Below are 115343 nucleotides of genomic sequence, written 5' to 3'. Positions count from 1 at the left end.
CGGCTTTTTAAATACTTCAAACGTTCGAAAAAGATACAGAATTTTTCTTATCAGGACATCGCTCCCAAAATAAACATAGAGCCTGCGCCTTGTGAAGACTAATCAAGAGGGGGAAAATAAATGAAAGCAGTTTTGTTCGTAGGACACGGAAGCCGCTTGGCTTCGGGAAACGAAGAAGTCCTTCATTTTATTGAAAATATGATTCCGGCATTGGATGGGCGCTTCCTTGTAGAAACGTGCTTCTTGGAATTTGCGGCACCGAATATATCCAAAGGCATTGATAATTGTGTAAAACGAGGGGCTTCTGAAGTTATCGTCATACCGATCATTTTGTTGCATGCAGGACATTCGAAATTACATATCCCAGCTGAAATAGAGGATGGGAAAACAAAGTATCCAGAAGTGAAATTCACATATGGCCAAACGATCGGGGTCCACCATGATATATTGACAATCCTGACAGACCGTCTTGAGGAAGCGGGATTCGATCCAGCTTCTGAACAGGCTGAGACAGCAATATTGCTGATTGGCCGAGGTGGCAGTGATCCTGATGCAAATAGTGATATATATAAAATTTCACGATTATTATGGGAAAAATTGAACGTAAAATGGGTCGAAGCATCTTTCATGGGTGTAACGGACCCGCACGTTGACGAAGGTATTGAACGATGCATCCGCTTAGGGGCAAAAAAAGTAGTGATGCTGCCATATTTCCTCTTCACAGGGGTGTTGATGGAAAGAATGGAGGATATGCTGAAAGGCTATCAAGTGCAATATCAAGATCAAGAATTCATTTTGGCGAAGTATTTTGGATATCATCCAACATTACAGAACATTCTGCAAGAACGTGTAATTGAAGCTAGTGAGGGCAGATCAAGCGGGGCACGTGATTTGGAAAACTATCGTAAACATGTCGAGGAACATGGACATGCCCACCATCATCACCATCATGACCACGATCACCATCATGATCACGATCATAATCATGATCACGATGGGCAAGTGGCGGGGACGTCAAAATGATTTTGTTTTTGGCGGGTACAAGTGATGCAAGGGAATTAGCGATTGAGATGCAGCAGGTGGGATTCAAGGTTTTGGCAACTGTTGTAACCGAATCGGCGGCTAAAAGTTTGCAAGATGCAGGCATATCCACCCAGATTGGCGGCTTAACTGCAGAGGATATGACATCTTTAATTTCTGAAAAAGGCTTTCAGGCTGTAGTTGATGCAAGTCACCCATTTGCCGAAGAAGCATCCAAGAACGCCCTTAACGGAGCAAAGGCAGCAAATGTCCCTTATATTCGTTATGAGCGTGAAAGTCAACGGTTTCAGAATGATAAATTGATAGTTGTCCGTGATTATGAGGAAGCTGCCAAGCTTGCCGCTGTGAAACGGGGAGTCATCATGCTCACGACAGGGAGTAAAACCCTGGCCGTGTTCGCAAAAGAATTGGTAGGGCTAGAGAATACAAGAGTCATAGCGAGAATGCTGCCGCGCATGGACAATATGGAAAAATGTGCGCAGCTGGGCATTGAACAAAAAAATATCGTTGCGATTCAAGGGCCATTTTCCAAAGAATTAAATAAAGCTCTATATGAACAGTATGGCGTCACATTGATGATTACGAAAGAAAGTGGCAAGGTCGGTGCGGTTGATGAGAAATTGGAAGCAGCGTTGGAATGTGGAATAGAGACGATCATGATATCGCGACCGGATGTTGACTATCAAAATGTTCATTCCAGTTTTGATCATGTCATCGCCGAGTTGAATAAACAACTAAATGAAAAATAGGAGGAATGCAAGATGGATTTTAAAACGGATTTTAAACCACTAACGGTAGACCCAGACAAAATATATGATTATAGCTTCTCGATCATAGCTGAAGAAATGGGCAATCATGATTTTTCTGAAGATGAATGGAAGATCGTCCGCCGGGTCATTCATGCTTCAGCGGATTTTGAATTGGGAAGAAGTGTCATCATCCATCCAAATGCCATTCAAGCTGGTGTGGAAGCCATTCGCAAAGGTAGACATGTCATTGCGGATGTGCAAATGATCGAGAGCGGTACAGGCAAAAAAAGATTTCAAAAACACGGCGGGGACGTTCATTGCTATATTTCAGATCCGGATGTGATGGTCGAAGCAAAACGTTTGAATACGACAAGGGCGATCATTTCGATGCAAAAAGCCGTTAAAGAAAATGAAGGGGGCATTTATGCCATTGGCAATGCACCTACAGCTTTACTTGAGCTCATTCGTCTTATTAAAGAAGGGATTGCAAAACCAGACTTAATCATTGGAATGCCTGTTGGGTTTGTTTCTGCAGCAGAATCGAAAGAGGAACTCGCTAAGATCACGGAAGTTCCATTCATTACGAATATTGGTCGAAAAGGCGGAAGTACTGTCACTGTTGCTGCATTGAACGCGATTTCCCTTTTAGCTGATAGTTAAAAAACATGGAAAAGAAAGTAAAAAAGGACCCCTCACAAATGCGTCATGGGTATACGACAGGGGCATGTTCGACTGCCGTGACTAAAGCTGCATTGACTGCATTGATCACGGGGGATGCACTTGATGAAGCGACGATTTCCTTGCCCATCGGGCGAGATGCCACTTTCACTATTGAGAAATATGATATATCGGAAAATGCGGTTAGTGCTGAAACGATCAAAGATGCCGGAGATGATCCCGATGCCACCCATCTGGCACATATTATCTCTACTGTCAGCTGGTCGGAGGCACCTGGGATTATCCTGGATGGAGGGATAGGTGTGGGTCGTGTGACCAAACCCGGGCTTCCTGTCCCCGTAGGAGAAGCGGCCATTAATCCTGTACCGCGCAAAATGATTTTAACCACTGTGGAACAAACATTGGAAGAATTTAAGATCGATAGAGGAGTGAAAGTCGTCATCTCCGTGCCAGCAGGTGAAGAAATAGCGAAAAAAACATTAAATGGCCGCTTGGGGATTGTGGGAGGCATTTCCATTTTAGGAACAAGGGGCACTGTCGTCCCTTTTTCCAGCTCAGCCTATATGGCAAGCATCGTCCAGGCTATCAGTGTCGCCAAAGCGAGTGGTTGTGAGCATCTTGTCTTAACTACTGGCGGGCGCAGTGAAAAGTATGCGATGGGCCTTCTCCAGGATTTGCCTGAGGAAGCCTTTATAGAAATGGGTGACTTTGTGGGCTTCTCACTTAAGCAATGTAAGAGACAGGGAATTAAAAAGGTATCATTGGTCGGCATGATGGGGAAATTCTCCAAAGTGGCCCAAGGTGTGATGATGGTGCATTCAAAAAGTGCCCCGGTCGACTTCGGTTTTCTATCGGAAATAGCCCAAAGCGTCGGAGCTGAAGATGATCTTGTTCTTGAAATCAAGAATGCAAACACGGCGTCCCAAGTCGGGGACATGATGTCAGCGATAAATAATTTTGATTTTTTTAATAAACTATGTGAATCCTGCTGTCATTCTGCCATAAAGCAAGTGAAGGGCGGAATTGAAATGGAAACGGCGATTTATTCGTTGAAAGGACAATTACTGGGAAGGGCTGTTGGAATTGAGTCAATCGATTAAATTAATCGGGATAGGGGATAACGGTCAGGAAAGCTTGCTGCCCCAATATGCCCAATGGATAGAAGAAAGTGAAGTTCTGGTCGGAGGTGAACGGGTCTTATCGTTTTTTCCGAACTATTCTGGCAAGAAGATTGTCATAAAGGGTGGTTTGAAAAAGGTGGTGGAACAACTGCAGGATGAAACTCGTCCAACAGTTGTCTTAGCTTCTGGTGACCCATTGTTTTATGGAATGGGAGGCTATCTTTCCAGCAAAATCAACATAGAGGTTTACCCATATTTCAGCTCAATTCAGCTTGCTTTTGCAAAAATGGGTGAAAGCTGGCAAGATGCCTTCCTAGTCAGTGTTCATGGCCGCAGTATGAAAGGTCTGGCCCAAAGGATAGATGGGAAGGCGAAAGTAGCTTTGCTTACTGACATCGAAAATAGTCCAAATCAACTTGCTAAATATCTCATTTCATTCGGAATGACTGAATACCGGGCATTTGTGGCTGAAAATCTTCAAGGAGAAACCGAAGACTCTGGCTGGTATGAACTTGAAGAAATGGTGGAGCGGGAATTCTCGCCGTTGAATGTCGTCATTTTGAAAAGAAAATCAGTAGGTCCAAGCTGGTCCTTGGGGATAGAAGATGAAGAATTTTCGCAGCGGAAACCCGACAAAGGTCTCATAACCAAAAAGGAAATTCGGGTATTAAGCCTGCATGCGTTGAATCTTAGGAAAAACAGCACCGTTTGGGATATTGGGACGTGTACGGGCTCAATGGCAATTGAAGCGGCCAAGCTTGCATCCGAAGGCCAAATTTTCGCAATTGAAAAAAATGAGCCTGATTTAGAAAACTGTTATCAAAACCAGCGTAAATTCCGTACTGATATAACGGCCATTCATGGAAAAGCTCCGCAAGGACTGGAAACCTTTCCGGATCCTGATGCGATTTTCATTGGCGGGTCTGGCGGCGAAATGGCAGATCTCATCCATACATGCTGCAAACGACTGAAAGATGGCGGCAGAATCGTTCTGAATGCCGCGACGATTGAGAATCTTTACAGGGCTAATGAGGCATTTGCTGAAGCTGGTTTTCACACTTCCATCATGCATGCCCAAATCTCCAGAAGTAAGCCAATTTTGGGAATGAACAGATTTGTTCCGCTTAATCCTGTATATATCATTACTGCACAAAGAAAGGAAGACATGAATGAGTAATCTTGGTACATTATATGGCCTTGGCGTGGGCCCGGGCGATCCAGAGCTTATTACAGTAAAGGCATTTCGCGTGATTCAGGAATCTCCGGTCATTGCGTATCCCAAAAAAAGAAAAGGGAGTAAAAGCTACGCCCATCGCATTGTTGAAGTTTACATTCGTCCTGAAGAGAAGGATATGCTGGGCCTGGTTTTTCCGATGACGAAAGATCAAGCGATTTTGGATCGGGAATGGAACGGAACGGTCGAAAAAGTTTGGCAAAAATTAAATGAAGGTAAAGATGTTGCTTTCGTTACGGAAGGCGATCCGCTTTTATATAGTACGTTCATACATATGATGAAATTGATGCAGGAGCTGCATCCCGAAGTCGAAATCAAGACAGTCCCGGGCATTTCTTCTTTTAATGGGTCAGCGTCAAGGCTGGGCATCGCTTTGGCTGATGGTGATGATCATGTTGCGATAGTTCCTGCAAGGGATGACTATGAAGCGATGAAGAAGGCGATCGAAGATCATGATGCCGTGGTGTTCATCAAAGTGGCAAAGGTCATCGATTTAATGATTACCGTTTTAAAAGATTTGGACTTGCTTGAAAAGGCCTCGGTCGTAACCAAAGTCACTTCCGATGAAGAAGTGATTTGGAAAGTGAGTGAATTGGAAGGACTTGAACTAGAATACTTAACATTGATGGTGGTGAGAAAATGAAGATATATATTGTAGGTGCTGGCCCGGGTGACCCGGATTTGATAACTGTAAAAGGATTGAACATTCTCCAAACGGCTGATGTGATTTTATATACGGATTCATTGGTGAATGAAGAATTGATTGCTAAGGCAAAGCCCGATGCCGAGGTGCTAAAAACGGCAGGTATGCATTTGGAGGAAATTGTTGGCATCATGGTTGAGCGTGTTAGAGAAGGAAAGATGGTTGCTAGAATCCATACAGGGGATCCTGCCATGTACGGTGCAATCATGGAACAAATTGTCCTTTTGAAGAAAGAGGGTATTGGTTATGAGGTGATCCCGGGAGTAAGTTCGGTATTCGCCTCGGCAGCTGCAATAGGAGCAGAGCTGACTATCCCTGATTTAACTCAGACACTCATATTGACGAGGGCTGAAGGACGTACGCCTGTTCCGGAATTTGAGAAGTTACGTGATTTGGCAAGTCACCACTGTACGATTGCCCTTTTCTTGAGTGCGACCTTGACTAAAAAAATCGTTAAAGAACTCCAAGAAGCCGGTTGGAAGGATGATACTCCGATAGCAGTCATTCAACGGGCAACATGGCCGGACCAAAAAATCGTCCGTACCACGTTAGTGAACTTAGATGATGATATGCGTCGAAATGGTATCCGCAAGCATGCGATGATTTTGGCTGGATGGGCGTTGGACCCTACCATTCATGATAAAGATGAATACCGATCCAAATTATATGATGCGAGTTTTACCCACGGTTTCAGAAAAGGTGTTAAGCCATGATCATTGAACTGAAAGAAGCGGAACTTGCTCCCATTAAACGGTCTCATACTTATGCGATAGTGGCGATTACAAAGCATGGTGTCGAGCTGGCACGAAAATTACATACTGTTTTTTCGAATTCCGATCTATATTACATGAGCAAGTTTGAAAAAGGGGACGAAGAGCATAAACAGATCCAGCTTTTTTCGGGCAGTGTTCGTATGCTATTACCCGCTTTATTCAAGGAATATAAAGGAATCATATTAATTATTTCACTCGGTGCGGTAGTCAGGATGATTGCACCAATTTTGAAGGATAAGAAAACGGATCCGGGTGTCGTTGTCATTGATGATAAAGGGGAAAATGTCATCAGTGTACTGTCAGGGCATCTGGGAGGAGCGAATGAACTGACTAAGGAAGTTGCTGCAGCCCTGGATGCAAGAGCTATAATCACCACGGCTTCGGATGTTCAAAAAACGATTCCTGTCGATTTATTCGGACAGCGCTTCGGCTGGATTTGGGATTCTGCAGAAAAATTGACTCCAGTGAGTGCATCCGTTGTAAATGAAGAGCATGTTGCCGTTGTACAGGAATCAGGTGAACGGAATTGGTGGACTTATGAAACGGCATTACCCGAACGCATAATCGTATACCCATCCATTGAAGAAGCGCTTCAAGCAAAGCCGCAAGCAGCGCTGGTTGTAACTCACCGTATTCTTAGCCATTCGGAAAATGGGATCCTTGAAAATGGGATCGTATATCGGCCAAAAGTCATTGCTCTCGGTATCGGGTGCAATAGGGGAACAGCGGCAGCTGAAATTGAGCAGGTGATTGCAGAAACACTAGCGGAATTATCGTTTTCATTAAAAAGCGTTAAAGCGATCTGTACAATTTCCTTGAAGAAAGACGAAATCGGCTTGATTGAAGTAGTTGAAAAATACGGCTGGGAATTCGTGCATTATGAACCGGAAGAGCTTAATCAAGCCAAAATCGAAGCGCCATCGGAAACAGTATTTAAATACACGGGTGCATATGGTGTGAGTGAACCGGCTGTGAGGATTTATGCTAAAGCTGAACAATTGGAGCTGGTTAAGAAAAAATCGGGTAACGTAACCATTTCAGTTGGCATCATACCTTTTTAAGGAGGGAGAAGCAAATATGAACGATAGAAGATTGGTAATTGCGGGTACCGGAAGCGGTGTCGGTAAAACGACATTGACCATCGGAATCATGGCAGCCCTCCAAAAGAAAGGCTATACTGTCCAAGGGTTCAAATGTGGCCCTGACTATATTGACCCTACTTATCATACAGCGGTTACAGGACGGATTTCACGCAATCTTGACAGTTGGATGTTCGAACATGACACTGTCCGGGAAATTCTTACCAAAGCAGGTAACGGATCTGATATATCGATCATCGAAGGAGTCATGGGCTTCTTCGATGGCAAAAGTCCTTTATCCAATACAGGATCGACGGCTGAAATCAGCATCATCACGCAAAGCCCTGTCCTGTTGGTAGTCAACTGTGCCAGCATGGCACGGAGTGCAGCTGCCATCGTAAAAGGATTTCAGGCCTTTTCGACCGGTCCGGACATCATTGGTGTAATTGCCAATCAAGTGGGAAGTGCGGGGCATTACAAAATTGTCAAATCAGCCATTGAGCAAGAATGCGATGTACCGGTGCTGGGTTATATGAAGCGGGAAATGGATATTGATATTCCTAGCCGTCATTTGGGTTTAATTCCTGCTATTGAACGCGGGGAACTAAATCCGTTTTTCGATAGGCTTGCACAATTAGTCATGGAAACGATCGATATCGATCAGTTGTACCATTTATCCAAGACATGCCCCGTTTCCAGTGGAAACTCAAATATATTTCAACCCCAAAATGAAAAGGAAGTGTGCATTGCCGTCGCAAAAGATGCAGCCTTCAATTTTTATTATCAGGAAAACCTTGAGTTGCTTGAAGCATTTGGGGCGACCATCAAGTATTTTTCTCCATTGAAAGGGGATGAAGTTCCATTGGATGCTGATGGTTTATACCTTGGAGGCGGTTTTCCTGAGGAGTTTGCAGCTGAACTTTCCGGTAATGTGGATGCTATCAAATCCATCAGAATCTCCATTGAAAAAGGGATGCCGACTCTAGCGGAATGTGGCGGTTTCATGTTTTTGAGCAAATCGATTGAAACGACTTCCGGAGAAAAGCATCAGATGGCAGGTATTATTCCGGGCAGGATTAAAATGCAGAAAAAACTTGCAGCACTAGGGTATCGAGAAATTACAGGAACTCCAGGCAATTTTTTGATTAATGAAATGGAGCAGGCAAAAGGACATGAATTCCACTACTCGACATTTGAAGCGGATGATGAACTTACACATGCTTATGAAGCTAAAGGTAGATTCGGTTCAAAACAAGAGGGGTGTGTATTGGGTAACCTTGTTGCTGGGTATACGCACTTTCATTTTGCTTCCAATCCAACACTTGCAAAGAACTGGATCGATGCTTGCTTTAAACAAAAAAAAAGATCTGCCCATGAAACTATCGACAAGTAAAAGATATTTTTTGAAGATTAAGAGGAGGCGCGAGCATGAAACCGGGAAAAGTTCATCTGGTCGGTGCGGGTCCCGGAGATCCGAAACTGATTACGGTATATGGACTGGAATGTATCCAAAAGGCGGATGTCATTGCATATGACAGGCTTGTCAATCCAGAATTATTAACGTATGCAAAAGAAGATGCAGAACTGGTGTATTGCGGGAAATCACCAGGGAAACATCATCTCATTCAAAATGAAATACATGAACTTTTAGTGGAAAAAGCCTTACAGGGGAAAAACGTCACCCGTCTGAAGGGTGGAGATCCGTTTGTCTTTGGGCGGGGCGGTGAGGAAGCGGAGATACTGGCTGCTAACGGGATTGAATATGATATCGTTCCAGGAATCACGGCGGGAATCGCAGCACCGGCTTATGCGGGCATCCCGGTGACCCACCGTGATCATGCCTCAAGTTATGCGATTGTGACAGGCCATGGCCGTGATTACAAGGGGCAGGATAACTTGAATTGGCAGGCATTGGCTCAGGGCATCGATACCATCGCCTTTTATATGGGAATAGGTAATATGCCGTTTATCTGTGAAAAATTGATGGAGCATGGAAGGGACGGCAATACGCCAGTGGCTGTCATTGAATGGGGTACGACAGAAAATCAAAGGACAATTACCGGTACTTTGAGTTCGATTTCTATGAAGGCTATAAAAGAAGAAATTCAAAATCCATCAATCTTTCTAGTAGGGGATGTCGTCCAATTAAGAGAAAAAATCCAATGGTTTGAAAAAGTGATTGAATCAGAGTCCATTATTGAAGGGAATGAGTCGGAATGTCCATCATTCAAGAACTGAAGGAACGCCGGGCAATAAGGAATTACGAAGAAAAAGAAGTGGAAGACCAAAAAATCAGGCAGCTATTGGAAGCGGCTACCTATGCCCCTAACGATCGATTGCGTGAACCTTGGAGTTTTTATGTAATCAAGGGAGAGGCGAAGCAGCGTTATGAAAGATTGGCTGAAAGGTATTTACATGAACGCTTCCCGACCAAACCGAAATTGATTGAAAGTTCACTGGAAGTTGTAAAGACGACACCGCTTATCATCGTCGTGACTTCCGATATTTTGCCTGATGATCCGGATTCATCCGAAGACAATGTATTCGCTTCTTGTTGTGCCGTCCATTCGATGTGGCTTGCCGCAAAAGGACTTGGTCTCGGATTCGTTTGGCGCACTAGAGGAGTGGGCCTTGTCAGGGATGAACGCCTGCAGGAATTTATCGGTTCACCTGAAAACAAAAAAGTGATCGGCACCATTTTTGTCGGATACCCTAAAGGCGATCAACCGGTTCCTGCAACTAAAAGGACTTCATACATAGAAAAAACAGTTTGGCTATGAAGGTAGGTGAGTGAGTGGCACGCAGAGGATTAATGCTTATTTATACAGGTAACGGGAAAGGGAAGACGACTGCCTCATTAGGGGTGACTTTAAGGGCAATCGGCAGAGGAATGAATGTCAAATACCTTCAGTTCATAAAATCTCCAGAGCGTACATATGGGGAAGCATTGGCTTTGAAAAAATTAGGAGTTGAAATGGAACAGCTAGGTATTGGTTTTACATGGACCAAAACTCCAGAAGAGCATCGCAACGCATTGTCGTTAGCTTGGGAAAAGGCGAGACTGGCCCTTAGTGATCCCGGCATTGATTTACTTGTTTTGGATGAGTTGAACAATGCATTGGCGATTTCCAAATTCCCGATCGAAGATGTCTTGCCATTGACTGAAGTCATCGATGCGATTCGAAGTCGTCCCGCTCATATGCACATAGTCATTACCGGCAGGGATGCCAAGCCAGAGCTTATGGAAATGGCAGATTTGGTTTCATCGATTGAGGCGACCAAGCATTATTATGACGAGGGCATCGGCGCTGTCAAAGGATTAGAGTTTTAAGGGGGTGAATGTAATGAAGGCACGATCCATCATGATACAAGGGACGTCGTCTGATGTAGGGAAAAGTTTGATTTGTACGGCATTTTGCCGGGTATTTTCCAATAAAGGATTACGTGTCGTACCATTCAAATCACAAAACATGGCTTTGAATTCTTATGTAACCTTGGATGGCGGTGAAATCGGACGTGCTCAGGGGGTACAGGCGGAAGCAGCAAGGATCACGGCAACGACCGATATGAATCCGATATTACTGAAACCAAAGCAGGATATGGTTTCGGAAGTCATCGTGCACGGTAAGCATTTTCTTGATATGGATGCAAAAAGCTATCGGTCCCAATTTGTCCAGGAAGCCATGCCGATCATCCGTAAATCGGTCGAAAAACTTCAAGAAGACTATGACATCATCGTACTCGAAGGGGCAGGAAGTCCGGCTGAAATTAACCTTAAGGACCGGGATATCGCAAATATGCGAATGGCTAAACTCACGGATGCGGCAGTCATTTTGGTGGCCGATATTGATCGTGGTGGAGTATTTGCCTCCATCATCGGCACACTTGCTTTATTGGATCAAGATGAACGAGATAGTGTAAAGGGGATCATCATCAATAAATTTCGTGGCATGCGTGAATTGTTGGACGATGGCATTGAATGGGTGGAAAAGGAAACCGGGATTCCGGTTCTCGGGGTACTGCCCTATCTAGACGTGAATATTGAAGCGGAAGATTCACTTGCCCTTTCTTCCTTACGTTTTAAAAAACCTAAAAAGGCTGAGTTTCCGATCGATGTAGCCGTCTTGAGATTTCCGCGGATCTCCAATTTTACAGATGTGGATCCTTTTTTTGATGAACCCGGAGTAGGTGTCCGCCTAGTAAGCAGTATCCATGAGTTAGGTAATCCCGATCTGGTAATTTTGCCTGGTACAAAAAACACGATGGAAGATTTAAAATGGTTGAATCGTATGGGGTTGGATCGGGCCATCAAAGAACTGCGGAAACAAGGAACGATGATCTTTGGCATATGCGGCGGTTTTCAAATGCTAGGGACTAAACTATTCGATACTGATGCGGTCGAAGGTGACGGTGAGAACGCGTACGGGCTCTCGCTTCTTCCGGTGGAAACCGTTTTTCAGGCAGAAAAGAAAACAGTACAAATGGAAGGTATCCTTTCTGCCGGGATAATGGAAGGTCAAATGAATCTTAACGGTTTCGAAATACATTTAGGCAGAACGACATTGAAGTCGCAAGTAAGGCCCTTTCTTTTATTGAGGGATGGAAGAGAGGATGGAGCCATTTCCAATGACAACAAGGTAATGGGAACATATCTTCATGGGATATTCCATAATCGCCTGTTCACTAGATTGCTAGTTAACCAAATTCGACGGAACAAGGGGTTGGAAGAAGTGAAGGAGAACGTCCAAAGCGACTCGGAGCGTAGGGAGGAAGCTTACAATCTCTTGGCTTCCCATTTGGAGGAAAACATTGATATGGATACCATCTATCAATGGCTGCAGCTGGAAACTGCAGAAAGTTAATGTTAATCCAAGCCCTTTTATCTTCAAAAAAGCTCAATTTAGAGCTGCAATTCCTTTTATTTTAGCCATAATAAGTGACAGGGGCATACAAGATATGTTATGTTGTCTTCTCTACATACTTTATACAAAATAAAAGGATGAGGTGTTCATATGAATAAAACAGAATTAGTGAGCAGTGTTGCAGCACAAGCTGAACTGACAAAAGACGAAGCAAAAAAAGTAGTGGATGCATTGTTTGAAACAATCACTGCTACACTTGCTAAAGAAGAAAAGATCCAATTAGTTGGTTTTGGAACATTTGAAGTGCGTGATCGTGCTGCCCGTACAGGAAGAAACCCGCAAACTGGCGAGGAAATACAAATTGCAGCTAGTAAAGTACCGGCATTTAAAGCAGGTAAGGAATTAAAAGACGCTGTAAAATAAATGATGAACGAAGAAAAAAACCTGGCGATGCAATGCTCGCCAGGTTTTTTATGTTTATAGTCATTTCAACTTACCCGGTTAGTAATAGAAAGTAACACATATGAAAAAATTATAGTATTTATTAATAAGGTTTATACTGTGATTATGTTAGGCTAAATGAATAACAAGCTTTAAAACCATAATAAAAGAGGTGAAAGATATGCTGAAGAAAATAATGAAAAAAATCAAACAGCTTTCCCAAGGAAGCAGTGAGCGAAGACATGGTCATTATCGCCGAGGCAGCAGCAGCCGAGGGTTTAAAAGGTATCCCATGAGTGGTAGTGACCGCTACAAGAGAAAGGGGCGTGGCAGCAGCAGTTAATTCAATTTCTGTGACTTCAATGCAGCCTGCAGGTCCATTGAGATTTCCTTGATATCTGAATAAGGTTCTTGGATGCTTAATAACCTTTTCAGAATATGCACGGTTTCTTTTTCTAACGAAAGCTCTTCTGTCCAAGGAAGAGCCTTTTTACTTTTGGAAGCGTACGTCGTATAAAGTACATATAGAAGTATTTCCCCCAAGTCGTAAAAATCCTGCCTTTTCAGCTCTAAAATGGATTCTTGTGCGAGATCTGTCGAATTGATCATTATAGACAAACCAAAGTCTATCAAAATGGGCTGATGGTTCTTAAGTAAAATATTTGGTATTCGTAAATCTTGATGGCAAATGTCATGGCCATGTAGATAAGTTACTAAACCGACCAGCTCATCCAGAAAAAATAGAGACTCTTTCTCATTGAACGTTAATTGATTCGAGAAAATATGGGCTTCTAAATTATCCCCTGCAATGAAATCCATCACAAAATAAACATTTCCGCCATATGAAAAATTCTCGTGAAATTTGGGGATGTTTGTGTGGTTTAACATTTGTAAAATGGTCATTTCATTTTCAAACTGTTTCAGCTCTTTTTTGCTGCGGCGTTTACTATTCCGGAGCTGCTTGATCACTATATTCTCATTCTTTTTCAAATCATTGCAAAGGTAAACAATACCATAGCTTCCTGTACCGATTACAGTTTTCACCTCGTAACGGTCATTCAAAACCACTCCTTTTTTTAAAGGTATATCCACAAAAAATTGGTAGATCTTTCTTAAGGAACGCAAAATTGAAACTTCCCTCACCACTTTCATATATTCGAGTCGAAATGACCAAAGCTGGAAATACGAATGATCATGGATAGTTTAACACTGATTTTTGTTAATGCGGTAATGAAAGTCTTTTTACGATAATTCACAAATAAAACGAGCTATTAAAAAAAATCCCTTAAATTTCATAATATGAAATTATATGATTTTTAAAATTATTAAGTTTACTATAATGAATTCATAATGAAAGAGTAGGAGGTGATTAGATGGATGAGCGCGAGTTGAGAAATTGCTCTGGTAAATTCCCAACCGGAGTCTTGATGGGAAAGTTCAAATGTGAATTCATTTACCTAGGTTTCCTTGGATTCCCCGCTCGCTTTAGTATCAATTCATAATGAAGCAAAAGCCTGCACTAGCATGAAAGATAAATCTTTTACCAATAATATTTTGTCGGATGAGCAAGAATCTATTGCATGGAAATTTGCGGGCGGTAAACGACTGGAATAACAAGGGGATTATGCCAAAAATAAATGGGAGTGTTGCCTGGATGGAATGCAAACCATGAAGAGAGTTTGAGGCTGGTGATCATGTATTGTTCATCGGTAAGATCCAGGAGTTACATTTCGAAGATTTGAAAGCGCTTACTTTCATCGAGGGAAAATGGGGTCTGCTAAACAACTAGTAAAATGAGGGGGTTTCTTATGGGCATTAAAACCGGTGAAGAATATATTAATAGAATTAAATCGAGAAAGCCAGAAGTCTGGCTTGGTGGAAGAGTGGTCGAGGATATTTATAATGAGCCAATTTTTAAGCAGCCGATACAAGAAATTGCGAGGTTGTATGACATTCAACATGACCCGGAATATCAAGATGAAATCACCCACATTTGCAAAGAGACCGGGGAACGTGTTAATAATGCTTTCTTATTCCCGAAGACATCGGAGGATTTGCAAAAAAGAAGTAAATTATTTGAAGTGTATGCAAGGATGACATATGGACTAATGGGGAGAACGCCGGACTTTTTAAATGTCGTGGTCACTTCCATGGCACATAATTCCTGGTTTCTTGATAAATACAACAAAGACTGGTCAAAGAACATCAAGGATTATTATGCCTATATTCGTGACAATGATTTATTCTTGACGCATGCAATCATTAACCCTCAAAATGATCGAAGCAAGCAATCTCATGAACAAAAAGAAACATATACCCACTTAGGGACAGTTGAGGAAAGAGAAGAAGGAATACTTGTTCGCGGTGCAAAAATGTTAGCAACGCTGGCACCGATTACAGATGAAGTGATTATCTATTCTTTCCCAGGATTCACACCAGGGGATGAACGTCATGCGGTAGCATTTGCACTGCCGATCGATACGCCTGGACTGCGCATTATCTGCCGGGAACCAATGCAGGACGGAACACGCTCGATGTTTGACCATCCACTGGCCTCCCGTTATGAGGAAATGGATGCCCTGCTTGTATTTAATGATGTTCTGGTTCCTTGGAATCGTGTCTTCTTATACAACAATGTGGAGGCGGCAAACCGCTTGTATCCAATGACGGGAATCGCTGAACAGCCTGCTCACCAATCAGGCGTGCGTGGATATATTAAACTGGCATTTGCCGTTGAAGTCGCTTGTAAAGTGGCAGACTCTATCGGAGTCGATGGATTCCTGCATGTTCAGCGTGATTTGGGTGAACTTGTTCAATCTGTGGAAGTCATCCGTTCGCTGCTTCGGGTAGCGGAATATGAGTACACGATTAATGACTACGGTGAGGCCCGGCCAAATCCGGATGCATTGGAAACGATTCGCGGTTTCCTTCCAGAGATGTATCCACGTGCCATAGAGGTTATCCAGACCATTGGAGCTGGAGGGCTGTTGATGTCTCCGACAGGGGCCGACTTTGATAATCCCGAATTGCGCATTGATATCGATAAATATTATGGAGGACGTAGCGGGGTTTCAGCGGAAGAGCGAGTTCGCGTGTTTAAACTTGCTTGGGATTTATGCGGGGAAGCGTTTGGACAGCGCCTTCTTCAATACGAACGCTATTACACGGGTGATCCAGTTCGGAAAAGAGCGATTTTTTATAATAAATATAAGAAAAACAACAACTTTAACATGGTTGATGAAGTGCTTAACAAACCGATGCAAGTAGCCATCGATGCGGTTAACCAGTAATTTTAATAGTTGAATGGGGAGGGGGGCCGTCATGATTTCGTCCGTTGAGAAGCTTATAAAGATACTTGATTTATTCACTAATGAAGAACCCGCACTTGGAAATAAGGAAATAGCTGAAAAATTGAATATGAGTCCAAGCTCATCTCATCATCTAGTGAAAACGATGTGCAAGGAAGGGATGCTGATCCAAGGCAAAGATCGAAAGTACCGGCTTGGATGGAAGTTACTTGAGTGGAGCAGTAAAGTCATGTATCAGCAGGATATTCATTATGAGGCAGGTCCAATTATCAGTAATCTTGTCCTGCAATTTAAAGGTAATTCTCACATCGGTATGTTTCACGAAGGCGAAGTCAGGTTTGTGATGAAAATGACGTCCCCTCATGCCGAGCATATGACAACATATATAGGAGCAAGAAAACCAGCTCATTGTACGAGCAGCGGGAAAGTATTACTAGCCTTTAACCCATCCTTTATTCAGCCTACGCTTGCAAAAGGGCTATTGAAGCACTCAACTAACACGATTACTTGCATCAACCAATTGAATGAAGAATTAAAGGACATCCGAAAACAAGGATTTGCGATTAGTGATGATGAAAATGATCATGGTTTATATGGAGTTGCAGCACCCATTAAATCCTATAATGGCCAAGTTATTGCAGCACTTAACCTTGTCGGGGATCGAAATTATATGATTGGGAAAGAAAAAACGAGAATTATTCAGTCTGTAATACGATCGGCACAAATGATTTCAAAACAAGTAGGTTACATGTCTTTAATGTGAATTTTCGGATTATTAAGAAAATGGAGGTAGTTTATTTATGAAAGGATATGCTCAATCTTCAAAATTACAGGCTAGATCATTAAATCTAATAAAAATTATTGAGGACAATAAACATTTATTGAAACCGCCGGTTAATAACAAAGTGCTTTGGGAAGATTCCGAATTCATCGTCATGCTTCTTGGTGGTCCGAATTATCGGCGTGATTTTCATGTAGACCCTTCTGACGAGTTGTTTTATCAGATAAAAGGCTCCTGCTATGTAGAATGCATCAACCAAAGCGGGGACCGTGAAGTAGTGGAGGTGAATGAGGGGGAAATGTTTATGCTGCCAGCTGATGTACCTCATTCTCCTCATCGTGTACCTGATACTTACGGCATTGTCATAGAGCGCAAGCGTGCTAAAGATGAGCTTGAAGATTTTGTTTGGTTTTGCGGGAATTGTAACCATGAGATGCACAAAGTTACGATCCAATTGACGAATATTGAGGTCCAGGTGAAAGAGGCGATCGAGGCTTTCAACGGAAGTAAGGAACTTCGCACCTGTAGTGAATGCGGTCATGTTATGTCAGAAAACGTTGAGGCTTGGAAATGCGAATAGATTTTCATACACATATTCTTCCGCTGGACCTGCCAGACTTAACCGGTAAATTTGGTCAGGGGCGCTGGCCAGTGCTAGAGCAGAAATGCTCTTGCGGGGCGGATATCATGGTAAGCGGAAAACTGTTCAGGAAAGTGACTGACCAGGTATGGGACCCTGAAAAACGCATTCAGGATATGGATGCGGAGGGAGTCGATATGCAGGTGCTCTCACCGGTGCCAGTGACATTTTCATACTGGGCGCCAATTGATCAGGCGCTATACATGTCCCAGTTCCAGAATGATTTCATTTCTGGGACTGTGAACAGGTATCCTGACAGGTTCATCGGTCTCGGTACTGTACCTCTTCAGGATTTGAAAGTGGCAATCAGGGAAATGGAACGCTGTAAATTTGAGCTTGGTATGGCGGGAATCGAAATCGGTACTAACGTAAATGGAGAAAATCTGGATTCTCCTGTTTTATTGGAATTCTTCCAAATGGCTGAAAAGTGGAATGTCCCACTGTTTATACACCCATGGGAAACAATGGCAAAAGACCGAACGGAACGGCATAATCTCATGTATACAGTGGCGATGCCGAGTGAAACGGCATTGGCGGCAGCAAGCATTTTATGGAGTGGCATCATGGAAAAGTTCCCGGATCTGAAAATCTGTTTTGCACATGGCGGGGGCTCATTTCCATATATTTTACCGCGGATCGATCAGGGATGGGAAGTATGGCCTGATTTAAGAAAAACATCAATGCCGCCAAGCCACTATGCACAAAAGTTTTATTTCGATTCACTGAACTATGATACCCGGAATATTCAGTATCTGATTGACCGTTTTGGATATAAGAAAGTGCTGATGGGTTCCGACTATCCATTTTTATTGAGAGAAAAGCCCCCAGGTCAAGTAATTGATGACACTCTAAATCTATCAGATGAAGTGAAAGCGAATCTTTTAGGGAGAAATGCACTGAGGTTTTTAAATTTGGAATCACGAGGGGAGAAGCATGGAAAAACAGATAAAAGCACCAGAACAAGTCCTTGAAGAACTTGGAATCATGCTTGAGCCGCCAAGGGAAGCGGTCGGCAACTACGTTAGCCACGTCCGGGTGGGAAATTTGATTTTCACATCCGGACAAGGTGTTGATGAATATCACGGTAAGCTTGGCAAAGAGCTGACGGAAGAGGAAGGGTATCAGGCAGCGAGGCAGTCAATGATTAATCTTCTAAGGGTACTGAAGGATGAGCTTGGAGAACTATCCAGAGTGAAGAAGGTAATCAAAATTCTCGGAATGATTAATTCAGCTGAAAATTTCACAGGACAGCCCAAAGTATTGAATGGCGCATCAGACCTGCTTGTGGCCGTATTTGGAGAGAGGGGTAGACATGCTCGTTCAGCAGTGGGAATGGCACAGCTACCAAATAACACTGCAATTGAAATTGAAATGATTGTGGAATTACAAGATTGAGGAACTTGAACTGAGCGGGTGTCTCAATAAAGGGAGAGGGATGTTTCATGCAAGCAGCAAAAGATAGCATAAATACAACTAAATCAATAGATTGCCGACACTTTATTAACGGGGAATTCCTGAATCCAGATCAGTCCAAGACTTTTGACAATATCAATCCCGCAACGGAAGAAATACTTGGATGGGTTGCAGAAGGAGGAAAAGAGGAGGTGAATCAGGCTGTTTCTGCAGCACGACATGCGCTTAAAGGTCCTTGGAAATCCTTTACCGATAATGAACGCTCTGCGGTTCTAAGGCGAATCGGCGATCTCATTTTGGAAAAGAAAGAAGAACTGACAATGTTGGAAACCCTTGACACAGGGAAACCATATAGCCTTGCACTGGAAATGGATATCAAGCGTTCGGCTCACAATTTCCACTTTTTTGCTGACTATATCACTACACTTGGTAATGAATCCTTCAATCAGAACAACATCGCACTTCATTATTCCATTAGGAGGCCCGTAGGAGTGGTAGGAATGATCAATCCTTGGAACTTACCTTTGCTATTGTTGACATGGAAATTGGCACCATGCCTGGCAGCTGGCAATACAGCTGTTATGAAACCGGCTGAACTGACGCCGATGACAGCGACAAAGTTAATGGAGATTTGTAAGGAAGCGGGAGTTCCCGATGGAGTTGTCAACCTTGTGCATGGATATGGTGTAAATTCAGCTGGGGCTGCTCTAAGTGAGCATCCGGACGTCGATGCGATAACATTCACTGGAGAAACAAAAACGGGAACGGCGATTATGAAAGCTGCCGCGCCCACGTTGAAAAAAATCTCTTTTGAACTGGGCGGGAAAAATCCGAATATTGTGTTTGCAGACTCGAATCTTGATGAAGTAATCGAAACGACATTGAAATCAAGCTTCATGAACCAAGGTGAAGTTTGTTTATGTGGATCAAGAATCTATGTTCAGCAAGGATTGTATGACGAATTCCTTGAAAAGATGGTCACGCGAACAAAAAAACTAAAAGTCGGGGATCCGTTTGATTCCGAAACGGAAGTAGGAGCTGTAATAGGAAAAGAACATTATAAAAAAGTGATGAGTTACATTGACCTGGCGAAAGAAGAAGGAGCGGAAATATTAACTGGAGGAAGAAGAGCCGGACAGTTTGAAAATGGCTTTTTCATCGAACCGACAATTATTGCCGGAGTTACGCGTGAATCCCGTTGTGTACGGGAAGAAATTTTTGGTCCTGTGGTAACGGTCATGCCTTTCGAAACGGAAGAAGAAGTACTGGAGCACGCAAATGATACTCATTACGGACTGGGTGCAACGATCTGGACCAATGATTTAAGGAGAGCGCATCGTGTCGCTTCTAAAATAGAGGCGGGCATTATCTGGGTGAATACCTGGTATTTGCGTGATTTGCGCACACCTTTTGGCGGTATGAAGCACAGTGGCATCGGCCGTGAAGGCGGGTCTCATAGTTTCGAATTTTACAGTGAACTGTCTAACGTCACGATTAAATTATAAAGGAGGGGGAAGCATCATGAACGTTAGTTTAACAGAATGGTCTGCCAGGTTTTTGAAAGCGGAAAAAACAGGAATAGGGATTTCGGCCCCCACCAGTGAAATTCCCGATTTGGATGTGGAGGATGCCTACCAAATTCAACTTGAAACCATTCGAAGGAAGACCCAGCTCGGTCTGGAAGTATCAGGTAAGAAAATAGGCTTGACTTCTAAGGCTATGCAGGAGGTTCTGGGAGTGAATGAACCAGATTACGGACATTTACTTGATGCAATGAAGATGGAAAATAATGGATGTATTTCGGGTCTGCGGTTGATCCAACCGAAAGTGGAGGCAGAGGTAGCTTTTATTTTAAAGAAAGATCTACATGGTCCCAATATTACGGTTAATGATGTAATCGATGCCACTGATTATGTGGTTGCTTCGATTGAAGTGGTTGATAGCCGGGTGATGGACTGGAAGATGAAACTTCCGGACACTGTGGCGGATAATGCATCATCGGGCCTATATATTCTGGGAGATCGCAAAATTCACTTGAGTGAAATCGACCTTCCTTCCATTCAAATGAGCCTTTATAAAAATGGGAAATTCATGAACCAGGGAACAGGTGAAGCGGTACTTGGAAATCCAGCAACGTGCGTAGCGTGGCTGGCAAATAAACTGCATGGGTTTAAAGGTTCATTGAAAGCGGGCGAAGTAATTTTGTCCGGTGCGTTATCCGCAGCAATCGAAGCGAAACCAGGTGACTGTTTTTCTGCTGACTTTGGGGAAAAACTTGGAAAGGTCTCGATTAATTTTGAGTGAAAGGAGCCCAGCGGCCTTGAAAAAACTAAAAGTAGGCATTATTGGATCAGGGAATATCGGCACGGACTTAATGATGAAAATTCATCGGTCGGATGTTCTCGAAATGTCGGTTATGATTGGTATCGACACGGAATCAGAGGGTTTGAAGAAGGCTAGGATGCACGGACATCATGTCATTGAAAAGGGCCTGGATGGTTTTTTGGAAAGGCCGGAGCTTGCAGACATTTTATTCGATGCCACATCTGCGAAGGCGCATGTTTTTCACTGCGAAGCCTTGAAAAAGGTGAACAAGAAGCTGATAGACTTGACGCCAGCCGCAATCGGACCGTTTATCGTTCCTTCCGTGAACTTAAAAGAAAATTTGAATGAGGCGGTTGTTAACATGATTACATGCGGCGGTCAGGCGACAATCCCCATCGTTCATGCGATCAGTCAAGTGGCACAGGTCGAATATGCCGAAATAATAGCGACAATTTCCAGCAGGAGTGCCGGTCCCGGAACCCGTGCCAATATTGATGAATTCACCCAAACAACGGCAAGGGCCCTGGAACAGGTGGGTGGAGCGAAAAAAGGAAAAGCTATCATTCTGCTAAATCCGGCCGAACCGCCACTCATCATGAGGGATACCATTCATTGTCTGCTTCAATCGGATTCTTATGATGTGAAGGAAATAACAACGTCCATAAATAAGATGGCGGAAAAAGTATCTGAATATGTTCCAGGGTACCGCTTGAAGACCGAGGCGATATGTGATGGGAAACAAATAACGGTCTTTCTTGAAGTGAAAGGATTAGGGGACTTTCTTCCCGTATATGCCGGTAATTTAGATATAATGACCGCTTCAGCAGTAAAAGTAGGGGAAGAGATCGCTAAAAGCCAATTCGAACAATTTGTTTGAAAAAGGTAATCGGAACTGTAAAGGTGGGATTCATTTGCGTAAAGATGTATTGGTGACTGAAGTTGCATTGCGGGATGGGAGCCATGTAGTGGCACATCAATTCACCATCGATCAAGTAAAGAACATGACTGGGAAACTCAGTGCTGCAGGTGTCCCTTATATTGAAGTGTCGCATGGAGATGGCCTGGGAGGATCATCTTTGCAATATGGTTTTTCAAAAGTGAATGATATTGAATTGGTGGAAGCCGCTGTTGAAGCTGCAGGCCAATCCGTTATTTCAGTACTTTTAATCCCTGGTATAGGGACGATCGACCAATTAAGGGAAGCTGCTCAAGTTGGGGCGAAAATGGCGCGGATTGCAACTCACGTAACGGAAGCGGATGTCTCAAAGCAACATTTGGAAGCTGCGAAACATCTCGGTATGGAAGCAATCGGGTTTTTAATGATGTCTCACATGGCATCACCGGAAAAACTTCTTGAACAAGCCCTTCTAATGGAATCCTATGGAGCGGATGCTGTGTATGTTGTTGATTCCGCAGGATCTTTTTTGCCCCAAGATGTGAAGACGCGAATCCGGTTATTAAGATCAAAGGTGAATATCGATATTGGTTTTCATGCTCACAATAACTTATCGCTGGCTGTGGCAAATTCGCTTATTGCAATTGAAGAAGGGGCGAATAGAATCGATGGCAGCATTCGCTGTCTCGGTGCAGGGGCTGGTAATACCCAGACAGAAGTGCTAGTTGCCGTTCTGGATAAGATGGGTATCCGTACCGAAATTGACTTATATAAAATGCTCGATCTTTCGGAGGAAGTTGGAAATACAATCATGCCCAAGCCCCAGGAAATAACAGACTCTAGTTTAATCATGGGTTATAGTGGCGTGTACTCCAGCTTTTTATTGCATGCAAATAAAGCGGCGAAAAAGTATGGAGTTGATGCCCGGGATATTTTGCTGGAGCTTGGTCGGCAAAAAGTGGTTGGCGGTCAGGAAGATACCATAATTGAAGTAGCTGAGCAAATGGCGTTTCAGAAAGAAGGGACTTTAAGATGAAACTAGTTCAACTAGCAAAACGGGTAGCCGAATCGCAAAAAAACGGACGTGAAATGGATAAGCTTACAATATCCAATCCTGATCTAACAGTAAATCAAGCATATGAAATTCAGAAGTTGAGCATAAATGAGACGATCACTGGTGATAACAGATTCATCGGGTGGAAGATGGGCTTGACGAGCAAAGCCAAACAACAGCAAGTAGGGGTAGAGGAAGCAATCTATGGCAGGTTGACATCTGCAATGGAACTAACTAAACCAGTATTAAAAGCTGGGGAACTCATTCATCCGAGAGTGGAACCTGAATTTGCTTTTTTGTTCAAGGATGAATTGAAAGGTGCAAATATAACGGCGAAAGATGTCTGGCCAGCTGTAGAATGTGTATTTCTTGCGCTAGAAGTTATTGACAGCCGTTATAAAAATTTTTCTTTTACACTGACCGATGTAGTAGCGGATAACGCATCCTCAGCCAAAATCCTGCTTAGCAATCAAGCATATTCTCCGTACCACACGGACTGGGCTCAAGCAGAAGTTACGCTTTATCAAAATGGTGAAATGCAAAAGAGGGGTCTTGGAGAAGCTGTACTCGATCATCCGATTCACTCGATTGTGGAACTTGTAAAAATGATTAGCCGTGAAGGACTTTCCATTCAAGCTGGAATGATTGTATTGGTAGGCGGAATTACAGATGCCGTTTCCATACAGGCAAACGATGAAATTATAGCAGATTACGGTGAACTAGGGAAACTGACATTACATGTTATATCGTGAAATATGGCAAAGGGGAGGGAATTAATTGCGTGAAGTTAATGCTTCGGAAGTGGTAGGTAATAGTAGATTTGGCCGTTTTCACTTAATGGTCTTTATGTGGTGTTTGTTCGCAATTACCTTCGATGGATTTGATATAGCCATGTACGGAGTAGGTTTACCTTTTATGATGGAGGAATGGAACTTGACGCCCGTCGAAGCTGGCGGAATAGCAAGTTATTCTTTGTTCGGAATGATGGTGGGAGCCCTCATTTTTGCACCCCTGGCGGATAAACTAGGGAGGAAGAAAGTGCTTGCCATTTGCATATGTTTATTCAGTGTTTTTACATTACTTTCAAGTTTTGCCACGAATCCTGCCTTTTTCTCGGTTATGCGATTCATAGCAGCCTTGGGAATGGGAGGATTAATGCCAAATGTCATCTCCTTAATGGCGGAATACTCACCCAAAAAGAATAAGGTGCTCATTGTAACCACTATGTACTGTGGTTATTCTATCGGAAGCATACTTGCTTCTTTAATTGGAATGTATGTGATGGAACAAATGAGTTGGAGGGTTTTATATTGGATAGGGGCTCTTCCCTTACTGGCACTGCCATTCTTCATGAAGCAATTTCCTGAATCGCTTTCCTATTATGTTATTCGAAAACAAGGAGCAAAGCTTGCTGGAATTCTGAATCGCATTGACCCTGAAGGCGACTATAAAGAGTCGGACGATTATGAGTTTGCCAAAGTCCAAGAAAGGGCAAAGGGCTTTCCAGTCAAGAAGCTCTTTGAAAATAAGCGTACTCTTAGCACTTTTGCTTTTTGGGTAGCTGCCTTTAATTGTTTACTTATGGTATACGGACTCAATACATGGTTACCCAAAATCATGCAGCAGTCCGGATACGGCCTTTCATCCAGTTTATCTTTCAATCTTATATCGGGAATAGGACAAATTGGCGGATCGATAATTGGAGGGTACTTGGTTGGGAAAATAGGTCATAGAAGAGTACTTGTATCACTCTGTGCCATAGGTACCGTCTGTTTTGTCATATTAGGATTGACCTCAAATGTAGTAGCATTATATATTCTGATCGCCTTTGGAGGCGCCTGTACAGTTGGCACGATGAATTTGGCCAATACGTATATATCCGAATATTATCCGCGTGAGATAAGGACCACCGGGATAGGTTGGGCCTTGGCTTTTGGTAGAATTGGAGCGATTGTTGCCCCTACATTAATAGGATTATTGCTTGCTGCAAACTATTCGCCACAAAATGCATTTATGGCCTTCACAGTCCCGAGCATAATGGCTGCCCTGGCGTTACTCGTTGTGAAAGAGAGGTTTGGCAGCTATGATAAACCGCAGATTGAGGAAAATATAAAACTAAAAGCAACATCGAATGTATAATATTATTTTTTAGTAGATGACCTAAATGTCAGCGGACAGTCATGCAACTGTTCCCTGACATTTAGGTCATTTTTTAGAAAATAAAAGAACTCACGAGTAAACCGGCTGAATTCACGAGTAAAACCGCCCAACTTACGAGTAAACCGGCTGAATTCATGAGTAAAACCGTCCAACTCACTTGTAAAGCACCCAAATTCATGAATAAACCGGCTGAAATTACGGGTAAACCATCCAAATACACGAGTAAAACTACAAACGAACTCCCTTTTATAGTATTTGATTGGAAAGTTATGTATAGTTAGTATTATATTAAAATTGAATATTCTGAAAAGATAAGGAGCGATGTTATGAGTTTAACAATCACTGATTTGTCCATCGGCCAGGTTGCTAGTATACAACGTACATTTAATGAATCTGACGTAAAATTATGTAATGAATTAACAAAAGATTACAGTCCGATTTATCAAGTGAATAAAGAAGCATGGAAAAGTAATTTCAGCAAGCCGGTTGTACCTGGTTTGTTAACGGAAGGCCTTATCACTCAAGTGATCAGTGAAAAACTCCCGGGTAGTGCCTGTATACTTTTACAAAAGGAATTGGTCTTTTATCATCCAGTACATATAGGCGATATGATTTCAGCGGAACTGGAGGTCATTGATATTAATTTGAATAGAGAGTGGGTTACGCTAAAGGTGACTTGCTTTAATCAGGCAGGAATTGAAGTCATTAAGGGTCAAGTTGTAATTTTTGTTTTAAGTAATCAAGGTATTAGGTGATGTGAATGGAAAATGTTAAAAACGCAATAAGGAATTGGGGATCAATTGAAGTAGATGAAAATGGAAGAATTATAGGCGCCACTGCTGATTTTTATGAATATTTCATGATGATGCCGACTGATTTGATAGGAAAGTCCATTACGAGAGTCATTCACACTTCTTCCAACTTTTCTTTGAAAGTTCTGGCCCACAAACATGTGTTTTCTGGTGTGATCAGCGGACACTCTTGTTTTATAAGGGTATTTCGACGAGAAGCTGATACCATTTATACCATAATAATCCGCCAGGACGAACTGGAATACAGTGATCTAATGTATTTTGCCAACACTTTGGAGAAGAATAAAGCCAAGAAAAATTCCGTTGTTCAAAGTCGATATAGCTTCGAAGAGATTGTTGGAAAGAGTAAGGAGATAGAGAGGGTAAAAGAGCTGGCCGCCAGAATAGCTACTAGCAGTTCAACAGTACTGCTTACAGGGGAAACGGGAACGGGAAAGGAACTTTTTGCCCAAGCGATCCATAGTTTGAGTACAAGAAAGGCACAGCCTTTTGTGCCGGTAAATTGTGCCGCGATTCCAGATGAATTATTTGAATCGGAGATTTTTGGTTATGAAGCTGGCGCTTTTAGCGGGGCAAAAAAAGAAGGTAAGCCTGGAAAAATAGAATTAGCCCAAAATGGTACGTTGTTTTTAGATGAGATCTCTGAATTGCCCTATCAGGCTCAAGGAAAGCTATTACGAGTTTTACAGGAAAGGGAAGTGGAAAGACTAGGCGGGACAGGGACTAAAAATGTTGATATACGTATTATCGCGGCGACGAACAGGGATTTAAGAACCCTTATTCAAGAAGGGAAATTCCGCCAAGATTTATATTATCGACTTTATGTTTTTGAATTGAAAATTCCTTCTTTAAGGGAGCGGCACGAAGATATTCTTCCTCTGGCATATCATTTCATCGAGCATTTCAATAACAAGTTAGGGTCCAATGTGAAAGAAATAGATCCTAAACTCCAAGATTGGCTTATCCAATATGAATGGCCTGGTAACATCCGTGAAATCAAAGCGATAATCGAAAGAGGAATGAATATCGTAGATGGAGGGACTCTAACTCTGGATTCTTTATATTTTACACCTAATTTCATATTGGAGGTTCCCTCATGTATGGATAATTCTATGTCCGGTACGTTGGATGAAGTTGTAGGCAATGCTGAAAAATCCGCCATTCAGCGGGCATTGAAAGATTCGGAAGGGGATCGTTCTTTAGCAGCTCAAAAGCTGAAAATTCATGTTGCTAGTTTATATAGGAAAATTGCCAAATACAAATTGAAATAGCTGTATCATCCAATGAAATGTAATCAGGGTAACCATTAGGGCACACTTATAAAGTGTGTATTTTTTTTGAGGTTTCGCAAATTTGATTTGCAGAAATGAGAAAAATGCAAACATGCGAAAGGTTTTGGAAACTATAGCCAAAATTGTAGCGGATTCAAGTTGGCACACAACTTGCAATAATAGTTTGTCATGTAAGAGGTTTCATGTTTCGTAGAATGTTCTAAATATGGGTTCAGATAAATTAGTAATTAATCAAGGGGGTAATGATGTGCTGAATTTTTCTTTTACGGAAGAGCAAGATTATTTTCGTAAAATATTGAAAGAATTTGCGAAGGAAGAGTTGCTTCCACATTATACAAAATGGGATCGCGAAGAGATTACTCCAAAACACTTGTGGAAAAAGCTGGGTGATCTTGGCGTGAATGGCCTTCGGATTCCAGTGGAATATGGCGGAAGCGGTGCGGATTGTGTGACAACGGGGATAGCTGCTGAGGAGATAGGTCGTGGTGATTTCAACCTTACTTACGCGGTGATGTTGAATGCATTAATCGGTGAAATTATCAATAATCACGCTAGCGAGGAACTGAAAAAGGAGTGGCTTCCCCAAATTTCAAGCGGTGAAAAAATTGTTGGCATTGCCATTACGGAGCCTTCCGCCGGTACGGATGCGGGCGGAATTAAAACAACAGCTGTACATAAAGGAAATAAGTATGTGCTTAATGGAGAAAAGTCTGGAATAAGTGTTGCTATGTGTGGAGATGCATTTGTTTTATTTGCAAAGACGGAACCTGAATGGGGAAATCGTGGGATAAGTGCTTTCATGGTACCTGCCGATATTCCGGGTGTTGAATGTAGAGGGTACACGGACATGGGGAATATCCCCATTGGAAGAGGTTCGATATATTTAACAGATGTCGAGATTCCGGAAGAGTATATGATCGGTCTTCAAAATAAAGGGTTTTCCCAAGTGATGAATGGGTTTGATTTAAGTCGGCTGTTAATAGGTCTGCAATGTGTGGGCACCGCTTCACAAAGTATTGATGAAACCATCGAATATGTGAAAATCAGGCATTCATTTGGTAAACCGTTGGCGACATATCAAGGGGTCTCCTTCCCCATTGTGACCCACCATACCCAATTAGAACTGGTGAAGTGGCAAGCCTACCGAGGCCTTTGGCTTCGTGACCAAGGGCTGAATCATAGTAAAGAATCGGCTTCCGTTAAGTGGTTAGGTCCTAAATATAGTGTAGAAGCTATCCATGAATGTTTACTGCTGAATGGCCATTATGCTTATACGAAGGAAATGCCTCTTGAGCAACGCTTGCGTGATGTGATTGGGTTGGAAATTGGTGATGGCACTGCTCAAGCCAATATGATGGTCATTGCAAAGGACATTATAGGAAAGGAGTTCCGTTCTCATTAGTCCAATGGATTGGTATTTTTGCATTCTGTTGAAACGGAAACTATTACGAAGAAACTGAAATTATTCACAGTCGTACCGATTAAGTTCGTAATTAACAGTGAAATGATGGGATACAAGGCAAATCACTAAGATAATGAAGGGAATGAAAACGATGGAATTAACAGATATAATCTATGAAAAAAATGGTGGGATTGCAAAGATAACAATGAACAGACCTAAAGTTTATAACGCTTTTCGTGCCAGAACCATTCAGGAATTAATTTGGGCTTTCCGGGACGCTTGGGATGATAATCGTGTTGGTATCGTGATTCTTACGGGAGCAGGTGAGAAGGCATTTTGTGTAGGTGGAGATCAAAAAGAAAAGGGAGAAGAAGGAGGATATAATCATTCGGGTGGTTTAGGGGGCGGAATGGGACTGGAAATCGAAACGCTGCACCAAACGATCCGCAACATTCCTAAGCCGGTCATTGCAGCGGTTAATGGGTTTGCCATCGGAGGCGGGCATGTTCTGCATGTCATTTGTGACCTAACCATTGCATCTGACACGGCAAAATTTGGCCAGAGTGGGCCAAAGGTCGGTAGTTATGATGCAGGTTTTGGTTCAGCTTATCTAGCACGAATTGTCGGAGAAAAGAAAGCAAGGGAAATCTGGTATTTATGTGAACAATACTCTGCACAAGAAGCAAAAGAAATGGGACTTGTGAACAAAATCGTTGCCTCGGAACAATTGCAAGAGGCAGCAGAGGAATGGGCAAGAAAGATCCTTGATAAGAGTCCTACTGCGCTAAAAATGCTCAAATATTCCTTTAATGCAGATAGTGCCAACATTCAAGGGATTTCTCAACTATCGATGGGCAGTTTAGCAATGTTTTACAATACAAAAGAATCGGAAGAAGGAAAAAACGCCTTCCTAGAAAAGAGGCCTGTAGATTTTAAAAAATTCAGAGGTTGATGAGGGGGATGAAAACTGGTGAAATTGGAGACGATTTTGACTCAGGAATATGTGGGGGAATTTAAAGGCGTTTGGCCAAATCGTACCATCTTGGATTATTTGAATGATGCTATAGTAAAGCATCCAGATAAGATGGCGATTATCGATAAAAAAAGTAGTTTTACTTACAAGCAGCTTGGTAAGTTGGTCGATCGGATCGCTTTGGGTCTCTTGCATATAGGATTGGGTAAGGGGGATGTTGTCTCTTTTCAACTGCCTAACTGGAATGAATTTATAATCTTGCATTATGCTGTTACAAGAATCGGTGCCATTAGCAATCCATTGATACCAATTTATCGAGATAGGGAAATTGGCTATATGGTTGGGATGGCAGAATCTAAAATGATTGTTGTACCAGAGTATTTCCGTGGGTTTTATTACCCTGACATGATTGAAAGACTAAGTCATCAATGGCCATCAATGAAACATATATACGTGATGGGTGACAGTGCGCCGAATGGGATGAAACTGTTCTCCTCTTTATTTGAGGAACCTTGGGAAGACCGGATGGATTCAGCTATTTTGGATGAAATCACACTTGACCCCAATGATGTGACTGAAATTATCTTTACCTCCGGAACCACAGGAAGTCCAAAAGGAGTTATGCATACCCATAATACTCTTTGTATATCAACGAATTATTGGATTGACCGCTTACATTTAACATCCGATGATGTTCTTTTCATGGCGTCAACGTTCGCCCATCAAACAGGTTTTGGTTATGGAGTTAGGCTCCCTACACATATTGGAGGTACGGGAGTCTATCAAGACATTTGGAATCCGAGAGAGTTTATTGAATGGGTAGAGAGGGAAAAGATAACGTTTACGGCCGGAGCTACTCCTTATCTGCAAGATACGGTCCAAATGGAGGGGATAGAAAGGTATGACCTTAATTCGCTACGAGTCTTCGTAGCTTTAGGTGCCCCGATTCCCAGGCATTTAGTAAAGGAAGCCATGGAAAAAGTCCCGTTCAAGATATTGTCAGGGTGGGGTCAAACGGAAGATGGCTTGGTAACCTTGACGAGACTTGAAGATCCAGAAGAAAAACTGACGAATACCGACGGAATTCCGTTTCCGGGAATGGAACTAAAGGTCGTAGATTTTGAAGGGAAGGTCTGTGCCCCGAATATAGAAGGCTCTTTATTAGTAAGGGGTCCGGCTCTTTTTGTCGGCTATTTTAAACGGATCGATGATACTTTAGCTGAATATAGTGACGGATGGTTCATTACCGGTGATCGAGCTTTCATTGATGAAGAAGGATATATTCGAATTTCTGGAAGAAACAAAGACATAATCATACGTGGCGGTGAAAATATTCCAGTCGCTTATGTAGAAAATGTATTGTATGAACACCCGGATATTTCTAGCGCTCAGGTTATTGCAGTTCCAGATTCCCGTCTTCAGGAAAAAGCATGTGCATGTATCAGCATGAAAACGGGGAAGAGCCCGATCACGATGGAATCCATGCAGGAATTTCTCTCGCAAAAGGGTTTGGCCAAACAATATTGGCCAGAATTTCTTGAAATTATGGATGACTTTCCTCGTACGGCAAGCGGGAAAATCCAGAAATTCCGGCTCCGGGAAATGATAAATGAAAAGTTAGTCGACAAGAAATAAGCAGTTTAAATAAATCCGTATTGACTAAATGGTGAAAGTGGAGGGAAATATATGAATAAAAGAATCGCATTTATTACCGGTGCCGGAAGCGGAATTGGCAGAGAGATTGCAAAAAAATTGGCTTCTCGCAATTTTAACATCATCGTGGCTGATATAAATCATAAAAATGCTGAGGAAACGGTTTCTTTAATCGAAAATTCGGGTTTTGGAGCCAGAGCCGTCCATTGTGATGTAACGAAATTAGAAAGTGTTAAAAAAGCCGTTGAAGAAACAGTGAATCATTATCATAAAATAGATATATTGGTTAATAATGCAGGCTGGGATAAGGTGGAACCTTTTTTAAAAAGTGATCCTATCACTTGGAAAAGGATTATCGATATTAATTTACTTGGCCAGATCCATACTTGCAAGGAAATTTTACCTCTCATGATTGAAAATGGTTACGGAAAGGTAGTAAATATTGCATCTGATGCAGCTAGAGTAGGATCAAGTGGAGAGGCAGTTTATTCGGCTGCTAAGGGAGGGGTGATTGCCTTCACAAAAACGATAGCAAGAGAAATGGCACGTCACAAACTCAACATCAATTGTATTGCGCCAGGTCCTGCAGATACGCCCCTATTTCAAGAAATAGGCTCATATAATGAAGGTATAGCAGGTGCCTTGGAAAAAGCGATTCCATTTCGCCGGCTAGCTCAACCAGAGGACATTGCCAGTGCTGTTGCCTATTTCGTTTCGGAAGATGCAGGGTATATTACGGGGCAAACTCTTTCCGTAAATGGTGGATTAACAATGGTTTAAAAATCAATATAGTTGGGTGGTTATGCAAGATTGAAAGGCTAGTAAACTTAAAGCATTAGGTTGAAAACTTTTTCTAATATGTTTGACAATTGGGTTTATCGTGTTAATATAAAGGCAAATGGAAATTAAATATACAATTTGTACCACTAGGGGTGCTTTAATGGTAAAAGTTTATTTTACCGCAGAAGCTGAGATTAAAGTATGACTTTAAGACCCTTAGAACCTGATCTGGTTTATACCAGCGTAGGGAAGTGGGGTCTGGAACGATACGATTCTGTATTTTTTCAAGCACAACCACTTTCTTTACGTTTAAGAAAGTGGTTTTTTGTTTGCAAAAAAAGGGGTGATAAAAGGTTTTTTCTGTAAGATTCATTGAAAAATACAAATTGGAGGTAAGGGACATGAAGTTTTCAGAGGAAATTCGTCGGGAAGTTGATCATATTTGGGAAGCTAGTTTTAATCACCCGTTTGTTGCAGGAATAGGAGATGGCACATTGCCATTGGAATGTTTTCGTTTTTATGTCATGCAAGATGCCTATTATTTATCTCATTTTGCCAGGGTTCAAGCTTTAGGGGCAGTCAAAGCTACAGATTTACATACAACAAGCAGGCTTGCCGGCCATGCACAAGGAACATATGAAGCGGAGTTGAAGCTTCATGAGAATTTTTCTGAGAGATTAGGCATCACAAAAGAAGAAAGGGACAATTTCAAACCCGCCCCGACTGCTTATGCTTATACTTCCCATATGTATCGTGCAGCTTATTCGGGACATTTAGGTGATGTTATTGCAGCCATCTTGCCGTGTTACTGGCTGTATTATGAAATAGGTGAAAAGCTGCAAGGTTGCATACCCGAAGAGCCGATTTATCAAGAATGGATAGCGGCGTACGGAGGAGAGTGGTTCCGCACTTTGGTGGAAGAACAAATTGCGAGGCTGGATGAGATTGCTGAAAAAGTAACGGACGAAGATAAGGAGAGAATGAAAGAGCATTTTATCCTGAGCAGCCAATATGAATATTCATTTTGGGAAATGGCTTATCGTTTAGAGAGATGGCCTGTGCACCAGGAAACACTGGAAGTATAAAGGAGAATGAAATAATGAAAAAAGGATTGAAATTAACGGATATATTAGTCACGATCGTGATTTCGGTAGCATTTGGAATCGTTTATATCCTTTGGGGTTCGATTTACTATTCCGTTAAACCATTAGGATTACATCTGGATCAACTTATTTATGGAATGTGGTTTATAGCTGGTCCCGTCGCCTTTTTAATTTTACGGAAACCGGGTGTGGCACTTTTGGCGGAGATTGCTGCAGCTTCCGGGGAATTCTTTCTAGGCTCTCCTTGGGGGCTGACCGTACTGTTATATGGGGTAGTCCAAGGTTTGTTCGCGGAACTGGTGTTCATGGCGTTCAAATATAAAAAATTCAATATGTCGGTGGCCGTTTTAGCTGCGGTAGCTTCATGCCTTGCATCCGTACTAATGGATTTTGTATATGGGGAAATTGGTGCGCTTTCCACTTGGAATCTATCTTTATTCATGATAGCGAGGTTTGTGGGTTCCATTTTCTTTGCAGGTGTGACTGCCTATTATCTAGTTAAAGTCCTGGAAGCGACAGGAGTAACTAATCTTGTTCGTCCGGTTTCAAATAAAGATTATGCAGAACTGGATCAAAATTAGGTTGAGAGCCATGGAACCAATCATTTCTGTAGAGAAGTTAAGAATGAAATATCCCGGTGATGAATCTTTGATTTTCAAGGACCTATCTTTATCGTTTGATAAAGGAGAAAAGGTACTATTGTTGGGACCATCAGGATGTGGTAAGTCCACTCTTTTGCAAGTGTTAAGCGGATTGATTCCGAATTCCATCGAAGTCCCGATGAAAGTTGAAGAAATGAAATGCCCTTCTTCATGGGGGTATGTTTTTCAAGACCCTGATAGTCAGTTTTGCATGCCATTTGCCGATGAGGAAATCGCCTTCGTCCTTGAGAATCTTTCCGTCCCTAAAGATGAAATGAAAGGGAAAATCCAAAATCATCTCCGTAAAGTAGGATTGAACCTAGGCCATACAAGTATAGAAACATTGTCAGGCGGGATGAAACAGCGTCTGGCAATCGCTTCAGTATTGGCCCTTGAACCAGAAGTGATATTTTTGGATGAACCAACCGCCATGCTTGATCCGGAAGGAACAAAGGAAATCTGGGACTTGTTGAAGGAAGTTGGTCGAGACAAAACGGTTATAATCGTCGAGCATAAAATTGACCATGTTTTAGAATTCATCGATCGAATCGTGCTTTTTAATGATGACGGTCAAATCATGGCCGATGGTCCAAGAGACACCATTCTTTCACGATATAAATATGAAATGAAAGAATATGGAATATGGTTTCCAGGTGTTTGGGATGAATATGTAAATGAGCATGCACCCATTCGTGAACACCAATTTACAGATGGTTCACTCCTTATGCATGTGCAAGGATTTAGCGGTTTTCGGAATAAAGAGGAAAAAATCAAGATTAAAGAGCTGAAGGTTCATTCAGGGGAATGGATTGTAATCAGGGGAGAAAATGGCGCGGGAAAGAGCACTCTTTTGCATGCACTGATGCAGTTCATAAAAACGGATGGTAAGTATGAATTAATGGGGACCCCCATTAAAAGGGTGAAAAACCCAACGGAGAATATGACGTTTGTCTTTCAAAATCCTGAGTTTCAGTTCGTTGCAAATACTGTATATGAAGAGATTGCCTATTCATTGCGGATTGACAAACGGCCTCAACAAGAAATAGATGAGAGGGTCCGCACATTGCTTAAAGTGTTCGGCCTTATGGCACATCGGGATAAACATCCGTTTCAATTATCAATGGGTCAAAAGCGCCGCCTAAGCGTAGCTGCCTCAATCGTAATAGATAAAAAAATCATTCTCCTTGATGAGCCGACCTTTGGCCAAGACTCGAAAAATACCTTTGCATTACTTGAATGGTTTGAGGAATATCGAAGGCGCGGAATAACAGTGGTCATGGTAACTCATGACGATCATATTTCAAAAAACTTTGCAACCAGGATCTGGACGGTTAAGGACGGAAACGTAATAAGTGATGAAAACATTGCGCAGGCCGGATTTTTGGAGACTGAAGTTTTATCACTTTAAAAGGAGTGTCATGTAGATGAATGTTTCAAATACAGAAACATGGCTCCATAGAATTAATCCAAGCCTTAAACTTGGTGTACTGATCGTGTTATGCATCGTGGCGTTATTCATTCATGACCTGAATTATATGATGAATATCACCATTGGCGTATTACTTTTATTTTTGTTTTTTACCGGGCATTCGATAAAACGAATCTTACTTTTATCGATTCCCTTTTGTTTCATTTTTATATCCACCTCTTCCGCAATGATATTATTCGGGCAAGGTAAGACGCTCTGGTTTGAGTGGGGCCTAATATCGATAACGGAAGAAAGTTTCATGAGGGGAATACTTGTGGGCTTTCGAGCTTTGTTCTTTGCGGCCCTTGGTTTAACGTTTTCCTTAACGACAAGGCCAGTGAACTTGTTTTATTCGTTAATGCAGCAAGTGAAGCTTAAACCGAAGTATGCCTATAGTTTCATGGCGGCATTAAGGCTGATTCCCATCATGATGGAGGAGTTCCAAACGATACGAAACGCGATGAAGGTACGCGGTTTCGAAAGGGGAAAAGGGCTAAGATCGGTATATTTTAAGATGAAAGCCTATTCCATCCCGTTGTTATCCGGAAGCATAAGACGTGCTCACCGAATCGCGGTTGCGATGGAGGCAAAGCGATTTACAGACACTCGGAATCGAACATACTATTATGAATTTGGGTTTTCAAAAAAGGATCATGGTTTCATTTTGTATTTTATCATCCTGCTGTTGGCCGGCTTTTATCTATCGATTCAATTCCCGTTAGTATCTATTTGATTTTATGAGATTGTAATTTTACTAGTTAGGGGTTCTTAGTATGAATGCACATGAATTGCATATTATTTCTACTGGGAAACAGCCAATTGAAAAGTTTGTCGAGATCGCTTCAAACATTCAGGAACATGTTGATTTCTTTTATCTAAGGGAAAAGCAAATGAGTGCATCGGAACTCTATCGAGCAGTGACCCTATTACATGATAATAAGATTCCGCTTTCTAAGATCGTCATTAATGACCGGATGGATGTAGCCTGGGTACACAAAGTATTTGGTGTGCAATTGGCTTTTCATAGTTTAGATGCGGGAGTCGTAAAAGGAGCTTTTCCAGGGATGAATATTGGCTGTTCGATCCATTCCATGGATGAAGCGAAAGCCGCATTCAGCAAAGGAGCCAATTACGCGATTTATGGACATGTTTTTGAAACGGATTCAAAAATCGGACTTCCTCCTAAGGGAGTTAAGGAGCTTCATGCAATCACAAGAAATGTCAATATTCCGATAATTGCGATAGGCGGAATAACACCTTTCAATTGCCAAGTCGTGCTGGATGCGGGGGCGCGCGGAATTGCCGTCATGTCAGGTGTGCTTGAAGCCGAAAACCCGGTTAGAGCCGTTAAAGAATATTCGAAGTCTTTGGGAAAGGAGACATTAGATGAATTCCATATATGATGCAATCATTGTCGGGGGAGGAGTAATAGGTGGATCCATTGCTTTTCAATTAGCCAAACGAGGCAAAAAGGTCCTTTTATTGGAAAAAGATAGACTCGCCAGTAAAGCATCCAGTGCTGCAGCCGGGATGTTAGGGGCACAATCCGAGTTGGATGCTGATAACCCGCTTTTTACATTGGCAAGCCGAAGCAGAGGGATGTTTCCTGCACTGGCGGAAGAATTAAAAGACATAAGTGGAATAGACATCGAATTAGTGAACAAGGGCATGTTTAAGGTGGCGCTAACGAACGATCAGGTAGCAGAGTTGAAGAACATGATCAGAGTCCAGCAAGATGCGGGACTTGAGGCTGAATGGCTATCGACTGCCGAAATGAGGAAAACGGAACCGCTTCTATCGGATGAGATTAAGGGGGCCATGTTCATTCCGAAGGATGGACAAGTTTCTGCCACTAGGCTGTCGCTCGCATTTACTGAATCTGCAGCTGCCCTTGGTGTAGACATAAAGGAATTCGTTCATGTCTCCGATTTAGTTACGGAAAACGGATGTGTGACGGGAGTGGTCACGAACATAGGTGGATTTTCAAGTGAAAATGTCATCGTGGCAGGTGGGGCTTGGAGTGCTTTCCTCCTTGAAAAATCAGGGATGGGACTCAACAGTTATCCAGTAAAGGGTGAGTGCTTTTCCGTCCGGACCGATCGTCCATTGCTTGAAAAGACAATCTTCTCACATGGCTGTTATCTTGTACCCAAAGTTGGCGGAAGAATCATTGTCGGGGCAACGGTTAAAGCGAACACTTTCGATCAAAAGGTAAGTCTTGACGGGATTTCTACGTTAATAGAAAAGGCAGCGCAATTGCTTCCGGCGATTAAAGGAACCGAATTGGAAAAGACATGGGCAGGTATACGGCCCCAAACTGGGGACGGCTTGCCGTACTTTGGTGAACATCCTGCATGCAAAGGACTTTTCATTGCAACGGGGCACTACAGGAATGGCATCCTGCTTTCGCCAATTACAGGTGTACTTATAGCTGATCTTTTAGAAAGGAAGACACATGCCGAATGGTCCGTTTTTCGATTGGATCGTTCGGTACAGACTCTTTTTTCTTAATGGAGGTGGATGAATTGGAATTGATTATTAACGGGGAAAAAATAAAGATTCCTGCTGATGAATCAACAGTTACAGGGCTTTTGCAACACTTTGATTTACATCAAAAAGTGGTGATCGTTGAATTGAATGATGAAATATTAGCAAAAGAAAGTCTAAGTGAAACACTTTTGTCAAATGGAGACAAGGTAGAGATTGTACATTTTGTAGGAGGCGGATGATATGTTAAAGATAGGTTCTTATGAATTTTCTTCAAGATTGTTATTAGGTACAGGAAAGTATCCAAACTTTGATGTTCAAAAGCAATCAGTGGAGGTTTCGGAGACGGAAATATTAACATTTGCGGTCCGGAGAATGAATATCTTTGAAGCAAGTCAGCCCAATTTTTTAGAAAAGCTTGATTTGAAAAAATACACACTCCTTCCCAATACAGCAGGAGCTAAAACTGCCAAAGAGGCAGTGCGCATAGCACATCTTGCAAAGGCATCTGGCTTATGTGACATGATTAAGGTAGAAGTCATAGGCTGTCAAAAAACATTGCTGCCTGATCCGATTGAAACCTTAAAAGCTGCTGAAGAATTAGTGAAACTGGGATTCACCGTATTACCCTATACTTCTGATGACGTGTTGCTCGCTAAGCGCCTGGAAGAAGTTGGGTGCCATGCAATTATGCCTGGCGCTTCACCAATTGGCTCTGGTCAAGGCATTATAAACCCACTGAACTTACGATTCATCATGGAACAATCTGAGGTTCCTGTAATTGTCGATGCAGGGATTGGAACGCCCTCCGATGCAGCAATCGCCATGGAATTAGGGGCGGATGGCGTATTGCTTAACACTGCTGTTTCCGGCGCAAAAGACCCTGTCAAAATGGCGAAAGCAATGAAACTTGCCATTGAGGCAGGTCGATTAGGGTATGAAGCAGGAAGAATCGAAAAAAATTATTACGCGATAGCAAGCAGCCCAATTGAAGGATTGAGCATTGGATGAATGAACGTTATTCACGACAAGAACTTTTTGGCCCCATAGGGGAAGAAGGGCAATTGAAAATTCGCAAAAAACATGTTTTGGTGATAGGAGCGGGTGCTCTCGGTACGGGAAGTGCAGAAGGTCTTGTACGAGCAGGGATTGGGAAACTCACCATTGTGGACAGAGATTATGTAGAGTGGAGCAACCTTCAAAGACAACAGCTTTATTGTGAAGATGATGCTAAAAAAAGGATACCGAAAGCAGTGGCAGCAAAGAATCGTTTGAAGGCGCTAAATTCGGACGTTATCGTAAAATCGCATGTGGCGGATGTCTCGGTAGATGAATTGGCGAAGCTTGTTGAAGGCGTGGATCTAATATTGGATGCCACAGATAATTTCGATACCAGGATGCTTATAAACGATACTGCGCAAAAATATAATATACCTTGGATTTACGGTGCCTGTGTAGGGAGTTATGGGATAAGTTACACGATAATCCCAGAGGCGACACCATGTTTGAATTGTTTGCTGGAAACGGTTCCAATTGGAGGACTGACATGTGATACGGCGGGGATCATCAGCCCTGCTGTTCAAACGGTCGTTGCCCATCAACTGGCGGAAGCATTGAAAATCCTTGTGGAAGATTTTGGATCACTAAGAAACAAAATCGTTTCATTTGATCTTTGGAAAAATGAATATTCATCCATAAATGTAGCGCAATTAAAAAAAGATTCTTGTTTGTCATGCGGGTCAAATCGAACGTACCCCCATCTCTCCTATTCAAATCGAACGAAAACAGCCGTTTTATGCGGAAGGGATTCTGTCCAGATTCGGCCGGCGATGAATCTTGAAAGAGACTTAGCGGAAATCGAAAAAAATCTTCTCGCACAAGGTGGTAAGATCGTCAGGAATCCTTATTTACTTTCATTTACGATCGGAACCCATCGGTTGGTCATTTTTAAAGATGGGCGGGCGTTGATTCATGGAACAAAAGATATTTCCGAAGCAAAAACGTTATATCATCGTTATATTGGCTGAACTGTATTCATGGAATGACAAAGACTTAAAACGCTAAAATCAGTGGCCCTTATAATAGGAAGAAATCGAAAATTCCTTTTGTGATTTATGTGCTTCACAAACGTAAAACAAAAGCGGTGTCTGCCTTTTCCGGGCGGCACCGCTTTTTTTTTGGAACGATTATTTAAGCAGCCTACATATCATGACTGCTATTATGCTTCTGACGGGAGTGCTGTCTGTTTTTCACCTTATGAGAACCGCTTAACGGTGCAGGTTGACCTGGGTTATTTCCTTTAGGTGCATTTTTTCGAATATCTTTACCATCGTTTTTGTTCATGTGCGATCCCTCCTATCTCTTAAGATAATCAGTCCGTGAAATTTTATTCACATACATATATTTGCAAACCTCGTACATGCTATGGATGGACACTAATTAAGGAGCTGAACCAAATGCAGGATAAACAGGATAAGCGAAGGACTTTCCAGGAAGCCCAGCAAAGTTATCAACAAGTATTTGATGTATACTCATCCATTGAGAAGAGCGCACCGAATTACGGAACGGAATTGAAACATGTGAAACAGGAAGTGAACGAGGCCTATCAGCAAATACGATCCGCTTTAGTCACCGCTTCCGAACACCAGAAAGAACAATTAAAAAAATTCGAACAGGATATTCAGGCAATCGTCAATGAGGTCAATTCAGAGGACTATTGAGTGGCAGGTTCCATCATTGTGAGTATTTCGCGTTTCACTTATGCATTTCCTGATTTTAGAATGGAATAGGCTTTTTGAAAAAAGCAGTACTCTGCCATTGCAAAAAGCCTATCCTATTTAAAGCCTAGAAATGAGGGAAATCATTGGTTTTTCTTTCTTTTTTTATTATTTTGCCTTTGCATTTCCGATAATGGCGGTTCATTTCCCAGTTCATCATTGTATCCTGCTCCAATACCTTGCGCTTTTGCTGCATTCATACCTGGAATAACATGATTTGCCTTTTGTTTTGTCATTTCGACACCTCCACCCATAGAATGCGATAATGTTGAATGATTATGTATGAAGTGCTAATATGTTTTGCTGGAATAATTTATCAGGCTACAAATTGGGGTATTTTCAATAAAATGCATATGGGTAAGGCTTCCAAAATGCACTTTAATATGTGGGGAATTTTTTTCTATAAGAGAAACTTATCAAAAACAATAACTTTCTTGTTATTTACTTATACTCATTTCTATATTAGTATTAAGTTGAAGGAAGAGTTAGGGTGGGAGAAGAGAGAGAAAATTCGACAAACTAACTTTTTTACTTATATTTATAGTAAACATGGTTTCAGTGAACCAGGTTTTACTTTTATGTGCAGAATAAGTTCTGACAGTTTAATAGGGGGTAATATTCATGACGAAAAATGACGTATACCAAGCGCGTAAGTCCTTTGAGATTGATGGGCAACGCTACAACTACTACAGCTTAGACGCTATTGAAAAAGCAGGGGACGGCAAAGTATCACGCCTTCCATATTCCATTAAAGTATTACTTGAAGCGGTACTTCGCCAAGTGGACGGAAGAGTAATCACAAAAGAACACGTTGCGAACCTTGCTAAATGGGGAACAAGCGAGCAACAAGATATAGATGTTCCGTTCAAGCCATCACGTGTAATCCTACAAGATTTCACTGGTGTTCCAGTTGTTGTTGACTTAGCTTCTTTACGTAATGCTTTCGCAGCACTTGGTGGGGACCCTGACAAAATCAACCCGGAAATCCCGGTTGACCTTGTAATTGACCACTCTGTACAAGTTGATAAAGCAGGTACAATGGATTCCCTTGATGCCAATATGGATCTTGAATTCGAACGTAATGCAGAGCGTTACCAGTTCCTAAGCTGGGCTCAAAAATCATTCAACAACTATCGTGCAGTTCCACCTGCAACTGGTATCGTTCACCAAGTTAACCTAGAGTACCTTGCAAACGTAGTTCATGCTGTTGAAACTCCAAACGGCGACTTCGAAGTATTCCCTGATTCTGTTTTCGGTACAGATTCACATACTACAATGATCAACGGTATTGGTGTTCTTGGTTGGGGTGTCGGCGGTATCGAAGCAGAAGCAGGCATGCTTGGACAGCCTTCTTACTTCCCAGTTCCAAAAGTGGTTGGTGTTAAACTGACTGGCGAACTTCCTAAAGGTACAACGGCTACTGACCTTGCATTGAAAGTAACACAAGTTCTTCGTGCACACGGCGTAGTTGGTAAATTCGTTGAGTTCTACGGCCCAGGAGTAGGATACCTTCCACTTGCTGACCGTGCAACAATCGCTAACATGGCTCCAGAATACGGTGCTACAGTTGGTTTCTTCCCTGTTGATGCAGAAGCGATCGATTACATGCGCTTAACAGGCCGTGATGAAAAACAAATTAAAGTGGTTGAATCATATTGCAAAGAAAATGGATTGTTCTACTCTCCTGAAAACGAAGATCCAGCATACAATGATGTTGTGGAAATCGACCTTTCAGCAATTGAACCAAACCTTTCAGGCCCTAAACGCCCGCAAGATTTGATTCCACTTTCTCAAATGAAAAAATCTTTCCATGACGCTATCAATGCACCTATGGGCAACCAAGGTTTCGGCATGGACAATTCTGAATTGGATAAAGAAGTAACTGTTAAATTTGCCGATGGTAAAGAAACGGTGATGAAAACAGGTGCGATTGCAATTGCTGCAATCACAAGCTGTACGAACACTTCTAACCCATATGTAATGCTTGGAGCGGGTCTTATTGCTAAAAAAGCAGTTGAAAAAGGCCTAACTGTTCCAGATTATGTAAAAACATCATTGGCACCAGGTTCTAAAGTTGTTACTGGTTACCTTCGTGATGCTGGTCTTCAACCATACCTTGACCAATTAGGATTCAACGTAGTTGGTTACGGTTGTACTACATGTATCGGTAACTCAGGTCCATTGGCTGACGAAATCGAAGCAGCTGTTGCTGAAGCAGATCTTCTGGTAACATCAGTACTTTCAGGTAACCGTAACTTTGAAGGACGTATTCACCCACTTGTGAAAGCAAACTATCTTGCTTCTCCTACTTTGGTTGTTGCTTACGCTCTTGCTGGAACTGTGGACTTTGATCTAAACAACGATTCACTTGGTAAAGACAAAGATGGTAACGATGTATACCTTGCTGACATCTGGCCATCACAAGAAGAAGTTAACGCTGCTGTTAAAGCAACAGTTACACCTGAGTTATTCCGTAAAGAATACGAAACTGTATTCAACGATAACAAACGTTGGAACGAAATCCAAACTAGCAATGAAGCGATTTATGCTTTCGATTCTAAATCAACATACATTCAAAATCCTCCATTCTTTGAAGGATTATCACCAGAACCTGGTTCAGTTAACCCACTTTCCGGTTTGCGTGTAGTTGGTAAATTCGGTGACTCAGTTACAACTGACCACATTTCTCCTGCAGGTGCAATCGGTAAAGATACACCAGCTGGTATCTACCTTCGTGAAAACGGTGTGAAACCGCGTGACTTTAACTCTTACGGTTCTCGTCGTGGTAACCATGAAGCGATGATGCGCGGAACGTTCGCTAACATCCGTATCCGTAACCAAGTTGCTCCAGGTACAGAAGGTGGATTCACAACTTACTGGCCAACAGGCGATGTAATGGCTATCTATGATGCTTGTATGAAATATAAAGCTGATGGAACAGGTCTTGCAGTCATCGCTGGTAAAGACTATGGTATGGGAAGCTCTCGTGACTGGGCTGCGAAAGGTACTAACCTTCTTGGCATCAAAACAGTCATCGCTGAAAGCTTTGAACGTATTCACCGTTCTAACCTTGCATTGATGGGTGTTCTTCCTCTTCAATTCAAAGAAGGCGAAAACGCTGAAACGCTTGGATTGACTGGTAAAGAAGCGATCGCAGTTAAAATCGACGAAACAGTTAAACCTCGTGATATCGTAACAGTTACAGCTACTGATGAAGCTGGAAACGTAAAAGAATTTGATGTGCTTGTTCGTTTCGATTCCGAAATCGAAATCGACTACTACCGTCACGGTGGTATCCTTCAAATGGTATTACGTAATAAATTAAAAGGCTAATTTCAGCTTTTAGGAAGCGGTAAACCTACTTGTCAGGTTTACCGCTTTTTTTGTGTCAAGTTTTTGAAACAAAGCGATATCATGATATGATTTGAAGGAATTACACTTTTCCGGATGTCCTTTTATTGTTAAGATGGAATAGGGAAGTTGTTCTATTTCTGGAAATGGAATAATATTTTTATTGTAATGGGACTAGGAGGACGAGTATGCTTAAAAAAATTATTGCTTCGGTGGCCTTACTGTCACTTATTACGGTAGCGATCGTGCAGGCAATGGATAATGAACCGAAGGGAAATGACGAAAAAGATGCTTTGGGCGGATTGAAAATTGAAGCTAAAGCACCGAATTTCTCCCTGAAAACTTTGGATGGGAAACAAGTTGAATTATCTGATTATAAGGGTAAAAAGGTAATGTTGAATTTTTGGGCAACGTGGTGTCCGCCTTGCAAGAAGGAAATGCCGGATATGGAGAAATATGCACAGCAAGCTGGTGATGATGTGGTCGTTCTAGCCGTCAATATTGACCCCGAAAACGATGTACAAGCATTTGTAGAGGATAATGGAATTACTTTTACAATTCCGCTGGACAGTCAAAGTGCCAAGAATCCAGTGAATGAGCGTTACAGGATTCTCAGCATTCCAACAACTTACTTCATCGATAAAAAAGGCATTATCAGGAATAAGGTAATTTCAGCCATGCAACTTAAAGATATGGAACGAAATATAAATAGCATGCAGTAGGAGAAACTTTATGAAGTACCATCAGAATGGAAGAAATTATCGTCACTTGGTACAGACGGCGGTAAGGGAGCAGATATCTGAAAAACAACGGGAATGTATTTTCAGAACAAAATGGTTCAATTGGCTTTTTACCGAAATTAGTCTACAGTTGGACGGAACCTTTATGAGGTTCCGTTTTATTGTGTGTTAACAAAGTTGTCAAAATTTAATGATAAAATCTAAAAATTTTAAAAATTATGGTTAATGTTTATGAAAAAAGGGTTAAAGTATAAAGAGTGGAGAAATGGAACTTATTCGGATTTAAAAATCTGATAATTATGACAATTTTAAGGACGGAAACCATATAGTCATAATTTTACGTTAATTTGGCAATACTGAATAGTATATTAAAATAAGTAGGTGAAAAGCATGAAAAAAAGAAAAAGGACATTTGAAGAATTAATAAAAGAAAACAAAAAGGAATTATTGATGGACGTTAAACAAATGGAGAGAATTGAGGAACGTCTTGAAAAGAAACATATGCAAAAGGCTGAATAAGTTTTGCAATATATATTAAAAAGAGCCAGTGCCATGAAGGTCCCTTCAAAGTGCTGGCTCTTTTTTCATGGCTTTTTCAAAAACTGGCATTCATGAATTTCCTCTTTTTTATCCATGATAAGAGAAGGAGGCGATAGAATGGGTAATCCAAAAAAAGATTCCAAACACTTTAGACCGAGCCATCTAGGGACACAACCAATAGCAGCGGGTGGGAATAACGGTAAGAAAATGCAGGACAAATCCGGGAAACATCCTCAGGTCATTCAAACTAAAGGCGAATAATCAAGTTATAGTAAAGTGATCGTAATAATATTATGTAAATAAAAAATCATGAGGTGAAAATATAATGGGCTCATATAAACACAATCAGGATAACCGTTTGGATAATGTTGAAAAAATTCAGGATGCAATTCAAAATACAGAAGAAAACATAACCGCTGCAAATGAAACGTTATCATTCTCTTCAGGTGTGGAGAAACAGGCAATTGAGGCCAAAAATGAACGAAGAAGAAAGAGCATTGAAGGAATGAAGGAAGAAATGCAAGATGAGCAAGAAGCACGGGAAAGCGGTTATAGTAACGATAATATGTAAACAACTAAGTAAAGGGGAGAAAGAGGGCAAAATCTTTCTCCTCTTTATTTTTAGTTTTTCATGGCAGGGAAGCAGTCAATCAAGACAGCTTAAATGAAAATTGCACATTTGTTATGGTAGAATGTTTATTGCAATAGAAATGAAAGTGGGGAAACGTAATGTTCATAGCTGAAAACGAAATTGAAGTGCGGTACGCAGAGACAGATCAAATGGGTGTTGTTTACCATGCGAATTATTTGATATGGATGGAACTGGGCAGGACAAAATTGATAAATGATTTAGGGTTTTATTATGCTGATATGGAAGCGGATGGCATCCTCTCACCTGTTATGGATATTCAGGCTTCGTATAAAACCCCTGTTAGATATGGTGATAAGGTAAAAGTTAAAACCTGGATTGAAAAGTATGACGGCTTACGGGTCATTTATGGGTATGAGATCGTTAATGGGAAAAATGAAGTGGCGGCTACAGGTCATTCTTCCCACGTATGCGTTAAAAAGGAGAGCTTCCGCCCGATATCCATTAAACGAATGTATCCTGATTGGCATGAGGCCTATGAGAAAAATAAAAAGCAGGATGAATTGGATTAATTATATTTATTGAGGTGATCAAGAAATGGCTTTTGGGATTAAACGGGGGGACGTAGTAGCCTGGAAGCAGAAAATAGATCAAGGTCAAATAGCTTTTTTAACTCATTATTGGCTAGATGACCGATTTCCTGGCTGCAAGACGGTTACTAAAGTGGGATGCAAAGATTTACTGCGTTTATCGGAGTGGGGTAAGAAATACGGGCTAAAAAAAGAATGGATTCACCACAGGAAGGATGGCTATTCTCATTTCGATCTTTTAGGGGATAAGCAAGTGGAAATTTTAAGGGCGGAACATATAAAAGAGCGCCTGCTCGATTGAACAAGAAAAAACAGCAGTTAACACCGCTGCTTTATTGTCAGGCACTTTTTTTATAGTGGAATTCTGGTTCTGTCAGTTTTTCATTAAAAGTAATGAGTAAATCGTGATCATCAAAGTACCATAAATCTTTTTCTTCTACATAAAAATTAATCTCATTCATAGTTGTTACTGCTGCTGCTGTTTCAGGTTCTTCTTGCATGATACCTAATGAAAAGCCGCTTTGGACGGTACTATGCCCGCCATATCTTACATAAAAGCGCAAATGAGAGCCTTCTTGAAGCCCCAGCTCATCAATATACCACTTGGCTGCTTGATCGGAAATGGTCAGTTTCATACTAATTCTCCTTCCTAGAGGTTCGTTATTAAAGTATAAAGTAATTATGAAGTAGAAGCGAATAATGTGCGTTTCAGAAAGGAAACAACCATGGATATTATGTATAATATTTGTTTCATAACTCGAAAAAGATCCAACGAAGTTGAAGTGTTGATGCTATTTCGCCAAAAGAATCCGAATAGGCATAAATGGAATGGTATAGGTGGGAAAATAGAACAAGGTGAAACCATTGATGAATCGATGGAACGGGAAATTCTTGAAGAAACTGGATTGAAGGTAAAGGGGATGGCCTTTCGAGGGATCGTGACATGGAATCAGACGGGCGGAATGTATGTTTACCGAGCTGAAGATGCTGGGGGCGGACTATCTGCCTGTGATGAAGGGGAACTTGCCTGGAAGCCATTTAAATGGGTTTTGGAGTCAAATGAAGTTGTGTCCAACATAAAGTATTATCTAAAAGATATATTACAGGATGAACCATCACTAGAATTTGCCTGTACCTATGAAAATGAACACTTAATATCGGTCATAAAGAAGCCATTGCCTGATTTTGCAAAAGAATTGATCTTCACCAATTGAAAACCGCCCAAGTGCGGTTTTTTGCCTATTATGATTCCTGGAATATTCGGGGAATTGGTATAGGGTAAGCAAGATACGGAAAATTTTAATCCTAAAAGCAATATACCATCTGGGGATGCTGATTTGTGGAAAAGGAGATGGGGCTCCTTTCATTTTTGGCTCATAAGGACATGTATGGATATGAGATGTTTCGAACAGCTCAAACTGATGGTTAATTACATTATAAAAGAAAGCTGCAGTTTCCTTAGAAGGACTGAAAAGGAAATATTTATGCGGCCGGAGAAGTTGGGTATTGCTCATTTTCAAGATCAATGGGCAGGATGGAACGCCTTTTAAGATATACTCCGTAAGGCCGTTTCGCACACAAATGAGTGCGCACAAAAATAGCTGCAGATTCCTCTGCAGCTATTTTGTATTTTCTTTTGCTTCTGCCTCGGCAAGCTTTCTCAGCAAGACGGGTGTAGGCATATGCATGATTTGTTCTAAAGGCAAATTTAGTGACTTTGATAACTTTAATGCGGTTTCCGGTGATATTTGCAATGGCTTCATGGCACTTTCTCCTAACGATATTTAATAGTTAGTTCCAGTGTAGCCTCTGTTCTGCAATTATTCAATCCTTACTTGACCATTCCTCCATTAAACAAGATCCATACTATCCTTTTGATGGGAAGTTAATGCAGAAATGATCCGGGTCCATTTACCTTGACAAAAGAATTGCAATGAAGCCAGAATAAAAATATATATAGTCTTAATGAATCATTTACTTTAAAGATAATCGATTTATTTTTAATTAATTGATAGTAAGACTCGTATCGGCTTGGTGGAATATCTTGGATTCACTTCGAATTAAGGGGGAGAGGGATGTGGAGATTTTCAAAAAAGGCAAGCTGGAACAAGCACTCTGGTTTCAAAAAACAAAAGAAACAGATGGCATATTGGATGTAAGCAATGAACAAGTGAAACGGCATATGAATATCATCGATTTAACTGAATACGATTTAAAGCTGATACGCTTTTAAGGAAATAAAAGAGGAAGTGAGAAGGAAAATCTCGTTAGTTAGTCAAGAAGTCCTGTATTTAAGTGAAGAAACGGATGCTTCCGTTAAGCAATGGATAGAAAGCGGTCAATATGTCAAAATGCAGATCGCAACGCGCGCTGAACAATCACTTTGTTCCAAAACATTGGCTGAAGAGGGGCAGAATCGTATGCAGATCTTAACGGAAAAGATACAAACCTTGTTATCTTCATGAAAAATGTTGATGAAAATCTCGTTTTATTAAACCAATTTTTCCTAAGCATTACCGAGTTTGTTATGCTTGTACAGGGAATAAGGCGAACATGGTGATGGATTTGCAGTTGTTTCAAATGAGGTCAGGAAACTTGCAGAACAGACTAAAAAATCGATAGCTGAAATCGTGCAAACATCTAATGAATATATGAAAGATTTTCTTGATTCCATCCAAAGGGTCAAGGAAGCGGTTCAAGCAGGAGAGAAAGAATTGGAGTTAACAGAAATTCTTTAATGAAATAATCGGGCTTATCAAAGGGAATAAAACCGTTTCTGCAGAAAAGGAAACGGAAATTCAGGGATTGGTGTCAACCATCAAGGAAATCGGGACCGATACTGAAAAGGGTTCAGGGCATGCCGGTATCCTGAATAACACGGCTAATGAATTGTAGAATGGAAAACAGGCCCATACATAAGGGCCTGTTTTCACTTTGATCTTACAACCACTTTACCTTCGGTTCAGTTTTATCGATAATCCGCTTGATGTTTGCGCGATGCCGGTAAAAAATGAAGATCGTTATTAAACTGATTACAATAATGAGCGCCGTGTCATGAATATGAAAAACTAAACTGTAGATGAGAGCAAGTAGACAAGCAATCATGGATGAAAGCGAGACATATTTGGATATGTATAAGGATATAAAGAAAATGATGACGGCAAAGACAAAAAACCATGGTTCATAAGCAAGAATGACACCAGCAGAAGTTGCCACCGCTTTTCCGCCCCGAAAGTTTGCAAAAATGGGAAACATATGACCGATGACCGCAATAACTCCGGCTAGCAATAAATGCATGTCCACGCCTAGCATATACGGCAGACAAGTTGCTAGGGTACCCTTAAGTATATCCATGATGGTAACGGTTAGCCCTGCCTTGACACCAAGTGTCCTGAAGGTATTTGTCCCGCCCAGATTTTTACTGCCATGCTCCCGGATGTCGATTTTGTAAAATTTTTTACCAATTATTAAACCGGAAGGAATCGAGCCGATCAGGTAGGCAGCCAGTATAGTGATAAATGTAAGCATTCTATTACCCTTTCTTTTAAGAAAAATCTTCTTTTTTTATCACGTTTAAGGGTCGATTAATCCCTTTTTCAAAAATAAACGTGTAGAAATAGCTAAAAACAGCCTTAAAATACCTGTTAAGCTTCTCTTATTGTAACATTTTCGTGACAAAATGGGACGGTTGTCCAAAAAAAATCCACTAAAAAAATGAATTTTCCTTGATGAACTTACATCTTTTGATATACGTTAAGTTCATGAAGGGTGAAAGGTTTAGCCTTCCTTATTTTCGTCAATATAAATGAAGGATGCCTCTTTGTATAAATTGTTACAATACGTGGTAGTCTGTATGAACATAAGAAAGTTAAGTGAGTCATGTCTTTTCGAAACTTTTTCTTTCTTGTATAATGGTTTTTCTTAATAATGGTAATAAACAGCTTTTATCTGTAGATACCTTTGTTAGGAATACTCTTTAGTCAAATATTACATTTTATTATAAAGGGGATTGAAAAGAATGATAGAAAATCCAAGCAGGGAAGAAATGGGAAAGATTTTGAAAAAATCGAAGCGCATCGCTGTCGTTGGTTTATCTAATAACCCTGAGCGTACTTCTTATATGGTATCGAAGGCCATGCAGGAAAGCGGATATGAAATCATCCCGGTAAACCCTGCAATATCTGAAGTGCTGGGTGTCAAGGCAGTTAAAGCTCTGAAAGATATTGAAGGGCACGTCGATATCGTCAATGTTTTCCGCCGTTCAGAGTTCCTTCCGGAGATAGCCAAGGAATTTGCAGAAATCGATGCAGATATCTTTTGGGCGCAGCTTGGGGTGGAAAATGAAGAAGCCTATAATTTTTTGAAAGAAAAAGGATACACTGTCATCATGAATCGATGCATAAAAGTCGAGCACGCCCTTACCAAGTAATATGAAGAGCGGAACTTCCGCTCTTTTTTTAGGCATCGCTGTATCTCAATCGGAGAAAAAACTAAAAGGCAGCCATAGCGGGCATTGAGCGATCGGGAAATTAGGGCCATTAAAGCTTAATTTGATTAAAATATAAAAGTATATTTGCCAAATGAAAATTTACCGCTACAATTAGAATGGTAGCTATGATACGTTTTGTTCCACACAAATGTGCAAACGCTAATAAAAAGGACAAAAAAATAGAACACTTGTTCTTTGTTCGGGAAAGTATTATACTTTTTATATGATATTAAGGTATTAAAGAATTTGTTAAGCTAGTGAGTCATTTCATTGCAGTATGATTTGGCCCGGAAATTGTGTTTAGTAAGGAAAGGGGAATTTCTGTGGCAAAGAAAGTAAAAACAATCGAGTACAATGATGATGCAATTCAGGTACTGGAAGGACTCGAAGCGGTCAGAAAACGTCCCGGTATGTATATCGGCAGTACTGATGCACGCGGACTTCATCATTTAGTGTACGAGATTGTAGATAACTCCGTAGATGAGGCTTTAGCTGGATATGGAGACCAAATTAGTGTGAAAATACATAAAGATAACAGTGTAAGTGTGTCGGATAAAGGGCGCGGAATGCCTATTGGCATGCATAAATTAGGTAAACCGACGCCTGAAGTCATTTTGACGATTCTTCATGCTGGAGGTAAATTTGGACAAGGCGGATATAAAACGAGTGGAGGCCTTCATGGAGTAGGTGCTTCGGTCGTTAACGCGTTGTCTGAATGGCTTGTCGTGACGATCAAAAGGGACGGGTTCATTTACGAACAACGTTTTTTCAATGGCGGAAAGCCAGAAACCACACTGGAGAAAATCGGTAAAACGAATCAAGCTGGGACCAAAATCCACTTCAAGCCCGATCCAAAAATATTTTCAGTGACGACTTTTAATTATGATATCCTATGTGAACGTCTTCGCGAATCGGCTTTTCTTTTAAAAGGCATGAAGATAGAATTGACGGATGAGCGTAACGACCATAATGAAATTTTTCACTATGAAAATGGAATTGAAGCGTTTGTTGATTATTTAAATGAAGAAAAAGAGACCCTTCATAGTGTAGTCAGCTTGGAAGGGGAACAAAATGGGATAGAGGTCGAACTCGCCTTTCAATTCAATGATGGTTATTCAGAAAATATTTTAAGCTTTGTAAATAACGTTCGTACAAAAGACGGAGGCACCCATGAGATTGGTGCAAAAACGGCCATGACAAGGGCATTTAATGATTATGCCAGAAAAATGGGGCTATTAAAGGAAAAAGATAAAAACCTCGAAGGTACCGATATACGTGAAGGCTTGTCTTCAATCATTTCAGTACGTATCCCTGAAGAACTTCTTCAATTCGAAGGACAAACCAAGAGCAAGCTTGGAACCAGTGAAGCCCGTTCTGCAGTCGATTCCATCGTATCAGAGCACTTAGCCTACTTTTTTGAAGAAGATCCGACAACGAGTACCCTATTGGTTAAAAAAGCGATTAAAGCGTTCCAAGCAAGGGAAGCCGCACGCAAAGCTCGTGAGGACGCAAGAAGCGGGAAGAAACGGAAGAAATCCGATGCCATCCTTTCTGGGAAATTAACACCAGCTCAATCGAAAAATCCCGAACGGAATGAATTGTATCTTGTGGAAGGTGACTCTGCTGGGGGATCCGCTAAACAAGGCCGGGATCGCCGTTTCCAAGCAGTACTGCCATTACGGGGTAAAGTTATCAATACGGAAAAAGCGAAACTAGCCGATATTTTTAAAAACGAGGAAATAAATACGATCATCCATGCCATCGGCGGAGGTGTCGGGGCGGAGTTCAACACGCCGGACACCAACTATGATAAAGTGATCATCATGACTGATGCCGATACGGATGGTGCCCATATTCAAGTGCTGCTGCTGACTTTCTTTTATCGCTATATGAAGCCGTTAATAGAATCAGGGAAGGTTTACATTGCCTTGCCCCCTTTATATAAAGTGAGCAAAGGGACCGGGAAGAAGGAAGTCATTGAATATGCATGGAGTGACGAAGAACTTCAGGGAGCGATAGACAAGGTGGGGAAAGGCTATATGATTCAGCGCTATAAAGGGCTGGGTGAGATGAATGCCGACCAATTATGGGATACCACCATGAACCCGGAAACAAGGACATTGATACGTGTGAAGATCGATGATGGTGCCCGTGCAGAAAGACGTGTGACAACGTTGATGGGAGATAAGGTTGAACCGCGTCGTAAGTGGATTGAAGCCAATGTCGCTTTTGGTCTCGAAGAGGAATCGAATATTTTAGATAATGAAAATATGTCGATTGAAGAGGAGGTCATTAACGATGGTATTTGAAGAAACGTTTCGAGATTTGCCGCTTGAAGAGGTAATTGGTGACCGCTTCGGGCGTTATAGTAAATATATTATCCAAGACCGGGCACTTCCGGATGCTAGGGACGGTTTAAAACCGGTGCAGCGCAGGATATTGTATGCGATGCATGTCGAAGGAAATACCCAGGAAAAAGGGTTTAGGAAATCTGCAAAAACGGTCGGTAATGTAATTGGTAACTATCACCCTCACGGAGATTCGTCCGTTTATGAGGCAATGGTTCGGATGAGCCAAGACTGGAAGCTGCGGAAGGTCATGGTCCAAATGCACGGAAACAATGGCAGTATCGATGGTGATCCTCCTGCTGCGATGCGGTATACGGAAGCAAGGCTTTCATCGATTGCCTCCGAGATGCTGCGGGATATAGAAAAAAGGACGGTCGATTTCGTACCGAACTTTGATGATACTTCGGAAGAGCCCATTGTATTACCAGCAATGTTCCCTAACCTGCTTGTAAACGGCTCTACAGGAATTTCAGCCGGCTATGCCACTGAAATCCCGCCACATCAACTTGGTGAAGTCATTGATGCTGCCATTTTGCGAATCGATAAACCGGAAGCGACAGTCGCTGATTTAATGACGGTCATTAAAGGGCCGGATTTTCCTACTGGAGGTATCATTCAAGGAATTGAAGGCATTCGTAAGGCCTATGAAACAGGTAAAGGGAAAATAATCATTCGTGGGTTGGCGGAAGTGGAAACGATTCGGGGCGGTAAGCAGCAAATCGTCATCACTGAAATCCCATATGAAGTCAATAAAGCAAACCTTGTCAAGAAGATGGATGAGTTCCGTCTAGACCGGAAAGTGGAAGGCATTGCCGAAGTAAGGGATGAAACCGACCGTACAGGACTGCGCATTGTCATTGAACTGAAAAAAGAAGCAGATGCAAATGGAGTCCTGCATTATTTATACAAAAATTCCGATCTCCAAATCGCTTACAATTTCAATATGGTTGCGATTTATAAAAAACGGCCAACATTGATGAGCCTGCCTAAAATGCTCGATGCATATATCGAACACCGTAAAGAGGTAATCGTGAACCGTTCACGTTATGAGTTGCAAAAGGCACATGACAGGGCACATATCGTCGATGGTTTAGTGAAGGCTTTATCCATATTAGATGAGGTCATCGCTGTCATCCGGGCATCTAAAGACAAACGGAATGCTAAAGATAACCTCATTGCTAAATTCGCTTTTACAGAAGCGCAAGCTGAAGCCATTGTCTCTTTGCAGTTATACAGGCTGACAAATACGGATATTACAGCACTTGAAGCAGAGGCAGCGGAATTGAAGAACAAAATAGAGGAATTGACAAAGATTCTTGGCAGTGAAAAAGTTCTTCTTCAAGTGATTAAAAAAGAACTTCGATTCATTAAAAAGGGCTTTGATGACGGACGGCGTTCCAAAATCGAAAAAGAAATTGAAGAAATCAAAATCAATCTTGAAGTCTTGATTGCTAGTGAAGATGTGATGGTTACCGTGACGAAAGAAGGCTATGTCAAACGGACATCGTTACGATCATATGCAGCATCAGGAGGTCTTGATTTTGGCATGAAGGATTCCGACCGCCTGCTCCAGAGGCTGGAGATGAATACAACAGATGTCCTGTTGCTGTTCACATCCAAAGGGAATTACCTATACTGTCCAGTTCATCAGCTTCCTGATATTCGCTGGAAGGAAACCGGTCAGCATATCGCGAACATCATTCCAATCGACAGGGAAGAACAAATCATAAAAGCGATTCCAATCAAAGATTTTACCATGCCGGAATTCTTAGTGTTCATCACGAAAAATGGTATGGTGAAAAAGACAGAATTAGCTTCTTATAAAGCCCAGCGTCATTCAAAACCGCTGGTTGGTGTCAATTTAAAAGGTGAAGATGAACTGGTCGATGTCCACCATACCGATGGCCAGGCTGACCTTTTCCTAGTTACTCATAACGGATACGGTTTATGGTTTGATGAAGAAGAAGTAAGTGTTGTCGGTGTCCGGGCAGCGGGAGTCAAAGGGATTAATTTGAAAGAAGATGACTATGTCATTGGCGGAAAGGTTTTGGCCAAGGATAGTAAAGAATCGATCTTTATCGTTACACAGCGCGGGGCTATAAAGAAAATGAAATTAACCGAGTTTGAAAAAACGAGCCGGGCAAAACGCGGTGTCGTGGTCTTAAGGGAATTGAAATCGAATCCTCATAGGGTCATTGGTTTCGATATCATTAACAAAACCGACAGTCTATTCATTCTTTCTGAAAAGGGAACGATTGAAACGATTCATGCCGCTTCATTAAAAAATCATGATCGGTATACGAATGGGTCATTTGTTTTTGATGAAACGGTTAGTGGGAAAGCTAAAGAATTATGGAAAATATCATTGGAAGATGACTCTGCCATAGAGCAGTGAATCTTTTTTCTAACGGGATGCTGATCTTATCAGCATCCCGTTTTTTTTCCTTTAAATGACCAGTCATATCCTTCCAGAAAATAATCTGCACCTGCCACGCACACAAGCTGAGTCCTTTTACCAAATTAATCAATCAATTCAAAAATGACTTATTGAGTCAAATTTAAATTCTAGTATTATGAACCGAATATTATTAAGAGGACAGCAAATAATTCAATTTTGAATTTTACCTTTAATTGAATCTATGAAACATAACGATTTATTTTTGGCACACTCCTTGCATATTGTTTAGTATGACTTCTTTATTTTTTGAATGAAGAAAGGGGAGGACCAATGGATAGACCTTGGAAAAAGCATATCCCGCAAGGAAATCCAATTGAGATTGATATTCCTGAAATGTCTTTGACAGAACTATTTTATCAATCAGTTGAACAATATTCGAATAAAACAGCGGTTACGTACATGGAGCAGAGGTATACATATTCAGAGTTGGGGAAGTTAGTGAAAAGATGTGCACGCGTGCTTGCTGATGAGGGTGTTGGAAAGGGAGATCGTGTGGCTCTTATGCTTCCCAATTGTCCCCAATATCCAATTGGTTTTTTTGGAACCCTTTTGACTGGAGCCATTGTTGTCCAAGTCAATCCAATGTATAAGGCGAACGAATTAATTCATGTCCTGAAAGATTCAGGTGCAAGGCACATCATTGTGCTCGACGATTTATTGCCAATAGTTGAAGCCATTATAACTGAAACCGATGTTGAAAAGGTGTTGAGCGTGTCGCTGGAAATGGAAAAATGTGAAATGACAAAAAAGCTACTATCTGTAACAGAGGCGGATTTCACTGTGGAGATTGAACCTGCCAAAGATGTCGCCGTTCTCCAATATACAGGAGGAACGACAGGGCGTTCTAAAGGGGCGATGCTAACCCATCGTAATATTGTTGCCAATACGCTGCAAAGTGCAGCCACTTCAAGAATCAATACTCAAAAGGGGAAGGAAAGGGTACTTGGCGTTTCCCCATTATTTCATGTTTACGGCATGACTTCAGGAATGAACCTGACGTTTTATAATGGCGGGGAATTAATTCTTGTATCACGGTTTCAGGTGACGGAGATCGTCGATATCATCAATAATCTTAAACCGACTATTTTTCCAGGGGTACCGACGATGTATATTGCTTTATTACAATATTACCAGTCCCATCCATTTGATTTGGATACATTGAGATCTTGCGTTTCGGGTTCGTCACCATTGCCATTGAATGTACTGTCAAGATTCAACGAATTGAGTGGAACAAAGATTGCAGAGGGCTATGGCCTGTCCGAGGCTTCACCAGTCACGCACCGGAATCCAGTTAGCGGCCTGCAAAAATCCGGAAGTATCGGGATTCCTATACAAAATACCGATGCCGCCATCATTGACAGTATTACAGGGGAGCCAGCCCTTTTGGTTGATACACCAGGTGAATTGGTCATAAAGGGCCCACAGGTAATGAAAGGCTATTGGGGCATGCCGGAAGAGACGCGGCAGACGATTCAAAACGGATGGCTGCATACCGGTGATATTGCCAAGATGGATGAAGATGGCTTCTTTTACATTGTGGGACGGAAGAAAGAGATGATCATCGCTGGCGGTTTCAATATTTATCCAATTGAAATTGAAGATATACTATACAGCCATCCTAAGGTTCTGGAAGCTGCCGTCTTTGGCGTTCCCGATCAATATCGCGGTGAAACGGTACAAGCTGCGGTAGTTCTAAAACCAAATGAAAGAATAACTGAAAACGAATTGAAGGATTATTGCCGAAAGCAGCTCGCTGCCTTTAAAGTCCCAAAAGCAATCACATTTGAAAGTGAACTTCCAAAGACGGCGGTCGGTAAAATCTTAAAACGCAAACTTCAAGAAAAATATGTCGCTTATTCGGATAAATTATGAAAGCGTTAACACTAATTCGTAGATAAAGGGGAATGCAAATGGACTTTCGCTTAGATGAAGACATCTTGCTATTAAAAGAAAATATACGCCAGTTTATTGAAGAGCAAATCGATCCATTTTCCATGCAGATAGAGGATGAAGATCATATCCCGGAATCTATAATAAATTTATCGAAGGAAATCGGTCTATTCGGACTTAGTATCCCGGAAAGGTATGGCGGGCTCGGAATCGGGATGGTGGGAAAATGTGCTTTATATGAGGAAATCGGCAAAACCCATAATGGATATACCACTCTGATAGGGGCCCACACCGGTATAGGGACGGTGGGGATAGTTGAAATGGGCAATGCAATGCAAAAGGAAAAGTATCTACCAGATATGGCAAGCGGTAATAGAATTGGCGCATTTGCTTTAACTGAGCCTGCAGCTGGGTCCCATGCAACGAATCTCAAAATGACGGCTGTCAAAAATGGTGATAAATATATTCTAAATGGGACCAAGCATTATATAACGAATGCAGATGTAGCAGATATTTTTACAGTTATGGCTGTAACGGACAAAGATAAAGGGGCGAAAGGAGTCACCTCATTCATAGTAGAAAAGGATTTTCCGGGTTTTAGAGTTGGCAGCCTGGAAAGGAAGATGGGTCTTCGAGGCTCACATTCGGCCGAATTGGTTTTTGAAGATTGCGAGGTTCCTGCCGAAAATGTACTTGGGGACGTTGGCCAAGGGTATGTAAATGCATTGAAGATCCTTGCAAATGGCCGCGCAGGCCTTGCTGCCCGTAATTTGGGGTCCTGCCAATACCTGCTCGACCTATCTACTAAATATGCCACAGAACGTGAACAATTCAATGTCCCGATCATTGATCATCAGGCCGTATCCCATATGATTGCCGAGATGGCAATGGAAATAGAGGCACTTCGCTCCTTCACATACCGGGTTGCATGGATGGTCGATCAGCAAGAAAAAATCATTAAAGAAGCGGCAATGCTTAAGTTGTATGGTTCGGAAGTATATAATCGTGTCGCTGATAAGGCCGTTCAGATTCATGGCGGGATGGGATACATGAAGGATTATCCGGTTGAACGTTTCTATCGGGATGCCCGAATCACTAGAATATATGAAGGCACATCCGAAATCCAAAAAAATATCATTACCGGACAATTGAAGAGAAAATATCAAGACTAGTCTAATTGGAAAGCGGAGGGGTTAAGATGGATTTACGACTATCGGATGAACAAAAAATGGTACAAAAAACAATACGCAAGTTCGTGGAAAATGAATTGATTCCCTTGGAAAATGAAGTGCTTCGCAATGAAATGGCAGGAAAACCTAGTTTACCAGAGGGGACATTGAAAGATTTACAGGAAAAAGCAAAAAATGCAGGGTTTTGGGGCATCAATACCCCGGAGGAATATGGCGGGGCAGACCTAGGGCAGCTTATGATGGCAATTGTCTTGATGGAAGTATCAAAAACATTTGTACCATTCAGCTTTGGAGGTTCGGCTGATAATATACTTTATTATGCAAATGAAGAACAGAAACAGAAATATCTGATCCCTACGATTAACGGTGAGAAAAAGTCCTGTTTTGCCATGACGGAGCCGGGGGCTGGGTCCGATACGCGAAATATTAAAATGACGGCAGTAAAAGAAGGGAACGAATGGGTGCTTAACGGTGAAAAAACTTTCATTACCGGAGGAAATGATGCAGATTTTGTCATGGTCATTGCTATAACCGACAAAGAACGTCATCAAGCAACCGGAACGGAAGGGGTAACCTGTTTCATTGTAGACCGTGATATGGGCTGGAGATCAGAGTATATCAATACGATGGGAGAATGGGGACCGGCCGGTTTAGTTTTTGATAATGTCAGGGTACCCGAAGAAAACATCTTAGGGGAAGTGCATGGCGGTTATCAACTAGGCTTGGAATGGATTGGGTTTGCAAGATGGATCGTGGGCGCACGCGCTGTCGGTTCTGCAGAAAGATTGCTTCAAATGGCTATAGAATACGCTAAAGAACGAGTCACATTCGGTAAACCGATCGCGGAGCGCCAGGCCATTCAATGGCAGATAGCTGATTCGGCCGTAGAGATCGAAGCTGCAAGATGGCTTGTATTGAATGCGGCTTTTACACTTGATAATGGGGAAGACAATCGCCATTTAGCTTCAATGGCTAAACTTTATGGAGCCAATATGGGGAATCGGGTCGTTGATCGCGTATTGCAGATACACGGAGGCATGGGCTATACGAAGGAGCTTCCCATCGAGCGTTGGTACCGTGAGGCCAGGCTTTGGAGGATTTATGATGGTACGGATGAAATACAGCGTATGATCATTTCCCGAAATTTGATTAAGGGGCATGTTAAATTAGGACAATTCTTATAATAGATTGGGAGGAAACGATTATGACAGGGAGATTTTCAGGTAAAACGGCTTTAGTTACAGGTGGAAGCAGGGGGATTGGCCGGGCGATCGTCGAACTATTTGCCAGTGAAGGCGCAAACGTGGCGATTATCGATATCAACGAAGAGGTTTTGACATCAACGGGAAATGAATTAAGGGATAAGGGTTATACCATTTTTACCAAAGTGGCCAATGTGGTCAATTCCGAAGAGATGGATGCATCCATAAAAGAAATAGCCGATACATTCGGAACGCTTGATATTCTCGTGAATAATGCCGGGGTCATCCGGGATAATCTACTTTTCAAAATGACCGATTCAGATTGGCAGACGGTAATGGATGTGCATTTAAAAGGTACTTTCAATGCAGTACGTGCCGCCCAGAAGCATATGGTTGCAAATAAATACGGTAGAATCATCAATATATCATCCACTTCGGCCCTAGGTAACCGCGGTCAGGCTAATTATTCAGCTGCTAAAGCCGGGCTTCAGGGGTTAACAAAAACACTGGCGATTGAACTTGGCAAATATGGGATAACGGCTAATTCGGTCGCACCGGGTTTTATCGAAACCGAAATGACGAAAGAAACAGCTAGGCGGGTGGGAGTGAGTTTTGAGCAATTCATCCAGGATAGGGCAAACAGCATTCCGGTTGCAAGAAGCGGTTTGCCGAGTGATATTGCTCATGCCGTTGCATTCTTTGCCGATGAAGCATCCTCATTCATTAGTGGGCAGGTTTTATATGTTGCGGGCGGTCCAAAAAATTAAGGGAAAAGGCGGGATGTTATGTTCAACGAAAGTATTGGAAAACGATCCAACCCCGTTAAAAATATAGTTGAACGGGGAGCCGTTAAAAAATTCGCATTATCGATTGGTGATCCCCACCCGATTTTCATTGATGAAGAAATAGGCAGGCAATCAAGGTACGGAACGAATATAGCTCCACCAACTTTCCCAAGGGTCTTTGATTTTGGGACGATAGAAAGTTTAAATCTCCCGAATAAAGGATTGATTCATGGTGAGCAGATATATCGCTATAACAGGCCGCTGAAGGTAGGGGAAGAAATCACCTGTTATACGGAAGTGAAAAACTATTATGAGAAAAAAGGGAAACAAGGGGAAATGGGATTTCTAGCCTTTAAAAATTATGGGTCGGATGCGAATGGGGAAATTGTCTTCACTGCTGAACAGCTTGTCATTTTAAATGAAACGATCAGAAGGATGGTGATGTTTAAGTGACGACATTAACGGAACTTCATATTGGTGACTCGTTACATTCCATTGAGCTTCCGCCTGTAACGCGATTGGACCTCATTAAATATGCAGGCGCATCAGGTGATTTCAATCCCATTCATACCATTGATGAGGAAGCAAAGAATGCTGGTCTTCCCGGTATCATCGCACATGGAATGTGGACGATGGGAAACCTCGCAAAGCTTTTCAGTAATCTTTATGAAACTGGATTTATCGAAGAATACAAGATTCGCTTCAAAGGAATGGTTTTCTTGAATGATGTCATAACTCTTCATGCGGATCTAAAAGAAAAAGATGGGGATAGATATTTTTTCAATGTAGCGGCCACTAACCAGTCAGGTAAGGAAGCGATCAGTGGAGAGGTTATTTTTAAGACTTACTGAGGGAAGGTAATATTATTACATCACTTCCAGTCTGTCTACAAAAGGGAGTTTGGAATGGTCTCATCCCGAACCATGAATGTAAAACAAGGTTTTTTACTGTTTATGAAACTTTCACTAGATTGAAGAAATTTGCGAAACTCCTGCCGAATAACTGGCTAGCCAAGACCCAACAGACGCTTGCTTTGATGAGGCTTGGCAGACAGTCGGCGGAAAGGGAGCGGATTTCTGAAATCAACTAGAATTTTTTTATGGAGAAAACTGTAGGCAAACTGATCTTCTGTTAATTTGTCTAAAGTCTGTAGTGATGAAAATTATTTCATCACTACTTTTTTTAGGAGCGAAATTCGACAATTTTAAAGGAGTTTCGAATTTTATCCAGAATTGTACTTAAAAAGAATTCTTTTTGCGGCGGTGAATAGTAATGAATCAAGTGAAACAGGATTCTCAGATTAATTTGCTCAAAGAGTGGACCTTTCCTGCACTGGTCGTGGATTCTGGAAATCGGATAAAGGATTGGGGCACCTATTTTAATCAGTCATTAAGACAGAATGGTAATAATACACTAACCGAACAATTTGATGAGTGGCAATTTCTAGATAATAAAAGGCTTGCAGCTGCAAGGCTGCATGATAAACGGTATTTATTTTTATTAATGAAACAAATGGATACAGACAATATTCTATATATAGGCAGTGAAACAGAATTTTTGGACGATTTATTGATTGATGCTCATAAAACGGATAAATTGAATCGCGCTCTGGATGCCATTATCGAAAATTCCTATGATGGGATATACATCACCGATCAAGATGGAGTCACGCTTTACACCAATTCGGCAATTGAACGGATCACTGGCATACCAAAAGAGTATTATATCGGCAAATCGGTGGACCAATTGATTAAACGCGGCATCTTGAATGCTTCGGTGACGCATAAGGTAGTGAAGCTGAGACGAACGGTATCGGTCGTACAGGATAATTTTGCCGGAAAGGAAACATTGATTACTGGAAGTCCCGTTTTTAATGCCGAAGGGGAGATAGAGCAAGTCGTTACGAATATAAGGGATTTATCTGATTTAAATGAACTGATGCATGAGTTGACGAAAGTTAATGAGCTGAATAATCAATATAAGCAGGAAATTGAGAAACTGCGGAAGATAACAAGCAAGGATGGAGTCGTATTTGTCAGTGATAAAATGAAAATGATCTATGAGATTGCTGAAAGAATATCGGATATTGACGCGACCGTACTCATTCTGGGGGAAACGGGTGTTGGAAAGGATGTCCTTGCCCGCAATATTTATAATCGGAGCATCCGATCTAAAAAAGGGGATTTCATCAAAATAAATTGTGGGGCAATTCCCGCCGATTTATTGGAATCCGAGCTTTTTGGATATGAAGGAGGGGCATTTACCGGAGCAAATCAAAAAGGCAAACCAGGGATGTTTGAACTGGCAGAGAGTGGGATCTTATTCTTGGATGAAGTCGGTGAGCTTCCCTTGCAACTTCAAGTGAAGCTGCTTCGGGCGCTTCAGGAAAGGGAGATTCAAAGAATCGGAGGTACAAAGCCAAAGAAAATCGATGTTCGGATAATAGCAGCCACGAACCGAAATTTATCGGAGATGGTCAAATCGGGTGATTTTCGCGAAGACCTCTTCTACAGGCTGAATGTCATTCCGATCACGATTCCTCCTCTAAGGGAAAGAAGAGAGGATATCTTGGCATTGATTGACTTATTTTTAACAAAGGCAAACGAACAATATAAATTCTCAAAAGAAATAGATTCGCGGTTGAAGGAATATTTTTATCAACATGATTGGCCAGGAAATGTCCGTGAATTGATTAATATAGTGGAGAGGCTCGTCGTGCTGACGGATAATCAAATATTATCGATTAACGACCTTCCGGAAGAATATCAGCCGGAAAACCGGAATCAGCCTGACCTCAATGCTACCCTAACTTTAAAAGAAGCGGTGGAAAGGGCCGAAAAGGAAATCTTGACGAAAGCGGCTCAAACCTACCAAACTACATATGAAATCGCGGAAGCCCTTGATTCCAGCCAGGCAACAATTGTGAGGAAACTTAAAAAATATCGATTAAAGGTCAGTGGAAAAGAATAGGTAAGTATGAACAGCACCTCATTGTTGGACATTATTCAACAATGCAGGTGCTGTTTTTGACTGAAATTCCTAATTATTTACGCGTTTTTGGGGGAAGGGCTTTATTGCCTTATGGGTTTTTAGAGATTTATTGGTTGTAAAGTTGTTTTTCACCTGCTATTGCGTGAAATGATTGTAGTTATAAAGGAGATTCTTTAATCCTTTTCATTTTATGTCTACAATTAATTCTTTTATTGATTCAGAAATGACTTTTTCAGTCAATAGTGAATGACGGACATCCCATATGGAATCGATACTTTTGATTTTTACAATTCAATAATGAATTCACCGACTGGTGAATTGCCTTATTGACGGTGATTTAATGTTGGCACGGCACTTGCATTTATTAACAGGATAACAGGAATAACAGGAATAACAGGTAACAGGAAATTAATCTACGAAATGATCCTCCTATAGAAGGTGCGAGGTGAAAGGGGTGAACGAACCAGAAATACCATGGGTAAACCGTTATTAAAGAGAGGATGGAATCATTGGCTATCCCTAAAAACAGCATATGCTTGTCAGCATACCACTTAATCCTTAAGTAGAGTCAATGAAACTATGATAATTTCTGATGGTAAACAATTGAATTAAGTGGTCATCAAAAAAATGAAAGCGCTAACAACTGATCGATGGGCTTTTTGCGCTACACCCTAAGCTATATCTGTTGTTGAGAATATAGGGAAATAAAACTTGCTGTTCCTCTCCGGGAGGTTGAGCCTGTGGGGAAATAAATGAAGGTGTTTTTCGTCTTAGTTGTATACTTTCAAAATATGGACAGGATTGCGGTCCAGGTAAGGTACAGCAAAGTGAAACTCAATAATTTTCAAGGAGGAAGTAAATGGAAATTTTGATCCAGCAGCTTTTCAATGGTTTGACGATTGGCAGCGTATATAGTCTTGTTGCCCTGGGATTGACGCTAGTATATGGAATTTTGCATATCCCGAACTTTGCCCACGGTGCCCTATATATGTTGGGTGGATATATCACATTGTCAATGATGACATTATATGGGGTCAATTACTGGATTGCCATGTTCGTATCCATTATCGTTGTTGGTTTGTTGGGAGTCCTTTTGGAACGTTTCGTGTTCCGCCTGTTAAGGGAGGCACCTCCATTGCACGATAAGATTGCAGCAATCGGAATTCTCCTTTTTCTTGAAGCTTTTGCCCAATTTGTCTGGGGTGCCGACTTTCATACAATGACTTCCCCATACGGCCAAGTGGTCAATATCATGGGCCTGACATTCACGCTTCAGCGATTATTGATCATCGTGTCAGCTATCGCAGTGATGGTTTTACTTTACCTTTTCCTTAAGAAAACTTATGCCGGTTCAACGATAATAGCGATGTCCCAAAGCCGTGAAGGGGCGTCATTAGTGGGAATCAACATTAATAAAGTCGCGATGCTTACCTTCATGATATCGGGTGGATTGGCAGCGATCGCTTCATCCCTTGCATCACCGATTAACCTTGTCTTTCCAGGAATGGGGCATTTAGTCATACTAAAAGCATTCGTCATTATCATCTTGGGAGGGATGGGTAGCATACCGGGGGCGATTGTAGGTGGATATATCCTAGGTTTCAGTGAGAGCTTGGGCGCAACTTATATTTCAAATGACTATAAAGACATCATTGCATTCATTCTTTTAGTCGTAATATTAACCATGAAACCAACAGGTCTTTTTGCCAAGGGGGAGAGGTAGCGTGAAGATATTAACAAAAAGAAATGGGATTATCGCACTTATCATCTTTGCTTTTTCATTCCCCTTTATCGCGCAAAACGACTATTATCTCCATATGCTGACACTTTCCTTCATCTGGGCGATAGCTGTTTATGGAATCAATTTATTGTCAGGCTATACTGGATATCTCTCGCTTGCACATGCTGGTTTTTTTGCGATTGGAGCATATTCACTAGGCCTTCTGACGGTAAAAGCAGGAATGAACTTTTGGCTGGCACTTGTAGCGGCATGTTTAATCACATGTACAATTGGGTTTTTGATCGGCTTGATCGCGCTGAGGACAAAGGAACACTTTTTTGCGATTTATACCCTATGTGTGGGTTACATCATATACCTGGTCATCGATAAATGGGAGGGACTTACAGAGGGGGTTAGGGGATTGATCGGTATACCTGCTCCTGGAAATATAGGGCCGATCACATTCGATACTGCAGCATCCCAATATTACCTAGTCCTCATTTTCCTGCTTGCAGTGATCTTAATTGTGTATCGAATTATACGCTCGTTGACAGGCAGGACGTATATGGCCATCAGGAACAGTGAGGACCTTGCTCAAACGATTGGTATATCCACAATGAAGAATAAGTTAACAGCATTTGTCCTATCCACATTCTTTGCAGGATTGGCAGGTGCCTTGTATGCTTCATTCATTCGTTTCATTGGACCTGATATCGGATCAACTGCCATAATGTTCGATCTATTGATGTATTTATTGGTTGGTGGAATCGGGACACTCTCAGGCCCGTTGGTAGGAACATTATTGTTAGTAATCCTTTCGCAGAATTTGCAATTCCTTCAAGAATATCGAATGTTGATATTCGGGCCTTTGCTTACGGTGATCATTATCTTTTATCCGCGCGGAATCGCAGGGGCCTTTTTTGATTGGCAAAGAAAGCGAAAAGATAATGAGCTGTCCGGGGTGAGGAGCGAAATGCACATAAAAGCTGAGGAGGGATGAAATTGCTAATCGAAACGAGGAATTTGACAAAGCGATTTGGAGGATTGGCGGCCGTAAATAATGTGGATTTTACGATTGAAAAAGGTAGAATCAATGCAATAATCGGACCAAATGGTGCAGGGAAATCAACTTTTTTTAACTTGATCAGCGGCTTTCATCGACCAACGTCTGGGACGGTCCTTTTTAAAGGGATTGATATCACCAAACTTCCTGCAAATGAAATAGCGGGGCTCGGAATCTCAAGAACCTTTCAAACGACAAGCCTTTTTGATCAATCGACCGTATTGGATAATGTCATTGTCGGGCATAGACTGCGAACCAAATCCAATCTGGTGGATGCCATTCTAAGAACGAAACGATTAAAACGGGAGGAAGCGGCATGCAGGGATAAGGCAATGGAGGTACTTGATATTGTTGGATTGACGGAATCGGCTGACAGAATGGTCTCCAGCATCTCCCAGGAGGAAAAGAAACGGACAGCCATTGCTCTTGCCCTTGCGACGGAACCGGAAATTATCTTTCTTGATGAACCTGCTGCGGGAATCAATCCGGATGAAACGGAAGGCTTGACGGAACTGATTAAAAAATTGAATCGATCGGGACTGACCGTTTGTTTAATCGAGCACAAAATGCATATGATCATGAACTTGGCAGATCACATCATGGTCCTTAATTACGGAGAAAAAATCGCCGAGGGCACACCTAAGGAAATCCGCGGAAATGAAGCGGTGATTAAAGCCTATTTGGGAGGTAGTGCCAGTGCTTAAGTTAACTGATGTCGTCGTGAATTATGGGAGTTTCACTGCGATAAATCATGTGAATATCGAAGTTGCCAAGGGAGAGATCGTTGTTTTGTTAGGAGCGAATGGGGCAGGAAAAAGCACGACTTTTCGTTCCATAAGCGGAATCAGTAAGCTGTCCAAGGGGGAAATTCATTTTCTGGGCATGCCGATAGGGGGCCGTGCCCCGGATAAGAATGTTCGGGAAGGAATCGTCCAGTGTGCCGAAGGACGTAAACTGTTTCCACAGATGACTGTCTCGGAAAATTTGAGGATGGGTGCTTATGTGCACCGAAAGAAGAAAGCGGAGATCAAGGATTCCTTGGAATACGTCTATCACTTATTCCCGATTTTAAAAGAAAAACATCATGATGAAGCGGGAAGCCTGAGCGGAGGCCAACAGCAAATGCTCGCAATTGGAAGAGCCTTGATGTCAAAACCGAAATTGTTGATGCTTGATGAGCCTTCGGTGGGACTCGCTCCACTTATTGTCGAGCAAATGTTTCAGGTCATTGAAGAAATAAACCGCGAAGGAATCACGGTCCTGCTAGCTGAACAAAACGCGAATGCCGCTCTCGGCATTGCAGATAAAGGATATGTATTTGAAAATGGGGAAATTGTCGTTCAAGGGACAGCAAGTGAGTTATTAGCCAATGATGAAGTAAGGAAAGCGTATATTGGGGCCTGAAAAAATTGAATGGGGGAATCATTATGAAAAAACTGAAAGTATTACTTGTCTTTCTCCTGCTAATCATCACTGTTTTGACCGGCTGCAATAAAGGGGATAGCCCTGTGTCAAGCAGTGGCAGTAAAGGCAAAGGTGAAAATGTCGTTAACATCGGTTTTAGCGGTCCTTTAAGCGGGGCAGCAGCCTTATATGGGAAACGGACATTGAATGGTGTCGAAATGGCCGTGAATGAAATTAACGATGCTGGCGGGTTTGAAGTAGATGGTAAGAAATACACGCTGAATTTAGTATCGTTGGATGATAAATACTTACCTAATGAAACAGGGTCGAATGCTAAACGATTAATTCAGGAATATGATACGCCGATCATTTTCACGCCTCATAGCGGAGGTGTGCTGGCACTTCAGGTTTTTAATGAACAAGAGGAATTCATCATTGGGGCATATACGAGTGAGCCGGCAGTGACCGAGAGCGGAAATTCATTAACCGTTCGGATTCCACCGAATTACGAGGGGTATATCGAACCTTTTACAACATATGCAATGGAACATTTCGGCAAGAAAATTGCCGCTTTGCCAACATCTTCGCAATACGGTAAAGACTGGACCGAAGCTGTGCTTCCACATTGGGAAAAGCAAGGCGGAAAAGTCGTTTATAATTCCTCGATTGATTTCGCTAAAGAAACCGATTTCTTTACGATTGTCACCAATGCCTTGAAAAAAGATCCTGATGTGCTTTTTATCGGTGGTGCTTCGGAACCTACGGCAAAAGTAGCGAAGCAAGCTCGGGAGCTAGGATTTAAGGGCGGTTTCATCATCATGGATCAAGCAAAGCTGGATCAAATGAAGCCGATTGCAGGGTCATATGAAACATTGGAAGGCTCGATTGGCGTTCTGCCGCTGATGGACTCGGAAGAAGAAGCAGTGCCTGCTTTCGTTGAGAAATATCAAAAGAATTATAAGGAAGATCCAAGCTCCGAAGTAGGATTGAATTATATCGCCATGTATGCGTTTGTGGAAGCGATGAAATCTGCAGGCAGCGTTGATGATGCAAAGGCCATCCGTAAACATATGCAAGATGGACTTTCCAATATAGGGCCAGATCAAAAAATATACGATATTCCCTCGATTGATGAAAATGGAGGATTTGCATCAACGATTGTCGTCGGTGCAGTAGAAAAAGGGAAAGTAGTTCCTGTCCGTTAACTGGGTAAAGGGATGCATGTTCCGAATAGTATACAAGTTTAACATTTTGCTAAATATTTGTTCGTGTATCGTTCCAGATCATAGGGACGGTACACGTTTTTTTATCGTTGAAAAAATCTACACCTAAAAATAGTAGGCTCCTAAAGCGGCCATAGATTCATATTTTATTTAATAAGAAAGTTCGCCGGCATTGGGGTTTGAGGAAAGAAACATGATAATTAACAAATTTTACAAAAATATCTTGTATCAGAGTAATGAAAACGCTATCATTGAATATAATATGAAATATAATTTCATTATTTTCTATTAAAAAATGAAATTATATTTACGTAATTGTTTATAGGAGGATTTAATTGTCTATGGAGGAACATTTGCGTTCATTAACGACTGAATTACGGAACGAAAAGACGATGAATATCGATAGTGTAAATACGATGGAAGTCATTTCTGCAATCAATAAGGAAGATTTTAAAGTGGCAGCAGCGGTCCAGGAGGTATTGCCAGAGATTGAAACGGTAGTTGAATGGGCTTGTGAATCATTAAAGAACGGAGGGAGACTCATATACATCGGAGCAGGAACGAGCGGAAGACTCGGTGTTCTGGATGCCGTGGAATGTCCACCGACTTTCAGCACACCACCTGATAGGGTGCTGGGAATAATCGCAGGAGGGGAAAAGGCGTTTGTTCGGGCTGTTGAAGGAGCAGAGGATAAAGAGGAGTTTGGGGAATGTGATCTGATTGACGTGGAACTTACAGCAAATGATACGGTTATTGGCATCGCGGCTAGCGGCCGTACCCCTTATGTGAAGGGTGCTTTACGTTATGCGAGAAAAGTTGGGGCTAAAGCGGCGGCATTATCATGCAATAAAAACGCGAGCATCACGGAGGCAGCTGATATAGGGATCGAAGTGGTAGTCGGACCGGAAGTGTTAACAGGATCCACGAGAATGAAAGCGGCAACTGCACATAAAATGGTACTCAATATGATTTCAACTGCAACCATGATCCGGTTGGGAAAAGTCTATGAAAATCTGATGGTCGATGTTAATGTCAGTAATCAAAAACTGAAGGACCGTGCAATAAGCATCATAGAAACTGTAACGAATGCTGACTATGATCAAGCTTTGAATACACTTGAAAAGGCCAATAATCAAGTTAAACCAGCGATTGTCATGATAAAAACGGCAACAGATTATGAAAAAGCAATGGAGTTACTGGAGAATGCGGATGGAGATGTCAGAAAAGCCATCTCGATCCAGGAAGATTAAGGAGGGAAGCAATGGCTACAGGAGGATTATCCATCATACAGACGATGTTGAGCAAGCTGCCGCAATCAGAACAAAAACTAGCAGAATATATACTACAAAATCCTCATGAAGTTGTGAACAGCACTGTACAGGAATTAAGTACCTCTGCCCAAACTAGCGGGGCCGCTGTTATTAGGTTGTGTAAATCGCTTGGAATAAAAGGATTTCAAGATTTGAAAATAAGGATTGCTGGAGATTTGATGAAAACCGTCGAACAGGGCTACCGGGATATCGAGCCTTCCGAATCACTGTATCGGATTGTGGAGAAAACAACGAGTAATTCGATTCAGTCCATTAGGGATACATCTGAAATAATCGATCACGATAATCTCAAGCATGCGATAAAGCTGATGCTGAATGCTAAAACCGTCCACTTTTGCGGTGTGGGTGCTTCGAATATAGTTGCTGCTGACGCTCAGCAAAAATTACTTCGCGTCAATAAAGGGGCAACGGCTTTTACGGATATGCATTTAGTTGCAACCTTGATTGCAAATGCTGATGAAAATGACATCGTTTTTGCGGTTTCATTTTCAGGGGAAACACTTGAAGTTATCAATATATTGAAGCTGGCAAAGGAACGTGGGGTTAAGACGATCGGGCTGACTCATTATGGCCAAACAACGGTATCATCCTTGTGCGATGTCACACTGTATACATCTTATTCGAATGAGGCACCATTTCGAAGTGCAGCAACTTCCTCACGATTGGCGCAATTATATATGATTGACATTTTGTTTTTGGGGATGGCTTCAGAACAATATGAAGAGACTGTCCAATATATCGATAACACCAGGTCTGCCATTAAATCGATGACAGATCGATATAAATGATTCATACGAGATTTGACAAAGGGAGGGCTTTTGAATGGGTAAGGGGGATAAGTGCGCCAACTTAGCAGAAGAGTTATTGGGAAAATTAGGTGGGGCATCTAATGTTGCCGATGCTGCACATTGTATGACCAGACTCAGGGTACTGCCAATCGATCGTTCGAAAGTGAAAATGGAAGATATAAAAAATACGGAAGGCGTTTTTGGCGTCATTGAAGAGGAAACGATCCAAATCGTCCTCGGGCCAGGCGTGGTGAACAAGGTTCATACAGAATTTGAAAAGCTTCTGGAGGAATCCTCTGGCGGTTTGAACCTAAAAGAAGTAGCCTCGAAGAATAAATCTGAGATTAATAGGAAAAACGCAAAACCGTTTAAACTTTTTTTACGCAGGATTGCAAGTATTTTCATCCCTTTAATTCCCGCCTTAGTGGCATCAGGTTTGATTACCGGCATTACAAAAGCAATCGTTCAAGCGGGCTGGCTTGCAGCAGAATCGCAATTAGCCATCATATTAACCGTTATCGGATCGGGGCTGTTTGCCTACTTGGGGATTTTGGTTGGGACCAATGCAGCAAAAGAATACGGTGGATCACCTGCACTCGGTGCACTTGCAGGTATCTTGGTCATAAACCCGGCCGTCGGCGACATTTCATTGTTCGGTGAAAATTTGCTCCCCGGTCGCGGTGGCTTAATAGGAGTCCTTTTTGCAGCTATTTTCATAGCCTTGGTGGAAAAACAGGTCAGGAAATTCATTCCTCAATCACTGGATATCATTTTGACGCCAACCATCGCTTTACTCATTACTGGGATTGTCACTTACATTATATTTATGCCGGTAGGAGGGTTTTTATCGGATGCGATTACGACTGGGTTATTGAATGTTTTGGATTTCGGTGGTGTCGTAGCTGGATTCGTGCTTGGGGCGGCCTTTCTCCCTCTCGTCATTACTGGTTTACATCAAGGTTTAACGCCTGTCCATCTAGAATTGATCAATTCGATTGGTGATGATCCACTGCTTCCCATTTTGGCGATGGGTGGCGCGGGCCAAGTTGGGGCGGCATTTGCCATCTATATGAAAACCAAAAAAGCAAGTTTGAAGCGAGCTATTGGAGGGGGCCTTCCTTCCGGGATGCTAGGTATCGGTGAACCTCTTATATTTGGAGTGACCCTGCCATTGGGGAGGCCTTTCTTAACTGCATGTTTAGGTGCAGGAGTAGGTGGAGCCTTCCAAGCTCAATTCGGAATCGCAACGTCGTCCATCGGTGTGTCCGGACTGCCGCTTACCTTTTTAGTTCATCCAAACCAAATCGGACTGTTCCTCGCTGGTTTGTTCATTTCCTATATAGCAGGTTTTATTTTTACGTATCTGTTTGGATTCAAAGATGAAATGGCGGTTGAATTCAAGTGATCGGAATTTCTTTTTATCTACAAGATCCGCATGCAGAAACACAAATCATCCATGCTGCTAACCTGGGAGTGAAAAAAGCATTCACCTCGCTTCATATTCCTGAAGAAAAGGGTGATCTCGTGAAAAGGATGATCACGCTTTTAAAACTTTCAGAGGACTATGGAATGGAAATCCATGCAGATGTCTCATTAAACACGCTTGATCATTTGGGGATTGGCAAATTCGCGGATTTATGGCCATTAGGTATTAAAGGTATTCGCCTTGATGATGGGTTTGATAAAGAAACGGTCATATCTTTATCTAAGGTGTTTTCGCTCTCACTAAATGCAAGTACATTGAATGAAGAAGAACTTTTAGCCATACTTGGGGGCGGTGTGGAAACGGAAAGTCTGATAGCTTGGCACAACTTTTATCCGAAGCCTGAAACGGGCCTTGAGGAAGGGTTCTTTCATCAACAAAATCGAATGTTCAAGAAATACGGCATACCGATCTTTGCTTTCATCCCAGGTGCAGGAAGCAAACGCGGTCCTCTTCATGTGGGTCTTCCAACACTCGAAAAACACAGGTTGATGAATCCTTACGCTGCCGGTATTGAGCTGATTCAGCATGTGGAAGGAGTTTACGTTGGAGATCAAGGAACGGAGAATAATCTGCTTGAGAATCTAACTGTCTATAAAAATCTAAATATTCTAACTGTTAGAATGGAATCCCGAATCTTGCAAAGCGGTCATTATAAATTAAGGCCAGATGTTTCTCAAGATGTTTTCCGGCTGCAGAATACCCGGGTCACGGCAAATGTTGAGCCGGGTAATACAGTTGCACGCAGCCTTGGATCCATAACGATGGACAATGATGCTTACGGAAGGTATCGGGGAGAGGTCCAAATTTGCAAGAGAGACCTAGGGGCAAATCACCGTGTTAATGTGATAGGTCGAGTTATAGAAGAAGATATTCCCTTGCTGTCCCTTCTAAAGCCTGGTCAAACGATAAACCTTATAATTGAGTGACCAATTGTTTCGATTATACAGCAGGTAAATGGATATAATTCATGAAGGCTTGTTAAAAGAGGCGGCTGCTGGGTTTCCAATGCTGCCTTGTTTTCTTTAAAGGATCTATATAGTTCATTTCCATTCATTTTTCCCCCTTCATGAAAGTGGATATGGAATTGTTGCTAACGGAACTAAAAAGTATACAAGGGAGGAAACACTAAATGATAAAAAGGATATGTGCCCCTGCTGGAATCGCATTATTCTTTGTTTTATCCATTTTGGGAGGGAATGCGACAGCAAAGGGATCAGAAAATGAAAACTCTGTATCGGATATTCAGAAAATCGTAGAAAACATGACAATCGATGAAAAAGTCGGTCAAATGCTAATGCCGGATTTTCGTAATTGGCAAAAACAAGGAGAAGTCAAGGCGACCGGGTTTATTGAAATGAACTCAGAAGTTGCAAGCATTATCCAAAAATATCATCTGGGCGGTGTGATTTTATTTGCTGAAAATGTAGTCGATACCGAACAAACGGTTCGGCTAACAGATGGTTTGCAGAAGGCAAGCCCGGGCCTGCCGCTGTTCATAACGATCGATCAGGAAGGAGGAATCGTAACTCGCCTTCAAACTGGAACGAACCTTCCTGGTAATATGGCACTTGGTGCAGCCAGGAATGAGAGTTACGCTTATCAATCTGGAGAAATCATTGGCAAGGAACTGTCGTCACTTGGCATAAATGTCAATTTCGGGCCGTCTGTCGATGTAAATAATAATCCAGGAAATCCTGTTATTGGCGTTCGTTCCTTCAGTTCTGATCCGGAACTTGTATCAAAGCTTGGCATTCAGACGATAAAAGGATTGCAAAATCAGAACATGATAGCGACGACCAAGCATTTCCCCGGCCATGGAGATACAGCAGTCGATAGTCATTATGGTCTTCCCCTTGTTTCTCATGATAAAGAACGTTTGCGTTCCATCGAGTTGGTTCCTTTCCAAAAGGCCATCGATGGTGGAGTAGATATGATGATGACAGCACATGTTCAATTTCCTGCGTTCGATGACACTAAGTATATCAGTAAAAAAGACGGTCAAGAAATAATGGTTCCTGCAACGTTGTCACAAAAGGTCATCACGGGTCTATTACGTGAGGAAATGGGTTTTAACGGTGTTGTGGTTACAGATGCTTTGAATATGAATGCCATTGCGGACAACTTCGGACAGGAAGAAGCTGTGGTCCTTGCCCTGAAATCTGGCGTTGATATTGCACTGATGCCTGCACAGATTAACTCACTTCAAATGGAAAAGAATATAACCTCTGTATTCAATGCAGTGAAGGCAGCAGTGGAAAGTGGGGAAATTCCTCTAGGTCAAGTCAATCAATCTGTAACGAGGATACTTGAACTGAAAGTGAAGAGAGGGATATTAAACCCTGATGACACTCCGATCGATAAAAAGATCGAAACCGCGCTTAAAGTGGTCGGGAATGATGATCATTTGAAAAAAGAAAGGAAAATGGCGGAAGACGCCATCACTCTTTTGAAAAATGAAGACAAAATATTGCCTTTCAAACCTAAGAAAAATGATAAAGTTTTAATTCTTGCTCCTTTTGATGATCAAGTTGAATCCATGTCCAGGAGCATCGGCGAATTGGCTGATAATAAGAAAATCAAGAAAGTCCAAATTACGGGCATGAGTTTTTCAGGAAAGTCATTTTCAGATCAAGTGGCAAGACTCATTGATGAATCGGATTTTGTCATAACTGGTTCCTATATTGTCAAAAACGATCCAGCTGTCAATGATGGAGTGATAGATGATAGTATTCAAGATTCGTCTAAATGGGCAACAGCCTTCCCTAGGGCGGTCATGAATCATGCTAAGAAGAAAGATAAAAAATTTGTATTAATGAGTTTAAGAAACCCTTATGATGTTGCAAACTTTGAAGAAGCGAAAGCGGTTCTTGCTGTTTACGGGTTCAAAGGGTATTCGAATGGGCGTTATAGACAGCCAAATATCCCGGCAGGCATCTCGACCATTTTTGGAGAATCAAAGCCTAGAGGGACGTTGCCGGTCGATATACCATCAGTAACCAAGCCCAATCAAAGCCTTTATAAATTTGGATATGGATTAGATATTAAATCTGGAAGACCCATTAAAAAATAGGGAGGGATGCAATTTGAAAAGGATGATAATCCTATTTACCATTTGTCTGTTGACTTTCGGCATTGTTTCCTCAAAAAGTGTAACCGCTGTTAAAGAGAAGAAAAAACAAAAGGTCAGCCCCGGTATTGAAGTTCTTTTAAAAGAAGAAAAGGACGTGTTAAGCGGAAAAAAAGTCGGCTTGATTACGAATCCAACTGGCATCGATTCTAAATTAACCAGCATCGTCGATCTACTTAATGATGATCCGGATATTAATTTGACAGCGTTATTTGGTCCTGAACATGGAGTGCGTGGAGATGCGCAAGCTGGTGCAAGCGTTGAATATTATATGGATGAAAAAACGGGGTTGCCCGTTTATAGCTTATATGGCAAAACGAAAAAACCGACGCCTGAAATGTTAAAGGATGTCGAGGTCCTTGTTTTTGATATCCAGGATGTCGGAACACGCTATTACACCTATATCTACACGATGGCTTATGCAATGGAAGCGGCCAAAGAAAATGATATCCCCTTTATCGTGCTGGACCGGCCTAACCCACAAGGCGGGGAATCGGTAGATGGGCCTGTCCTTGAACCTGAATTCTCATCGTTTGTTGGTTTGTACCCAATACCGCTTAAGCATGGGATGACTGTTGGGGAACTGGCTACTTTGTTCAATAAGGAATTTAAAATAGGTGCAGATCTAAAGGTCATCAAGATGAAAGGCTGGAAGAGGGATATGGACTATGAAGAAACAGGTCTTCCTTTTGTCTTGCCGTCACCGAATATGCCGACTGTTTCCACTACGTTCGTATATCCGGCTACAGGCTTGATCGAGGGAACGAATGTCTCGGAAGGCAGAGGAACGACTAAACCATTCGAATTGATTGGTGCTCCTTATATAAACAGTGATGAGCTTGCTGGGAAATTAAATGCATTAAGGTTACCTGGCGTAAAATTCAGGGCAGCCTCCTTTACACCTACATTTTCAAAACATGCAGGTAAACTTAGCCATGGAGTGGAAATTTATATAACCGATAGAGAGGAATTCAAGGCTGTCCCTACCGGACTTCACATCATCAAGACCATTCAGGATCTATATCCTGCAGATTTTGAATTCCTTGCAGCCAAAAATTTCAATTTATTGATTGGCAATGGATGGGTAATGTCAAGAATTGAAGAAGGTTCATCAGTAAATGAAATCATGAAAGAATATCAAGCAAAGCAGGATGCTTTTAAAAAGGTTCGCAAAAATTACTTGCTCTATAAATAAGAGAAAAAAGAAAAGTCCGGTTGGACTTTTCTTTTTTTGATGAACTTTCGAAGGAGGAGAAAATCGCTAAGACTTTATTCCTGAATAAAGCCAAATTTATAAGTTCTAAAATGGAAGGAACCGTTGTCTAATAGAATATGGGGTTTACCCTAAATCAGTAATTGTCAGGGGGAAAGCGGGATGAAAAAATATCTTCAAAAAATTGGACGTTCCTTGATGCTTCCAGTAGCCGTCTTGCCGGCAGCCGCCATATTAATGGGGATCGGTTATTGGATAGATCCAGCAGGATGGGGAGCGGGAAGTCCGTTAGCGGCTTTCTTAATTAAAGCGGGTTCTTCAATCATTGATAATATGGCTATTTTGTTTGCTGTTGGAGTGGCGTTGGGGATGTCGAAAGGGAAAGATGGAGCCGCCGCTTTGAGCGGTCTTGTAGCCTATCTAGTCGTAACGACATTGCTTTCCACGGACTCGGTAGCGATGCTGCAAGGAATAGATGCAAAAGATGTAAATCCAGCATTTGAGAAAATAGAAAATGCATTTGTCGGAATCCTCTCGGGCCTTATAGCGGCAGCTATGTATAATCGGTTCAGTAAGGTCGAGCTGCCGGATGCACTCGCTTTCTTTAGCGGTAAACGCCTTGTCCCGATCCTTACTGCGGTTGTCATGTTACTCGTTTCTCTTATATTATTCTTCGTATGGCCACTCATCTACTCCTGGTTAGTTATATTTGGGGAAGGAATTAGTGAATTAGGTGCTGCTGGAGCAGGACTCTATGGATTTTTCAATCGGCTTTTAATACCAACAGGTTTACATCATGCTTTAAACTCCGTATTCTGGTTCGATGTAATAGGACTTAACGATATCGGTAAATTCTGGGCTGGAACAGGAATAAAAGGAACCACGGGCATGTATCAAGCCGGATTCTTTCCCGTCATGATGTTCGGTTTACCGGCTGCTGCTCTGGCCATGTACCATTCGGCAAAATCACGGAAGAAAAAACAAGTGGCCTCATTGATGCTCGCAGCCGGTTTCGCTTCATTTTTTACAGGCGTTACTGAACCGTTGGAATTTGCTTTCATGTTTGTTGCACCTGCCCTGTTTGTTGTGCATGCTTTGTTAACAGGGATATCATTAGCTATTGCTGCGACTTTCCATTGGACAGCAGGGTTCGGTTTTAGTGCAGGATTCATTGACTTTGTTTTAAGTTCAAGATTGCCATTGGCAAATGAACCTTATATGCTACTTCTTCAAGGACTGGCTTTTGCTGTCATTTACTATTTCTTATTCCGATTCTTGATAAAAAGGTTCAATTTAATGACTCCAGGCAGAGAAGATGATACAGAAGATGAGCTTGATGGTGGAGGAGTGATTGCGGAAGCAGACAGCAGTCAAGGCGGGAATGATAAGAGTAAATTCTTTGGAATGGCATCCGTTATTTATGAAGGTTTAGGCGGAGACGCTAACGTAATATCTGTAGATAACTGCGTTACCCGATTAAGGGTTGAGGTAGAGAATATGGGAGCTGTCGATCAGAATAAAATCAAATCAACAGGGGTTGCCGGAATTAATATCGTGGGTCCCCAAAGCATTCAAGTCATCGTAGGGACACAAGTACAATTCATAGCTGATGAAATTGAAAAGATCCGTAGGCAATAGCTGATTCACTAAAAATCTACGATCAGGATTATATTTTCTGATCGTAGAGATTTTTATGATAATGACTTTATTAACTCTGCTCATAAAATAGAATAAAACGAATCAATGTTCTATAATATATAAGGGTATTGTTGAAGGATTTGCAATGAAGCTTGAAGAATTAGTAATGAAGCTCGTCCGCCAATCATTTGAGTAATTAGGATATCAGCAGTAATGAAGGCTGTATACATACACGTCAAACTAAAACACGATCATATAGTGTACTAAGTTTTGAGCAAGGGATATCTTTGCATTTTTCAAACTTTTAGTATAGGGAGGTTCCGGTCTTGTATAAACAAAAAACCAAAGAAACTGACAGTAGTGTCATTGAGTTCATTGAGAACGTCGAAAATCCAAAAAAGCGTGAAGATGCATATGAATTGTTGGATGTTTTCACCAAAACGACAGGTTATGAGGCAAAGATGTGGGGACCGAGCATCATTGGGTTCGGTATCTATCATTATAAATATGAATCAGGTCATGAAGGAGAAGCCCCTCTGGTAGGCTTTTCCCCTCGAAAAGCAAAAATCAGTTTATATTTCACTCCAGGGGATAAAAAAAGGGAAGAATTGTTACAGGCATTTGGAAAACACACTTCCGGAAAAGGGTGTGTGTACATCAATAAAGTGGCAGATATCGATATTAATGTATTGAAAGAATTGATTAATCAGTCTGTCAAGTTTTTGAGAGATAAGTACCCGGACAATGAAATATAAGAGAACGAATGATCAATTTATAATTGTTTAAGAGGAACAAGAAAGCGAGTGGGAACGAAAATGAGAAAAATTAAAGTGGGCATAGTTGGGTACGGATTGTCAGGAGCTACATTTCACGCTCCATTACTAAGTGTTTTAGGGCAGTTTCAAATAACGAAAGTTGTCAGCTCCAAGAAGGAAAAAGTCCAAAAAGATCTGAAAGATGTGGAAGTGGTAAGCAGCTTAGAGGATATTCTTGAAGACGCGTCCATTGATTTGGCTGTTATTACGACACCGAGTGGTTTGCATTATGAAATGGCCAAGCAAAGCTTGTTGGCCGGGAAGCATGTCATCCTTGAAAAGCCGATGGTAGTGGAAGCTTGGGAGGCAGAGGAGCTAATTAAGATTGCCGAGGAAAAGAATCTTCTATTAAGTGTCTATCATAACCGGAGATGGGATAATGACTTTTTGACCGTGAAAAAACTTATGGATGATGGAGTGCTTGGGGAAATCAATACATACCAAGTCCATTATGATCGATACAGGCCTGTAGTCAGGGATAGATGGAGGGAAAAACCAGGCCCGGGGTCAGGCATGCTATATGATTTAGGATCACATCTCATCGATCAAGCACTGCATTTATTTGGATTGCCGCAATTCGTTTGGGCAGATGTTTTTTCCCAAAGAGAAAATGCAGAAACGGATGATTATTTCCATGTGATATTAGGATATGAAAAGCTGAGAGTTATCTTACACTCAGGCTCAATCGTTCCGAGTAATGGACCGCGGTATCAGGTGCATGGAAGTAAAGGATCATTTATCAAATACGGTCTTGATTGCCAAGAGGCGGCCCTGAGTGAGGGGAAAAAACCGCTGGATGACTCTTGGGGTGCAGATGAACCCGAATTCTATGGTAAGTTGGTTACGGTTGAAGGAGAAAATGAGATACATGAAACCATTGAAACACTGCATGGTTCTTATTTAACGTATTACCAGGCAGTTGCCGATAGTATATTAAGCGGGAAGAAAGCTCCAGTCACTGCCCAAGAAGGGTTATCTGTCATTAAAATCATTGATGCGGCTTTTGAAAGCAGTAAAGGAAAGAAAGCCATTTATATTAAATGAAATTCAATTTCCCCTCATAACAATATGAATTGAGAAAACTGAATGTTAAGCGGCCTTATATTTAGAAATAAGGTCGCTTTTAATTTTGGTCAAATGCATGAGTTACCGGTTTATTAGATAAAACAAAACTCGTGACTTCGAATGTTCCGCATGAATTAGAACTGTTTTTGCATAAAATTAGAGCGAATATTCGAGAGAATGAGTGTTTACTAGTGAATTCATGCCATTTACTCGTGAATTTGGAGAAAATACTCGTGAAATTCATACATTTACTCGTGAATTATCCCCATTTACTCGTGAATTCAAATGTTACGCAAGAATTAGAGCTGTTTCCGCATAAAATTGGAGCGAATATTCGGTAGATTGAAGTATTTGAACTGTGGATATTCTGTTTTGGAGGATTTATATTGAAATGAAATCCCCCGAATGGCGGCTGCTATTCGGGGGGGCGTTTAGGTATTTAACTTGAAATGCCTTTTTAGCTCTAGGATAATGCCTTTGCATGAAGAGATCGCTTTTGCCAAGCCATGGTAATCATCAAAGTAATGAATAAGAGGATAAGGCCCAACATGAAAGGATAGGTGATGTGGATATCATACATCATTCCGGCAAGTGTTGGTCCGAGCACATTACCGATGCTCATATATGCATTATTCATACCCATTGCAAAGCCCTGCTCATTTCCTGCCATCTTGGAAATCAGTGTGTTAAGAACTGGACGTAAGATGGAGGTGGAAAGGAAGATGACCAGTGAAATTAAAAAGAAAATCAGGTAACTTGAAGCAAAAAGTGATAGAAGGAAACCGATGGCTGCAACACTGATAAAGATATTCAGCACATTCACTTCCCCGAAACGCCGTACAATCCGGTCGACGACAAACAGTTGTACAATTACACTGACGATACCTGTGGCTGTAACCATGACGGCGATGTCCTTAGGGCTTGAATTGAATTGATTATCAAGATAAAGACCAATGACAGATTCATATGCCATTAAGCCAAAGCTCATTACAAGAGTAATGATGAGTGGGATGAAATAGGGCATTTTCACGGATAAGGCAATCTTCCGAACCATCGTTTCGGTTTTTGCATCCATGTCTTTAGTAACTTGTGCCGTTTCGCTTTCTTTTAAAACAAAAATCGAAAATACTACAGCTGATAGGGATACCAGCGCAGAAATCAAAAAGGGAAACTTCAAGCCAAAATCAGCTAAAAAACCTCCAATTCCTGGACCGACTACAATGCCCAGTGACATGGCGGCAGATACTAAACTATTGCCTTTAGCGCGTTGATCAAATGTGGTGATATCGGCTACATAAGCAAAAATTGCGGGGATAAGCAAAGCTGCCCCAATCCCGCCAATGATGCGTGAAGCATATAATAACCAAATGGAATTGACTGCATAAAAAATAAACATGGATAATGTCAAACCAATCAATCCATAAATAATCATTTTTCTGCGCCCGAATTGGTCAGTCCATTTTCCAGCAATTGGTGAAAAGATAAGTTGTGCACCTGCGAAAATGGCAATCATTAGGCCAGCGGCGGTTCCTCCTTGATTAATGGAGGCCAGGTATGCTGGTAAAATGGGAATGATGATACCGAAACTTCCTATTGCTATAAACATATTGATCATGAGGATAATGATCTTCTTGCGTTGTTCTGCTGACATGGGCAGCCTCTCTCTCTCTTTAAAAATCAATAACCAATTTAATTCGCATGGTTAATTTTTTGATACGTTAATTATGTTATAGTTTTAGATAGATAGTGTCAATAAGAAAGGATTGTCAATCATGCATTCAAGTGAATTGTATAATTTACATCTAGAAATCAAGGAACTAAGCAGCCTCTCACAGGAATTGGTGGAACCTTTTTTGGTTAAATATGATTTAACTTCTGTACAGTATCGCGCATTGCATTTAATTGTCTTGACTGAATCCATAGCAGTTAAAGATGTTTCGAATCATTTAAAAATCAAACCTGCAGCAGGAACTGCACTAATTGACCGGCTTGAACGGAAGAAGTTGATTGAGAGGGTACACAGTGAGGATGATCGGCGGTTCGTTTTTATCCAATCCACCGAAAGTGGAAGGAGAATCTATCATTCCATAAATAAGTGTTTTGCCAAGATCTTTCGTGAATTTTATGGCGTCCTAAATGAAGAGGAAACGCAAGGGCTCAAACAAATCGTCGGGAAACTGACCGAACATGCATCGTCTTGCATAGAGAATAAAATATAGTCTTCCTGACGTCTATAGTTTCCATTATAATAGAAAGAAGATAGACCTAATATTTACTAAAGCAGTGAATACCACTGCTTTTAGGGGATTAATTGTCAGAATAATCAAAAAATAAATGAGTCACTCCCCTGAGTATAACAAGTTAGGTTTATTCAATGATTCATGATGTAAGAAATCCATTAAAGAAGATATGGCTTTTGGAAAATGAATCTGTATCAAAAAAGTTAAGAAAATTTTTTCTCAATGACTCATCATGACGAACCAAGCAGAGGTAGTGTACGTGTACTAGAAGCAGAGAATCGCAAAAGAAGGAGATGGTAAAATGTTTTCGCCATTAACCCCAATGGATTGGAAGCGCAGGGCCGTAAAATATTATCCCCATAAAGTTGCAGTCATCGATGAAGAGAAAGAGTTTACATACAAGGAATTCGGGCAGCGGACAGATCAACTTTCCAAAGCACTGTATTCTTCGGGAATTGAAAAAGGCGACCATATTGCAGTAATGTTGCCAAATACGCATTATATGTTGGAATGTTTTTATGGCATTTGTCAAATGGGAGCTGTAATGGTTCCATTGAATTATCGACTGGTTGCAGAGGATTTGGAATATATCATCAAGCATAGCGATTCAAAAATGTTGATAGTCGATGAGGAATTCACCGCTCCGATCGAAAAGATCATTTCTAGACTTTCATTGGAAAAAATCATTATCGTGCCTGTTGAAGGACATGAAACCACATTACCTGGAATAGACTATGAGAATTTCATTTTGCATGCAATTGATGAAGCACTGCCAGAGGTTAAAATCGATGAAAATCAACTTTTGACTATAAATTATACGAGTGGAACGACTTCAAAACCAAAAGGGGTAATGTTAACCCATCGCGGGAATTACATGAACGCCGCTAATTTCATTTATCACCTTGGAGTGAATCATGACGATGTATACTTACATACCCTGCCAATGTTTCATGCTAATGGCTGGGGAGGTGTATGGTCGGTAACGGCTACAGGCGGGACTCATGTATGTCTAAGGAAAGTCGATCCCCCTCTTATCCTCAAATTATTCGCCCATCATAATATTACATTATTATGTGGGGCACCGACTGTCGTCAATATGCTAGTGAATGAACCTAAAGCAAAAGAAACAAATATCAAAGCTCGCCCAAGGATGGCAACAGCAGGTGCACCTCCAGCAGCAGCGCTTATACAAAAGGCACAAGAAATCCTTGGTTTGAATATGATTCACGTATATGGGTTAACAGAAACTTCCCCTTTCATCCTATATAACGAGTGGAAGGATGAGTTTGAAGCTAAATCGGCGGACGAACAAGCAATAATAAAGGCAAGACAAGGGATTGAATTGGTTTTCAATGGGGAAACGATGGTAGTCAATCAAGATGGGAAAGAAGTCGTTTGGGATGGAAAGGAACTGGGAGAAATCATTACCCGCGGCAATGTTGTAATGGAAGGATATTATAAGGATCCGGAAAAAACGGCCGAAGCAATTAGGGATGGCTGGTTTCATACAGGAGATCTGGCAGTAACCTATCCTGATGGATATATTGAAATACAGGACAGGGCTAAGGATTTAATCATTTCCGGGGGAGAAAATATTTCTTCAACAGAGGTGGAAGGGGTATTGTATAAACATCCAGGTGTTTTGGAGGCGGCGGTCATTGCCATCCCAGACGATAAGTGGGGAGAAACGCCTAGGGCAATCATTGTGTTGCACCAAAATGCAAAAGTGACAGAAAATGAGATCATAACCTTTTGCCGCTCTAAAATGGCTCACTTTAAAGCACCGACAACAGTTGAATTCGTAGAGTCATTACCGAAAACGGCAACAGGTAAGCTACAAAAATACCGTTTGAGGGAAATCCATTGGAAAGGAACGAAAAAGGTAAATTAAAGGCTTGATTATATGAACGGGACTATATTAAAGGTTGTCAAAATAAGTTAAAACCAAATAAAGTACGGCAAATAACAAGACCAAGAATGCTTTTAAAATAGCATTCTTGGTCTTTATTATTATGGAAAGCACCATTTCCTCTGTAACCAGGTAGTTAAATTAACGAGGGCTTCCCAATGAAAGGTTTGACTTAGTGCAATATAGATAAACTTGTTTTTTTACCATTAGCATCGACTGATGGATGATAAGCGTGATTTACCTGAATAATATGCTGCTATTAAACTATAAGGAATGCCAGCGAGTTCTGATGCCGGTGCAGGATACGGGCAGTACAGATAAATAAGTAAACTAAGGAAAAGGTTTTAATACAGTGATAATTGTACGTATTTCAATAGTTTTCTTTAAAAGCATTATTTTTGGATAATTAGAGTAGAGGCTTACATCAATCGTTAATTTGTAAAAATTCGTGAAGAATAAAACGATAAATTTTAAAAAAACTAAATGAAATTACATTATAAGGAAGGAACTGTTGAAAAGTAAGTGATAATCCATTAAAAATTCTGTAAATTTAATTAAACATTATAACGTTATATTGATTAGTTCAACAAAATATGATAATCTATTTTTGTAAAGAGAAATGAAATGAACTCTCACACAATTCAGTGTAACCGTATACAAAGTACTTGCAATCGATAGGATGTACCGAAAAGGATGAGGGAAATGGCAGATACGTTAGTTCTGAAGAATGTAAAGATGTTAGAGGGAAAAGCAGCGGATATCATACTGGAAAATGGGATGATTAAAGAAATCGCACTTCCCGGAACTGCAACAGGGGATAAGATAATAGATTATGATCAAAAAGTTTTTGTTTCCAGCGGATGGATTGATATGCATGTACATGCTTTCCCGGAATTCGATCCTTATGGTGATGAGGTTGATGAGATTGGATATAAAACGGGAGTAACAACGGTCATTGATGCGGGAAGCACGGGGGCAGACAGGATATCTGATCTCGTTAACAGCTGTGAAAATTCCAAAACGAATGTTTTCGCCTTTCTGAATATTTCGCGGATTGGCTTGAAAAGGATTGATGAGTTATCGGATATTTCATGGCTGGACGAAGGGGAATTAAGGAAGGCAATTTCCAAGTACGGGGATTTTGTCGTTGGACTTAAGGCGAGAATAAGTAAAAGCGTGGTTGGTCCAAATGGTGTCGAGCCATTAAAAATCGCTAGGAAGTTCTCGGCTGAAACTGGTTTACCATTAATGGTCCATATCGGTTCAGGGCCGCCTGATATTAAAGATGTCCTTGAATTACTTGAGGAAAAGGACATTATTACACATTTCTTAAATGGTAAAGCGAATAATTTATTTGATGAAAGAGAAGAGCCGCTTCCTGAGTTCAGTAAGGCGATTGAACGTGGTGTCCATTTGGATGTAGGTCATGGAACGGCAAGCTTTTCATTTAAAACTGCAGAAATGGCGAAAAAGCGGGGAATAAGCTTCAATACGATCAGTACGGATATATATCGGAAAAACAGAGAGAATGGGCCAGTTTTTAATATGGCTAATGTGCTTACAAAATTTTTGTATCTGGGTTATCCATTAAACGAAGTAATAGATGCCGTTACGGTCAATGCAGCAGCTTGGTTGCATAAACCCAAGCTTGGCAGGATTTCAGCTGGGGATATTGCGAACTTGACCTTATTCTCGATCAAGAATGAGCCGACCCTTTTAATGGATTCCGAAGGAGAAAAAAGGATGGCAGAAAAAAGGGTTGTCGTAAAAGGAGTGGTTATAAATGGAGAATTCATTGAATGCTAAATACGGTTTGAAAAGAGTCATAAATGCAAGCGGAAGAATGAGCATATTGGGGGTTTCTGCCCCAACTGACACAGTGATGGACGCGATGAAAAAAGGTGGGCAAAATTTTGTTGAAATTTCTGATTTAGTCGATAAGTCAGGCCAGCATATAGCGAAATTGCTTCATTCTGAAGCAGCTGTCGTCGTAAACTCAGCTTCAAGTGGGATTGCGCTTTCAGTAGCGGCGATCGTTACGGAAGGAAAAAGAAGGAAAAGCGAAAGGCTTCATCAAGATCTCATTCAAAAGAATGAAATCATCATGCTGAAAGGTCATAACGTTCAGTATGGTGCACCGGTTGAAACCATGATTTACCTTGGTGGCGGAAAATTGGTTGAAGTTGGGTATGCAAACGAAGGGAAGGCAGAACATATTGCGGATGCCATAAATGAAAATACTTCTGCCATTTTATACGTGAAATCGCATCATGCTGTTCAGAAAAATATGATATCGGTCGAAGAAGCATGGGAAGTGGCCAAAACGAATAATATCCCTCTGATTGTCGATGCAGCTGCGGAGGAGGATTTGGGGAAATATGTACAATTCTCCGACTTGGCCATTTATAGTGGATCAAAAGCCATTGAAGGACCCACATCCGGTATCGTTGCTGGCAGAAAAAAATATATTGAATGGGTAAAGGTTCAATTGCATTGTATCGGAAGGAGCATGAAGGTTGGAAAGGAAACTACCTTTGGGCTGCTTCAGGCATTGGATGAGTATTTCGTCAAGACAGATAAAAGCGAAAAAGAAAAAGCTAGTTTACAAGTTCTCACATCACTTGAATCCATTGAGGGCGTAAAAGTAACGATAGTTCAGGATGAAGCCGGCCGTGCCATATATAGAGCACGTATTTCCATTGATCCTTTAATAACGGAAACGACGGCGAAGGAAGTGAACGAGCAGCTCAGAAATGGGGATATCGCCATTTACACACGCGATTATGGGATACGGCAAGGCTTTTTCGATATAGATCCGCGTCCATTACAAGGTGATGATATACATGTCATCGAAGCACAATTAAGCACCATATTAGGAGGAAAACAGGGATGACAAACATTAAAAAACGGTTATTGAATGATCGTGTAGCCTTAAATGTACTTGCAAATAGTGTAGAAAATGCAGTGGAAGTCTTTGAAGCGGCGGAAGGCCATGTATTGGTTGGTGTACTCTCAAAGGATTATCCAACTGTGGAAGCTGGTGTTACAGCAATGAAAGAATACGGGGAAGCCATTGATGAAGCCGTTTCAATAGGATTGGGTGCGGGCGATAATAGACAGGCAGCGGTTGTCGCAGAAATTGCAAAACACTATCCAGGCAGTCATATTAACCAGGTTTTTCCTGCTGTTGGTGCTACGAGGGCCAATTTAGGCGATAATGACAGCTGGATAAATTCACTTGTTTCTCCAACTGGGAAAGCGGGTTATGTGAATATCTCCACTGGTCCAGTAAGTGCTGGTGCAAGTGAAACTGCCATTGTGCCTATCAAAGCTGCCATTGCACTGGTTCGCGATATGGGAGGGAATGCTCTGAAATACTTCCCGATGAAAGGCCTGAAGCATGAAGATGAATATCGTGCTGTCGCAAAGGCTTGTGGTGAAGAAGGATTTGCTTTGGAACCAACAGGTGGAATCGATTTAAATAATTTCGAGACTATACTAGAGATCGCATTAGAAGCAAAAGTGCCTAAAGTCATTCCCCATGTATATTCTTCCATCATCGATGAAGAGACTGGAAAAACGAATGGGGAGGATGTACGGAAATTATTGGCCATAACTAAAAAATTGGTTGAAAAATATGCCTAAAAGGATTGTGGCATTCGGGGAAGTAATGATGCGTTTACAGGTACCAGGGCATGAATTGCTATCACAGGCCAACACTCTGCAATACTCCTTTTCAGGCACGGGGGTAAACGTTGCTTCTGCGATGGCAAAGCTCGGTCATGAGGGGTTTCTTGTAACAAAGTTACCGGATAACCCACTTGGGGATTCCGCGATTTCATCTTTGCAGCGCTTAGGAATTGGAAGGAACTTCATCTCTAAAGGTGGCAAGTACTTGGGGATGTACTTTTTGGAAAATGGTTTTGGACAGCGGGCGAGCCGTGTCACATATTCCAATCGACTGGAAAGCAGTTTCAATACAGCCTCTTTATCCGATTATGACATGGATATGATTTCGGAAAGTACGGATATCATCCATTTTTGCGGAATCACGCTTGCAATGGCGGAAAATGTACGGGAAAGTATGAAGGTGCTGGCTAGAAAAGTCAAAGAAAAAGGCGGTACAGTCTGTTTCGATTGCAACTACCGCCCCTCTTTATGGGAGGGAGGTTATGCCGACGCAAAGCCTCATTATGAAGAAATGCTTACTTTGGCTGATATCGTCATGATGAATGAGAAAGACGCCCTATATATTTTAGGAATGAAGTCTGAAGGCTCCACTAGGGAAGAACAGCTAAACGAGTTGATCCCTGAGGTGGCGAAAAAATTCAATATTCAGTCGATAGCAGGGACACACCGTTCAATCAACAGTGATAATAGCCATACATTGAGGGGGTATATATACAAGGAAGAAACATTTTACTTTTCCGATATCCTATCATTTTCCGTATATGATAGAATAGGTTCAGGCGATGCTTACACCAGCGGAATCTTACATGGAGAATTACGAGGATATTCCCCTGAAAAGACAGTTCGGTTTGCGGCTGTTTCAGGAATGCTGGCATGTACTGTCGTTGGAGATACTCCTTTGGCAACCGAAAAGGAGATACTCTCGGCAATGGAAGGTAAAATGGAAGATATTAAGAGATAAAAGGCAGGAGATTAGGAATGAATGTGAACAGAAAAAATGGACCGATGTATTTACAGATAAAAGAAATATTAAAGGATCGTATTTTACATGGGGTTTATGCCATCGACACAAACATTCCCTCTGAGCCTCTTTTGGAAGAAGAATTTAACGTAAGTAAGGTCACTGTCCGTAATGCAATCAAAGAACTCGTGCAAGAGGGGTATGTTGAAAAGAAAAGCGGCAAAGGCACTAGGGTCATAGCTAATGGTTCGATTGTCAAACTTTCCAAAGGAAAGCGTTTCACAGAGCTGTTGGTGGAGGAGGGGCACTCCATTTTAAAAAAGGTGTTAAACATAAGTCATGTTGACCTTTCTTCGGACCCTAAGCTGCATTCTTTATTTGGTGACCATTGCATAAGTATCGAACGGATATATTTATTGGACAATGAACCTTATATTTACTTTACACATTATGTTTCACTCGATATGAACGAAGAAGATATGAAAGAGCTCCAGATCAATTCTTTGTACCGCTTTTTGGAAGATCAAAACGTCAAACTTGAAACATTCAGAGATGAGTTTGCCGTTGCTATCGCTCCGGATCACATTTGCGAAACACTGAAAATCGAAAACAGTAGTTTTGTATTAAAAAGGATTCGGATTTCCAGTGATGGGGACGGAAATGTTATGGAATACAGTGAAGGGTATTACAACACGGCTAAACAGAACTACATCGTGACATATAATGAGCCGGTACAATAATCCAATTATTGTATCGCATTGATTGTAAGCGATTTCAATAGGGTGGGGAGAACATATGGATCTATATTTATTAGGAATCACGCTGATAGCCATCGTAATTGTTATTTTGGGGGTATCATGGTGGAAATGGCATGCATTCATTAGCTTGACTGTAGCCAGTTTATTTTTAGCGGTTTTTTCAGGACTGCCGATGGACAAGATTGTAGGAGCATATGAAACGGGTGTCGGAGCGGTCCTTGGTCACCTTATTGGAATATTGGCTTTAGGGACCATCTTAGGAAAGATGATGTCCGACTCTGGAGCCGGTATGCAGGTTGCTGACTTTTTCATTAATAAATTCGGCGTGAAGAACCTGCCGTGGGCCATGCTTTTATCTGGTTTCATCATAGGCATTCCGGTATTTTTCGAGGTTGGTTTAGTAATATTGCTGCCTTTGGTCATTTCCATTCGGAAATCAACCAAAGTAAACATCTTGTTAATTGGTATTCCTGTACTTGCTGGTTTATCGATCGTACATGGGCTGGTACCTCCGCATCCGGGAGCCATGACAGCTATTGGAATCTATAATGCAAACATGGGACAAGTACTTCTGTACTCATTGATCATCGCATTCCCGACTGCTGTAATTGCCGGACCGCTATTCGCAAAATGGGTTCAAAAACGGGTTATTCCTGTTGGGGAACCGGAATTGATACGGGTGATAACAAAGTCAAGTGGTTTACCAGGGACTGGGGTTTCGTTCTTCATCATCCTTTTGCCTGTATTGTTGATGGTTTTAACTGTCTTGGCTCCTTATTTGCCGCTACCGGGTTCCGTTGAAAAATTCTTATTGTTTATCGGCAGTCCGGTGATTGCCCTATTAATCTCCTGTTTTGCTGCTTACTACTTCTTGGGATACAGACAGGGAATGGACAAATCACTAATTAAAAAGTTGACGGAAGAATGCCTGTTGCCATTAGCCTCCATAATCCTTATTATCGGTGCTGGCGGAGGATTCAAGCAAATTTTAATTGATAGTGGCGTAGGGACTGCAATCGCTTCCATGTCTGAAGAAATTTCATTATCCCCGATCGTTCTTGCATTCCTTGTGGCCGGATTGATTCGGATTGCCACAGGTTCTGCAACCGTCGCTTTGACCACGGCAGCAGGGATCGTTTCACCGGTCGTTGCCAATATGACAGGTGTTAATCTAGAATTGCTCGTTATTGCCACGGGAGCAGGCTCACTTATGTTCTCCCATGTTAATGACGCAGGTTTCTGGTTGGTAAAAGAATATATGGGACTAACCGTTAAAGAAACATTCAAAACATGGACAGTCATGGAAACATTACTTTCCTTCGTGGCATTCGGTTTGGTTTTAATTTTCGATATATTCATTTAATTAAAGAAAATTTCTCAATGTCTGAATAAGTAACATTTACCTCCGTGAACTGTCTTGGGGTGACAGATCACGGAGGCTTTTATTTAGTCATGGAACATACTGGGGGTGGAGAAAATGACCGGTTTTACTCTTAATGATAGGTCATTGCAGAAACCAGAAACAAAATTCATTCACAATCGGAAGTAGTTAGACTATTGACAAGGGGGCAGTTTCATCCAGGAGATGTTTGTTTGGCTCCTCGAAGATATAAGTCCTGACAGAGACTTCTATATTGGAAGATTGACAGCTTCCCGTTTACATATTCATTCTGAATATAATCTAATAATTCATTGGCATGGTTAGGCTTTTGACGTTTTTCCTGAATATAATGGAGAATTAAAACTTCTATATTCACACACTCACCTTACTTGACAAGTATTTTTTTCCATTAACAATATAACATGGGCATTCAAAAAAATATCATTTTTTGAATATTTTAACTATCGACATATTTATACAAATAAGGATTGATTCGGAATAGCGGTGGGGAATTTTATCGGGTAATGCAAAAAAGAGCGATATTGTACTGACTTACTTTTAAGTCGGCACAAGAAAAAACCCTTGAAAATTCAAGGGTTGGATTGTTAATTAAGGTGACAAAACTGATTTTACAAGGACTTCATGCTTGTATCTTTTGTACAGGTATAGGTGATAAGCGCAGCTCTGCGGCTTCTCTCTTAATGGAGAATAAATAAGCTGCCAAACCTAAGATGGCTGTAAAAATCAGCATGGCGATCGATGAACTGAAATCCCCGCCAGACAAGTCACGAAGCCATCCCATGATATAGCTCGAAAAGCCGCCCATGATATTCGTGAATCCAATTAGGCCAGCGGCCCGTCCTGCCGTTTCAGGTGTTGAGTATTTTACCATGAGCATATTACTTAAATGGAACACACCGCCTTGACATCCCATTGCCAGTCCCATACATAGTCCGGCTAAAATTGGATTGGGGATGAAGATCGCTACAGTCAGAAAGACTGCTGTCAATGAAAATAGAATCGTGGCCATCAAACTTGGACGTCTGGTTTTGTCAGCCAGAAAACCGCATGCCAAGACAAATCCTAAAGCGAATAGCCAGGAAAGTGAAGTGATACTCGACATTCCTTCCTTTTCGAATCCTTTTGCTTCAATGAGGTAGGTAGGAAGCCAAATGCTGATACCGAAAAATAAAAAGGAGCATACAAGCATGCCGAACCAAACAATCCAGAAACGATAATCTTGGGCGAAACTCTTATTCTCGGAGGCAGCGGTTTCTTTCACTTCATCATCCGTTTGGCGAATGAAAGCCAATTCCTCCTTACTTATACGGGGGTGCTCTTCTGGTGTATTCCGTGTCATAAAGATGAACATCGGGATATTTATAAATAAGTTGAATGCTGCAAGCATAAAGAAAGCTGCCTGCCAGTGGAGTAAAGATATCACGAGCACCAAAACAATGGCTCCCATTGCCGGACCTAAATAGTTACCGGTAAGCCATGATGCCTGGGCCCTCCCCAATTCCCGTTTATTAAACCAGTTAGAAATGAATTTGCCGGATACCGGAATCATCATCCCCTCACCAAAACCAAGAATGATCCTGCTTATTAAAAACATTTCATATGAATTTGCCAGGCCTGACATAATCATCGTGAGTGTCCAAACGAATAAACCGGCAATGGCTGTTTTTCGGGCACCTAATTTATCAATGATGAAACCCCAAAAAAGATTGGAAACTCCATAGGCAATGGTGAATACAAAAGATAGAAGACCAATCTTTGCATTTTTGTCATCGCCTGTCATACCGAGTGCATGCAAGAATTCAGGATCTGTTTGAATGATGGAAATGCCAACCTTATCAATTTGTCCGAAAAACCAAAAGAAAAAAATTGGAACGGCAATATACAACCATCTTTTTTGCCCATTTAACATAATACCATCTCCTTGTCGCTTTTTAGCATTCCCTAAAAACACTTACCATTGCAAATAAGTGAATTACGGTTACCCCTTTAGAAAGGTACTAGTTTTGATTTTTCATGCGCGTAATCCCGCCTTTCTATAATTTTGATAGATAAAAAGTCCCGGAAATGTTTTGTAAGGAAAACAAAGTTTTACTTTCTTAACGATAAATTAAAATAATTTGATTGTCAATTTAATATTTTGACAATTTTCTATTTTTAGAATAAACAAACTTATAAGCGCTTTCATATTTAAAACAGAGTTCCATTGCAGCCTTTTTTACATTCTTTGAGAATTATTTAATCAAATGAGTGGATGGACCTCTATCACGGACTTAAAAATAGAAGTATTTAATCTTTTATGTCAAAAAAACAAATTATCATCAAATTATCAAAAATTCCGACTTATCGATATTGAATTTAAAAGCAGGAAAATCTATAATTCATTTATGTTGTTTTGTATATAAAATACTTAATATGGAAAAATTATGATTTTGGCAGAATATATCGATGTATAATTCTTTATTTGTTTTCATTTGTAATATTCGTTATATTTGGTTGAATCGAGCTTTTCTATTGATACGTCAATTAAGCTAGACTTCCACATAGTTTTATATATGTAAATATGATTTAATTGACACATATACACTAATCTATTTTAAACAAATGATCTTCCAGAACTTCCAGAAAAAAATGTACATATACTTGCAAGTTCTTCTTTGTAGGTATGAAGAAAGTTTTACTGAATGGGTTATATTCAGGAGGAAATGAGATTTATTTACAACGGGGGGAATTCTCGAATGGCAAGCGAAGAAAAAGAGAAAGAGAAATATAGTGCTAATTCATTGGTTAGAGGATTGGAAATCATAAAGCTCTTTAATGAGGGACAGCCGAGTTTGTCTCTTTCAGAAATTGCAAAACAACTGGGAGTAAGCAGAACGGTACCATATCGTTTATTATTCACATTACAAAATATCGGTTATTTGTCTCAGGATGAACATACCAAACGTTATAGCTTAACCCCAAAGGTTCTTGAATTGGGATTCAGCTATTTGAATAGCTTGAAATTCCAGGAAATTGTCCAACCATATATGGAGAACTTGCGTGATGAAATCGGAGCCTCCTGCCATCTATCCATTTTGGATGGGCAGGAAGTTGTTTATGTTGGAAGTGCCCCAATCAGAGGTGTATCCGCTGTCAATGTGAACATAGGTTTACGGCTGCCGGCACATGCATTGGCCAATGGAAAATTACTTTTGGCATATCAACCGAAAGAAATGTTAATGCAAATGTTCAAAATATCAAACCTGACACCTTATACAGACAAAACACTCACCGCGCCGGGTGAATTTCAAAAACAGCTGGATTCAATCCGGCAGAATGGTTATTCGATGACAAGCGGGGAATTCCACCCTGGCATCCGTTCTGTTGCCGCTCCGATTTTTGACCGGACTGGGAAAGTATTGGCTGCATTGAATGTCGTGGCAACTGAGTCTGCTTACCAAGAGGATTTCATCGATAAAATTGCCTTGCCGAAACTTTTGGAAGTTTCTCGGCAGTTATCTGTTTATATGGGATATAGCGGGGTTAAGCCGTATCAACACGAAGATGTCTGATCTTACTTGAGCCCCAATCTATTAATAAGTTAATAACCTTTTTCGAAAGTGTGGATCTCCCAATAGGGTATCCACACTTTTTTTTGTTTAAGAAATACGTTTATCCCGAAGCGCCAAGCGTTCGAATTATAAAATGGTTTTAAATATTCTAAAAATTAATTGACATTGAAGCGGTTTCATTTTAGACTTAATTCATAGACAAAACATTGTTTTGCTTGTAAAACATGATGCGTTTTAGTAACAACCAATAAGGGAGGAATTTTAAAATGACAAAAGAAGCTTTTTCAGTGAAGGATTTTGAAAAAAAATATGTTGCCCGATTGAAAGACCGTTCGCTTGATTGGGATGTCTTGAAGTTCCAGGAAGAAATCGATCCCGCTTATCGACGCGCACAGATGAGATATATCGGACGTGGTGCCACTGCCAATAACGATACGAATGTAATTGCAGGTGAACATTTCACTTTAAGCACAATGGTGCTGCCCCCGGGATGTATCGGTCCTTTGCACCTTCACGACGATGTTGAAGAAGTGTTTTTTATTCTAGAGGGTGAAGTCACGGCATTAATTCAAGAGGATAGCTACAGCGAAGTGCATGAAATTAAATTAAGTGCGAGAGATTGCATCAGCAGCCCACCAGGGGTTTATCGGGGAATTAGAAATGACGGGGATGTGGAGGCGCGCATGCTCGTGATGTTAGGGGCAGTGAAGCCTAATTTACCGACATATCCTGAAGGCAGTGACCTGGAAGAACTGCGTAAACAGCGCGCTAAAGAAAGAGAAGCCATTATTAAAGACTGATTATTTAGCCGAAAAGGGCACCTGCATTATGAAAATTAATGAGGCGCCCTTTTCGATTAGATTGTTAAATATGGCCCATGCAATTTATCTAAAGGCCAATCTAAATTATGGGAGGTATGAAAAATGCTTGGGATTACTCATTTACGACATATAAGCATGATAACTCCGAATTTCGATGATCAAGCAGAGTTTTATGAAAAGGTTTGGGGACTGGATAGAGTGGATGTTCCGGAAGAGGAGAATACGGTTTATTTCCGCGGGGCTGGACCGGAACATCATATTTTAAGCCTTCACAAGGGAGAAAAACGTGGTTTGCATCATATAGCTTTTGGCATGGTCGATAAAAATGCGGTGGATCGTGCAGCAGGGATATTACAGTCGAAGGGCGTTCGAATTATTGAACCGCCTGGATATTTGAATGAAGCAGGTGCCGGTTATGGCATGCGGTTTATTGATCCGGAAAACCGCGTAATAGAGCTTTCGGCTTGGGTGGAAGTACAAACGTCTATATGGAGCAAGAAAAATGTTGATCCAGTGAAACTGAACCACGTTGTAATGAACACAAAGAACTTGGATATGATCGTTGAGTTTTATACGGATGTACTTGGGTTTAAAGTTACAGATTGGAGTGAGCACCAAATGTCATTCCTGCGATGCAACAGGAAACATCACTCCATTGCCTTCAATCAAGATGAGCATGCGTCAGTCAATCATATCGCATACGAGGTCGATTCCGTGGATGAACTGATGCGGGGAATAAGCAATGTGCGAAAAGCGGGCTTGTCAGAACTTTGGGGACCTGGACGTCATGGGCCTGGAGACAATATTTTCTGTTATTTTCAAGACCCAGGCGGTTTTGTTATGGAGTATACATGTTATCTGGAAACGATCGAAGATGAAGCGGAGTGGAGGGCACGTGTATGGAAACGGGTTCCGCATTTAATGGATCAATGGGGGATTGCAGGTCCGCCGAAACCAGAAGCCCGCAAAGCAATGGGAGGAGATCCCGATCCAGGCTGGGTTGATTCTAAGATAGATGATTCAATCATGGCGGAAAAATGAGGAGGATATTGATTTCCTCCCATTATTCTGGTGCGTAATTAGGAAAAGCGTTTAAGGAAAATGGTTTTGAAAAGGAGTGACGAGAGTGGATTTAGGATTGCAAGGAAAAGTGGCTGTCATAATGGGCGGCACGTCGGGCGTGGGATTAAAAACAGCAGAAATGTTTCTGGCTGAGGGAGCGAAAGTGGCTATATGCGGCAGAAGTGCAGAGCGTATGGAGAGTGCACAAACACAATTGCTTTCATTTGGTGAAAAGGCAGATATTTTTGCATCACCATGTGATGTCACCTCAAAATCGGATGTGGATTCTTTCATTAATGGTACCGCTGAGAGGTTTGGGGGAATCGATATATTGGTGAATGCAGCCGGTCAAAGCGTGATGGGTCACTTTTTTGACATAACGGATGAGCAGTGGGAAGAACAGATTCAGTTAAAGTTCTTTGCCATCATATATGCCGTTCGTGCATCGCATCCTCATTTATTGAAAAGGGGAGGAGGGCGGATCATTAATATTAATGCAACGCTTGCTAAAGAACCTGAACGTCATATGGTAGCGACTGCAGCAGCAAGGGCTGGTCTCCTTAATTTAAGCAAAACCTTGTCCCAGGAATTGGCTTTTGACAATATATTGGTTAATTCAGTGAGTCTTGGATTGATCCGGACGGATCAATGGGAGCGAAGAAGATTGAAAAATGCGCCTGATATGGACCCAGAAGAGTATTACGGAGACCTTGCGAAAAAACGGAATATCCCTCTTGGCCGCGTTGGTGAAGCGGAAGAAGTGGCCAGTGTCATCGTTTTCCTTGCTTCAGACAAAGCAAGTTATGTAGCGGGTTCGACGATTGAGACGGCAGGAGCAATCGGAAAGGCACTATAAATATATTACTAAAAAAGGTAGGATAACGCGATGAAAATACAAGAAGAATTAGAGTTTACGACCGCCGATTCCATCGTAAAGGAGCTTGTTCAGGCAGGAGTGGAAGCTGCTTTCGGGATTGTCAGTATTCACAATATGCCAATCTATGATGCAATTCTTAGAGAAGGGAGCATCAAACTCATTTGTTCACGCGGTGAGAGCGGTGCCGTAAATATGGCTGATGGATATGCCCGCGCCACAGGGAAATTGGGTGTAGTGATTACAAGTACCGGAACAGGGGCAGGAAATGCTGCTGGTTCACTAGTGGAAGCATGGGCAGCTGGTGTCCCCCTTCTTCATCTTACCGGTGAGGTGGCTTCTTCTTATCTTGGTACAGGCAAAGGATACATACATGAGTGTAAAGACCAGCTTTCAATGATGAGAGGAGCTTGTAAAAATGCAGTGAGGCTTAGAAACCCTGACCAATCTGCAGCAGTGGTAAGGAAGGCGATCCAAGAAGCCTTAACTGCACCAACGGGTCCGGTTACATTGGAAATCCCGATTGACTTTCAATCGGCGATCATAGAAGATCTTTCACTCGAGGGGCTGCGGGCCTCAACATCTGAAACAAATGCATTGCCATTTATTCCTGAAAAAGCCGTGCAAAAAATCTTAGGCGCACGCCGTCCTGTAATATGGGCAGGTGGTGGAGTCATCAGTGCCAATTCATCGCAAGAGCTGCAAAAATTAGCGGAACTCCTTGGTGCAGCGGTTATAACAAGTCAGTCAGGAAAAGGGTCGATTCCAGAAAACCACGAACAATGCATCGGACATTTTGCAGCATATGAAACAACAAAAGAGTTTTTAAGAAATGCAGATTTATTGATTAGCGTAGGTGTAAGGTTTAGGGGGAATGAAACATCCAACTGGAAAGTGCCGGTGCCACAAGAACATATAGCGATCGATGCGGATTGGCAGGCCATTAACAGGAACTATAAAGCCACGTTAGGATTGGTTGGTGATGCAAAAGGTATGTTAGCTGCCATCATTCAAAAACTCGAAGAACATTCAGTTCATGCGGAGCCTTCTTATTTACAAGAAGTTCTTTCGCTTAGAAATGAAGTGCGCGCTCAACTCAGGGAAACGCTTGGACCTTATGAGCAATTTGTGGATGGTATGGGGGAGATATTACCAGACGATACCATTCTGGTTCGAGATGTAACCGTACAGGCAAACGTTTGGGGCAGCCGTTTATTTGAAGTCTATGAACCAAGAACATCCATTCATGCATCAGGCGGGGGAATTGGTCAAGGTCTTCCAACAGCAATCGGTGCCCAAATGGGGTGTCCGGATAAAACCGTTGTTCTTATGGCTGGAGACGGTGGGTTTATGGTGAATGTCGGGGAAATGGTTACTGCAGCCGAAGAAAACTTACCAGTTATCATCGTTTTATTCGATGACTCAGGCTATGGGGTTCTTCGCAATATTCAAACAGCCGCATATGGTCGGCAGGTAGCCGTGGATTTATTGAGTCCTGATTTTGTGAAACTGGCTGAGTCCATGCATTTTGATGCTGTCCGTATTGGTTCTGGAGATGAATTCATATCCGAACTGAAAAAGGCAAAGGAAAGACGTAAACCCTCAATGATCGTTGTTGATATGGAAGCTGTGGGGCCTATGGCCAAGCCATTTGGCGGACCTCCAGGAGCTGCGGAAGCGTTCAAGCCCAAAAAACTATAAGGAGGATTGACAATGATTTCGACATACCCATTTGTTTCAGGAAAATACCTAGTTAATGGAGAATGGAAAGAATCGGCGGATAAAGTCGATGTAGTAAATCCGGCATATACATTGGAAGTAGTTGGCCAGGTGGCGAAATGCTCTGAAGAAATCGTGAATGACGCAATTGAAGCGGCAGAAAATGCTTTTGAAACGTGGTCTCGCTCTGATATCGGGGAACGGGCCAATCGGATGAACACTGCGGCAGAAGAACTCTCAAAAGTTATTGAGGAAAATGTTACAGTGTTTGTACGTGAAAATGGCAAAACACTTGTTGAAGCTAAAAAGGATTTACTGCGCTGTGTTGAAGTCATGAAGGGCTGTGCAGCAGAGTTACTTGATTGGTGGAAGCCTGAAGTGCTCCCAGGAAAACAAAAAGTCCAGATCCGAAGAAGGGCAAGGGGTGTCACGGCAATTATCACACCGTGGAACTCTCCAATGATATTAACCTTTAAACGGGTCATACCTGCTGTTTTGGCAGGCAATGCCGTTGTTGTAAAACCTGCAACGAATTGTCCGATAACGATAATGACCTGTTTAAAAGTAGTTGCTGAACATTTTCCTCCAGGGGTCATCAATATAATCTCGGGATCAGGAAAAGCGATCGGCGACAAACTATGTTCCGATTCACGCGTACGGACTTTGGCGTTTGTCGGAAGTACGGAAACCGGAAAAGATATCATGCAGAAATCAGCTGGAAATCTGCAAAAGGTATATATGGAACTTGGTGGAAATGATCCTGCCATCATTTTGGAAGATGCCAATATGGATGAAGCAGCCATCAAACGTTTGAGGATGGGGATATTACGAGCAGCGGGTCAGGTCTGTTCTGCAGTAAAAAGAGTGTACGTCCAAGAATCACGTTATGATGAGGTGGTGGAAAAGCTGACCAAAGAGTTTAGCCGGATGGTAATTGGTGATGGCATTCAGCCTGACGTGACAATGGGTCCATTGAATAATAAAGCACAATATGACTTTGTGAATGGCTTGATCGAACGTACCGCTAAATCAGGAGGAAATATAATCACGACTGGCATCCAGCTGAATCCGGAAACTTGGGATAAAGGTTATTATATGTGTCCTTCCATTATTACAGGCGTCGATCAGCAGAGCGAATTAGTTCGGGTGGAGCAATTCGGACCCATCATTCCAATTTTACCTTTCAATGGTATTGATGAAGCTGTAAAATTAGCGAATGATAGTGAGTTTGCCTTGCGTGCTTCTGTTTGGACCGAGAATGAAGATATCGCTGTCGAAATGGCAGATCGCCTTGAAGCTGGTGCTGTTTTCCATAATAATCATACCGTTTTCAGCGACTTGGCTCTGGATTTCCCAGGATTAAAAGAAAGTGGTGTTTCCCGGGAAACAAGACATTGCGGGCTGGAATTTTTTGCGGACTCATACGGGTTTGCTGATTGAGGAAGGATGAAACTACATGAAATTAGGTTTAATCGGATGCGGTAATATCGGTAAATTTCTGCTACAGGCCATTAATAAGGACGGGCTTCTTCCAGGTGGTAAAATCGTTGCGATTTATGCCCGCCGTGAAGAAGTCGCAGCACAACTAGCTGAAGAATTCAGGACACAGCCATATAGTGATGTCGATGAACTCCTTCAATCCGATGTAGAATTAGTCATAGAGGCTGCAACGATCGAAGCAGCTGAAGAGTATGCATTGAAAGTGCTTAAAAGTGGGAAGGATCTCTTGCTGAGCAGCATTGGCGTGATGGCGAATCGTGCCTTTGAAGAACAATCAAATCAGATTTGCAAAATGAATAACGTGAATATTCTCCTTCCGTCTGGTGCGATTGGAGGTCTCGATGTACTTAAGTCGGCAAAGGCGGTGAATGGCCTTGAAACTGTTTGCATCACCACAAGAAAACCGCCAAACGCATTGCCTGCAGGTTCTACAGTGACAGAAGAAACGGTATTATTTGAAGGATCTGCTGCAGAAGCGATCAAACAGTTTCCGAGAAACATTAATGTTGCGATTGTGCTGTCCATGGCTGGTCTTGGATCTGAAAAGACGAAAGTGAAAATCATTGCCGATCCGAATGTGTTAAAAAACCATCACCTGATAGAAGCGTCAGGTTCGTTCGGGAAACTGAAATTGGAAGTGGAAAATGATCCGATGCCAAATAATCCGAAAACGAGTTATTTAGCGGCATTAAGTGTTTTGGCTACTCTGCAAAATAAGGAAAAGAGCGTTCAAATCGGGTAAAGACTTATGATGTAAAGCTTGGAAGGGAGAGGAAAAGTATGCTTAAAACTGATAAATCCTTAGAAGAAATGTCGAAACAGCAAGTTATTAACTATCTGAATGAAACGGTTAAACCAGAGGAAGGCGCTATACCTGCATACCTCCTTGGAGACCCAAAGGTTTATGATATAGAACATGAAAAAGTGTTTTTGAAAACATGGGTTTTTATCGGTCATGATTCTGAAGTACCCAACAAAGGAGACTTCATGACCCGTGAACTGGCTGGCTACTCGCTCATCATCACTCGTGATGGTGAAGGGGAAATCAGGGCGTTTTATAATATGTGCACACATCGCGGAATGAAACTATGCCGTGCAGATAAAGGAAACAAGTCATTATTTACGTGTCCCTACCATGGGTTTAATTTCAAAAACACTGGTGAGCTCGTAGGGGTGCCTTTACAAAAGGACATATACGGGGGCAACCTTGACCGGTCGGAAATGGGCCTTCACAAAGTGAAGCTTGAATCCTATAAAGGTCTTTTATTTGGAACTTGGAATGAAGAAGCCGAGCCGCTTGAAGAGTTTCTTGGAGACATTAAATGGTATTTGGATATACTCGTAGGTCGTGCAGAAATGGAAGTAATCGGGGTTCCGCAAAGATTCGTAGTCAATTCCAACTGGAAAGTTGGTTCCGATAACTTTGTTGGTGATTCCTATCACACGATGGTCACACACGGTTCCATTGCCAAACTGGGCATGGTTCCAAATGCTACCTATTCAAAGCGCGGTTTTCAAATCCATACAGATAACGGGCATGGACTGAACTTAGGGACACCTAACCCTGAATTCGCTTTCCCGGAAGAATTGAAAGAAGAATTTAAAACTAATTTGTCTGAAGAACAATATGGAGTGTTATCAAACTTAAAGAATATGATTGGGAACGTTTTCCCCAATTTATCATTTTTAATATCCCATACAAAAATCAAGGACCAATTCATCTCCAACACTTCAATTAGAATGTGGCGGCCAATCGGTCACAATAAAATGGAAGTGATCGCTTGGATGCTCGTGGAAAAGAACGCCTCCCAAGATTGGAAAGATAGATCAAGAGATTCATTTATATTGACCTTTAGCCCATCCGGTATTTTCGAACAGGATGATACGGAAGTGTTTACGGATATTACTGAAGCAGCCCAAGGCCCAATGCCTTTCCTAAAGAATCTAACCTACAATTATACAATGGGTCTTCATCGTGAACCAGTTGATTTTATAGGACCGGGTGTTGCTTACGATGATAAATTCACTGAAGCGAGCCAAAGGAATTTTTACAAATACTGGCTTGAATTAATGACGAAATGATAAGCGGGAGGGGGAACGGAAATGAATGTGGAGAAAATGTTGCTCAAATGTGAATTTGAACAGTGGCTGTATGATGAAGCTCAACTATTGGATGATATTGAATTTGATGATTGGTTCGATTTAATGCACTCGAGCTTGCGTTATCAAATGCCTGTACGTGTAAATAAAGAAGGTGTGGAACGCCCGGATTATTCAACGGAAATGTTTACATTTAATGATGATATTGAGCTGCTTAAACTGCGCGTGGATCGTTTGAAAACGGATTATGCTTGGGCGGAAATACCGCCGTCAAGAACACGGCGTTTTGTCTCTAATGTACGCGTTAAAGACTATGTTGAAGGTGAAAAGGCAGTTGTCAAGAGCTATTTGCTTATCTATCGGAGCCGCAGCACGGATATTCAACATGATTTGATTTCGGGGGAACGAAATGATGAATTCATTTTCGAAGAAGGTAAATGGAAACTTTCCAAACGGATATTCATTGTTGATCAATCAACGATAAATACCAGAAATCTTGCTATCTTCGTATAATATTGACTTGGATAAAAAGAGATAACAAGGAGGCTGGAATCAATGGCAATGGCGTTAAAGGATAAAGTAGTGTTGATTACCGGGGGCAATTCAGGTATCGGAGAGGCTGTCACTAGACGTTTTATACAAGAAGGGGCAAAAGTCAGCATCATCGGCCGCTCGATAGAAACGCTAAAGAAAATGAAAGAGGAATTTGGTGAAGAGATTATCATTAACCAAGGCGATGTAAGCAAATATGAAGACAATGAGAGGGCTGTACAGGCCACAGTCGAGCAATTTGGAAAGCTGGACGTTTTCGTTGCTAATGCAGGTGTCTTTGATGGATTTGCTAAATTTGCCGACGTAACTCCCGATGCACTTTCCGAAGCATATGATTTTCTGATCGATATTAACGTTAAAGGATCTTTTTTCGGTGCTAAAGCCGCTCTTGAAGAATTGCAAAAAACGAATGGCAATATTATTTTCACCGTATCCGGTGCCAGTTTTTATCCGGATGGCGGCGGGGTGTGGTACACAGCAAGCAAGCATGCCCAAATAGGATTGATGCGCCAACTTGCCTTTGAACTTGCTCCTAACATTAGGGTGAATGCTGTAGCGCCTGGTGGCACTCTGACAGCATTATCGGTCATTCCTCCCCTACGTCCATTCGTTAAAATCGTGGATAATGAAACGAAGGCAAATAGCATTAAAAAAAGAAACCCTCTTCAGCTTGCACAGATCCCCGAAGATCATGTAGCAGCATATGTCCTGTTAGCATCGGACGCAGCGCGTGCAATTACCGGCGAAGTCATCTCCAGTGATGGAGGATTGTCAGTTCGCGGACTGGGTTGAGTTCATTTCAAAATAAACTATGGGAAGAAGGTTTATAAGTATGGCCGAATCACTATTGGGCAATAGGAAGATTAATCAACTCGCATTTGTTGTAAAAGATATTGAGGCTGCTAATCTAGCTTTCACAAGACTGCTGGGCATAAAGAAGGCAGAACCATTTCTAACCGGTGAAAGTTCTGTTTCGAAAGTCACTTTTAGAGGTGTACCAACGGGATCACAATCCAAACTGGCTTTTCTGAATACACCTACCGTCCAATTCGAACTTATACAACCCGATAAAAATCCAGGAACGATGCGAGAGTTCCTGGATGAAGTAGGTGAGGGGATTCACCATATAGCGTTTGATGTAGACTCTATCCAAAAGAGGCTGCCAATCATGGAGAATAGCGGCTACCCAGCTTTGCAAACAGGTGAATTCACTTCAAGTGACGGCCGATATGTATATGTGGATACACTGGATGATCACAAAACATTAGTTGAACTGCTTGAAAGTGCAGAGCCAAGAAAAACGGCATGGGAGAGACCAGAAGATGCAAGCGTTCAGCCGCTATTAGGGACCAACAAAGTGGAACAGCTTGCCTTAGTTGTAAAAGACCTGGATGCGGCCGCGGATGCATATTGTAAGTTATTGGGTATTGAAAAGCCTCCCATCATTCATTCTAGTTCAACAGATATTACAAACGTGATATACAAAGGGAAGCCCACTGAAGGGAAATCAAAATATATGTTCATCGATACCCCGTTAATTCAAATTGAATTGATCGAGCCGGGCGAATCACCTAGTACGTGGAAAGATCATCTTGAAACATATGGTGAGGGTGTTCACCATATCTCTTTTGTCGTTAAAGACATGGAGGATAAAATGAAGATGTTAGAAGAAATGGGCTATCCGGTCATACAGACAGGTAACTTTTTTAACGGAAAAGGCAGATATGCCTATATGGATACCACATCGACCTATAAAGTGATTATTGAATTGTTAGAACGTTTTGATGAGTAAACATGTATCGATGGATCATAAAAAGGTTTCAGCAGAGCACTTGTAACTTACATTTTTAGAAATAACGAACTCCAGTGGTCATTAAATCGAAAACCTAGCCATTTTCCCTCCTATTCAGCTGATTAACTTACTGTACTAGTGAAACCGTAAAAAGCATATACAAGGCAATGGGCAGGAAGGGGACTTCAACCATGGCCTTGTACGGTTGGCATAATAATGACAAATTTAACAACAAAACGGGAAAAAACAATTGACAAATAATTCAGAATATAAATATTATTAAAGGTAGTTATTGGTTTGAAAATTTTTTAAACTAAGATGTATACATGTATGCAGATGAAATGTTGTTTTTTCTAGGGAACAAAAGGTTAAAAAAATTGGGGGCTGAAAAAATGGAGATATCCGGAAAAATAAACTTTGATTATAGCGCAGAAGTGATTTGGGAAGCCATGCATAATCCGGAATTGCTCAAGAATGCCATTCCAGGATGTCAAGACCTTTCATTGGTTGCAGCTGGCGAATATGATGTTGAACTAAAGCTTGGTGTTGCAGCTGTAAAAGGTGACTACACGGGAAAGGTGAAATTGAAGGATTTGGAAGTTCCTTATCAGTATATTTTAAATGCTGAAGGCAGCGGGAAGCCAGGTTTTGTTTCTGCCGAAATGGACTGTAAAATCGTTCCAGCTGGTGATGGTTGTCAATTGATTTGGGAATGCAACGCAGATATAGGTGGAATGATCGCTGGTGTGGGAAGCAGGGTTATTGGTGGTATTGCAAAATTCATGGCAGGTAAATTCTTTAAAGATATGGAGAAACAGTTAAAAACTCATCAAAGAATTTAATGCCGGTCATTCAAAGCATTTAAACGATGTATCACGAATGGAGGGGTTCCTATCAAACCAGCTAAGTTTAATTACCTTCGGCCTTCGAGTTTGGAAGAAGCTGTGCACTATTTATCAGAATACGGGGAAGATGCGAAGATTTTATCCGGTGGACAAAGTTTGATCCCATTATTGAATATGAGACTTTCAACGCCAAAATACCTTATTGATATAGGCAGGGCTGAGGGGTTGAGCTATATACAAGAAGAAGGTGAATCACTGGTCATCGGTGCTTTGACGAAACACAGGGAAATTGAAAAATCCGAGTTGGTTAAGGAGAAGTGTCCATTGTTATCGGAAGCAATACGGTGGGTAGGCCATGAACAAATACGCAATCGAGGAACTGTTGGTGGCAGTATCGCCCATGGTGATCCATCTGCGGAGCTACCATGCGTTTTAACCGCTTTAAGAGGAGGAGTAGTCATTGCCGATGTAAACGGCGAAGAAATAGTAAGCCCTGAAGATTTTTTCCTAACCTATATGCTTACATCCTTACAGCCGGATCAATTGGTTAAAGAGATTCGGTTCCCGATATTGAAGCCGACTAGTGGATCGGCATTTGTTGAAGTGGCCAGAAGGCATGGGGATTTTGGTTTGGTTGAGGTGGCTGCAGTAGTTGATCTAAGTGAAGATGGAAGTTTTTCTGAGGTTAAATTAGCCATAGGTGGCGTGAATTCCGTTCCTACAGCTTTAGGGGATGTGGAAAGGCTTTTGGTTGGAAAGGAACCGACTGAGGAGAGTTATAAGGATGCGAGTGTTTTAACAATGGAGATGATCGAACCTGAATCCGATCTCCACGGTACTGCTGAATATAGAAGGGAACTATCTGGTACGATGGTCATCCGGGCCTTAAAGCAAGCGACCATTCGTGCACAAGGGGGCAGGGTGATGTGATGGATGGAGTTAAGATAAATCTAAAAGTAAACGGACAAGATATATCGAGGGAAGTAGACTCTAGATTGCTATTATCGGATTTTATCAGGGAGAGCCTGTACCTTACTGGAACACATATTGGCTGTGAACATGGAGTTTGCGGAGCTTGTACAATCCATGTTAACGGTGATCCAGTCCGCTCATGTTTAATGCTTGCAGTCCAAGCGGATGGATGTGAAGTCAAGACGGTGGAGTCACTTATCCAGGAGAATGGGAAGCTTAATTACCTACAGCAAGCATTTTCGGATAATCATGCCCTGCAATGCGGATTTTGTACTCCAGGATTTTTGATGACGGTTTCAGGTTTCCTGGAAGAAAATTCAAAACCTAGTGAAGATGAAATAAAAAAATGCATTTCAGGAAATTTATGTCGTTGCACCGGTTACTCCAACATTATTAAAGCTGTGAAGCAGGCTGCGCAAACTGTGTCTAATTAAGGAGGGAACAGGCATGACAAAATACGTTGGCCAAAGTGTTAAGCGGAGGGAAGATTATCGTTTGGTTACAGGTACAGGGCAATTCGTGGGAGATATCCGAATGGCAAATATGGTTGAAGCAGTCTTTGTCCGCAGCACACATGCACATGCCACAATCAAAGGGATTGATATCTCCGAAGCTCAGGCATTGGAAGGGGTGCATGTCATTCTCACCGGAATGGATATAGAAGGAATCATAAAGCCTCTTGTCCAATTTGAATCACATTGTGCTTTGCCCCCGAATCTAGAGGAAGCGATCAATCCCACTATCCATTATTGTTATGAAGATGTCCTGGCAAAGAATAAGGTGATGTATGTAGGGCAACCCATTGCAGTCGTCGTTGCAGATAACAGGTATGTGGCCGAAGATGCAGCAGATTTAATAAAAGTGGAATATGAAACGCTAACAGTGGTTGTCGATCCATTCAAGTCATTGGAAAAAGACGCACCATTGATTCAAGAGCATTTAAAGAATAACGTCCAGTCAGACTTCCATGTTACGACTGGAAATGCTGTACAGTCCCTTAAAGATGCAGATCAAATTCTCAAGGCAAGAATCCAAACGCCTAGAGTTTCTTCCAACCCGCTCGAAACGAGGGGGGTCGTTTCCACCTATGAAAACCGTACAGATCAATTTCATGTTTATTCTTCCACTCAACTTCCTTTTGAGATTAGAACTTATATTGCTAGATCATTGGATTTGGTTGAACAGCAAATCAGGGTGACCGCACCTGACGTAGGTGGTGGTTTCGGACCAAAAGGTGGGGTTCACCCAGAAGAAATCTTAATTCCATATCTTTCGAAGTTATTGAAGAGACCTGTCAAGTGGATTGAAGATCGTCTAGAACATATGACAAGTGCACGCCATTCACGGGATCAAATCCATGATGTGGAGGTTGCTTTTAACCAGGATGGCACTATTTTGGGAATTAAAGATCACTTCATTATAGATAGTGGTGCTGTAAATTATTTTGGATTAACATGTGCCTACAATAGTGCCTACCATTTAAGGGGAGCATATAAGATTCCAAACTATGATGTTACTTGCCAGATTGTCTTAACGAATAAAACACCGAATGTTCCCTTTCGGGGAGCAGGGAGACCAGAGGTCGTTTTCGTAATGGATCGAATTATCGATATGGTCGCTAGAAGGTTGAAAAAAGATCCAGTGGAAGTAATGCGAAAGAACATGATTCAAGCGGAGGATATGCCTTATGACCAAGGGATTTTGGTTAAAGATGGTGCGAAGCTGATTTATGATAGCGGGGACTATCCCGCTGCATTGGATCAAGGTTTGAAAATGATTGATTATGAAGGATTTAGAGAGCAGCAAAAAGAGTTGAAGAAGCAAGGAAAGCTAGTCGGTGTCGGCATTTCCACATATGTAGAAGGAACAGGTGCTGGCCCATTCGAAAGTGCCTATGTAACGATTGATGGTAGCGGTCAGGTCGTGGCATACCTTGGATCTTCTCCGCAGGGGCAGGGTCACGAAACGGTATTCTCCCAAATCTGTGCGGATGAATTAATGCTTAGTCCAAATGATATTACAATAAGGGTCGGGGATACAACGAACTTGGCCTTTGGGGCCGGAACATATGCAAGCCGGAGTGCAGTGAATGCTGGATCGGCCATTCAAATTGCTTCAGCGAAATTAAGGGGAAAAGTATTGGCTGTCGCAGCTGCCATGCTTGAAGTTGAATTCTCGGATTTACAAATGGAAAATGGCAAAGTCTTTGTTAAGACAGATCCTGAAAAATGTGTGACCTATAAGGAAATTGCTAAAGCGGCACGTCCAGGAAACAGGTGCAAGGTACCTGGTGGAATGGAGCCAGGCCTGCAAGTCACACATTACTTCGTTCCGCCCACTGTTACTTTTTCATCGTCCGTCCATATAGCCATGGTGGAAGTGGATAAGGAAACAGGTTTAGTCGAGTTGAAAGGTTATAGTGTGGTACATGACGCAGGAAAGGTCATCAATCCAATGATCGTGGATGGTCAAGTGCAGGGTGGCATAGCCCAGGGAATTGGTGCAGCTCTATTTGAAGAAGTCGTTTACGATGAGAAAGGCCAACTTTTGACCGGATCTTATATGGATTATTTATTGCCGACATCCATGGAAATCCCGACTGTAGAAAAGTCCCATCAAGAATTCCTCTCTACCAGAAATCCACTTGGCATCAAGGGAGTAGGTGAAGGTGGAGCCATTTCCCCGCCTGCAGCCATTGCGAATGCGGTTGTTGATGCGCTCGATCCATTAGAAATCACGATCAATCAATTGCCCATTAGTCCAAGCAAACTCCGTAATTGGATTAAGGAAGCGGAAAGGAAAAAGTTCAAGATCGAAATAGGTTAAAAAATTCGTTTAGCAGTTCAGAATTCATTGTTGATGGATTCTACCCTATACCATGACAGAACGACAGACGAGCATGAAAATGGAAGGTGTAAATAGGGGATTACACTAGTTACGAAAATTTTCATGATAATAGGGGCTGATTTTTTTGAATAATTTAAATCCACAATTGCATAATCCATCGGGCAAAATGACGAATACCCGTTGGTTCTTCACGGCTTTTCCTTTGCTTGTTCTTTTCACTGTTTCCATGATGGATAAGGCAAATATTAATATTTTGCTTGCCAACAAGCCTTTTCTAACTGATTTGGGTATTGATGGTAATTTGGTGAAAGGAACACTTAGCAGCATATTTTTAGTAACTTATGCTTTTGGTCAATTGGCTTGGGGCTTTATCGTTGATAAGATAGGTGCACTGCGCAGTGGTTTCATCGGGATCGCTCTGTGGGTATTTGCGATGGTGTTAGGTGGGATGGCCGATTCCATCAGTGCGATTTTATGGTCCAGGGCCATATTGGGAATCGGTGAAGGAGTCCTGTATCCAATGGCATTGAAATTGACCTCAAGCTGGTTCCCGCAGAATGAACAAGCAAAGGCACAGACAACTTGGTATAACGGAAATGCGATAGGACCGGTTGTTGGGCTTCCGCTAATAGCAATCATAGCCTCCACATATGGCTGGCGGGAAAGCTACTTCATACTTGCGGCATTATCTGTCGTTTGTTTGATTTTATTCTTGATCATGACAAGAGATAATCCGGCTAAGCATTATGCGGTTAATTCAATGGAGTTAAACTATATTCAAAGTAATCAAAAAGTGGGGGGGACTCCAACAGCAAGTAAAGATAATGTTAAAGCGGTTCTTGCGAGTCCGATGTTCTGGATCTTAACGATTGTTTATTCTTGCATTTCCATTGCCTATTATGGGATTTCGACCTTTTTACCAAGTTATTTGACAGAAGAAAAAGGGATTGCTTTTGTAAATTCCGCTGTTATAAATGCCGGTGGATTCGCATTAGCCATTGTTGTACAAGTGGTGGCTGGGTTTCTATCTGATCGATTCATGAAGAGGGCGATTTTTGTAGGCGGGGCATGTGGGCTTATCATCATTTTCATGCTTTTCTCCCTTTTCACTGCTAACAGCACAGTTGCTGCCGTCTTGAGCATTTTATTGATTGGTCTTTTGTTTATGCCAGCTGCGCTAACCATGACCATGCTTCACCGTGTCGCATCACCCGATGTAATGGGGAGCATCAGTGGGGTTTTCGGCTGTGTATCTTATTTAATTGCAGCTCTTGGACCCATGGTTGTCGGTTTATTCAGTCAAATGAGCGGTTCATATAATGGCGGGTTTATTGCCCTTTTATGTTTTGTAGCCCTCTCCCTTTTCTTGAGTGTTTTCTTAGTCAGAAAAGGATATTAGTGCTCTAATTTAAATCATTGAAAATGAATGGGGAAGAGAGACAAATACGGTATTTTCGATTTGTCTCCCTTTTTCTGCTTCCAAATATGTGAATACCAGATTTAGAGGAGGGGGTTAAGGATGTCAAGGTTACAAGAATTAAAAGACGTGCTGGAAAATATAAGTTCCGCATGGGAGCGGCACGAAAAAGCAGCAATGGTCATGCAGATAAGTGTCAAGGGTTCCGCATATAGACTTCCAGGCGCAAAAATGATGATGGCATCGGACGGCCGTATGTTTGGTACGATAAGTGGCGGATGTTTGGAAAGCGATTTATATGGCTGGGCGGAAAAAGCTATGGAATCCAACGCTTGCGTTATACACCAATATGACTTGAGCGAGAATGAAATTTGGGGGTTGGGAATAGGTTGCAAAGGTCAATTGGATATATTTATCCTCCCTATTGAGCCAGATGACGAATTCTGGATGATGACATATCAAATTGTCCAAAAAGGTCAGAGTTTCACCATGATATTGGATGTATCCTCCGGTAATGGTTTAATCGTCGATAAATATGGTAACCTCATTGGAAATCATGGAAGTGTGCCATCTGAAGTCGTTGAAAAAGCAAGGAGGGTAATGGATACTCAAACTCGGGCAGAATTGGTGAATCTGGAGGGAAAACGATATCTAATTGATGCTATTAAGCCCAGTGAACAATTGATTATTGCCGGGGCTGGCATGGATGCTGTTCCAGTTGTCGAATTGGCAGCAAAAGCAGGCTTTTCCGTAACGGTATTGGATTCACGCAAGAGTTTCAATAATGATCGCTTGTTTCCATTGGCTTCGAATTTGCAAAAATGCCCAGATGAAATAGACCCTTCTGAATTTACTGGATCATGGTGGGTAGTCATGAATCATATCCAGTCATTAGATGAGAAAACCCTACAAGTGGCATTGAAAAGTGCCCCACGATATATTGGGGTGCTTGGCCCAATATCCCGTACAACGGAAATGCTTAATACAATTGGAGAAGACTTCAACAGCGGTCCAATCCACTCACCAATTGGTTTGGATATCGGTGCTGAAACGATGGAAGAAGTTGCACTAAGTATTGTGTCGGAATTGATGTCTGTTAGAAATGGAAGATTTCCTGCACCCTTGCATGGCAAAGTGAAGATTCATGCCTAAAATAGGCGCAATCATACTTGCGGCAGGCATGTCGATTCGAATGGGTGAACCTAAACTGTTACTTCCTTTGCGGGGACAACCTCTATTTCGTCATGCCATTGATTCTATCCTTGGCAGCCCTGTGCAGCCCATCTATTTGGTTGCCGGTAAATATATAGAAGAAATCCGTCAACATAGTGAAGACTATCCAGAAATGAAGATTATTCATAATCCGAATTATGCAGATGGAATGTCCACTTCTCTAAAACTAGGAGTTCAATCCATCAAAGAAAATGTGGATGCAGTCATGATCTTCCTTGCGGATCAGCCCCTTATTTCCCGTGTCATCATACAATCTTTAATAGATAAATATATTCAGTGTAAAGATGAAGGAGTACGGATCGTTCGACCAAAATATAAAGGGGAAGTAGGACATCCGATACTAGTGGATGCAGTATTACTCAATGAATTCCATTCAATAAATGGTGATCAAGGTGGTAAAAGCATCATCAAAAAATATGAGGCGGTGACAGAGACCGTTTCTTTTGACAATTCGATGTGGGGATTTGACATTGACACGCCTGAAGACTTCCAAAAAGTGAAATTGCATTTGTATTCATAATGCAAAACAGTTGATATGAAATAAATGATCCTGAATGGAATACTAAGTTCGGCCGAATAAATCATTGGAAGGTTGGAAAAAGCAGCGGAACAGCCGGAAAAAGAGAGGGAAGGCCGATATAATCCCCTAATCGTTCGAAATGCTGCCTTGAAGAGTTATATATTAAAAGGGTTCCTACAATTGCGGACTGAATACTCGCAATTAGGCACCCTTTAATGTTAATTTTATTCGGATACATGTTTTATGTAATCAAGATAATATTCAAAGTTTTTTTGGATATGGATCGTATTGACCTTTATTGCTTTTTCTACATCTTTGTCACGAATGGCATGGATTAGCTGTAAGTGCTCATTGTTTCGTTCCTCATACCAAGATTTATCAACCATTGTAACATCTTCATTACGGGCCGATAAAAAGGAAATTCGAAAAGATAGCCATAACGAATCCGTAGTTTTTTGGAGAAAGGTATTTCTCGAGTAGGAATATAATAAGCGGTGAAATTCAATGTTTGCTCGACTTGCCGCTATTCGGTCATTACTATTAATTGCTTGTTGCAGTTTATCCGTTGCCCATTCCAGTTTTTTTAATTCCTCTTCCGTAATTCCTTCACAAGCTTTTTGTATCGAATAGTTTTCGAGCATTTTCCTGATTTCCAATTCCTGGTGTAAAAGTTCAATATCCACATTGGATATGACCATCCCTATACCAGGTTTCACCTGAAGCAAATTTTCCTGTTCCAATTTCCTCAAAGCTTCACGAACCGGTGTACGGCTGCAATTGAATTGTTGAGCGATATCATCTTCCGTTAAACGATCTCCAGGCAAAAAAATCCCTTCAATGATCGCATTTTTTATAACAAAAAATATAGCTTCCCTTAAGGGCTTAGAAGAATAATGTTCTATTTGTTCTGTAATATATTGATAGTGATTAGTTTCCATGGTGCTCCTTTCTAAAATCCAATTATATACAAGTATATTTATTTTATCTTAAAAAACGATTGAAGTCATTGCAATGCTTCAGACTTTTAATTATTTATACTATTCAATGGGGAGGGTCCGTTTCTGTTTTGGCACAACAAATGATTTAGAGTTTTAGTTCATATAAAAATGTGGTTTAAATGATCTATGAAACAATTATAACCAAACACGCCCACAAGGCTATCTTTCCTTATTGGCAAGTTATAAAATTCAGGGAAGCCCCACCCGTCCTGAAACTAGGGAACTGCCTGATAATATTAGGGGAAACAAGGGTGTCATAAAATAAGCGGAAGTAAACTTACAGTAAAAATCGGTTTGGATATGTGTCACTTTGCCGCGATGATTGTTGTATATGGAGAATTCTATCCTGCTAGAAGTACATTGAAGTTGCTCGATTACCCAAAGGTGCTATGATGGAAAAGGAGTGTTTGCCATTATTTATTATCTAAAGTAAAGAGAACATCAGATTGATATTCTTTTTTCTTTAATGTACAACAGAGAATACAGGAGGAGTTTTTAAATGAATTTAGCGCAATTTCCCAGAAAACGATATACACCAACATATACACCGATTGAAAGATTAGATCATTTTTCTGAAGTTCTTGGGGGCCCATCCATTTATGTTAAACGAGATGATATGCTTGGTTTGACGGCTGGGGGGAATAAAACAAGAAAGCTGGAATTCCTTGTTGCCGATGCATTGGATAAAGGTGCGGATACGTTGATTACATGTGGAGGCATTCAATCCAATCATTGCCGCTTGACACTAGCTGCTGCCGTTAAAGAGAAAATGAAGTGCATTCTTGTGTTGGAAGAAGGTCTTGCAAATTCTGAACCAGATTTTAACGGTAACTATTTTCTCTATCATTTATTGGGCGCTGAACAAATCAAAGTAGTGCCTAATGGAGCGGACTTAATGC

At 41.6% G+C, this 115343-nt stretch carries 115 protein-coding genes, 1 pseudogene and 1 riboswitch (1 of these 117 running past the window's edge); of the genes and pseudogenes, 106 read left to right on the top strand and 10 right to left on the bottom strand.

From position 1 onward, the window contains the following. The 16 genes from cobJ to ACQKFG_RS19610 form a co-directional block, all read left to right on the top strand. Positions 1-102, top strand: the end of a protein-coding gene (gene cobJ / locus ACQKFG_RS19685; RefSeq protein ID WP_427561976.1) for a precorrin-3B C(17)-methyltransferase. It extends 1536 nt beyond the left edge of the window; 102 of the gene's 1638 nt are visible here — the last part of the coding sequence; its start codon lies off the left edge, out of view; its stop codon occupies positions 100-102. Positions 103-120: 18 nt separating this feature from the next. Then, a complete protein-coding gene (locus tag ACQKFG_RS19680) occupies positions 121-1023 on the top strand; it encodes a sirohydrochlorin chelatase (protein ID WP_427561973.1) in 903 nt (300 codons plus the stop codon). Next, positions 1020-1790, top strand: a complete 771-nt coding sequence (cobK, locus tag ACQKFG_RS19675; protein WP_427561970.1) for a precorrin-6A reductase — start codon at positions 1020-1022, stop codon at positions 1788-1790. Before ACQKFG_RS19680 ends, cobK begins: the two co-directional genes overlap by 4 nt. A 12-nt stretch (positions 1791-1802) precedes the next feature. Beyond that, positions 1803-2450 carry a precorrin-8X methylmutase gene (locus ACQKFG_RS19670; protein WP_034312499.1) on the top strand — a complete coding sequence of 216 codons (648 nt, stop codon included), beginning with the start codon at positions 1803-1805 and terminating at the stop codon, positions 2448-2450. A gap of 5 nt (positions 2451-2455) precedes the next feature. Further along, on the top strand, positions 2456-3568 hold the full coding sequence (locus tag ACQKFG_RS19665) for a cobalt-precorrin-5B (C(1))-methyltransferase (RefSeq protein ID WP_427561967.1): 1113 nt from the start codon (positions 2456-2458) through the stop codon (positions 3566-3568). After that, entirely contained in the window at positions 3552-4766 is a 1215-nt protein-coding gene (gene cbiE, locus ACQKFG_RS19660; protein ID WP_427561964.1) for a precorrin-6y C5,15-methyltransferase (decarboxylating) subunit CbiE, read from the top strand. The genes ACQKFG_RS19665 and cbiE overlap by 17 nt, the downstream gene beginning before the upstream one ends. Then, complete coding sequence (gene cobI / locus ACQKFG_RS19655) at positions 4759-5466, top strand: precorrin-2 C(20)-methyltransferase (protein WP_098371853.1); 708 nt, start codon at positions 4759-4761, stop codon at positions 5464-5466. The genes cbiE and cobI overlap by 8 nt, the downstream gene beginning before the upstream one ends. Next, entirely contained in the window at positions 5463-6239 is a 777-nt protein-coding gene (cobM, locus tag ACQKFG_RS19650) for a precorrin-4 C(11)-methyltransferase (RefSeq protein ID WP_260286189.1), read from the top strand. Before cobI ends, cobM begins: the two co-directional genes overlap by 4 nt. Beyond that, a complete protein-coding gene (locus tag ACQKFG_RS19645) occupies positions 6236-7360 on the top strand; it encodes a cobalt-precorrin 5A hydrolase (protein ID WP_370662537.1) in 1125 nt (374 codons plus the stop codon). The genes cobM and ACQKFG_RS19645 overlap by 4 nt, the downstream gene beginning before the upstream one ends. 16 nt (positions 7361-7376) lie before the next feature. Continuing rightward, positions 7377-8771 carry a cobyrinate a,c-diamide synthase gene (locus tag ACQKFG_RS19640; protein ID WP_427561959.1) on the top strand — a complete coding sequence of 465 codons (1395 nt, stop codon included), beginning with the start codon at positions 7377-7379 and terminating at the stop codon, positions 8769-8771. A 35-nt stretch (positions 8772-8806) separates the two neighbouring features. Then, the gene (cobA, locus tag ACQKFG_RS19635; RefSeq protein ID WP_427561956.1) at positions 8807-9616 is read left to right on the top strand and encodes a uroporphyrinogen-III C-methyltransferase; all 810 of its coding nucleotides are present in this window, start codon (positions 8807-8809) and stop codon (positions 9614-9616) included. After that, the gene (locus ACQKFG_RS19630) at positions 9595-10158 is read left to right on the top strand and encodes a nitroreductase family protein (RefSeq protein WP_427561953.1); all 564 of its coding nucleotides are present in this window, start codon (positions 9595-9597) and stop codon (positions 10156-10158) included. Before cobA ends, ACQKFG_RS19630 begins: the two co-directional genes overlap by 22 nt. A 14-nt stretch (positions 10159-10172) precedes the next feature. Then, positions 10173-10709, top strand: coding sequence for a cob(I)yrinic acid a,c-diamide adenosyltransferase (locus ACQKFG_RS19625; protein ID WP_353871961.1), 537 nt, complete (start codon positions 10173-10175; stop codon positions 10707-10709). Between the two features lie 13 nt (positions 10710-10722). After that, positions 10723-12240: a cobyric acid synthase gene (locus tag ACQKFG_RS19620; protein WP_427561950.1), complete on the top strand. Its 1518-nt coding sequence runs from the start codon at positions 10723-10725 to the stop codon at positions 12238-12240. A 150-nt stretch (positions 12241-12390) separates the two neighbouring features. Next, positions 12391-12663, top strand: a complete 273-nt coding sequence (locus ACQKFG_RS19615) for an HU family DNA-binding protein (protein WP_076371466.1) — start codon at positions 12391-12393, stop codon at positions 12661-12663. Positions 12664-12862: 199 nt separating this feature from the next. Beyond that, complete coding sequence (locus ACQKFG_RS19610) at positions 12863-13024, top strand: hypothetical protein (protein ID WP_427561947.1); 162 nt, start codon at positions 12863-12865, stop codon at positions 13022-13024. On the opposite strand, the gene ACQKFG_RS19605 is transcribed toward ACQKFG_RS19610, so the two are convergent. After that, a complete protein-coding gene (locus ACQKFG_RS19605; protein ID WP_427561944.1) occupies positions 13021-13806 on the bottom strand; it encodes a serine/threonine protein kinase in 786 nt (261 codons plus the stop codon). The genes ACQKFG_RS19610 and ACQKFG_RS19605 overlap by 4 nt on opposite strands. 248 nt (positions 13807-14054) lie before the next feature. Between ACQKFG_RS19605 and ACQKFG_RS19600 the strand changes: the two genes are divergently transcribed. The 27 genes from ACQKFG_RS19600 to ACQKFG_RS19470 all read left to right on the top strand — a co-directional run bounded on the left by ACQKFG_RS19600 (position 14055) and on the right by ACQKFG_RS19470 (position 39895). Then, the gene (locus ACQKFG_RS19600) at positions 14055-14183 is read left to right on the top strand and encodes a hypothetical protein (protein ID WP_427561941.1); all 129 of its coding nucleotides are present in this window, start codon (positions 14055-14057) and stop codon (positions 14181-14183) included. A 306-nt stretch (positions 14184-14489) separates the two neighbouring features. Continuing rightward, on the top strand, positions 14490-15971 hold the full coding sequence (locus tag ACQKFG_RS19595) for a 4-hydroxyphenylacetate 3-hydroxylase family protein (protein WP_192204544.1): 1482 nt from the start codon (positions 14490-14492) through the stop codon (positions 15969-15971). A 31-nt stretch (positions 15972-16002) separates the two neighbouring features. Beyond that, positions 16003-16752: an IclR family transcriptional regulator gene (locus ACQKFG_RS19590; protein ID WP_349729475.1), complete on the top strand. Its 750-nt coding sequence runs from the start codon at positions 16003-16005 to the stop codon at positions 16750-16752. Between the two features lie 37 nt (positions 16753-16789). After that, positions 16790-17350: a 3-hydroxyanthranilate 3,4-dioxygenase gene (locus tag ACQKFG_RS19585; protein ID WP_192204546.1), complete on the top strand. Its 561-nt coding sequence runs from the start codon at positions 16790-16792 to the stop codon at positions 17348-17350. Continuing rightward, positions 17335-18381: an amidohydrolase family protein gene (locus tag ACQKFG_RS19580; RefSeq protein ID WP_427561936.1), complete on the top strand. Its 1047-nt coding sequence runs from the start codon at positions 17335-17337 to the stop codon at positions 18379-18381. The genes ACQKFG_RS19585 and ACQKFG_RS19580 overlap by 16 nt, the downstream gene beginning before the upstream one ends. After that, positions 18344-18805, top strand: a complete 462-nt coding sequence (locus ACQKFG_RS19575; RefSeq protein ID WP_427561933.1) for a RidA family protein — start codon at positions 18344-18346, stop codon at positions 18803-18805. Before ACQKFG_RS19580 ends, ACQKFG_RS19575 begins: the two co-directional genes overlap by 38 nt. A 47-nt stretch (positions 18806-18852) precedes the next feature. Continuing rightward, the gene (locus tag ACQKFG_RS19570) at positions 18853-20328 is read left to right on the top strand and encodes an aldehyde dehydrogenase (protein ID WP_349729478.1); all 1476 of its coding nucleotides are present in this window, start codon (positions 18853-18855) and stop codon (positions 20326-20328) included. A gap of 16 nt (positions 20329-20344) precedes the next feature. Then, complete coding sequence (locus ACQKFG_RS19565) at positions 20345-21127, top strand: 2-keto-4-pentenoate hydratase (protein WP_427561930.1); 783 nt, start codon at positions 20345-20347, stop codon at positions 21125-21127. A 16-nt stretch (positions 21128-21143) separates the two neighbouring features. Beyond that, positions 21144-22025, top strand: coding sequence for an acetaldehyde dehydrogenase (acetylating) (locus ACQKFG_RS19560; protein WP_427561927.1), 882 nt, complete (start codon positions 21144-21146; stop codon positions 22023-22025). Positions 22026-22059: 34 nt separating this feature from the next. Next, on the top strand, positions 22060-23079 hold the full coding sequence (gene dmpG / locus ACQKFG_RS19555; protein ID WP_427561924.1) for a 4-hydroxy-2-oxovalerate aldolase: 1020 nt from the start codon (positions 22060-22062) through the stop codon (positions 23077-23079). Beyond that, a complete protein-coding gene (locus ACQKFG_RS19550; RefSeq protein ID WP_192204553.1) occupies positions 23076-23849 on the top strand; it encodes a 2-keto-4-pentenoate hydratase in 774 nt (257 codons plus the stop codon). The genes dmpG and ACQKFG_RS19550 overlap by 4 nt, the downstream gene beginning before the upstream one ends. A 25-nt stretch (positions 23850-23874) precedes the next feature. Beyond that, positions 23875-25236 (top strand): MFS transporter, encoded by a 1362-nt coding sequence (locus ACQKFG_RS19545; RefSeq protein ID WP_427561921.1) that lies wholly within the window; start codon positions 23875-23877, stop codon positions 25234-25236. 347 nt (positions 25237-25583) lie between these two features. Then, positions 25584-26012: a MaoC/PaaZ C-terminal domain-containing protein gene (locus ACQKFG_RS19540; RefSeq protein WP_192204555.1), complete on the top strand. Its 429-nt coding sequence runs from the start codon at positions 25584-25586 to the stop codon at positions 26010-26012. Between the two features lie 5 nt (positions 26013-26017). After that, complete coding sequence (locus tag ACQKFG_RS19535) at positions 26018-27340, top strand: sigma-54 interaction domain-containing protein (protein WP_427561918.1); 1323 nt, start codon at positions 26018-26020, stop codon at positions 27338-27340. Between the two features lie 268 nt (positions 27341-27608). After that, positions 27609-28763, top strand: coding sequence for an acyl-CoA dehydrogenase family protein (locus ACQKFG_RS19530; protein WP_228467394.1), 1155 nt, complete (start codon positions 27609-27611; stop codon positions 28761-28763). 151 nt (positions 28764-28914) lie between these two features. Next, a complete protein-coding gene (gene menB / locus ACQKFG_RS19525) occupies positions 28915-29715 on the top strand; it encodes a 1,4-dihydroxy-2-naphthoyl-CoA synthase (RefSeq protein ID WP_192204557.1) in 801 nt (266 codons plus the stop codon). Between the two features lie 18 nt (positions 29716-29733). Further along, the gene (locus tag ACQKFG_RS19520; RefSeq protein WP_427561913.1) at positions 29734-31371 is read left to right on the top strand and encodes an AMP-binding protein; all 1638 of its coding nucleotides are present in this window, start codon (positions 29734-29736) and stop codon (positions 31369-31371) included. A 51-nt stretch (positions 31372-31422) separates the two neighbouring features. Beyond that, the gene (locus ACQKFG_RS19515) at positions 31423-32169 is read left to right on the top strand and encodes an SDR family NAD(P)-dependent oxidoreductase (RefSeq protein ID WP_427561910.1); all 747 of its coding nucleotides are present in this window, start codon (positions 31423-31425) and stop codon (positions 32167-32169) included. Positions 32170-32307: 138 nt separating this feature from the next. Further along, positions 32308-32436, top strand: a riboswitch (TPP riboswitch). Between the two features lie 134 nt (positions 32437-32570). After that, positions 32571-33254 carry a thiaminase II gene (tenA, locus tag ACQKFG_RS19510; RefSeq protein WP_427561907.1) on the top strand — a complete coding sequence of 228 codons (684 nt, stop codon included), beginning with the start codon at positions 32571-32573 and terminating at the stop codon, positions 33252-33254. 14 nt (positions 33255-33268) lie between these two features. After that, positions 33269-33853 (top strand): ECF transporter S component, encoded by a 585-nt coding sequence (locus tag ACQKFG_RS19505; protein WP_427561904.1) that lies wholly within the window; start codon positions 33269-33271, stop codon positions 33851-33853. A 10-nt stretch (positions 33854-33863) separates the two neighbouring features. After that, positions 33864-35321: an ABC transporter ATP-binding protein gene (locus tag ACQKFG_RS19500; RefSeq protein WP_427561901.1), complete on the top strand. Its 1458-nt coding sequence runs from the start codon at positions 33864-33866 to the stop codon at positions 35319-35321. Between the two features lie 16 nt (positions 35322-35337). Next, complete coding sequence (locus tag ACQKFG_RS19495) at positions 35338-36114, top strand: energy-coupling factor transporter transmembrane component T family protein (RefSeq protein WP_427561898.1); 777 nt, start codon at positions 35338-35340, stop codon at positions 36112-36114. A 40-nt stretch (positions 36115-36154) separates the two neighbouring features. Beyond that, positions 36155-36784 carry a thiamine phosphate synthase gene (locus ACQKFG_RS19490; protein ID WP_192204564.1) on the top strand — a complete coding sequence of 210 codons (630 nt, stop codon included), beginning with the start codon at positions 36155-36157 and terminating at the stop codon, positions 36782-36784. Beyond that, positions 36768-37892 carry a glycine oxidase ThiO gene (gene thiO / locus ACQKFG_RS19485; RefSeq protein ID WP_427561893.1) on the top strand — a complete coding sequence of 375 codons (1125 nt, stop codon included), beginning with the start codon at positions 36768-36770 and terminating at the stop codon, positions 37890-37892. The genes ACQKFG_RS19490 and thiO overlap by 17 nt, the downstream gene beginning before the upstream one ends. A 14-nt stretch (positions 37893-37906) precedes the next feature. Next, positions 37907-38110, top strand: a complete 204-nt coding sequence (gene thiS / locus ACQKFG_RS19480) for a sulfur carrier protein ThiS (RefSeq protein ID WP_192204566.1) — start codon at positions 37907-37909, stop codon at positions 38108-38110. Position 38111: 1 nt separating this feature from the next. Next, entirely contained in the window at positions 38112-38879 is a 768-nt protein-coding gene (locus tag ACQKFG_RS19475) for a thiazole synthase (protein WP_427561890.1), read from the top strand. After that, positions 38876-39895, top strand: a complete 1020-nt coding sequence (locus tag ACQKFG_RS19470; RefSeq protein ID WP_427561887.1) for a thiazole biosynthesis adenylyltransferase ThiF — start codon at positions 38876-38878, stop codon at positions 39893-39895. Before ACQKFG_RS19475 ends, ACQKFG_RS19470 begins: the two co-directional genes overlap by 4 nt. A gap of 172 nt (positions 39896-40067) precedes the next feature. On the opposite strand, the gene ACQKFG_RS19465 is transcribed toward ACQKFG_RS19470, so the two are convergent. After that, positions 40068-40211, bottom strand: a complete 144-nt coding sequence (locus tag ACQKFG_RS19465; RefSeq protein ID WP_083450736.1) for a small acid-soluble spore protein P — start codon at positions 40209-40211, stop codon at positions 40068-40070. 113 nt (positions 40212-40324) lie between these two features. Between ACQKFG_RS19465 and ACQKFG_RS19460 the strand changes: the two genes are divergently transcribed. Continuing rightward, on the top strand, positions 40325-40588 hold the full coding sequence (locus ACQKFG_RS19460; protein ID WP_427561884.1) for a hypothetical protein: 264 nt from the start codon (positions 40325-40327) through the stop codon (positions 40586-40588). Positions 40589-40728: 140 nt separating this feature from the next. Here ACQKFG_RS19460 and sspO read toward each other — a convergent pair whose 3' ends face one another. Next, positions 40729-40881 (bottom strand): small acid-soluble spore protein O, encoded by a 153-nt coding sequence (gene sspO, locus ACQKFG_RS19455; RefSeq protein WP_427561881.1) that lies wholly within the window; start codon positions 40879-40881, stop codon positions 40729-40731. Between the two features lie 385 nt (positions 40882-41266). Between sspO and acnA the strand changes: the two genes are divergently transcribed. From acnA to ACQKFG_RS19420, 7 genes are all read left to right on the top strand, one after another. Further along, entirely contained in the window at positions 41267-43978 is a 2712-nt protein-coding gene (gene acnA, locus ACQKFG_RS19450; protein ID WP_192204570.1) for an aconitate hydratase AcnA, read from the top strand. Between the two features lie 206 nt (positions 43979-44184). Beyond that, complete coding sequence (locus ACQKFG_RS19445) at positions 44185-44718, top strand: TlpA disulfide reductase family protein (protein ID WP_427561876.1); 534 nt, start codon at positions 44185-44187, stop codon at positions 44716-44718. Positions 44719-45126: 408 nt separating this feature from the next. Then, the gene (locus ACQKFG_RS19440; protein WP_192204573.1) at positions 45127-45255 is read left to right on the top strand and encodes an FbpB family small basic protein; all 129 of its coding nucleotides are present in this window, start codon (positions 45127-45129) and stop codon (positions 45253-45255) included. 138 nt (positions 45256-45393) lie between these two features. Continuing rightward, positions 45394-45537 (top strand): acid-soluble spore protein N, encoded by a 144-nt coding sequence (locus tag ACQKFG_RS19435; RefSeq protein WP_057275900.1) that lies wholly within the window; start codon positions 45394-45396, stop codon positions 45535-45537. Positions 45538-45601: 64 nt separating this feature from the next. After that, positions 45602-45847: a small acid-soluble spore protein Tlp gene (gene tlp, locus ACQKFG_RS19430; protein WP_192204574.1), complete on the top strand. Its 246-nt coding sequence runs from the start codon at positions 45602-45604 to the stop codon at positions 45845-45847. 158 nt (positions 45848-46005) lie between these two features. Beyond that, the gene (locus tag ACQKFG_RS19425; protein ID WP_342615641.1) at positions 46006-46437 is read left to right on the top strand and encodes a thioesterase family protein; all 432 of its coding nucleotides are present in this window, start codon (positions 46006-46008) and stop codon (positions 46435-46437) included. Positions 46438-46462: 25 nt separating this feature from the next. Then, the gene (locus tag ACQKFG_RS19420) at positions 46463-46756 is read left to right on the top strand and encodes a hypothetical protein (RefSeq protein WP_192204576.1); all 294 of its coding nucleotides are present in this window, start codon (positions 46463-46465) and stop codon (positions 46754-46756) included. Between the two features lie 37 nt (positions 46757-46793). Here ACQKFG_RS19420 and ACQKFG_RS19415 read toward each other — a convergent pair whose 3' ends face one another. Then, positions 46794-47090 carry a HesB/YadR/YfhF family protein gene (locus ACQKFG_RS19415; protein ID WP_427561871.1) on the bottom strand — a complete coding sequence of 99 codons (297 nt, stop codon included), beginning with the start codon at positions 47088-47090 and terminating at the stop codon, positions 46794-46796. A 66-nt stretch (positions 47091-47156) separates the two neighbouring features. Here ACQKFG_RS19415 and ACQKFG_RS19410 point away from each other — a divergent pair, with 66 nt between their 5' ends. Beyond that, complete coding sequence (locus ACQKFG_RS19410) at positions 47157-47669, top strand: NUDIX hydrolase (protein WP_427561868.1); 513 nt, start codon at positions 47157-47159, stop codon at positions 47667-47669. Between the two features lie 405 nt (positions 47670-48074). On the opposite strand, the gene ACQKFG_RS19405 is transcribed toward ACQKFG_RS19410, so the two are convergent. Continuing rightward, positions 48075-48218, bottom strand: a complete 144-nt coding sequence (locus ACQKFG_RS19405) for a YycC family protein (RefSeq protein WP_098371894.1) — start codon at positions 48216-48218, stop codon at positions 48075-48077. A 314-nt stretch (positions 48219-48532) separates the two neighbouring features. Here ACQKFG_RS19405 and ACQKFG_RS19400 point away from each other — a divergent pair, with 314 nt between their 5' ends. The 3 genes and pseudogenes from ACQKFG_RS19400 to ACQKFG_RS19390 all read left to right on the top strand — a co-directional run. Next, positions 48533-48688 (top strand): hypothetical protein, encoded by a 156-nt coding sequence (locus tag ACQKFG_RS19400; RefSeq protein WP_369619098.1) that lies wholly within the window; start codon positions 48533-48535, stop codon positions 48686-48688. A 16-nt stretch (positions 48689-48704) separates the two neighbouring features. Then, positions 48705-48920, top strand: a complete 216-nt coding sequence (locus ACQKFG_RS19395; RefSeq protein ID WP_427561864.1) for a hypothetical protein — start codon at positions 48705-48707, stop codon at positions 48918-48920. Positions 48921-49013: 93 nt separating this feature from the next. Continuing rightward, positions 49014-49193, top strand: a pseudogene (locus ACQKFG_RS19390) (methyl-accepting chemotaxis protein); the annotation flags it as partial. 202 nt (positions 49194-49395) lie between these two features. Here ACQKFG_RS19390 and plsY read toward each other — a convergent pair. Beyond that, the gene (gene plsY / locus ACQKFG_RS19385; RefSeq protein ID WP_427561861.1) at positions 49396-49983 is read right to left on the bottom strand and encodes a glycerol-3-phosphate 1-O-acyltransferase PlsY; all 588 of its coding nucleotides are present in this window, start codon (positions 49981-49983) and stop codon (positions 49396-49398) included. Positions 49984-50473: 490 nt separating this feature from the next. On the opposite strand from plsY, the gene ACQKFG_RS19380 reads away from it, so the two are divergent. The 24 genes from ACQKFG_RS19380 (at position 50474) to ACQKFG_RS19265 (ending at position 80660) form a co-directional block, all read left to right on the top strand. Continuing rightward, positions 50474-50884: a CoA-binding protein gene (locus tag ACQKFG_RS19380; protein WP_427561858.1), complete on the top strand. Its 411-nt coding sequence runs from the start codon at positions 50474-50476 to the stop codon at positions 50882-50884. 383 nt (positions 50885-51267) lie between these two features. Next, positions 51268-53253 carry a DNA topoisomerase IV subunit B gene (gene parE, locus ACQKFG_RS19375; RefSeq protein ID WP_141994290.1) on the top strand — a complete coding sequence of 662 codons (1986 nt, stop codon included), beginning with the start codon at positions 51268-51270 and terminating at the stop codon, positions 53251-53253. Continuing rightward, a complete protein-coding gene (gene parC, locus ACQKFG_RS19370; RefSeq protein WP_427561854.1) occupies positions 53243-55687 on the top strand; it encodes a DNA topoisomerase IV subunit A in 2445 nt (814 codons plus the stop codon). Before parE ends, parC begins: the two co-directional genes overlap by 11 nt. A gap of 333 nt (positions 55688-56020) precedes the next feature. After that, a complete protein-coding gene (locus ACQKFG_RS19365) occupies positions 56021-57622 on the top strand; it encodes a long-chain-fatty-acid--CoA ligase (RefSeq protein WP_192204582.1) in 1602 nt (533 codons plus the stop codon). A gap of 38 nt (positions 57623-57660) precedes the next feature. Beyond that, complete coding sequence (locus ACQKFG_RS19360; RefSeq protein ID WP_427561850.1) at positions 57661-58812, top strand: acyl-CoA dehydrogenase family protein; 1152 nt, start codon at positions 57661-57663, stop codon at positions 58810-58812. A 26-nt stretch (positions 58813-58838) separates the two neighbouring features. After that, on the top strand, positions 58839-60014 hold the full coding sequence (locus tag ACQKFG_RS19355; RefSeq protein WP_192204584.1) for an acyl-CoA dehydrogenase family protein: 1176 nt from the start codon (positions 58839-58841) through the stop codon (positions 60012-60014). Positions 60015-60034: 20 nt separating this feature from the next. After that, entirely contained in the window at positions 60035-60799 is a 765-nt protein-coding gene (locus ACQKFG_RS19350) for an SDR family oxidoreductase (protein ID WP_427561846.1), read from the top strand. A gap of 18 nt (positions 60800-60817) precedes the next feature. Continuing rightward, positions 60818-61270 (top strand): MaoC family dehydratase N-terminal domain-containing protein, encoded by a 453-nt coding sequence (locus ACQKFG_RS19345; RefSeq protein WP_192204586.1) that lies wholly within the window; start codon positions 60818-60820, stop codon positions 61268-61270. Next, positions 61267-61668 (top strand): MaoC/PaaZ C-terminal domain-containing protein, encoded by a 402-nt coding sequence (locus ACQKFG_RS19340; protein ID WP_349729499.1) that lies wholly within the window; start codon positions 61267-61269, stop codon positions 61666-61668. Before ACQKFG_RS19345 ends, ACQKFG_RS19340 begins: the two co-directional genes overlap by 4 nt. 421 nt (positions 61669-62089) lie before the next feature. Continuing rightward, positions 62090-63787 (top strand): sigma-54 interaction domain-containing protein, encoded by a 1698-nt coding sequence (locus ACQKFG_RS19335; protein WP_427561841.1) that lies wholly within the window; start codon positions 62090-62092, stop codon positions 63785-63787. A gap of 880 nt (positions 63788-64667) precedes the next feature. After that, entirely contained in the window at positions 64668-65531 is an 864-nt protein-coding gene (locus ACQKFG_RS19330) for a branched-chain amino acid ABC transporter permease (RefSeq protein ID WP_192204588.1), read from the top strand. 1 nt (position 65532) lies between these two features. Continuing rightward, the gene (locus tag ACQKFG_RS19325; protein ID WP_370662538.1) at positions 65533-66528 is read left to right on the top strand and encodes a branched-chain amino acid ABC transporter permease; all 996 of its coding nucleotides are present in this window, start codon (positions 65533-65535) and stop codon (positions 66526-66528) included. A 2-nt stretch (positions 66529-66530) separates the two neighbouring features. Further along, positions 66531-67295 (top strand): ABC transporter ATP-binding protein, encoded by a 765-nt coding sequence (locus tag ACQKFG_RS19320; RefSeq protein WP_230303162.1) that lies wholly within the window; start codon positions 66531-66533, stop codon positions 67293-67295. Next, on the top strand, positions 67288-67995 hold the full coding sequence (locus ACQKFG_RS19315; protein WP_427561835.1) for an ABC transporter ATP-binding protein: 708 nt from the start codon (positions 67288-67290) through the stop codon (positions 67993-67995). Before ACQKFG_RS19320 ends, ACQKFG_RS19315 begins: the two co-directional genes overlap by 8 nt. Before the next feature lie 23 nt (positions 67996-68018). Beyond that, complete coding sequence (locus tag ACQKFG_RS19310; RefSeq protein ID WP_349729502.1) at positions 68019-69200, top strand: ABC transporter substrate-binding protein; 1182 nt, start codon at positions 68019-68021, stop codon at positions 69198-69200. Positions 69201-69553: 353 nt separating this feature from the next. Then, positions 69554-70468: an N-acetylmuramic acid 6-phosphate etherase gene (murQ, locus tag ACQKFG_RS19305; RefSeq protein ID WP_427561831.1), complete on the top strand. Its 915-nt coding sequence runs from the start codon at positions 69554-69556 to the stop codon at positions 70466-70468. A gap of 11 nt (positions 70469-70479) precedes the next feature. Beyond that, positions 70480-71337, top strand: a complete 858-nt coding sequence (locus ACQKFG_RS19300; protein ID WP_427561828.1) for a MurR/RpiR family transcriptional regulator — start codon at positions 70480-70482, stop codon at positions 71335-71337. A gap of 34 nt (positions 71338-71371) precedes the next feature. Further along, on the top strand, positions 71372-72742 hold the full coding sequence (locus tag ACQKFG_RS19295; RefSeq protein ID WP_427561825.1) for a PTS transporter subunit EIIC: 1371 nt from the start codon (positions 71372-71374) through the stop codon (positions 72740-72742). After that, complete coding sequence (locus ACQKFG_RS19290; protein ID WP_427561822.1) at positions 72739-73749, top strand: MupG family TIM beta-alpha barrel fold protein; 1011 nt, start codon at positions 72739-72741, stop codon at positions 73747-73749. Before ACQKFG_RS19295 ends, ACQKFG_RS19290 begins: the two co-directional genes overlap by 4 nt. 203 nt (positions 73750-73952) lie before the next feature. Beyond that, entirely contained in the window at positions 73953-75893 is a 1941-nt protein-coding gene (locus tag ACQKFG_RS19285) for a glycoside hydrolase family 3 N-terminal domain-containing protein (RefSeq protein ID WP_427561819.1), read from the top strand. Positions 75894-75906: 13 nt separating this feature from the next. Further along, positions 75907-77145, top strand: coding sequence for an exo-beta-N-acetylmuramidase NamZ family protein (locus tag ACQKFG_RS19280; RefSeq protein ID WP_427561816.1), 1239 nt, complete (start codon positions 75907-75909; stop codon positions 77143-77145). Between the two features lie 180 nt (positions 77146-77325). Further along, positions 77326-78801, top strand: a complete 1476-nt coding sequence (nagE, locus tag ACQKFG_RS19275; protein ID WP_427561813.1) for an N-acetylglucosamine-specific PTS transporter subunit IIBC — start codon at positions 77326-77328, stop codon at positions 78799-78801. A 326-nt stretch (positions 78802-79127) separates the two neighbouring features. Then, entirely contained in the window at positions 79128-79556 is a 429-nt protein-coding gene (locus ACQKFG_RS19270) for a DUF1801 domain-containing protein (RefSeq protein WP_342615653.1), read from the top strand. A gap of 60 nt (positions 79557-79616) precedes the next feature. Further along, positions 79617-80660 (top strand): oxidoreductase, encoded by a 1044-nt coding sequence (locus ACQKFG_RS19265; RefSeq protein ID WP_427561809.1) that lies wholly within the window; start codon positions 79617-79619, stop codon positions 80658-80660. 484 nt (positions 80661-81144) lie between these two features. On the opposite strand, the gene ACQKFG_RS19260 is transcribed toward ACQKFG_RS19265, so the two are convergent. Continuing rightward, the gene (locus ACQKFG_RS19260; protein ID WP_427561806.1) at positions 81145-82332 is read right to left on the bottom strand and encodes an MFS transporter; all 1188 of its coding nucleotides are present in this window, start codon (positions 82330-82332) and stop codon (positions 81145-81147) included. A gap of 121 nt (positions 82333-82453) precedes the next feature. Here ACQKFG_RS19260 and ACQKFG_RS19255 point away from each other — a divergent pair, with 121 nt between their 5' ends. The 8 genes from ACQKFG_RS19255 (at position 82454) to ACQKFG_RS19220 (ending at position 91602) form a co-directional block, all read left to right on the top strand. After that, entirely contained in the window at positions 82454-82900 is a 447-nt protein-coding gene (locus ACQKFG_RS19255) for a MarR family winged helix-turn-helix transcriptional regulator (RefSeq protein WP_192204600.1), read from the top strand. Between the two features lie 322 nt (positions 82901-83222). Next, the gene (locus tag ACQKFG_RS19250; RefSeq protein ID WP_427561802.1) at positions 83223-84812 is read left to right on the top strand and encodes a long-chain-fatty-acid--CoA ligase; all 1590 of its coding nucleotides are present in this window, start codon (positions 83223-83225) and stop codon (positions 84810-84812) included. Positions 84813-85532: 720 nt separating this feature from the next. Further along, the gene (locus ACQKFG_RS19245; protein WP_427561799.1) at positions 85533-86636 is read left to right on the top strand and encodes an amidohydrolase/deacetylase family metallohydrolase; all 1104 of its coding nucleotides are present in this window, start codon (positions 85533-85535) and stop codon (positions 86634-86636) included. Next, positions 86614-87723 (top strand): DgaE family pyridoxal phosphate-dependent ammonia lyase, encoded by a 1110-nt coding sequence (locus ACQKFG_RS19240; RefSeq protein WP_427561796.1) that lies wholly within the window; start codon positions 86614-86616, stop codon positions 87721-87723. Before ACQKFG_RS19245 ends, ACQKFG_RS19240 begins: the two co-directional genes overlap by 23 nt. Further along, the gene (gene dagF / locus ACQKFG_RS19235) at positions 87720-88475 is read left to right on the top strand and encodes a 2-dehydro-3-deoxy-phosphogluconate aldolase (protein WP_192204604.1); all 756 of its coding nucleotides are present in this window, start codon (positions 87720-87722) and stop codon (positions 88473-88475) included. The genes ACQKFG_RS19240 and dagF overlap by 4 nt, the downstream gene beginning before the upstream one ends. Further along, positions 88468-89481, top strand: coding sequence for a sugar kinase (locus ACQKFG_RS19230; protein WP_349729515.1), 1014 nt, complete (start codon positions 88468-88470; stop codon positions 89479-89481). Before dagF ends, ACQKFG_RS19230 begins: the two co-directional genes overlap by 8 nt. Before the next feature lie 17 nt (positions 89482-89498). Beyond that, on the top strand, positions 89499-90221 hold the full coding sequence (locus ACQKFG_RS19225) for a GntR family transcriptional regulator (RefSeq protein WP_427561791.1): 723 nt from the start codon (positions 89499-89501) through the stop codon (positions 90219-90221). 55 nt (positions 90222-90276) lie between these two features. Then, on the top strand, positions 90277-91602 hold the full coding sequence (locus ACQKFG_RS19220) for a gluconate:H+ symporter (RefSeq protein ID WP_427561788.1): 1326 nt from the start codon (positions 90277-90279) through the stop codon (positions 91600-91602). Positions 91603-91813: 211 nt separating this feature from the next. Here ACQKFG_RS19220 and yppF read toward each other — a convergent pair whose 3' ends face one another. Together yppF and ACQKFG_RS19210 are read right to left on the bottom strand one after the other, a co-directional pair. Continuing rightward, positions 91814-91996, bottom strand: coding sequence for a YppF family protein (yppF, locus tag ACQKFG_RS19215; protein ID WP_076371344.1), 183 nt, complete (start codon positions 91994-91996; stop codon positions 91814-91816). A 264-nt stretch (positions 91997-92260) separates the two neighbouring features. Continuing rightward, positions 92261-93550: an MFS transporter gene (locus ACQKFG_RS19210; RefSeq protein ID WP_192204608.1), complete on the bottom strand. Its 1290-nt coding sequence runs from the start codon at positions 93548-93550 to the stop codon at positions 92261-92263. A gap of 826 nt (positions 93551-94376) precedes the next feature. Here ACQKFG_RS19210 and ACQKFG_RS19205 point away from each other — a divergent pair. From ACQKFG_RS19205 to ACQKFG_RS19120, 18 genes are all read left to right on the top strand, one after another. Then, positions 94377-95192: an IclR family transcriptional regulator gene (locus ACQKFG_RS19205; protein WP_427561783.1), complete on the top strand. Its 816-nt coding sequence runs from the start codon at positions 94377-94379 to the stop codon at positions 95190-95192. A gap of 266 nt (positions 95193-95458) precedes the next feature. Continuing rightward, positions 95459-95992 carry a cupin domain-containing protein gene (locus ACQKFG_RS19200; RefSeq protein ID WP_192204609.1) on the top strand — a complete coding sequence of 178 codons (534 nt, stop codon included), beginning with the start codon at positions 95459-95461 and terminating at the stop codon, positions 95990-95992. Positions 95993-96115: 123 nt separating this feature from the next. After that, entirely contained in the window at positions 96116-97054 is a 939-nt protein-coding gene (locus ACQKFG_RS19195; RefSeq protein ID WP_427561779.1) for a VOC family protein, read from the top strand. 85 nt (positions 97055-97139) lie between these two features. Beyond that, positions 97140-97931, top strand: a complete 792-nt coding sequence (locus tag ACQKFG_RS19190; protein ID WP_427561776.1) for an SDR family oxidoreductase — start codon at positions 97140-97142, stop codon at positions 97929-97931. A 30-nt stretch (positions 97932-97961) separates the two neighbouring features. Continuing rightward, positions 97962-99650, top strand: coding sequence for a thiamine pyrophosphate-binding protein (locus tag ACQKFG_RS19185; RefSeq protein ID WP_427561773.1), 1689 nt, complete (start codon positions 97962-97964; stop codon positions 99648-99650). 12 nt (positions 99651-99662) lie between these two features. After that, positions 99663-101108, top strand: a complete 1446-nt coding sequence (locus ACQKFG_RS19180; RefSeq protein ID WP_427561770.1) for an aldehyde dehydrogenase family protein — start codon at positions 99663-99665, stop codon at positions 101106-101108. Positions 101109-101124: 16 nt separating this feature from the next. Beyond that, entirely contained in the window at positions 101125-101910 is a 786-nt protein-coding gene (nadX, locus tag ACQKFG_RS19175) for an aspartate dehydrogenase (protein WP_427561767.1), read from the top strand. Between the two features lie 38 nt (positions 101911-101948). Further along, positions 101949-103250 carry an aromatic ring-hydroxylating oxygenase subunit alpha gene (locus ACQKFG_RS19170; RefSeq protein WP_427561764.1) on the top strand — a complete coding sequence of 434 codons (1302 nt, stop codon included), beginning with the start codon at positions 101949-101951 and terminating at the stop codon, positions 103248-103250. A gap of 21 nt (positions 103251-103271) precedes the next feature. Beyond that, positions 103272-103781 carry an aromatic-ring-hydroxylating dioxygenase subunit beta gene (locus tag ACQKFG_RS19165; protein ID WP_076371322.1) on the top strand — a complete coding sequence of 170 codons (510 nt, stop codon included), beginning with the start codon at positions 103272-103274 and terminating at the stop codon, positions 103779-103781. A 42-nt stretch (positions 103782-103823) separates the two neighbouring features. Beyond that, a complete protein-coding gene (locus ACQKFG_RS19160; RefSeq protein ID WP_427561760.1) occupies positions 103824-104612 on the top strand; it encodes an SDR family NAD(P)-dependent oxidoreductase in 789 nt (262 codons plus the stop codon). 40 nt (positions 104613-104652) lie between these two features. Beyond that, positions 104653-105612, top strand: coding sequence for a VOC family protein (locus ACQKFG_RS19155; protein ID WP_427561757.1), 960 nt, complete (start codon positions 104653-104655; stop codon positions 105610-105612). Between the two features lie 392 nt (positions 105613-106004). Continuing rightward, positions 106005-106454 (top strand): CoxG family protein, encoded by a 450-nt coding sequence (locus tag ACQKFG_RS19150; protein ID WP_427561754.1) that lies wholly within the window; start codon positions 106005-106007, stop codon positions 106452-106454. 30 nt (positions 106455-106484) lie between these two features. Then, positions 106485-107387 (top strand): FAD binding domain-containing protein, encoded by a 903-nt coding sequence (locus ACQKFG_RS19145; protein ID WP_427562099.1) that lies wholly within the window; start codon positions 106485-106487, stop codon positions 107385-107387. Beyond that, positions 107387-107863 (top strand): (2Fe-2S)-binding protein, encoded by a 477-nt coding sequence (locus ACQKFG_RS19140; protein ID WP_192208260.1) that lies wholly within the window; start codon positions 107387-107389, stop codon positions 107861-107863. Before ACQKFG_RS19145 ends, ACQKFG_RS19140 begins: the two co-directional genes overlap by 1 nt. 13 nt (positions 107864-107876) lie before the next feature. Next, complete coding sequence (locus ACQKFG_RS19135) at positions 107877-110255, top strand: xanthine dehydrogenase family protein molybdopterin-binding subunit (RefSeq protein WP_427561751.1); 2379 nt, start codon at positions 107877-107879, stop codon at positions 110253-110255. A gap of 145 nt (positions 110256-110400) precedes the next feature. Then, positions 110401-111675 (top strand): MFS transporter, encoded by a 1275-nt coding sequence (locus ACQKFG_RS19130; protein ID WP_427561748.1) that lies wholly within the window; start codon positions 110401-110403, stop codon positions 111673-111675. Between the two features lie 120 nt (positions 111676-111795). Further along, positions 111796-112845, top strand: coding sequence for an XdhC family protein (locus ACQKFG_RS19125; protein ID WP_427561745.1), 1050 nt, complete (start codon positions 111796-111798; stop codon positions 112843-112845). Then, entirely contained in the window at positions 112838-113446 is a 609-nt protein-coding gene (locus tag ACQKFG_RS19120; RefSeq protein ID WP_342615666.1) for a nucleotidyltransferase family protein, read from the top strand. The genes ACQKFG_RS19125 and ACQKFG_RS19120 overlap by 8 nt, the downstream gene beginning before the upstream one ends. 224 nt (positions 113447-113670) lie before the next feature. On the opposite strand, the gene ACQKFG_RS19115 is transcribed toward ACQKFG_RS19120, so the two are convergent. Further along, positions 113671-114384: a GntR family transcriptional regulator gene (locus ACQKFG_RS19115; protein WP_427561740.1), complete on the bottom strand. Its 714-nt coding sequence runs from the start codon at positions 114382-114384 to the stop codon at positions 113671-113673. 559 nt (positions 114385-114943) lie between these two features. Between ACQKFG_RS19115 and ACQKFG_RS19110 the strand changes: the two genes are divergently transcribed. Continuing rightward, positions 114944-115343: pyridoxal-phosphate dependent enzyme (locus tag ACQKFG_RS19110; RefSeq protein WP_427561737.1), on the top strand; the 400-nt coding region annotated here is incomplete at its 3' end.

The sequence above is a fragment of the Peribacillus sp. NPDC076916 genome (assembly GCF_050269675.1).
GTDB classification, from domain to species: Bacteria; Bacillota; Bacilli; order Bacillales; family DSM-1321; genus Peribacillus; species Peribacillus aracenensis.
The sequence above is the reverse complement of the archived record's forward strand: the minus strand, read 5'-3'. Positions and strand labels throughout refer to the sequence as shown.

Coding starts and splice junctions, on each gene's coding strand:
- ACQKFG_RS19615 (WP_076371466.1), top strand. CDS start 12,391: ATGAATAAAACAGAATTAGTGAGCAGTGTTGCAGCACAAGCTGAACTG.
- ACQKFG_RS19140 (WP_192208260.1), top strand. CDS start 107,387: ATGGATGGAGTTAAGATAAATCTAAAAGTAAACGGACAAGATATATCG.
- ACQKFG_RS19200 (WP_192204609.1), top strand. CDS start 95,459: ATGACAAAAGAAGCTTTTTCAGTGAAGGATTTTGAAAAAAAATATGTT.
- ACQKFG_RS19565 (WP_427561930.1), top strand. CDS start 20,345: ATGAACGTTAGTTTAACAGAATGGTCTGCCAGGTTTTTGAAAGCGGAA.
- dagF (WP_192204604.1), top strand. CDS start 87,720: ATGACAAACATTAAAAAACGGTTATTGAATGATCGTGTAGCCTTAAAT.
- ACQKFG_RS19440 (WP_192204573.1), top strand. CDS start 45,127: ATGAAAAAAAGAAAAAGGACATTTGAAGAATTAATAAAAGAAAACAAA.
- ACQKFG_RS19350 (WP_427561846.1), top strand. CDS start 60,035: ATGACAGGGAGATTTTCAGGTAAAACGGCTTTAGTTACAGGTGGAAGC.
- ACQKFG_RS19465 (WP_083450736.1), bottom strand. CDS start 40,211: ATGAACAAAAACGATGGTAAAGATATTCGAAAAAATGCACCTAAAGGA.
- ACQKFG_RS19295 (WP_427561825.1), top strand. CDS start 71,372: ATGGGTAAGGGGGATAAGTGCGCCAACTTAGCAGAAGAGTTATTGGGA.
- ACQKFG_RS19195 (WP_427561779.1), top strand. CDS start 96,116: ATGCTTGGGATTACTCATTTACGACATATAAGCATGATAACTCCGAAT.
- ACQKFG_RS19460 (WP_427561884.1), top strand. CDS start 40,325: ATGCAGGATAAACAGGATAAGCGAAGGACTTTCCAGGAAGCCCAGCAA.
- ACQKFG_RS19425 (WP_342615641.1), top strand. CDS start 46,006: ATGTTCATAGCTGAAAACGAAATTGAAGTGCGGTACGCAGAGACAGAT.
- ACQKFG_RS19230 (WP_349729515.1), top strand. CDS start 88,468: ATGCCTAAAAGGATTGTGGCATTCGGGGAAGTAATGATGCGTTTACAG.
- ACQKFG_RS19285 (WP_427561819.1), top strand. CDS start 73,953: ATGATAAAAAGGATATGTGCCCCTGCTGGAATCGCATTATTCTTTGTT.
- ACQKFG_RS19670 (WP_034312499.1), top strand. CDS start 1,803: ATGGATTTTAAAACGGATTTTAAACCACTAACGGTAGACCCAGACAAA.
- menB (WP_192204557.1), top strand. CDS start 28,915: ATGGAATTAACAGATATAATCTATGAAAAAAATGGTGGGATTGCAAAG.
- ACQKFG_RS19540 (WP_192204555.1), top strand. CDS start 25,584: ATGAGTTTAACAATCACTGATTTGTCCATCGGCCAGGTTGCTAGTATA.
- ACQKFG_RS19645 (WP_370662537.1), top strand. CDS start 6,236: ATGATCATTGAACTGAAAGAAGCGGAACTTGCTCCCATTAAACGGTCT.
- ACQKFG_RS19265 (WP_427561809.1), top strand. CDS start 79,617: ATGAGAAAAATTAAAGTGGGCATAGTTGGGTACGGATTGTCAGGAGCT.
- ACQKFG_RS19590 (WP_349729475.1), top strand. CDS start 16,003: ATGATTTCGTCCGTTGAGAAGCTTATAAAGATACTTGATTTATTCACT.
- ACQKFG_RS19210 (WP_192204608.1), bottom strand. CDS start 93,550: ATGTTAAATGGGCAAAAAAGATGGTTGTATATTGCCGTTCCAATTTTT.
- ACQKFG_RS19550 (WP_192204553.1), top strand. CDS start 23,076: ATGAAACTAGTTCAACTAGCAAAACGGGTAGCCGAATCGCAAAAAAAC.
- ACQKFG_RS19255 (WP_192204600.1), top strand. CDS start 82,454: ATGCATTCAAGTGAATTGTATAATTTACATCTAGAAATCAAGGAACTA.
- ACQKFG_RS19405 (WP_098371894.1), bottom strand. CDS start 48,218: ATGAAGCCATTGCAAATATCACCGGAAACCGCATTAAAGTTATCAAAG.
- ACQKFG_RS19365 (WP_192204582.1), top strand. CDS start 56,021: ATGGATAGACCTTGGAAAAAGCATATCCCGCAAGGAAATCCAATTGAG.
- ACQKFG_RS19495 (WP_427561898.1), top strand. CDS start 35,338: ATGAATGTTTCAAATACAGAAACATGGCTCCATAGAATTAATCCAAGC.
- tenA (WP_427561907.1), top strand. CDS start 32,571: ATGAAGTTTTCAGAGGAAATTCGTCGGGAAGTTGATCATATTTGGGAA.
- ACQKFG_RS19165 (WP_076371322.1), top strand. CDS start 103,272: ATGAATGTGGAGAAAATGTTGCTCAAATGTGAATTTGAACAGTGGCTG.
- ACQKFG_RS19445 (WP_427561876.1), top strand. CDS start 44,185: ATGCTTAAAAAAATTATTGCTTCGGTGGCCTTACTGTCACTTATTACG.
- ACQKFG_RS19260 (WP_427561806.1), bottom strand. CDS start 82,332: ATGTCAGCAGAACAACGCAAGAAGATCATTATCCTCATGATCAATATG.
- ACQKFG_RS19125 (WP_427561745.1), top strand. CDS start 111,796: ATGTCAAGGTTACAAGAATTAAAAGACGTGCTGGAAAATATAAGTTCC.
- sspO (WP_427561881.1), bottom strand. CDS start 40,881: ATGACAAAACAAAAGGCAAATCATGTTATTCCAGGTATGAATGCAGCA.
- nagE (WP_427561813.1), top strand. CDS start 77,326: ATGAAAAAATATCTTCAAAAAATTGGACGTTCCTTGATGCTTCCAGTA.
- ACQKFG_RS19470 (WP_427561887.1), top strand. CDS start 38,876: ATGAATGAACGTTATTCACGACAAGAACTTTTTGGCCCCATAGGGGAA.
- ACQKFG_RS19630 (WP_427561953.1), top strand. CDS start 9,595: ATGTCCATCATTCAAGAACTGAAGGAACGCCGGGCAATAAGGAATTAC.
- thiO (WP_427561893.1), top strand. CDS start 36,768: ATGAATTCCATATATGATGCAATCATTGTCGGGGGAGGAGTAATAGGT.
- ACQKFG_RS19120 (WP_342615666.1), top strand. CDS start 112,838: ATGCCTAAAATAGGCGCAATCATACTTGCGGCAGGCATGTCGATTCGA.
- ACQKFG_RS19115 (WP_427561740.1), bottom strand. CDS start 114,384: ATGGAAACTAATCACTATCAATATATTACAGAACAAATAGAACATTAT.
- ACQKFG_RS19180 (WP_427561770.1), top strand. CDS start 99,663: ATGATTTCGACATACCCATTTGTTTCAGGAAAATACCTAGTTAATGGA.
- ACQKFG_RS19570 (WP_349729478.1), top strand. CDS start 18,853: ATGCAAGCAGCAAAAGATAGCATAAATACAACTAAATCAATAGATTGC.
- nadX (WP_427561767.1), top strand. CDS start 101,125: ATGAAATTAGGTTTAATCGGATGCGGTAATATCGGTAAATTTCTGCTA.
- ACQKFG_RS19330 (WP_192204588.1), top strand. CDS start 64,668: ATGGAAATTTTGATCCAGCAGCTTTTCAATGGTTTGACGATTGGCAGC.
- ACQKFG_RS19155 (WP_427561757.1), top strand. CDS start 104,653: ATGGCCGAATCACTATTGGGCAATAGGAAGATTAATCAACTCGCATTT.
- ACQKFG_RS19345 (WP_192204586.1), top strand. CDS start 60,818: ATGTTCAACGAAAGTATTGGAAAACGATCCAACCCCGTTAAAAATATA.
- plsY (WP_427561861.1), bottom strand. CDS start 49,983: ATGCTTACATTTATCACTATACTGGCTGCCTACCTGATCGGCTCGATT.
- ACQKFG_RS19150 (WP_427561754.1), top strand. CDS start 106,005: ATGGAGATATCCGGAAAAATAAACTTTGATTATAGCGCAGAAGTGATT.
- ACQKFG_RS19600 (WP_427561941.1), top strand. CDS start 14,055: ATGGATGAGCGCGAGTTGAGAAATTGCTCTGGTAAATTCCCAACCGGA.
- ACQKFG_RS19160 (WP_427561760.1), top strand. CDS start 103,824: ATGGCAATGGCGTTAAAGGATAAAGTAGTGTTGATTACCGGGGGCAAT.
- ACQKFG_RS19360 (WP_427561850.1), top strand. CDS start 57,661: ATGGACTTTCGCTTAGATGAAGACATCTTGCTATTAAAAGAAAATATA.
- cobI (WP_098371853.1), top strand. CDS start 4,759: ATGAGTAATCTTGGTACATTATATGGCCTTGGCGTGGGCCCGGGCGAT.
- ACQKFG_RS19245 (WP_427561799.1), top strand. CDS start 85,533: ATGGCAGATACGTTAGTTCTGAAGAATGTAAAGATGTTAGAGGGAAAA.
- ACQKFG_RS19475 (WP_427561890.1), top strand. CDS start 38,112: ATGTTAAAGATAGGTTCTTATGAATTTTCTTCAAGATTGTTATTAGGT.
- ACQKFG_RS19535 (WP_427561918.1), top strand. CDS start 26,018: ATGGAAAATGTTAAAAACGCAATAAGGAATTGGGGATCAATTGAAGTA.
- ACQKFG_RS19225 (WP_427561791.1), top strand. CDS start 89,499: ATGAATGTGAACAGAAAAAATGGACCGATGTATTTACAGATAAAAGAA.
- ACQKFG_RS19415 (WP_427561871.1), bottom strand. CDS start 47,090: ATGAAACTGACCATTTCCGATCAAGCAGCCAAGTGGTATATTGATGAG.
- ACQKFG_RS19300 (WP_427561828.1), top strand. CDS start 70,480: ATGGCTACAGGAGGATTATCCATCATACAGACGATGTTGAGCAAGCTG.
- ACQKFG_RS19505 (WP_427561904.1), top strand. CDS start 33,269: ATGAAAAAAGGATTGAAATTAACGGATATATTAGTCACGATCGTGATT.
- cobK (WP_427561970.1), top strand. CDS start 1,020: ATGATTTTGTTTTTGGCGGGTACAAGTGATGCAAGGGAATTAGCGATT.
- ACQKFG_RS19310 (WP_349729502.1), top strand. CDS start 68,019: ATGAAAAAACTGAAAGTATTACTTGTCTTTCTCCTGCTAATCATCACT.
- ACQKFG_RS19640 (WP_427561959.1), top strand. CDS start 7,377: ATGAACGATAGAAGATTGGTAATTGCGGGTACCGGAAGCGGTGTCGGT.
- ACQKFG_RS19220 (WP_427561788.1), top strand. CDS start 90,277: ATGGATCTATATTTATTAGGAATCACGCTGATAGCCATCGTAATTGTT.
- ACQKFG_RS19170 (WP_427561764.1), top strand. CDS start 101,949: ATGCTTAAAACTGATAAATCCTTAGAAGAAATGTCGAAACAGCAAGTT.
- tlp (WP_192204574.1), top strand. CDS start 45,602: ATGGGCTCATATAAACACAATCAGGATAACCGTTTGGATAATGTTGAA.
- ACQKFG_RS19205 (WP_427561783.1), top strand. CDS start 94,377: ATGGCAAGCGAAGAAAAAGAGAAAGAGAAATATAGTGCTAATTCATTG.
- ACQKFG_RS19500 (WP_427561901.1), top strand. CDS start 33,864: ATGGAACCAATCATTTCTGTAGAGAAGTTAAGAATGAAATATCCCGGT.
- ACQKFG_RS19515 (WP_427561910.1), top strand. CDS start 31,423: ATGAATAAAAGAATCGCATTTATTACCGGTGCCGGAAGCGGAATTGGC.
- ACQKFG_RS19575 (WP_427561933.1), top strand. CDS start 18,344: ATGGAAAAACAGATAAAAGCACCAGAACAAGTCCTTGAAGAACTTGGA.
- ACQKFG_RS19250 (WP_427561802.1), top strand. CDS start 83,223: ATGTTTTCGCCATTAACCCCAATGGATTGGAAGCGCAGGGCCGTAAAA.
- ACQKFG_RS19680 (WP_427561973.1), top strand. CDS start 121: ATGAAAGCAGTTTTGTTCGTAGGACACGGAAGCCGCTTGGCTTCGGGA.
- ACQKFG_RS19435 (WP_057275900.1), top strand. CDS start 45,394: ATGGGTAATCCAAAAAAAGATTCCAAACACTTTAGACCGAGCCATCTA.
- cobM (WP_260286189.1), top strand. CDS start 5,463: ATGAAGATATATATTGTAGGTGCTGGCCCGGGTGACCCGGATTTGATA.
- parC (WP_427561854.1), top strand. CDS start 53,243: ATGGTATTTGAAGAAACGTTTCGAGATTTGCCGCTTGAAGAGGTAATT.
- ACQKFG_RS19240 (WP_427561796.1), top strand. CDS start 86,614: ATGGAGAATTCATTGAATGCTAAATACGGTTTGAAAAGAGTCATAAAT.
- ACQKFG_RS19355 (WP_192204584.1), top strand. CDS start 58,839: ATGGATTTACGACTATCGGATGAACAAAAAATGGTACAAAAAACAATA.
- ACQKFG_RS19335 (WP_427561841.1), top strand. CDS start 62,090: ATGAATCAAGTGAAACAGGATTCTCAGATTAATTTGCTCAAAGAGTGG.
- ACQKFG_RS19585 (WP_192204546.1), top strand. CDS start 16,790: ATGAAAGGATATGCTCAATCTTCAAAATTACAGGCTAGATCATTAAAT.
- ACQKFG_RS19185 (WP_427561773.1), top strand. CDS start 97,962: ATGAAAATACAAGAAGAATTAGAGTTTACGACCGCCGATTCCATCGTA.
- ACQKFG_RS19595 (WP_192204544.1), top strand. CDS start 14,490: ATGGGCATTAAAACCGGTGAAGAATATATTAATAGAATTAAATCGAGA.
- ACQKFG_RS19490 (WP_192204564.1), top strand. CDS start 36,155: ATGAATGCACATGAATTGCATATTATTTCTACTGGGAAACAGCCAATT.
- ACQKFG_RS19420 (WP_192204576.1), top strand. CDS start 46,463: ATGGCTTTTGGGATTAAACGGGGGGACGTAGTAGCCTGGAAGCAGAAA.
- ACQKFG_RS19620 (WP_427561950.1), top strand. CDS start 10,723: ATGAAGGCACGATCCATCATGATACAAGGGACGTCGTCTGATGTAGGG.
- acnA (WP_192204570.1), top strand. CDS start 41,267: ATGACGAAAAATGACGTATACCAAGCGCGTAAGTCCTTTGAGATTGAT.
- ACQKFG_RS19135 (WP_427561751.1), top strand. CDS start 107,877: ATGACAAAATACGTTGGCCAAAGTGTTAAGCGGAGGGAAGATTATCGT.
- cobA (WP_427561956.1), top strand. CDS start 8,807: ATGAAACCGGGAAAAGTTCATCTGGTCGGTGCGGGTCCCGGAGATCCG.
- ACQKFG_RS19610 (WP_427561947.1), top strand. CDS start 12,863: ATGCTGAAGAAAATAATGAAAAAAATCAAACAGCTTTCCCAAGGAAGC.
- ACQKFG_RS19380 (WP_427561858.1), top strand. CDS start 50,474: ATGATAGAAAATCCAAGCAGGGAAGAAATGGGAAAGATTTTGAAAAAA.
- ACQKFG_RS19665 (WP_427561967.1), top strand. CDS start 2,456: ATGGAAAAGAAAGTAAAAAAGGACCCCTCACAAATGCGTCATGGGTAT.